The following is a 94,763-nucleotide window of genomic DNA, read 5'->3' as shown; positions in this document are numbered from 1 at the left end:
GTCGCGGAGGAAGAGGGCGGTCATCGGGGCGCCGTCCTCGAGTTTTGCGGCTTTACCCCCCTCTGCCCTGCCGGGCATCTCCCCCTCAAGGGGGGAGATCGATCTGCGGCTAGGTCTCGCCCATCTCGAAGCTTGAAAATCGAGCGGCTGGTAAGCTTCTTGCCGATCTCCCCCCCTGAGGGGGAGATGCCCGGCAGGGCAGAGGGGGGTATGCCACACGCGCACCGCCCTCATGCCCAAGCCTCCACACCCGCAAACCCCGTCATTCGCAATTCCCGTGCACTCTCCAGCCCCAAAGGCTGATGGGTCGCAGCCAGAACGATGCCGCCTTTCCCAAGGTGGTTTTTCACGAGATCGGTAAACATCCCGTCCGCAGCCTTGTCGAGCGCCGCCGTCGGTTCATCGAGAATCCACACTGGCCGCCATGCGATCAAAAGCTTCGCCATGGCAAAACGCCGTTGCTGGCCCGCAGACAGATAACCGAAAGGCAGATGGGCGATGCCGGCAAGGCCAACGATCTCCGCCGCCTCATCGATCTCCACGCCCGAGCCGCCGGAAAAATCGCCAAGGAAGTTTTTCCAGAATTCGAGATTTTCCGAAACGGTCAGTTCCGTTTTCATCGCATTGCGGTGGCCGAGATAATGGCAGGCCTCCGAGGGCCGCATGCCCTCCTCTATCTCTTTGCCGGCTATCGTTATCCGTCCCTGTTCCGGCCGCAGCAGGCCGGCCACCGTGCGCAGAAGCGTCGATTTGCCCGAGCCATTCCGGCCCGTCAGCACCAGCGCTTCGCCATTACTTAACTTGAAGGAAACATTCATGAATATGAAATCTTCACCGCGCCGCACGCCAAGATTTTCCGCCGTCAAATCCATGCCGCGTTTCCGTACAAGATTTCGTGGTCTCGATAAAAAAATCGATTAGGTTCGTTGAATGGTCTGGCACGTTTCTCCGAAATTATCTATATGGGTGTCAACCACGCCAGCGGCCGGCGTGATCATCATCTTGCGCCGGACCTGAATGTTACGAGGAGTAACTTTCACGTGCGGACAGCGGAAATGGCCGTACCCGCATCCTGATGTGCCTTAGGGCACGGGGGTCCGCACGCGCGTGTTGGCTATCAGATTATGCGGGGTTTTAAACCGTGGCCAAATCACTCGACAGTTTCCAATGTCGTTCCGTCCTTACCGTGGACGGTAAGGATTACATCTATTTCAGCCTTCCCAAAGCCGAGGCAAACGGCCTGAAGGGCGTATCCAAGCTGCCTTATTCCATGAAGGTTCTCTTGGAAAACCTCCTTCGCTTCGAGGACGGCCAGTCCGTCACCAGGGAACATATTCTGGCCGTTGCCGAATGGCTGAACAACAAGGGCCTGACCGAAACCGAAATCGCTTATCGTCCCGCCCGCGTTCTCATGCAGGACTTCACCGGTGTTCCGGCGGTAGTCGACCTTGCGGCCATGCGCGACGCCATGGTGTCGCTCGGCGGCGACCCGGAAAAGATCAATCCCCTCGTTCCAGTCGACCTCGTCATCGACCACTCGGTCATCGTCGACGAATTCGGCACGCCGACCGCTTTTGCCCGCAACGTCGAGCTTGAATATGAGCGCAATGGCGAACGTTACCGCTTCCTGAAGTGGGGCCAGCAGGCATTCAAGAATTTTCGCGTGGTGCCGCCCGGTACGGGTATCTGTCACCAGGTCAATCTCGAATATCTCGGCCAGACCGTCTGGACGAAGGAAGAGGATGGCGAGACGATTGCTTATCCGGATACCTGCGTCGGTACCGATTCGCACACGACGATGATCAATGGTCTCGGCGTTCTCGGCTGGGGCGTTGGTGGTATTGAGGCTGAAGCGGCCATGCTTGGCCAGCCGGTTTCCATGCTGCTGCCTGAGGTCATCGGCTTCAAGCTGACCGGCAAGGTAAAGGAAGGCGTGACCGCGACCGACCTCGTGCTGACCGTCGTACAGATGCTGCGCAAGAAGGGCGTGGTCTCGAAGTTCGTCGAATTCTTCGGCCCCGGCCTTGATTCGATGTCGCTGGCCGATCGCGCGACCATCGGCAATATGGGCCCGGAATATGGCGCGACCTGCGGCTTCTTCCCGGTTGACGGCGAAACCATCAACTACCTGACCATGTCTGGCCGCACCAAGGACCGCATTGCGCTCGTCGAAGCCTATTCGAAGGCGCAGGACATGTGGCGCACCGGCGATGGTTCGGACCTCGTTTTCACGGACACGCTGGAACTCGACCTCGGCGATGTCGTTCCCTCCATGGCCGGCCCGAAGCGTCCGGAAGGCCGCCTGCCGCTCGAAACCATTGCACCGAATTTCGCAACGGCTCTCGAAAACGACTACAAGAAGCCCGGCCAGCTCCACAGCCGCTACGCGGTTGAGGGCGAGGACTTCGATCTCGGCCATGGCGATGTGGCGATTGCCGCCATCACCTCCTGCACCAACACTTCCAACCCCTCGGTTCTCATCGCCGCCGGCCTTCTCGCCCGCAACGCTGTTGCCAAGGGTCTGAAGTCCAAGCCGTGGGTGAAAACCTCGCTCGCGCCGGGGTCGCAGGTGGTCGCAGAATATCTCGACAAGTCCGGCCTGCAGAAGGACCTCGACACAATCGGCTTCAACCTCGTCGGTTTCGGCTGCACGACCTGCATCGGTAACTCCGGTCCGCTGCCACCGGCGATCTCCAAGACGATCAACGATAAGGGCCTGATCACGGCTGGCGTCCTTTCCGGCAACCGAAACTTTGAAGGCCGTATCTCGCCGGACGTTCAGGCGAACTATCTGGCCTCTCCGCCGCTCGTCGTGGCCTACGCGCTTGCCGGCACGGTCCAGAAGGACCTGACGAAGGAGCCGATCGGCGACGATCAGAACGGCAATCCGGTCTATCTCAAGGATATCTGGCCGACCTCCAAGGAAATCCAGGAATTCATCCTGAAATATGTCACCCGCGAGCTTTACGAATCGAAGTACGCCGATGTCTTCAAGGGCGATGAGAACTGGCAGGCCGTTCAGGTTCCTCCGGGTCAAACCTATGCCTGGGACGACAAGTCGACCTATGTTCAGAACCCGCCTTATTTCGTCGGAATGGGTAAAAAGGGCACCGGCCTCAAGAACATCAAGGGCGCGCGCGTTCTTGGTCTCTTCGGCGACAAGATCACCACCGACCATATTTCTCCGGCCGGTTCGATCAAGGCCGCTTCTCCTGCCGGCGCTTACCTGACGGAGAATGGCGTGGCCGTTGCCGACTTCAACCAGTACGGTACGCGTCGTGGCAACCATGAAGTGATGATGCGTGGCACCTTCGCCAATATCCGCATCCGCAATCACATGCTCGGCCCGAACGGCAAGGAAGGTGGCTACACCATCCACTATCCGTCCAAGGAAGAGATGTCGATCTATGACGCCGCCATGAAATACAAGGCGGAGGGCGTTCCGCTCGTCATCTTTGCCGGTGTCGAATATGGCAACGGTTCTTCCCGTGACTGGGCGGCGAAGGGCACCAACCTGCTCGGCGTCAAGGCCGTGATCGCACAGTCCTTTGAGCGTATTCACCGTTCGAACCTCGTGGGCATGGGTGTCGTTCCCTTCGTTTTCGAAGAGGGTACGACCTGGGCGAGCCTTGATCTCAAGGGTGACGAGATCGTCGAGATCGATGGTCTGGAAGGTGAGATCAAGCCGCGTGAAAAGAAGATCGCCAAGATCACCTACAGCGACGGTTCGGTTAAGGAAGTTCCGCTTCTGTGCCGCATCGATACGCTGGATGAAGTGATCTATATGAACAATGGCGGCATTCTGCAGACCGTTCTTCGTGATCTGGCTGCCTGATCAAGCAAAGGCCAATAAAAGACGCCGGGAGAAATCCCGGCGTCTTTCCCGTTTCTTTGTCTCTTTTTTTGTGATTGCCGCTCACCCCTTCGTGACTTTCTATTGAAGGGGAATAGACGTTATTTTCCGGTTTGCATCCCGGCGGGATTGATCGCATCAATTCGTCTGGATATCTTGCCGGACAAAGGTTTTTGTAATGCCACTGAAATTCCGCCTGTCGATTTGTCTTCTCGGCACGTTCCTCGTCACATCCGCGCATGCGCAGGAGGCCGTGAAGGGCGTCGTCGAATTGTTCACATCGCAGGGATGCGCCTCCTGCCCGCCGGCGGATGAGGCCCTGCGCAAGATGATCCAGAAGGGCGATGTCGTTGGTCTCTCCTACCACGTCGACTACTGGAATTATCTCGGCTGGACCGATTCGCTGGCATCGAAGGAAAATACCGAACGGCAATATGGCTATATGCGCGCGCTTGGCCGCAACGGGGTCTACACGCCGCAGGCCATTCTGAACGGTCGCGATCATGTCAAAGGCGCCGATGTCCGCGGCATTTACGACCGGCTTGATGCTTTCAAGCGCGAGGGGCAGGGGCTGAACGTGCCGGTTTCGTCAAAATTTGCCGGCGATGAGGTGGAGATCGATATTGGCGCCGGCAGCGGCAAGGCCGATGTTGTGGTCGCCTATTTCACGCGTGAGCAGACGGTGGATGTGCAGAAGGGCGAGAACCAGGGGAAAAAAATGTCCTACTGGCACAGCGTCTATGATGTGCAGACCGTTGGCATGTGGGATGGCTCGCCGATGACGGTGAAACTTCCAGCAAGCGTGGTGGCAAAGGTGAAGAAGGGCGGCTGCGCCGTTCTGCTGCAGACGGCCAATGCCAGCGGCGATCCGGCGGCAATCGTCGGCGCAAGTATTCTTTTGGGAAATGAAACCCCCTAATCGCCCATCGGGCGATTGAAGATCCGGTCCGGGCATTGGGGGCTGGGGGTAAAGGGTCAATGCACCGGACCGGGTCATCTTGGTGCCTAGGCATCAATTGACAATAGGACTATTCCACCCAATTCGGGCCATGGTTTGACCGAAATACGGCAGGCCATGCCAAAATGGCTGCCTAAATGGTTACCATTTTTTACCCCTGCTTTTGCCGAGGGCAGCCTCCGCAGTGGCTTTGGTGGGAGCCATTTTGTGTAGCCGCCTTTCGATTTTCCTGTCGTTCCAATATTGTCAAATGCCTTCGTGTCATTGCCTGACGCCGTCTCTTAAGGCGAGCGCGAGGCTTGCAATTTCACCTTCACAGGCTCACATTGACTAGATGATTTGGGTGGAATCGGAGGTATTGGATGACCGATCAACCGGATGTGCAGCAGGTGCAGACCGCTTCACGCGACAATTCCACCGTTATCGATCTCCGTGAATATAAAAAGAACAAGGACCCTTTGCCGGTCACTTTCCACCGGCGCGAGTTGGATGCGATCCTGCGAATTTACGGCCGCATGGTGGGAGAGGGCGAGTGGCGCGATTATGCCATCGACCACTTACGGGAAAAGGCGGTATTTTCCGTCTTCAAGCGCTCGGGCGAAATGCCTCTCTACAGGATCGAGAAAAACCCCAAGCTGGCAACGAAACAGGGGGCCTATAGCGTGGTCAATACAGATGGCCGCATTCTCAAACGCGGTCATGAGCTTCCGCAGGTTCTCAAGGTTTTCGACAAGGTCCTGAAGCTCTTCGAGTGAGCTTTTGAGGGGGGCGTACCCTGCTCATTGCGGGACGCGGGCAAACAGGCCGAGGGCCTTCAGCTTCCGATGCGGGTAAATAAAAAGGCGGCCGAAGGGCCGCCTTTCGCATGTTTGCCAGTAGGGTTCCTACCCTTACTTGTCACGGTTGCCCATGAACTGCAGGAGGAACATGAACAGGTTGATAAAGTCGAGATAAAGCGTCAGCGCACCCATGATTGCCTTGCGGCCAGCCACGGCAACTTCGTCACCATCGAAATACATTTCCTTGATCTTCTGCGTGTCGTAGGCGGTGAGGCCGGCGAAGATTAGTACGCCGATCGCGGAAATCGCGAACTGCAGCGCAGAGGAAGCGAGGAAGATGTTGACGATGGACGCGATGATGAGGCCGAACAGACCCATGATCAGGAACGAACCCATGCCTGAAAGGTCTTTTTTCGTCGTGTAACCGTAAAGCGAGAGCGCGCCGAACGAGGCAGCGGTCACGAAGAACGTCTGTACAACGCTCTGGCCGGTATAGACCAGGAAGATCGAGGACAGAGACACGCCCATCAGCGCCGCATAGACCCAGAAGGTCATCTGGGCGGCGGAAACGCTCATGTTCTGGATACGGAAGCTAAGGAAGAACACCAGTCCGAGCGGTGCGAGCATGACGACCCAGCGCAGCGGCGACGCATAGAGCAACTGTGCGAAGGCCGGATTGGTGGTCGCGAGCGTGAAGGTAGCGAACGCCGCAATGCCGGTGATGACCAGAGCCAGCGCCATCAGGTTGTAAACCTTGAGCATGTAGGCGCGAAGACCTTCATCGATCATCGCACCAGTCTGTGCACGGGTCTGCGCCATGCGGTTCTGGTAGTTATTGAAGTCAGCCATTGTTTCCTCTTTTGAGCTCCGTAATTGCTACGGTGTCGGGATACCTCCCGGGCGCCGCTGCGGAGCTTCAGCAAGCCTGCCCAAGAATATGATGGCAGAACGTGTCCGATACAAGGCCTTTTCCGGTCGAAAAGACACCATATGCGCGAAAAGCGCTCACGTTTCGGCGATCATTACAAAGAATTAATCGTTAAAGTTAAGCAGCGCACAACCGATGATTATTCACCCGCTTGCCGCAAAACCGGAGCGGCCTTCTGTCCGAGAATCCGCCAGGTACCGATGAGGCCGATACCCACCGTCATGACGAGGGCGACGACGAGCGTGCCGATCGCCACATCCGGCAGGAAGGTGGAGGGCAGTTTCATGATGCGGGCAATCACGAACCATGCCGAGACGCCGCCGGCGAAAAGTGCGAAAACGGCGGTGGCGAGGCCGAGCATCATGTACTCGTAGGAGAAGGCGCGGATGAGCAGATTGCGCGTGCCGCCCAGCGTTTTCAGGATAACCGCGTCATGGGTGCGGGCGCGGTTTCCGGCGGCAAGAGCGCCGGCGAGAACGAGAACGGATGCTATCAGGGCTACGGCCGCTGCGGCACGAATGGCAGTGGCAAGCTGGCCGACAAGCCGGTTGACGACATCGAGGGCGTCCTTCACACGCACGCTGGTGATCGTCGGGTAGGCGTTGGTAACGGCGCGCAATATCTGGCCTTCATCACTTGCGGATGCGGAAGGGTCGGCGAGTGTCGCGAGCCAGGCATGCGGTGCGCCGCGGAACGTGTTTGGCGAAAACACCATGACGAAATTGATCGACAGGGATTCCCATTCGACATTGCGCAGATTGGCGATCTTCGCCGTGATGCTGCGGCCGAGCACATTGACGGTGACGCTGTCGCCGATCTTGAGGCCCAGTTCCCGCGCCTCTTCCGCCGCAAAAGAGACCAGCGGTTCGCCGCTATAGTCCTGTCCCCACCACGTTCCTTCTGTCAGTGTCGCGTTTTCGGGAACATCCTGCGAATAGGTAATGCCCCGATCGCCGCGCAGCACCCATCGACCGGCCGGCGGCACATCCATTTTTGTCACATCTTCGCCGTTGAGCGCGAGAATCCGCCCGCGCAGCATCGGCACCTCGGTCAGCGTACCTTCCGGCGCTTCCCGCTTCAGGAGATCGCGGAAGCCCTGCAGCTCGCTTCCCTGAATATCCACGAAGAAGAAATTCGGCGCGCGGTCCGGCAGGCTGTCCGTTAGTTCGCGGCGCAGATTGCCGTCGATCAGCGTCAGCGTCACAAGCAGGGTGAGGCCGAGGCCAAGGGAAAGGACGACCGAGGGGGTAAGTGCGCCCGGGCGATGGATGTTGCCGATCGCCAGACGGAGGGCGGCCGAATGAACACGCGGGCTACGTTTGGCGATGGCCTTCACACCGGACGCCACGAGCCGCAGCACCACGAAAGCGAAGGCGATGGCGGCGAGGAAAACCGAGGCGATGAAACGGTCTTCCGCCGAAAATATCGCAAGTGCTGCGAGCGCTGCCAGCAGCAGGCCGGTGGCGGCCAGATAGGGCCAGGAGGGCCAGCTGCCCTCTTCGAAACCCTGTTCGCGGAAAAGCGCCGTTGCGGGGACCTCGCGTGCCTGACCAAGAGGCACGATGGCGAAGGCAAGCGTCGTCAACAGACCGAACAGCGCAGCGAGGCCGAGTGCGCCGGGATAGAAGGCGAGTTCTTCCGGCACCGGAAGCACGCCTTCCAGAAAGCGCATGGCGACCAGCGGCGCGATGGCGCCCACCGCAAGGCCGATGACGATGCCGACAACGGCAATGAAGGCGATCTGGAAGAGATAGGTCATGGTGACCACGGAGGCCGGGGCGCCCAGGCATTTCAGCGAGGCGATCGTGGTGCGTTTGGAATCGAGAAAGGCGCGAACGGCGTTGGCGACACCGACACCGCCGACGATGAGGGCGGTAAGCCCCACCAGCGTCAGGAATTGCGAGAAGCGGTTGACGTTTTCGGTGAGCGAGGGGGCTGCGCGGTCGCTGGTGCGGATGGACCAGCCCGCATCGGGGAACGCCTTGTTGGCCGCGTCGGTCATCGTTGTGCGTGCTGCCGGGTCGTCCAGCCGGATTTTATAGGCATGTTCGACCAGGCTGCCGTTCTGAACGAGACCCGAGGCAAAAAGGGCATCGCGGCTGACCATCAGCCTCGGTGCAAAACCGAAGCCATCGGACAGCGCGTCCGGTTCGTCGACCACGGTGCCGGTCAGTTTAAGCTTCGCATTGCCAAGCAGGATTTCATCACCGACCTTGATGCCGAGCCGTTCGAGCAAAAGCGGCGCAGCGATTGCGCCATAGGTGTCACCGGTCGCGGCCAGAAGCTCGCTCAGCGGCTGATTGGGATCCGCCACGAAGGTACCGTAGAGCGGATAGGCGCCATCGATGGCCTTCACTTCCGTCAAGGTCTGTTCGGAACCGTCGGCAAGGCGTGCCATGGAGCGCAGCCCGGTGGAAACGGCGATCTTGCCGAGGCCGTCGAGATAGGCCCTTTCCTCTGCGGTCGCCTCCCTGTTGCGCAGTTCGAAACGCACATCGCCCGCCAATATGGATTGGCCTTCCGTGGCGATGGCGCTGGTGACGGCGCGTGACACGGAATTGACGGCTGCAATGGCGCCGGTTCCGAGCGCGATGCAGGCGAGGAAAATGTAAAAGCCGCGCAGGCCGCCGCGAATTTCCCGCCGCGCGAGCCTCGCGGCGTTCCGGATATTGGCGAAAGACGGGAGAAAGGAGCCGATCATGCCGAGACCGCCCGCGCCATCTGGGCCTTGGCGCTGTCACCCTCTATTTCGCCTGAGCGCACCTTGATCTGCCGTGAGCAGCGGGCAGCCAGCGAGGGGTCATGGGTGACGAGGACCATGGTCATGCCGCGTTCGGCCTGTTTTGTAAAAAGAAGATCGGCGATCTGCTTGCCGGTATCTGTATCGAGATTGCCCGTCGGTTCATCGGCGATCAACACGGCGGGGGAGGGGGCCAGCGCGCGGGCGATGGCGACACGCTGCTGCTCGCCGCCGGAGAGTTGACCGGGATAGTGGTTGAGGCGTTCGCCCAGACCGACGGCCACGAGTTCCCGTTTGGCGATCTCGAAGGGGTTCGGAACATTGGCCAGTTCCAGCGGAACGGCGACGTTTTCCAGCGCTGTCATGTTTGCGATGAGATGGAAGGACTGGAAAACGATGCCGATATTCTTGCCGCGGAAATCCGCGAGCGCATCTTCGCCGAGCTTGTGCAGCTCCGTGTTCGCGATGACGATCTCACCGCTATCAAGCCTCTCAAGCCCGGCAAGCACCATGAGAAGCGTCGATTTTCCCGAGCCGGACGGGCCGACAATGCCAACCGCCTCGCCTTCGCCGATGGCAAGATCAATGTTCTTGAGAACGTGAACGGAGGCGGCGGCGTTGCCGAGCGTGAGGTCGGCTTTCTTCAGCTCTATGATGCTTTTCGTCACAATTCTCGTTCCTATATATGATGAAAGCGGTATGGCGCAGTCGATGCGGTCGGTACTTCGGGCAATGCGAAACAAGTTAGGAAAGCCGAGATGAGATTTAAAGCCGCCCTGTTTCACTTCATCGTCATTTTTGCAGCCGCCTTTTCTGCCTCCGTGGCCACGGCTCAGGAGCGGACATTGCAACTGGTCGGCCTCGGCGACAGCCTCATGGCCGGGTATCAGTTGCCCCCAACCGACAGCTACACTGCACAGCTTGAGGCTGCATTAAAAGCCAGGGGCATGAATGTCACCGTTACCAATGCCGGTGTGTCCGGAGATACCTCTTCCGGCGGTCTGGCGCGGGCGGAATGGTCTGTTCCTGACGGTACGGACGGGGTCATTCTGGAACTCGGGGCAAACGATGCATTGCGTGGTATTGCGCCGGAACAAACGGAAAAGAACCTCGACGCCATTATTTCCGGTTTTCAGAAACGCAATATAGCCGTCTTGCTGGTCGGCATTATGGCGCCGCCGAATATGGGCGAAGATTATGCCAAGCGCTTCAATCCGATCTATCTGCAGCTTGCGGAAAAATACAACCTGCCGCTTTATCCCTTCTTTCTGGATGGCGTGGTTACAGATGACAAGCTGAAGCTGGATGACAAGATGCACCCCAATACGCAAGGAGTTGCCATGATGGTCGAGAAATCTTTGCCGGCTGTTGAAAGCTTCATCAAGACAATCGGTGCGCAAAAAAAATAAGCACTTGCGCCCGCCTGCATTGCGTGATTCGCTATGCTTGTTCTGCCAAGAGATTCGGGGAGCTCGCCATGCCGAGACTGTTTACCGCCCTCGAAATTCCGCGCAATGCGGCTATGAGCCTCTCATTGTTGCGCGGTGGTCTGCCGGGAGCCCGGTGGATCGATGTGGAGAATTATCACATAACCCTGCGTTTTATCGGTGATATCGACGGGCGGACCGCCGATGAGGTCGTTGACCGGCTGGATCGGATCGAAAGGCCGGAATTCCAGCTCAATCTCACCGGCATGGGTTCCTTCGGTTCCAAGAAACCGCATTCCATCTGGGCAGGGGTTTCCCCCTCACCGGAAATGCATGCGCTGCAGGCCGAGGTCGAGAGAATTTGTCAGAGGATCGGTCTCCCGCCCGATCCGCGCAAATTCATGCCGCATGTGACGCTGGCGCGACTGCGCTCCTCGCGTCTGGACGATGTGGTGCATTATCTTTCCGGACGCGGCAACTTCCGCACCTCGCCCTTCACGGTCGGCCGTTTCGTGCTGATGTCGTCGAAGGAATCGGTGGGCGGTGGACCTTACATCGTCGAAGAGGCCTTCCCGCTTCACGAGGCGCGATCCAGCTCCATCTTTTCGAGCAACGAGCTGCATCCCGCCAAAAGCATGTTGTAGACGCTCAGAAAGCCGTCTTCACCGCCGAAATATGGATCGGGGACGCTATCGCGGCGTCCCGACGCATAGTCCAGAAAAAGGTGGATTTTGTGCTTGCGGTTTTCCGGCGCCTTTTGGAGCAGCTTCGCCAGGTTGCTCGTATCCATGGCAAGGATGAGATCGAAGGTTTCGAAATCGGCCTGACTAACCTGCCTTGCCCGTTGCCGGGAAATATCGATGCCATGCTTGCGGGCCACCGCAACCGATCTGCGGTCCGGGGCGTTGCCCGCGTGCCAGCCGCCCGTTCCGGCGGAATCGACGGTGAGCTGGTCTGCGACACCTTTCAGTTCGGCAAGATGGGCAAAAACGCCTTCGGCGAGGGGTGAACGGCAGATGTTGCCCATGCAAACAAACAGAACGGATGTGCGTTTCATGAGGATTATGGGTCGCTCCGGCAATTCAAGCGTGCCATGGTTGTGCCGGTACGGCAGGCGCCCTGTCACGCGGAGGTGAAAACATGAAATATCCCAGACTTGAGCAGGACGCCATCCGGCAGGAGCTCTTAAAACTTGAAGGCTGGTCGCTGCGGGAAGATGGCGCGGCAATCGTCAGATCTTTCAAGTTTTCGAGTTTTGCGGAGGCTTTCGGTTTCATGGCGGAGTCCGCCCTTGTGGCGGAAAAGCTCAACCACCACCCGGAATGGTCCAATGTCTACTCGCGGGTGAAGGTCTGCCTCACCACGCATGATTCGCAGGGCGTGACCGAGCAGGATTTTCTTCTGGCCGGTGCCATGCAGAAGGCTGCCGCCGGCCGGGGGAATTGAACGCTGGGCCATAAGTCCCATATAATAGCCGTGACCGGAGGACCGTCGATCATGGATGATGTGAAAATCGGTGAAATTCTTCTGCCCGGCGAAAACGACAGGCAGGAAGAGCGCGAGAGCGTCGTGCGTGCCAAATTCTGGCCGAAGCTGAAGCGCGTGATGACGAAGGTGCCGTTTGCGCGCGACGCGGCGGCTGCCTATTATTGCGCGATCGACCGCGACACGCCGCTGCGCGCCAAGGGCATCATTCTCGCTGCTCTCGCTTATTTCATCATGCCGATGGATGCCGTGCCGGATGTATTGGCGGTCATCGGTTTTACCGACGACATCGCGGTTATCACCGCCGCCCTTGCCATGATCCGCGCCCATATCAAGATGGAACATTACGACGCCGCGGACGCCATGCTGAAAAGACAGCAGGAAGCCGGGTAACGTGTCTGTGATGTGCCTGCCCGGTCGAGCCCGGCAGGTGACAAATTCTTGCCTGAATTTGTGTGTCATACACATGACGGAAGGACGTGCCTCGCCCTTCTCCTCAGGGTGCTGGGAGTCGCCGATCTGTAACACTGCAAGACGTTTTCGGCATTTTATGCGTGTTGTTGACGGTTTGGTAACCGCTTCCTGACCACAATGAGAAAAGACGATCCGCACCTGAACGTGGCCGATCCATAAAATGGAGCCCGCCGCTGCTTCGGGCCAATGGAAGACAATAACCCGGCAGGAAATTCTATGTTTGTAAGAAGTGTAGCAACCGCAGTGGCCATTTTGCTGACCAGCGTCGGCGTAGCATCTGCACAGTCGCCCACGCGCATCCAGCAGTTCAATGCATGGGGTGCCTATTCGTACAAATCGGGCAACAGCACCGTCTGCTACGTTCTTTCCATTCCGACCGCCAAGGAACCGGCAAGCGTCGATCACGGTGATATCTTCTTCATCGTGTCGCAGCGTCCGGGCCAGAACATCTCCTATGAGCCGCAGGCCATGGTGGGTTACCCGCTGAAGCAGGGTTCCAAGGTCAATGTGACGATCGATAACAAGAACTTCGTCATGTTCACCAAGGACAAGGCTGCCTGGGTTGAAAATGCTGCCGAAGAACCGGCTCTCGTGGCTGCGATGAAGGGCGGCAAGTCGATGACCGTCAAGGCCGTCTCCGGCCGCGGTACCGCGACGTCCTATTCCTATTCGCTCTCGGGCATTTCGGCCGCTCTCAAGCAGATCGAGAGCTGCAAGTAATACTGACACTCTGTCAGCTTGGTGGATGGCCGATCATGGATCGGCCATTTGCGTTTTTACCAGTTTGATGCTAAACGCGCGGCAACATTGACAGGCGGATGCGCGAAAAGTGCTCCGCCTTTGATTTTCTCGACATGCAGACGATTTTCCGCCTATCCGACAGGCCGGTCGTGCGATGCATGGAATGATGGGATAGCGTGATGTCCGTAATGCAAGCCCCTGCCGGCCTGGCAGTCAAAACCCCGCTGATCGCCAATAGCGATCTCATGTCCGGCAAGCCGTCACTGATCGGCCTGACGCGTGAGGACATGGGCGAGGCGCTGGCCGAAATCGGCGTGCCGCAGAAGCAGGTGAAAATGCGCGTCAGCCAGTTGTGGAACTGGCTTTATGTGCGCGGGGTCTCGGATTTCGACAATATGACCAATGTCGCCAAGGAGCTTCGCGAGAAGCTGAAGGCGGCCTTCACCATCGCCCGCCCGGAAATCGTCGAAGAGCAGATCTCCAATGACGGTACCCGCAAATGGCTGATGCGTTTTCCGCCGCGCGGTGCGGGACGTCCCGTCGAGATCGAGACTGTCTATATTCCCGAAGAGGGTCGCGGCACGCTGTGCATTTCGAGCCAGGTGGGCTGTTCGCTGACCTGTTCCTTCTGTCACACCGGCACCCAGCGCCTGGTGCGCAATCTGACGGCTGAGGAAATCCTCTCCCAGCTTCTGCTGGCCCGCGATCGGCTCGGCGATTTTCCCGATGGTTCGACACCGGTTGGCGCTTATGTGCCGAGCGAAGGCCGCAAGGTCTCCAACATCGTGATGATGGGGATGGGCGAGCCGCTCTATAATTTCGAGCATGTGAAGACGGCCCTGCTGATTGCGACCGACGGCGACGGCCTGTCGCTTTCCAAGCGTCGCGTCACGCTCTCCACCTCCGGCGTTGTGCCGGAAATCTTCCGCACCGGGGATGAGATCGGCGTGATGCTGGCGATTTCGTTGCATGCGGTGCGTGATGAACTGCGCGACATGCTGGTGCCGATCAACAAGAAATATCCGCTGAAGGAGCTGATCGAGGCCTGCCGCAAATATCCCGGCCTTTCCAATGCCCGCCGCATCACCTTCGAATATGTGATGCTGAAGGATGTGAATGACAGCCTGGAAGACGCCAAGATGCTGGTTCAGCTTCTGAAGGGCGTTCCGGCCAAGATCAACCTCATTCCGTTCAATCCATGGCCGGGTACGAATTACCAGTGCTCTGACTGGGCGCAGATCGAGAAGTTCGCCGATTTCATCAATCAGGCGGGTTATGCCTCGCCGATCCGCACGCCGCGCGGCCGCGACATTCTTGCCGCCTGCGGTCAGCTGAAGTCGGAATCGGAGCGCATGCGCAAGACGGAGCGGCTGGCTTTCGAGGCGATGATGATCGCCAACCACGGCGCTGATGACTGAATAAGTCACAACTGCGCCAGAAAGCTTGGCTTGCGGCGGTTCTACGATTGATTTCGGGCTGTCTTGTTTCTAATAAGACGGCAATAAGAAACCAACTGGAGGATACCCATGCGCGCATTTATTCTGGCGCTCGCAGCCGCGAGCGCCCTCGTTCTGCCGGCCAAGGCTGAAAACGTCACCGTTGCCGTCACTGCCATCGTCGAACATCCGGCGCTTGACGCCGCCCGTGATGGCGTCAAGGCCGCCCTTGCGGAAGCCGGTTACAAGGAAGGCGAGAACCTCAAGTTCCTCTACGAGTCCGCGCAGGGCAATCCCGGCACCGCAGCGCAGATCGCGCGCCAGTTCGTCGGCGATGCGCCTGATGTCATCGTGCCGATCTCCACGCCGTCGGCACAGGCCGTCGTTGCGGCGACGCGCGATATTCCGGTCGTCTTCACGGCCGTTTCCGATCCGGTCGGTGCACAGCTCGTCAAGAGCATGGAAAAGCCCGGCCGCAACGTGACCGGCCTTTCCGACATGCTGCCGGTTGGCGAGCATCTGGCGCTCATCAAGGAAATTTCGCCGAACGCGAAGTCCATCGGCTTCATCTACAACTCGGCCGAGGCCAACTCCGCTTCCACTCTCGCACTGCTGAAGGCTGAAGCCGAAAAGGCCGGCCTGAAGATCGTCGAATCCGTCGCCACCAAGTCCGCTGAAGTTCAGGGCGCAACACGCGCGCTGGTCGGCAAGGCCGACGTGATCTACGTTCCGACCGACAACACCATCGTTTCCGCTTTTGAGGCGGCAGCCGGCGTTGCAGCGGAAGCCAAGATCCCGCTTTATGCCGCCGATACGGATTCCGTCGCGCGCGGTGCGGTTGCTGCCCTCGGCTTCAACTATTTCGACGTTGGCAAGCAGACCGGCGCCGTGGTTGTCCGTATCCTCAAGGGTGAAAAGCCGGGCGACATTCCGGCCACCGTTGCTGTCGGCACGGATCTGGTGATCAACAAGAAGGCCGCTGAAAAAGCAGGCGTCACCTTCCCGGAAAGCGTGACCAAGCGCGCCACCAAGGTCATCGACTAACAACCGAACTTCGGGCGGCGGCAAACCCGCCGCCCGCTTTGCGCGGCACGAAAACAATGCCCGCATCCGCCGACATGGCGGCAATAACAAGGACATTACCGTGAGCCAAATCGCCTTCTGGGGTGCCGTGGAGCTGGGACTGGTCTTCGCTTTCGTGGCGATCGGCGTCTATCTCGCTTTCCGCGTGCTTGATTTTCCTGATCTGACCGTTGACGGTTCGTTTCCGCTCGGCGCTGCCGTGGCGGCCGTGCTGATCATTTATGGTCTCAATGCCTGGGTCGCGACGGCGATTGCGATGGTCGCGGGCGCTGCCGCCGGCATCGTTACGGCCACGCTGAACGTCCGCTTCAAGATACTCAACCTGCTTGCGTCGATCCTGACGATGATCGCGTTGTTTTCGGTCAATCTCCGTGTGATGGGGAAACCGAATGTGGCGCTGCTCAATCAGGATACGATGATCTCGCCATTCTATGGCCTTGGCCTTTCCGAATATCTCGTGCGGCCGCTCTTTGTCGGCGCACTGGTGGTGATTGCGGTCATTCTGGTCTGGCGTTTCCTTGAAAGCGATGCCGGCCTTGCCATGCGGGCAACGGGTGCCAATGCGCGCATGGCGCGGGCGCAGGGTGTGAAGACCGGCAACCAGATCTATCTCGGCATGGCGCTTTCCAATGCGCTGGTGGCTCTCGGCGGCGCACTGTTTGCGCAGACCAACGGTTTTGCGGATGTGACCTCGGGTGTCGGCACCATCGTCGTCGGGCTTGCGGCCGTCATCATCGGTGAAACGCTGTTCGGCGCACGGGGCATTCTGATTGCGCTGATCGGCTGTGTTTTCGGCTCCATCGCCTATCGCCTTGCCATCCAGCTTGCTTTGTCGAGCGATGTGCTGGGCCTCAAGGCATCCGATCTCAATTTCGTAACGGCGGTATTGGTGGCCATCGCATTGATCCTGCCCCGACTGCGCCGCGGGGGAGCAACATCGTGATTTCCCTTTCCGATATCCAGGTCGTCTTCGGGCGCGGAACGCCGCTGCAAAAGCAGGCGCTGGCCAAGATCGATCTTACCATTGAGACCGGTTCCTTCGTGACGGTCATCGGCTCGAACGGGGCTGGAAAATCCACGCTGCTTGGCGTTCTGGCCGGTGATGTCCTGCCGACGGCCGGAAAGGTGACGATCGGCGGCGCCGATGTAACCCGCAAGCCGACCGCGAGCCGCGCTGGACGCGTGGCGCGCGTGTTTCAGGACCCGCTGGCGGGCAGCTGCGGCGCGCTGACGATCGAGGAAAATCTGGCGCTTGCGGCATCACGCGGAGAGCGTCGCGGTTTGTTGCCGGCGCTTGGGCGCGGCAGGCGGGATTTCTTCAAGGAGCGGATCGCTTCGCTCAATCTCGGCCTGGAAAATCGCCTGAAGGACCGTATGGACCTGTTGTCCGGTGGGCAAAGACAGGCGGTCTCGCTTGTCATGGCGACGCTTTCCGGCTCGGATGTGCTGCTGCTCGATGAACATACGGCAGCGCTCGACCCTGGTATGGCGGAGTTCGTGATGGAACTGACCCGCAAGGTGGTCTCCGAGCGCAAGCTGACAACGCTGATGGTCACCCACTCCATGCGCCAGGCGCTGGATTATGGCGACCGCACCATCATGCTGCATGCCGGTGAAATCGTGCTCGACGTATCCGGTGAAAGCCGCAAGGGTCTGGAGGTCGAGGATCTGATCGACATGTTCCGCAAAATTCGCGGCCAGACGCTCGACGATGACGAATTGCTGATCGGCTGATTGTTTGAAAAGGCGCCTTCGGGCGCCTTTTCGTTTTCCGTCAGCGCGCTTGCGTGAAGAAAATCTTGAAAGCGAAAATCGAAAAGACGCCGGCGATCGTATAGTCCAGCCCGCGCAGAACCTTCCTGTTGCGTTGCAGCCAGGCGGAGAGAACATCGGCGGCAATCACGATGCCGATGCCGATCGGCAGCGCCACGATGATGGACCAGAGCCCAAGAAAAATCAGCTTGCCGGTGACGTGCGGATCGGAGGCGCTGACGAATTGCGGCAGGAAGGTCATGAAAAAGATGATGATCTTCGGGTTCAACAGATTGACCCAGATACCGTTCAGCAAGGCCCCCTTCAGGGAAGATTGCGGTTTTTCGTCGGTCGTCTTGACCATCACGAAATCTGAACCTTTGCGGATCGCCTGAATGGCGAGCCAGACCAGATAGGCGGCGCCGCCGGTCTTCAGGATCATGAAGGCGGTCGGTGAGGCGACGATGAGCGCGGCAACACCGAAAGCGACAAGCATGGTATGTACGGTGATGCCGATATTTGTTCCCAGAAGCGTCATGAAACCCGCTGTGCGGCCCTCGCGTAGCGAACGGCTGATCCACAGCGTCATGTCGGGTCCGGGCGTTACCGCCAGAAGCAATATGGCAATGGTGAAGGCGGCAAGTGTTGGCAGGCTTGGAACGAAATCCATCGCGGCACCCGTGAAATCTTGAGGTTGCCGTTGCTTAACGCGATTTCGCGTTTCTGCCAATGTTTTTGCATGCCGATGAAATGGCGGGCAAAGCCGAGCCGGTCATGACGAAAGCCACCGCAATTTTCAAATCGCGGTGGCTCCAGACATTCAGTTTTTCAGGAAGCTGGTGAAGGCGGCGGAATATTCCGTGTGCCAGCGCGACAGCGGCGGACGGTTCTGGACGATATCCTGAGCCGCCCAGAGAATGCGCTTCTCGTCCGTCGGGCGATCCACTTCCCCGTCCGGGCAGAGGATGTAGAAATCACCCTTGCCGATACTGTCGACCATGAAGTCGACGGTCTGCTCGCCGGTCCACGCCCCTGCCGGCTTTTCCGTCCTGCCATGCGCTGTCAGGCCTGTAAAGACGAAGCCAGGGATCAGGAGATGGGCGGAAACTGCGCCGTTCGGAATATTGCGCAGTTCGTGCTGGAGCGCTTCCGTGAAGGCTTTGACACCCGCCTTCGAGACATTATAGGCGGGATCGCCGGGCGGGGTGGTTATGCCCTGTTTCGAGCCAGTATTGATGATGAGCGAGGCCTCGCCATGGGCGATCATGCCCTGCCCGAAGACGCGGCTGCCATTCACCACGCCCATCAGGTTGACGTTGATGACTTTTTCCCAATTGGTCTGCGGGCCGAAAATGGCGCTTCCGGGCTGGATACCGGCATTGTTCATCAGCACATGAACCCGTCCGAAACGCTGGATGACGGCACGTTCCAGCGCTTCCAGCTCATCGAGTTTCGACACGTCGGTGGGGATTGCGACGATCTGCGCCTCGCCGTCCTTTGCGACGGCCAGAATATCCGCGTGCGCTGCGGCGAGCCTGTCGCCATCGAGATCAGCGAGCACGACGCTCATGCCGAAACCGGCGAATTTGCGCGCGGCGGCAAGTCCGATGCCGGATGCCGCACCGGTGATGACGGCGACATTATCTTCCTTGAATGCGGGGTGGATGGTCGTCATAGGTTTCTCCTTCGCGTCGTTTTGTGCTGTTTCCAGCCGTTTGCAACGTTGCCTGAACCCTGAGTGGCTTCATTCACGGTCTTCAAGTCGATCGAGACGCTCCATGTTAAAGCGCGAAATTCCATAATGCATGTGACAATCCCTTCGTTCCAGTCATGAAGAGCCGGTCGCCTGCATTTGGCCTTTCGCAAATGCGCGTTGCCCTTTCGTGCCTTTCGTTGTTTTGTCGCGCATCTTTTCCGAAAATCGCTTCACAGTTTTGGGGTTGCACTGTAAAAGTGCCGAAATCCCAAGGAAATGGCGGTACCCCGATGCCGTCATCATGCAGATGGACATCATTATGGCACTCCCGAAAGACGTTAAGAAAGTCGTTCTCGCCTATTCCGGCGGCCTCGACACCTCGATTATCCTGAAGTGGCTTCAGACGGAACTCGGCGCGGAAGTCGTGACTTTCACCGCCGATCTCGGCCAGGGCGAAGAGCTTGAGCCGGCACGCAAGAAGGCTGAGATGCTGGGCATCAAGGAAATCTTCATCGAGGACGTCCGCGAAGAGTTCGTGCGTGATTTTGTTTTCCCGATGTTCCGTGCCAACGCCGTTTATGAAGGCGTCTATCTGCTCGGCACCTCCATTGCCCGTCCGCTGATTTCCAAGCACCTGATCGAGATCGCCAAGAAGACCGGCGCCGACGCCATTGCGCATGGCGCCACAGGCAAGGGTAATGACCAGGTCCGTTTCGAGCTTTCGGCTTATGCGCTGAACCCGGATATCAAGATCATCGCCCCCTGGCGCGACTGGACGTTCAAGAGCCGTACCGACCTCCTGAACTTCGCCGAACAGCACCAGATCCCCGTTGCCAAGGACAAGAAGGGCGAAGCGCCTTTCTCGGTTGATGCCAACCTTTTGCATTCCTCCTCCGAGGGCAAGGTTCTGGAAGACCCGGCACTGGAAGCTCCGGAATATGTGCATATGCGCACTATCTCGCCGGAAGCGGCCCCGGACAAGGCAACCGTCATCAAGGTCGGTTTCCGCAAGGGAGATGCCTGCTCCATCAACGGCGTTGAAATGTCGCCGGCCACGCTTCTTGCAACGCTGAACAATTACGGTCGTGAGAACGGCATCGGTCGTCTCGATCTCGTTGAGAACCGTTTCGTCGGCATGAAGTCTCGCGGCGTTTACGAGACGCCCGGCGGCACCATCCTGCTGGCCGCGCATCGCGCGATCGAATCCATCACGCTTGACCGGGGTGCAGCACACCTCAAGGACGAGCTGATGCCGCGTTACGCCGAACTGATCTATTACGGCTTCTGGTTCTCGCCCGAGCGTGAAATGCTGCAGGCTCTGATCGACAAGAGCCAGGAACATGTGGAAGGCGAAGTGACGCTGAAGCTCTACAAGGGCAACGTCATGGTAACCGGCCGCGAGAGCGCCAAGTCGCTTTATTCCGACGCGCTGGTAACCTTCGAAGACGACCACGGCGCTTACGACCAGAAGGATGCGGCAGGCTTCATCAAGCTCAATGCGCTGCGCCTGCGCACCCTCGCCAAGCGTAACCTCAGCAAGTAATTTTCACTGAGGTACAGATAAGAAAAACCCGCAGGCGGGAACGCCCTGCGGGTTTTTTTCACGTCTGTCTTTTGGACACGATCCTGAAGCCGATATAGCTTGCGACTGCCGTAAACTCCATCACCGGGATGATGATGCCAAAGCCGGTGAGAGGCGAGCCGACCAGCGAGGCCGCGGCCCCGCCCGCAAAACCCGATCCCATCTGGATAAAACCCATCATGGCCGATGCCGAACCGGCAATGTGCGGGAAGGGCGCAAGCGCGGCCGTCACCATCGAGGGCGTCAGCAAGGCGATGCCGACTGTCGCTACCGCCACGGGGCCCATGATGGAGAGGAAGGACGGCGGCACCAGGAACACCGACAGCATGATGAGAAGGCCACCCGTGCCGGAAAAACAGAGGCCGAGCATGACCGAACGGCGGTCGCCCAGCCGCGGTGCGATATAACGCAGGGCGATGGAGCCGAAGAAATAAGCGCCGGTCTGCATCAGCATGCCAACGCCGAAGGCTGTGGGGGACATGCCGACTTCGTTGATAAGGATGAAGGTCAGCATGGTCGCCTGCGCATAAAGCGCGCCTATGGAGCCGCCGAGTACCAATGCGGCGAGAAGAAAACGCGGCTCGGTCAACAACGTCCCATAGGCTGAGAGAAGCCGACGGGGACGGATCAGGCTTCTGTCCGGGACCGTCGTTTCGCGCAGAAAAACCACGACAGAGAAGATGGCGATGGCGCCGAGGCCGGCCATCAGGAAGAACACCGATTGCCAGCCGAAAGCCGCAAGTGAAAGCCCGCCGATTGTCGGGCCCATGGCGGGACCGACGGCCAGCATGATGCCGATGAGGTTCATGATGCTGGAGGCTTCCGCGCCGGCAAACTGATCCCGCACCACGGCGCGCGCCACCGTCATGCCGACGGAGGCGCCGATGCCTTGGACAAGCCGGGCAAAAAGCAGCACTTCAATTGTCGGGGCAAGGATGGCGAGCAAGCCGCCGCCGAGAAAGATCGACAGGAAGACGAGGCTCGCCTTGCGCCGCCCGAAGGCGTCGGACGCCGGCCCAGCAAGCAGCTGCGCTATGGCAAAACCGGCAAAATAGAGGGAGAGACTGAGTTTTACGGCGGACTCGGTGGTGGCGAAAACCCGTGTCAGCTCCGGCATGGCCGGCGTGTAGATCGACATGGAAATGGGGGCCAGCGCCGTCAGCAACGCTCCAAGAATTGCCGTGCGCCTTGTTGACATGATCGTTTTTGACGACATTGCGATCAGCCGTTCTGGCCCGGCTGTTCCGGTTGCAGATTGTTGCGAAGCGTCTGCAGGAAGCTGCGGAAGAGCGCGACTTCCTCTTCATTCAGGCCCTGCGTGGCATGGCGAACGAGCTCATCGATCTCTTGGCGCACGGCCTCCAGCATGTCGGTGGAGGTCTCCGTCAGCACGATGCGCTTGGAACGCCTGTCCTGAGGGTCCTGCTGGCGTTCGATGAGGTTGAGAGATTGCAGCTTGTCGAGATAGGCGCAGATTGTCATGGGTTCGATCCCGAGACGGGCGGCGATGTCCGACTGCTTGCTGCCATCCACAACGGCAACCGTCAGCAAGGCTCTCGCCTCGCCGGGGGTCAGGCCCAGCCCGGCCTCAGAAATACGGCGCTCAAATGCACTGTTCAGCAGGCGTGCGCCGCTGTTCAGCAAAAATGCCAATGAATCTTTTTCGCGTTTAGTGCCCATGCTTCGCCTTTTCGTAAGCCAGCCTTACTAAATTCCGGGCGATAAGCAATGGTAAGCAAATCATATTGTCGAAAATCGAGTAAAGTATTTGTCAGTTCGGTCGCGGGACGCTCCGCAACATAATGATAGTCATCACGTCGAAGCTAAAAAAGACAGCACATCCTGCATTTTCTCCACTTCATCTGCGGTGCCGATAGAACGGGCAATCTCCATCCTGTCGGAAAAATAGGTCACAAAGTCGAAATCCGTATCATCGGTTAGATCGGCTGTATCGATCACCTCGCCATTGGCGTTCAGCGTCTGTGCCGGTAGTTCGGACGAGAGCTCAAGCCAGGTATCGTGGCTGATTTTCCCGGCCTCGTAATATTCCTGTGCGATTTCCCGCAGTTCGCGGGGGCTGATGCGGGTGAAATCGATGCGATTTATCGTCTCTTCGAAGCCGGTCGCTGCGTCGGGCTGGACTGCCTTGCCGAAATCGGTGCTGTCTACAGGTCTGGCGTTTCTGGAATTGTCTCTGAAAAGGAAATTATTAGAGGCCCTTAAAGAATAAATCTCCATAATACATATCTCCATCATGGGATATTATTGCGATGAATCAGACCACGCCGTCGCCCGACCGGTCAATACTTCGCGATGGCGGCACCTGCGTATTCCACACCAAATTCCGGCATATTGAATTGGCGGTGGAGGCGTGCCCATATGGGCTTAAACCGGAATTGTACAAGGAAGATGAAATGCCAGCCAAGACCGTCGCTTATCCCGCACTCGTTACCTGGAACGGTCATAACGGTCTGCCAAAATTCGATGCGGTCAAGGATGAGGATTTCGGCCCCGCCTTCGATGCTGCGCTTCTGTCTCACGAACAGGAAATCGATGCGATTGCCGGTAATGTTCAGGCGCCCACCTTCGAAAATACCGTCACCGCACTCGAAATCGCGGGCGATGAGCTTTCCCGTATTTCAGCCCTGTTCTGGAACAGGGCAGGGGCGCACACCAATAGCGCCATTCAGGCGCTGGAGCGGGAAATCGCGCCGAAAATGTCACGGCATTATTCGAAGATCGGCATGAACGAGGCCCTGTTCAAACGTATCGACACGCTGTGGGACGAGCGAGATGCGCTTGGCCTGACGGGCGAGGAGAAGCGGGTTCTCGAGCGACACTGGAAGGGCTTCGTGCGCTCCGGCGCCAAGCTGCCGAAAGACCGTCAGGAGCGTCTTGCGGCGATCAATGAGGAACTTGCCGGTCTCGGTGCGAAATTCGGGCAGAATGTGCTGGCGGATGAAAAGAGCTGGAAGCTGCTGCTCTCCGCGGAAGAGGAACTTGCCGGCATTCCCGGTTTCCTGCGTGATGCGATGGCGGGTGCCGCCCGCGAGCATGGTGAGGACGGCAAATTTGCCGTCACCCTTTCCCGCTCCATCATCGAACCTTTCCTTACCTTTTCCGAGCGTCGTGATTTGCGTGAACAGGCCTTCAAGGCATGGGTGGCGCGTGGCGAAAACGGCGGCGAAACCGACAATCGCGATACCGTTCATCGCACGCTGGAACTGCGTGAGGAAAAAGCAAAGCTTCTCGGTTACGCGAATTTTGCTGCCTACAAACTGGACGACACGATGGCGAAAACGCCCGATGCCGTGAACAGCCTTCTGGGGCAGGTCTGGGAAAAGGCCGTGGCACGCGCCGGCGAGGAAGAGGGAGAGCTTGCCGCCATCATCACCCAGGAGGGCAAGAACCACGATGTTATGCCCTGGGATTGGCGCCATTATGCGGAAAAGCTGCGAGCGCAGAAATTCAGCTTCTCCGAGGCTGAATTGAAGCCCTATCTGCAGCTGGAAAAAATCATCGAGGCCTGTTTCGATGTGGCTAACCGGCTCTTCGGAATTCGCGCCGTCGAGATCAAGGATGTCGCTGCCTATCATCCGGATGTGCGGGTTTTCGAAATCCGCGATGCCAAGGGTGATCTGAAAGCGATGTTCCTCGGCGATTATTTCGCCCGTCCTTCCAAGCGCTCCGGCGCGTGGATGAGTTCTTTCCAGTCGCAGCACAAGTTGCCCCTGAAGAACGGCACCGTTGGCGAAATACCGATCATCTACAATGTCTGCAATTTCGCAAAACCGGCCGAGGGCAAGCCTGCGCTGCTGTCGCTTGATGATGCGCGCACGCTGTTTCATGAATTTGGCCACGCCCTGCACGGCATGCTGTCTGATGTCACTTATCCTTCCGTTTCGGGAACGGGCGTTTCGCGTGATTTCGTGGAGTTGCCGTCGCAGCTTTACGAACATTGGCTGACCGTTCCGGAAATTCTGGAAAAATACGCGCTGCATTACGAAACTGGCGCTTCCATGCCGAAAGAACTGCTGGACAAGGTGCTTGCGGCCCAGACCTTCAATGCCGGTTTCAGCACCGTGGAATTCACCTCTTCGGCAATTGTCGACATGGCGTTCCATACCCGGAAAAGCGTGAACGATCCCATGGCTGTGCAAGGCGAGGTGCTCGCCGCGCTCAACATGCCAAAGTCCATTGTCATGCGGCATGCGACACCGCATTTCCAGCATGTGTTTTCGGGGGACGGATATTCGGCCGGCTATTATTCCTACATGTGGTCGGAAGTGCTGGACGCCGATGCCTTTTCTGCCTTCGAGGAAACCGGCAATCCCTTCGATGGCGAAATGGCGCGCAAATTGAAGGACAATATCTACTCCGTCGGCGGCTCCATCGATCCGGAGGAGGCCTATCTTGCTTTTCGCGGCAAGATGCCGAGCCCGGATGCCATGCTTTTGAAGCGAGGCCTCGTGTAAGAGTCCGGTATAAAAGGCTGTCATATTTCTGAGCTAGAACCTGAGCGCAGGGGCCTTATGACAAGGCCCCCCCTTTCGCATTTGCAAAAAAAAGGTTATGAGCGCGCCAAACTAAATTGGCGCATCTCACGATAGTGGCGCCCAACCTCAGAGATTTTGAACAATGGCACTTCGCAACATCGCGATCATCGCGCACGTTGACCATGGAAAAACGACGCTCGTGGACGAGCTTCTGAAGCAGTCCGGCTCGTTCCGCGACAACCAGCGTGTCGCCGAGCGCGTGATGGATAGCAACGATCTCGAAAAGGAACGTGGCATCACCATTCTCGCCAAGGCGACCTCGGTGGAGTGGAAGGGTGTCCGCATCAACATCGTCGACACCCCCGGCCACGCCGACTTCGGCGGTGAAGTCGAGCGTATCCTGTCGATGGTGGATGGTGCGATCGTTCTGGTCGATAGCTCGGAAGGCCCGATGCCGCAGACCAAGTTCGTGGTCAGCAAGGCGCTGAAGGTTGGTCTTCGCCCGATCGTCGCGATCAACAAGATCGACCGTCCGGATGGCCGCCACGAAGAAGTCATCAACGAAGTCTTCGACCTCTTCGCAAACCTCGATGCCACCGACGAGCAGCTCGACTTCCCGATCCTCTACGGTTCGGGCCGTGACGGCTGGATGAACGTCAACCCGGAAGGCCCGAAGGATCAGGGTCTTGCGCCGCTGCTCGATCTGGTTCTCGAACATGTTCCGGAGCCCAAGGTTGAAGAAGGTCCGTTCCGTCTGATCGGCACCATCCTTGAAGCCAACAACTTCCTCGGCCGCATCATCACCGGTCGCATTGCTTCCGGCTCCATCAAGCCGAACCAGGCGGTGAAGGTTCTCGGCCAGGACGGCAAGGTTATTGAAAACGGCCGTATCTCGAAGATCCTCGCATTCCGCGGCATTGAGCGCACGTCAATCGAAGAAGCCCATGCCGGTGACATCGTCGCCATTGCAGGCCTCTCCAAGGGTACTGTTGCCGACACCTTCTGTGACCCCTCCGTCACCGAGGCGATGACCGCGCAGCCGATCGACCCGCCGACCGTTACCATGTCGTTCATCGTCAACGACAGCCCGCTGGCTGGCACCGAAGGCGACAAGGTCACGAGCCGCGTTATCCGTGACCGTCTGTTCAAGGAAGCCGAAGGCAACGTTGCGCTGAAGATCGAAGAAGCCGAAGGCAAGGATTCGTTCTTCGTTTCCGGCCGTGGCGAATTGCAGCTGGCCGTTCTGATCGAAACCATGCGTCGCGAAGGCTTCGAGCTTGCCGTTTCGCGTCCGCGCGTCGTCATGCACAAGGATGAGAACGGCACCCTGCTGGAGCCGATCGAAGAAGTTGTGATCGACGTTGATGAAGAACATTCCGGCGTCGTCGTCCAGAAGATGTCCGAGCGCAAGGCTGAAATGGCCGAGCTTCGTCCTTCCGGCGGCAATCGCGTTCGTCTGAAGTTCTATGCGCCGACCCGTGGCCTCATCGGCTACCAGTCGGAGCTTTTGACCGACACCCGCGGCACGGCGATCATGAACCGTCTGTTCCACGACTATCAGCCCTTCAAGGGCCAGATTGCCGGCCGCGTCAACGGCGTTCTGCTGTCGAACGGTTCGGGCGAAGCTGTCGCCTACGCCATGTTCAACCTGGAAGATCGCGGCCCGATGATCATCGAGCCGGGTGAAAAGGTTTATGCCGGTATGATCATCGGTATTCACTCTCGCGATAACGATCTCGAAGTGAACGTGCTGAAGGGCAAGCAGCTGACCAACATCCGCGCTGCCGGCAAGGATGAAGCCGTTAAGCTGACGCCGCCGATCCGCATGACGCTTGATCGCGCGCTTTCCTGGATTCAGGACGACGAGCTGATGGAAGTGACGCCAAAGTCCATCCGTCTGCGCAAGATGTTCCTGGATGCCAATGATCGCAAGCGTTTTGAAAAGGCCAAGCTCGCTGTCTGATTGCGGCTTGTTGTTATGAATTTGAAAGAACCCGGCCTCGAGCCGGGTTTTTTTTATGCGTTCGTTTTTATGTGTGCATGAGTCGAAAGGTGCTTGTGCCAAAGGTTAAGGATGCGTTAATTTTTATCGGTCGTCCACATGAATAGGCTGTGGGTAAGCTTGCCGGCGTTAACCTTTATGACTGGTAAGTTTCCGTGGCCGGGGCCAGAATCGCGTTATGAAAACGTTATCCATCGATGTTCGCCGTGCTGAACCGCATGATGCGCGCGCCATCTCCGAGGCGCACCGTCTGTCGTGGCAACAGGCCTATGCCGGGCTAATCCCGCACAGGCCGTTGACGCAGATGCTGGAGCGCCGCGGCGAAATCTGGTGGAAGAAGGCGACCAAAGGATCCGCCACCATGCTGGTGGTGGAAGTGGCCGGCGTGGTTGCCGGATATGCGACACTGGGCCTCAGCCGTGCGCGCGGGCTGCCGCATGATGGCGAGATTTACGAACTTTATCTGCGCCCGGAATATCAGGGCATCGGGCTTGGCTCCCTGTTGTTCACGGAGGCGCGCAGGCTGCTGACGTCGCTCGGCTGCAACGGCATCGTCGTCTGGTGCCTCGAAGACAGCGATGTCGCCAATCGTTTTTTCCGCTCGCATGGCGGCCGCGATATTGCAGAAGGCATGGAAGACTTCGGCGGCAAGTCACTGCGCAAAGTCGGTTTCGTCTGGAACTGATAAAAATTGCGGGTGGATTTTAAGCCCGTTTGATCTTTCCGCCTTTGCCATGCGCAATAGCGATACCCTCAAATCCCGCATTCTGCCTTATCCGCCCAAAGCCGTGTTGCAATGCGGCGACTTTCCCAGTATCGAAAACCAAATCCAACCCGTCGAATTGAGGGAAGCGAATGCGTATCGATGCAATTTCCGTAGGCAAGAATCCGCCGGATGACGTGAATGTCATCGTTGAAGTGCCGGTCGGTGGCCATCCGATCAAGTACGAGATGGACAAGGATGCGGGTGCGCTGGTCGTCGATCGCTTCCTCTACACGCCGATGACCTATCCGGGTAACTATGGTTTCGTGCCGCACACGCTGTCTGACGATGGCGACCCGATCGACGTTCTCATCTGCAACACCCGTCCGCTGGTTCCGGGCTGCGTGATCAATGTTCGCCCCATCGGTGTCATGATCATGGAAGATGACGGTGGCAAGGATGAGAAGATTCTGGCCGTGCCGGTTCCGAAGCTGACGCGCCGCTACGACAAGGTCCACAACTACACCGACCTGCCGGAAATCACGCTGAAGCAGATCGAACACTTCTTCGAGCACTACAAGGATCTGGAGCCCGGCAAGTGGGTGAAGATGGGCGGCTGGCAGGATGTCGACGTTGCCAAGAAGCTGATCGTTGAAGCCATCGAGCGTTACAAGGCGCAGGGCTGATCAGCGCTGAGCTTTGTGTAAGCATCGGGTCGATGCCTACAGATTTTTAAAAAGCTTTTCGAAATCCTCCGGGTCGGTATCGACCCGGAGGATTTTTTTGCGCGCCGTTTCGCCTGAAATGAAGGTGATGGAAGATTTGGGCAGGCCAAGCTTTTTCGCCAGCAAAGCAATAAGGGCCTTGTTCGCCTTGCCGCCTTCGGGCACGGCGCTGACGCGTATCTTCAGATGCGCGTTTCCGTCCGCATCCTGTTCCACGCCGTCAATCGCATCCCGCCCGCCATTCGGTGTGAGGCGAACAGGCAGGCGGACATGATCATGGTGCTTTTGCCAGGGGCTGCTCAAACGGTCATCGGATAGAGCGTGTTCCACATGAAGGAGCGGATGAAGAAGATGATCAGCAGCAGGATGATCGGCGAAATGTCGATACCGCCGAGATTGGGCAGAATGCGGCGAATGGGGCGCAGGGCCGGTTCCGTGACGTTGACCAGGAAACTCCCGATGGCGTTCACGAACTGGTTGCGGGAATTGATGACGTTGAAGGCGTAAAGCCAGGAAAAAATAGCGCTGGCAATCAGCACCCACGTATAGAGGTTCAAGGCCAGATCGATGGTCTGAAACAGGGCAAGCATCAATATCTCCGTATCTTGGTTGCTAGACATTTAGACATTGAACCGTGAACCGGCAAGTGTTGCGCCAGATCGTAATGATCTTTGGTCGGATCGACCGTCGATCACCATAATCCGGTTCATGGATTTGCAGCGGGATTTCAGACGGAAACCGATCATATTTTTCGTCATCCCCCTGAACGGAAGGGCTGGCGCTTCCCGTGATATCGATCTATTGCAAACTTCTCATATTGTCTCGAGAGCGCCCAGCCGATGTCCCTGCCTTCTGCCGAAAACCGCTTCGGTGCATTCCGGCACAGTTCCTATCGTCGTTTTTTCAGCGCCCGGTTTTTTTCGGCCTTCGCCATCCAGATCGTCAGCGTTTCCGTTGGCTGGCAGATGTATGAGGTCACCGGCAATGCCTTTTATCTTGGTCTGATCGGTCTCTTCCAGTTTCTGCCGTCGCTGCTTTTGATACTCGTCACGGGAACTGTCGCCGACAGGCACAATCGCCGGCGCATCATGGCCATATGTCTTGTGATCGCGGCCGGTTGCGCCGCGGCCCTGCTTGGCTTGACGGTGACGCACAATTTTTCTCCCTGGCCGGTCTTCGCAATTCTCGTCGTGTTCGGGATCGAGCGTGCCTTCATGGGGCCTGCGGTTCAGTCACTCGCCCCCAATCTCATACCAGTCGAGGATTTGCCGAACGCCATAGCCTGGAATTCTTCCTCCTGGCAGATGGCGTCCATTCTTGGCCCCGTCGCCGGCGGCCTGCTTTATGGTGCTGGCGCGTCCGTCGCCTATAGCGTCGCATTCGTTCTCTTCATCGTGTCGGCGGCGTTGGCCGTGACAATCCGTAAACCAGAACAGCGCGGTCCAGCGAAAGCCATCAGCCTTGAGACAATGCTGGCCGGGTTCAAATTCATTTCGCAGGAGAAAGTGGTTCTCGGCGCAATTTCGCTCGATCTCTTTGCCGTCCTGCTCGGCGGCGCTGTCGCCCTGATGCCGATTTTCGCCAAGGAAGTGTTGACGCTGGGCCCATGGGGCCTTGGGCTTCTGCGCGCAGCTCCCGGTATCGGCGCCATCACCGTTGCGGTTATTCTGGCGTTCAGGCCCATCCGCCACCACGCCGGCCTTCTGATGTTCGTTGGCGTCGGCCTCTTCGGTATTTCCGCCGTGGTATTCGGGCTTTCCGAAACGGCATGGGTGTCCATTGCCGCATTGGTGGTCATGGGCGCATCGGACATGGTGTCCGTTTACGTGCGGGAGACGTTGATCGCGCTCTGGACGCCGGATGAGGTGCGCGGGCGCGTGAATGCGGTCAACATGGTGTTTGTCGGCGCTTCCAACGAGCTGGGGGAATTCCGCGCCGGCACCATGGCCCATGTGGTCGGTGCGGTGCCGGCCGTCGTCATCGGCGGAGCGGGCACGCTTGCTGTCGCGGTTATCTGGGCACTCAGCTTTTCAAAGCTGCGCAGGATCGACAATCTGGATGCGCCGCACTGACGGCGGATTGCTTCAGCGCTGCGCTTTGCCTTCAAAAACCAGATCAAGGAAATTGCCGAGCCATGACCGGAGCGGCGTGTCGAACAACATACGGCCCTCCAGATGCTGGCTGCCGACCTGCGCATTGGGCATGCCGAAACGCTGTGCGCCGCGCACCACCCAGCTATGCATCATGGCGCGCGTCAATTCGGCGTGAAACTGCAGGCCCCAGGCATTTTTTCCATATCGATAAGCCTGATTGGGGTAGGTCTCGCCTGACGCCAGAAGCTCAGCTCCCCGGGGAAGTTCGAAACCCTCGCGGTGAAAATGATAGACCATCTTCGGCCAATGCGGCATCAGGAGCCGTCCGTGTTCGGTGGCGTGGAGCGGATACCAGCCGATCTCCACCTTGCCTTCCCTGTCGGCCTCGACCTTGCCGCCCAGATGTTTGGACAGCATCTGCGCGCCAAGACAGATGCCGAGAAAGGGCTTGTTTTCCTTCAGCGGCACCTTCAGCCAGTCGATTTCGGCTTTGACGTAATCATGCGGGTCATTGGCGCTCATCGGGCCGCCGAAGATGATGGCGCCCGCATGTTTTTCCAGCGTTTGCGGCAGGTCATCGCCGAGCGCGGGGCGTCTTATATCCAGACGATAGCCTTTTTCCACCAGCATCTGGCCAACGCGGCCAGGCGTGGAACGTTCCTGATGCAGGACCACGAGCAGGGAAGGTTGTCTGCTCTGTTGCCTGGAGGGGTCAAACAGCATCGTCTTTGTTTTCGCTTTCTTCAGCGGGCCCGGACCTCGTGGCGGCCTGCTGACGTTGCAGAACCCTGTCGCGAACTGAAACGCCAAGCAGATCGGCGACACGCCAGATCACATGGTCTTCCATTTCGCTTCGTTGGCCGTCAGCGTAAACAATATCCCAGAGTATGCCAATAAGCTCCACGCGCTGATCTTCATCGAGATGGCGGCGGATATCGGTGGTGAAACGATAATAATCGACGGCTTCCTTGCCGGCCTCCTGGCCTGCGGTGAGAAGCGCGTCCAGCTTGCCGGCGTCGAGATGATAATAATCCTGAAGGATTTCGCGAAGACGGTCGCGTTCGCTTTTCGAGACTGTGCCGTCGGCTTCCATCACCTGAAAACAGAGGGCGGCAACTGCTACCCTCAGATCATCAGGGCCGAATTCATCCGTGTGCTGGCCGACGAGGTTCTGAATAAACGACTGTATTTGGTTGAACATCGATAGCCTGTTCGTCAGAAGAGTTTGAGCCGGGTCTTGGGTTCGGCTTCCGCGCCGGGTTTCTTGACGCCCGGATCATCCGGCGCGCCGCCGAAAAAGGGTACCGCTTCGGCCTTCGCGTCGGCCATGTCCGCTTCCTCCGGTGCTTCAATTGTCGCCGGTTCTTTTTCCTTGGGACCCGATACGACCGGCTTGACCTCGATCGGCGCAACCGGTGGAGCGGGTTTCGGCTCGAGAACAGGCTCGGCGGCCTTGTCGACAATGATGGTTGCGGGAGCGGGTTCGGCGCGGGCCGGTGCTGCGGCAATCGCATTTTCGATGGTCAGATCTTCGACGGGGCCTTCGAGCTGGCCGAAAGGCGCTTTCCATTCGAAGGCGTCGAGACGGCCGGTAACGGGCGAAACGGGCAGCCATTTTTCCGAGGCGATGCCATCGGCCACCCAGGCCGGATCACGCGGCGCGCGCAAGGCCTGCGCCATCCAGTAGCGCACCCGGCCCTGATCGCCGGTTTCAGCCTCCTCGATATCGGCCATCAGCAGGAAGATGCTTTCGCGTGGCTCGATGCGGGCGGCGGCCTCTGCCTTGGCTCGCGCCTTGGCAAATTCCTTGGCGTCGAGTGCGGCCTGCGCCACGGCGAAGAGGGATTCGATGTTGTTGGGCTTCAGGCTTTCCAGCCGTTCGGCGCGTTTCAGACGGTCGATAGCCGTATCGCCGCTGCGCGCCCGCACGTAAAGCTCTGCGATCTGTGGATGCGGATCTGTCTTCCAGACCGGCTCCAGAACCGTTGCGGCCTTGCGCAGATTGTCTTCGCGCAGATAGGATTTTGCGGCGATCAATGCTGCCGGCACAAGGCTTTTCGCGAGCTTGAGGGCGTGTTTGGCGTCCTCGCGCGCGCCCACCGGATCGCTTTCCAGTTTTTCACCGGCCTTCGCAGTGAGAAGCACGGCTTTCAGGCGTTCCGCCTCACCGCGTTCGATGACGCCTGCCGCCTTCTGCTGGTCGAGGAGGCGGATCGCGTCGTCCCATTGTCCATTGCGGCAGCGGTTTTCCAGCGTCGCCTGCGCTGCCCATGGCAGGTAAGGGGCCTTTTCCGCCGCGTCCTCGGCATATTGCTGGGCGGCCTCATAGGCTCCCTGACGGCGGGCCTCGATATAGAGGCCGCGAAGACCAAGCTCCCGGGTCTCGGGATCGCGGGCCATCGCTTCGAATTTGCGCCGCGCCTCGTCATATTTGCTTTCAATGAGGTCAGCCTGTGCATCGAGCAGGTGGATAAGCGGCTCCTGGTCGGCGCTGAGCAACCCTTGAGTGCGGGCCGTCATCTTGCGGGCGAGGATGGCATTGCCGGCGCCGGCGGCGATGAGGCCGGTGGAGAGCGCCTGATAACCACGGTCGCGCTTGCGGGCGCGAAAATAACGCCGGGCGGCGTTTGGCGACGTCCATATGGCGTTGACGATCCACCAGACCAGCATGACGGCGGCAACCAGCGCCGCGATGATCGAGGCGGCGACCATCAGGCTCATTTCGATCAGCTGGCCCTGCCAGACGATGGAAAGCACGCCGGGCCTATCCGCCAGCCACGAGAAACCGAAGCCGAGCGCCAGAACGATAAGGGCGAAAGTCAGAATTCTGGTCATGCCCTCACCCCTGCTTACCGGTGCTGGTGATGGCGCGGGTCAAGGTGCCACCCACCAGGTTTTCAACCTCGATCCGTGCATCCAGAGATTTTTTATAATCGGCGGATGCCGTCCTGGCGGCCTCGGGAAGTCCATTCCATTCGAGCGCCGCTCCCTGAAGATCGCCATTGCGCAGCTTGTTCTCCATCCGCGCGATCATGGCGTCGGGTGTCTCGCCTTCGATATTTCCAACCGGGCGCACCTTCACCAGCGAAAAGGCGCTTTCCGTCAGGCGCTCAACGATGCCTTGGTTGGGATCGGGCTGATTGATGGCGGACAGCATGGAATTGGCAACGTCCGGAAACTTCTGCATCAATTCCGAACGCGATGGCACACCGGTTGCGGCAAAGGATTGCAGCGATGCGATGGCGGGATCGTCAGGGATCACCTTGGAGAGCGTATCGAGTTCGGTCAAGAACGGTCCGCCCCGATCGATCGCGGCCTTCAGAGCGGCCGATGCGATGGCGCGGGCGACTTCGATATCGTCACGCGGTTCGTTGATCTTCGCTTCCGCATCGGTCAGTCGACGCGTCAAATCCGCCGTCGCTGAAGCCTGCGCGGATCGCTCCGACTGGAGCGTGGATTCCAGCGCTGCTATTTTTTCCGAAAGTGCATCTACCTGCGGCGCCTCGCCCTTTGCGTTCTCGAGGGTGGCGATGCGTTGTTCCAGCGCCGAGGTGTCTGCGGTGTTGGTCGGAACGTTGGCGAGTTGCTGACGCAGACTACCGAGATCGGTTTTCAGTGCCGCGATCTCATCGCCTCCGGTTCTGCCGGCACTAAAGGACGGCAGGATGCCGGCATATTGCATGCTGCCGGCAGCGGCGAGCGCCACGAGGCCGCCAACGATACCGGCCGCGATGAGGCCTGAGGTTGCGGCCTGTTTGCTTTCGGGTTGCTGCGGCGTGGAGGGCTTGACCGGTCCCGACGATGGGGTGCTGGTCGAGGGTCTTGCGCTGGCAGTCGCGCTTCCGGATGCGGGAGAGGCCGATGATGTGGAAGCAGAAGTCGCAGGCTTTGCGCCGGTTGCGGCGGAGGAAGAGGCGCTTGCCCCGATGGTACCTGTCGTGGGCTTCGCATCGGTTTTAGGCGGAACAGGGGTCGTCGAAACGGCTTCTGTCTGCTTGTCCGCGGGCTTCTCCCCCTGTGGCCGTTCGGCTGCGGGCTCTGCCTTGTGGACGTTCGGTTCGGGCTCGATCGGGGTCTTGTGTGGCTGGTCCCAAACCGGGGCAGGGTTCGTCGCTGCGGTTGCCGCAGGCTTTTGTTCAGAAACGCCGGGTTCTCCGGCTGTGGCCTTCTCGCTCGTCCGGTCGTCAGTCTTGGCAGCGTCCACGTCGGCGGAAATTGCTTTCACGTCTTTTGCGTCCAGGTCGATGGTGACCGGTTCGGCTTTGGACTTGGAGTGGCGTGGCGGCTTTCCCGATACCATGACAACCTCATTTCTGCCTGCAATAGTCTAAACCTAGTCAGTGACGGCGGCAAAGGAAAGGGGCGAGCCCGAATTAGGTTCCCGACTTGCGATGAAGAAGTTCAAACATCGCTGCCTCGTTCGCGCTTTCCGCCGCCGCTGCATTCTCGCGAAAGATTTCCGGAACCAGCGAAAGCACATTGCGGCTGATGCAGACGAATTGTGTAGAGCCCAGCGCCGCCACATATTTTTCCGCCGACGCGTGACGGAAAAATGCCTTTGCCGCTTCCGATGAATAGAGCAGCACCGCATCGGCAGCTCTCTTCAGAAGCGCCGTTTCAAGCATATCGTCCGAAAGATCTGACAGCTGCATTTCGTAACAGTCGACTGCCCGGAATGGAATCCCGGCAGCAGCAAGGCCGTCCTCGAACACGGTGCCTCGTGGCGTACCGGCGAGATAAAGCAGGGGGCCCTCGTTCTTCAAAAGGGAGCGATGCTCCGCGACGAGCCCGGCGAGACCCACCGCATCGCCCAAGGCGGTGAAGATATTCGTGAAGCCGATTTTTCCTGCCGCCTCCGCCGTCGCCTCGCCGACGGCGAAGAGCGGTTTTGACCAATGGGGTGCAAGTCGGTCGCGCAGGGTCTCCAGCGATCGCAGGGCCTCGGCGCTGGTGGCCGCAATGGCCGATAGCGGGTCCGACAATGCCGGGATGGCGCGCTGGCCGTGGTGGACAGGATGAAACAGCGGGAGAAGCACCGGCTCGTGGCCGAGGGCTTCAAGCTTTGCGGCCGTCTTTTCGCCCGAACGATGCGGCCGGGTGACGACGATCCGCATCGGCTCAGCTCCAGCCATCGAAGAAGTTGCTGCCGGCCCGGGCGCGCACGTCCTCGCCGGCCTTGCGACCCAAAGCTTCGGCATCCTTGCGAGCTCCGGAAATCTCGACGCTGTGGCTCGTCTGTCCGTCCGGGGTCAGGATCAGGCCGGAAAAATGCAGCTCCTCACTGTCGCAGGTGGCATAGCCTGCAATCGGGGTGCGACAGGAACCATCGAGGGCTGCCAGAAAGGCGCGCTCGCAGGTGACCGCATCATAGGTGGGCATGTCGTTGATGGATGACAGCAACTCGTCCATGCGCGTGTCACCGACGCGGCTCTCGACGCAGATCGCGCCCTGCGCGGGGGCTGGCGGAAAATCCTTCGGGTCGAGGATTTCCGTCGGGACATTGTCCATGCCCAGCCTCTTCAAGCCGGCAAAGGCGAGAAGCGTGGCATCCGCCTGGCCTTCTTCCAGTTTGCGCAGGCGGGTTTCCACCTGGCCGCGAAAGATGATGACGCTCAGATCCGGCCGCAGGCGGCGGATCAGCGCCTGGCGGCGCAGGGATGCCGAGCCGACCACGGCACCCTGCGGCAGTTCCAGAAGTTTCGGTGCGGTGCGGCCGATAAAGGCATCGCGCATGTCTTCGCGCGGTAGGAAGGCAGAGAGATGCAGACCTTGAGGCAGAACGGTTGGCATGTCCTTGGAGGAATGCACGGCAATATCGAGTTCGCCGGACAGAAGCTGGCTCTCCAGTTCTTCTGTGAACAGCCCCTTGCCGCCGATCTCTGACAAAGCCCGGTCGGTAATCCGGTCCCCCTTGGTGGACAGCACGACGACTTCGAACATATCTTCCGGCAGACCATGCGCCGACATCAGCCGGTTACGGGTCTCGTAAGCCTGTGCAAGCGCCAGAGGGCTGCCGCGCGTGCCGATTCGGAAAGGTTTTGTTTGCATCCGCGTCTATCCATTGTTACCGGAGTTGTCTTAGACCAACTCAGCGCATGATCGCAATGAACGAACAGATTTGATGACCCCCTTTCTTCGTATCCTCGGCATAGAGACAAGCTGTGACGAAACCGCTGCATCCATTGTGGTTCGGCATGCGGACGGGCGTGGCGAGATCGTCTCCGACGTCGTTTTGTCGCAGCTTGAGGAACACAGCGCCTATGGCGGCGTGGTGCCGGAAATTGCTGCGCGCGCCCATGTCGAAGCGCTGGATACGCTGGTGGAAGAAGCACTTGAGCAGGCGGGTGTCACCCTTGCCGATGTCGACGCCATAGCGGCCACATCCGGCCCTGGTCTCATCGGCGGCCTCCTCGTGGGTCTGATGACGGGCAAGGCCATTGCGAAGGCGGCGGGCAAACCTCTTTACGCCATCAACCATCTGGAAGGCCATGCGCTGACGGCGCGCCTGACCGACGGCCTTTCTTTCCCCTATCTGATGCTGCTGGTTTCCGGCGGCCACACGCAGCTCGTGCTGGTGCGCGGCGTGGGTGACTATGAGCGCTGGGGCACCACCATCGATGACGCGCTGGGGGAAGCCTTCGACAAGACTGCGAAGCTTCTGGGGCTGCCCTATCCCGGTGGGCCTGCGGTTGAAAAGGCAGCAGCGAAAGGCAATCCGGACCGATTTGCGCTGCCGCGCCCGATGGTGGGTGAGGCAAGGCTCGATTTTTCCTTCTCCGGCCTGAAGACGGCGGTGCGGCAGGCCGCGACCGCCATCGCGCCGCTTTCGGATCAGGATATTGCCGATATCTGCGCCTCCTTCCAGAAGGCGGTATCACGCACCCTCAAGGATCGCATCGGCCGCGGCCTTGCCCGTTTCAGCCAGGAGTTTCCGCATCTGGAAACCAGGCCTGCGCTGGTCGTGGCTGGCGGCGTTGCTGCCAATCAGGAAATCCGCCAGACGCTGCAGGCGCTTTGCGACACGCACGGCTTCCGCTTTGTTGCGCCGCCGCACCGGCTCTGCACCGACAATGCTGCGATGATTGCCTGGGCCGGGCTGGAGCGGATGGCAGATGGCAGGCAAGCCGACCCGCTGGAAATTCCGCCGCGCTCACGCTGGCCTCTTGATGGCAGCGCGGAGACATTGATCGGTTTCGGCAAAAGGGGAGCCAAGGCCTGATGCAGCGGGAGAAAATCGTCGTTATCGGGGCTGGCGCCTTCGGAACCGCGCTCGCCGTCGTCATCGCGCTGGAAAACCGCCATGACGTGACCCTGCTCGGCCGCGATGCGTCCCTGATGGCCGATCTCAAGGTGGATCGCATCCACGAGGCCGTTCTTCCGGGTGTCGACCTGCCCTATGCGCTTGAATTTTCCGTCGAGCCGGAGGTGCTGGCCGGTGCCGGCATCGTGTTGTTCGCCATGCCCTCGCAGGCCCATGCGGATGCGGCGCGTCATTATGGCCCCTATCTGGCTGATGATTGCATCATCGTCACCTGCGCCAAGGGCATCGACCGCAGCTCGGGGCGCCTGCTGACGGAACTTCTGGAAGCAGAACTGCCGCATCATCCGATTGCCGTTCTCTCCGGTCCGGGGTTCGCTGCCGATATTGCGCGCGGATTGCCGACGGCCATGGCGATTGCGGCGGAAGATGCGGGGATTGCCGAGCGGCTGGCGACAACGATTTCCGGCAGAACCTTCAGGCTCTATGCTTCGACCGACCGCATCGGCGTGCAGCTTGGCGGCGCGTTGAAGAACGTGCTCGCCATCGCCGCCGGGATTGTCGAAGGCGCGGGGCTGGGTGATTCCGCCCGGGCGGCGCTGATTTCGCGCGGGCTGGCCGAAATGTCGCGTCTGGTCGTCGCCATGGGCGGCAAGGCGGATACGGTGCGCGGTCTTTCAGGCCTTGGTGATCTGGTCCTGACCGCCACCAGCCATCAGTCGCGAAACCTGCGTTTCGGCATCGCGCTCGGCCGGGGTGAGGGCAAGGATATGTCCGGCGGGCTGGTGGAGGGCGCTTTTGCGGCAGCCGTTGCCGCCCGGCTCGGTGAAAATCATGCTGTCGACATGCCGGTGACCGAGGCGGTGGCCGCCATTATCGACGGCAATCTGGATGTGGCGAGCGCCATGCAACAATTGATGACACGGCCCATCACCACCGAATGAGGTGGGGCCTTCGCTCCAAATCGCCGACGCTTTTGGAGGACATGTTTTAACGAGGAGACGAGAATGCTGTTTGCGTTTATCTGCAAGGACAAGCCCGGCCATCTGAACGTGCGTATGGAAACGCGCCCGGCGCATCTGGAGCATCTGAACAGGCTGAATGCCGAAGGCACGCTGAAGATCGCCGGCCCGTTTCTTGACGCCGAAGGCAAGCCGAATGGCAGCCTCGTCATCGTGGAAGCTGCCGATATCGAGGCCGCGAAGGCTCTTGCCGATGCCGACCCCTATGCCAAGGCCGGCCTGTTCGAAAGCGTGGATGTGAAGCCCTATAATTGGGTCTTCAACAATCCGGGAGCGTGACGGGTCATGGCGAATTACTGGCTTTACAAGTCCGAGCCGTTCAAATGGTCTTGGGAGATGCAGAAGGCCAAGGGTGAGGCCGGCGAAGAATGGACCGGCGTGCGCAATTATCAGGCCCGCAACAACATGCGCGCCATGAAAATCGGCGACAAGGGTTTCTTCTACCATTCCAATGAGGGGCTGGATGTTGTCGGCATCGTCGAAGTCTGTGCGCTGTCGCATCCGGATTCGACCGCCGAAGGCGATCTGAAATGGGATTGCGTGGATATCCGCGCCGTTTGTGACATGCCGCAGCCGGTTTCGCTGAAGGATGTGAAGGCTAATCCGAAACTGGAGAAAATGTCTCTCGTCACCTCGATGCGGCTTTCCGTGCAGCCGGTGACGGAAGAGGAATATCTCGAAGTCTGCCGTATGGGCGGCCTTGCCAATCCGCCAAAGTCACCGGACTGATCCTCCAGTGAGGACAGACCCCGAGCGCTTCATCCTCGACAACGCTGCCATCATGCATCCGCCGCATGTGCCGGAGCTGCGTCTTCATCTTGCCACCGAAGCCCATGAGCTGTGGCTGAAGACGGAGGAGGAGTTGCAGGAAATTGGCCTGCCGCCGCCCTTCTGGGCCTTTGCCTGGGCGGGTGGGCAGGGGCTTGCCCGTTATGTTCTCGATCATCCCGAAAGTGTTTGCGGCAAGCGCGTGCTGGACTTTGCCAGTGGCTCCGGGCTGGTCGCCATCGCTGCGGCAAAAGCGGGTGCCAGTGCGGTTCTGGCGGCTGATATCGATCCCTGGACGGAGACGGCCATTCGGCTGAATGCGGCGCTTAATGGCGTGGCTGTCGATTTTACTGGGCTCAACCTGGTTGGGAAGCCGGTTGAGGCAGATGTTCTGCTGGCGGGCGACGTGTTTTATGACCGCGCTTTTGCCGATCTTCTCGTGCCATGGTTTCTGGAGCTGACGGAGAAGGGCGTGAGCGTGCTCATCGGCGATCCCGGGCGCGCCTATCTACCCAAACAGCGCCTTCTCGCCGAGGCGACCTATGAGGTGCCGGTGACGCGGGCTCTTGAGGACAGTGAAGTCAAAAGGACCACCGTCTGGCGCTTCGTCTGATTACATTTTGATTTAGGGCCGGATAACGCAGACACCGTGCTCATAGGCGCAGGCGTTGCCGGTGGTCGCGGCACGGACGTTGATGATCTTTGCCTTGGGTGCCAGCTGCATGCCTGTCGTGGCACCTGTAACCCTTTTTGAAAGACCGCCGCCGATCGCGAAATAATTGCCGTTTCCGCGAACCCTCAAGGCCGATATCGCACCCACATAGGTACCGCCGGAAAGGGTTGACGGCAGGCCGTCCGTGGAGAAACTGACCTGCGACTGCCGTTGCTGATAATGGTGGCGTCCGTTAAAATCCTCTGCCGTTGCAGCAGGCACGGCGGTGAAAACGACGCCTGTTGACAGCATGACCAGAGTGGCGATTCGACGCTGTAACATGAGCCTCATTCTCCGGATTTTTTCAGTTAACGAATAGTAAATTACACGATTTATGACTTACGTAAAGGTAAATATTTTGAGGGTGTAAATCTTGGAAACGCTCGATTTTTTATTTTCGAGCAAAAAAATTCCAAAAAAAATTCGTGAACCAATCGATTAAATTGGAATCGGTCATGAAATGTGCTTGTCGTGATGCTTCCATGTGATTAAACGTCGCGGTTGGTGCAATGCACATTCTTTCGTCATGTGCTGTTGCTTGGGGGCGCCTTATCTATGGGCGCACGGGAAAACGCCGCGAGGTTCTGATGGCGAATCTGACAAATAACCGGCCTCTGTCGCCGCATCTTCAAGTTTACAAGCTGATTCCGACGATGGTCTCATCCATCGTGCACCGCATCACGGGCGGTGCACTTTATTTCGGAACGCTGCTGGTTGCCTGGTGGCTGATCGCGCTTGCCTCCGGCCCGGCCTATTACGACTGGGTCAACTGGGCGATGGGCACGATCATCGGCAGGCTTATCCTGATCGGTTATACCTGGGCTCTCGTTCACCACCTGCTGGGCGGCCTTCGCCACTTCATGTGGGATCTGGGATACGGCTTCGAAAAGCATTTTACCACCAAGCTGGCAAAGGCCTCGTGGGTGGTGTCGATCTGTCTGACCGCGCTGATCTGGGTTGTCGCCCTGATCGTGCGCTGAGGAGATTTATCATGGATATGCGTACCCCTCTCGGAAAGGTTCGTGGCCTCGGCTCCGCCAAGGAAGGCACCGACCATTTCTGGCGCCAGCGCCTGACGGCGGTTGCCAACGTTCCGCTGCTGATCTTCTTCGTGGTCTTCCTCATCCAGTATGCCGGCGCGCCCTATCAGGAAGTCGTCGCCGCGCTGTCGAACCCGCTTGTCGCTGTCATCATGGGTCTGGTGCTGGTTTCCGGCCTCATCCACATGAAGCTCGGCATGCAGGTCATCATTGAAGACTATATTCACGCCGAGGTTTCGAAGCTCGTTCTTCTGATGCTCAATACGTTTTTCGCGGTTCTCATTGGCGGTCTTTGCATCTTCGCCATTCTGAAAATCGCATTCGCAGGATAATTCCGCCATGGCATCGATCAGTTCACCTTCCCAGAATGGCAAGGCTTACACCTATGTCGATCACTCCTATGACGTGATCGTGGTGGGCGCCGGCGGCGCGGGTCTGCGCGCAACGCTCGGCATGGCGGAACAGGGTTTCCGCACGGCCTGCATCACCAAGGTTTTCCCGACGCGCTCGCACACGGTCGCGGCGCAGGGCGGCATCGCTGCATCGCTCACCAATATGACGCCCGACTGTTGGCAGTGGCACCTTTACGACACCGTAAAGGGCTCTGACTGGCTGGGCGACGTTGACGCGATGCAATATCTCGCCATGGAAGCGCCGAAGGCGGTCTATGAGCTGGAGCATTACGGCGTGCCCTTCTCGCGCAATGCCGAAGGCAAGATCTACCAGCGCCCGTTCGGCGGTCACATGCAGAACTACGGCGAAGGCCCGCCGGTACAGCGCACCTGCGCTGCCGCCGACCGTACCGGCCATGCCATTCTGCACACGCTTTATGGCCAGTCGCTGCGCAACAATGCGGAATTCTTCATCGAATATTTCGCGCTCGACCTCATCATGTCGGCAGATGGCCGCTGCACCGGCGTCGTCGCGTGGAACCTCGATGACGGTACGATCCATCGCTTCTCCGCCAAGATGGTGGTGCTGGCGACCGGCGGTTACGGCCGCGCCTATTTCTCGGCAACCTCGGCCCACACTTGCACCGGTGACGGCGGCGGCATGATTGCCCGTGCCGGCCTGCCGCTTCAGGATATGGAGTTCGTGCAGTTCCACCCGACCGGCATTTACGGCGCGGGTTGCCTGATCACCGAAGGCGCACGCGGCGAAGGCGGTTATCTCGTCAATTCCGAAGGCGAGCGCTTCATGGAGCGTTATGCGCCTTCCGCGAAGGACCTTGCCTCGCGTGACGTCGTGTCGCGCTGCATGACGATGGAAATCCGTGAAGGCCGCGGCGTCGGCAAGAACAAGGACCACATCTTCCTGCATCTCGATCACCTCGATCCTGCGATCCTGCATGAGCGTCTTCCGGGCATTTCCGAAAGCGCCAAGATTTTCGCCGGCGTCGACGTGACGCGCGAGCCGATCCCGGTTCTGCCGACGGTTCACTACAATATGGGCGGTATTCCCACCAACTATTGGGGTGAAGTGCTGAATGCCGATGCCAACAACCCGGAACGCATCGCACCCGGCCTGATGGCCGTCGGCGAAGCCGGCTGCGCCTCGGTGCACGGCGCGAACCGCCTCGGCTCCAACTCGCTGATCGACCTTGTGGTCTTCGGCCGCGCCGCTGCTATCCGCGCCGCCCAGGTCATCGACCGCGATGCGGCGGTTCCTGCGCTCGATATCGCTGCCTGCGACAAGATCATGGAACGCTTCGACAGCCTGCGTTACGCCAATGGCTCGACGCCTACGGCGGTGCTGCGCGACAAGATGCAGCGCGCCATGCAGGACGATGCGGCCGTGTTCCGCACGCAGGAATCGCTGGAAAGCGGTTGCCAGCGTCTTTCCGCCATCTGGAAGGAACTGCCTGACGTCAAGGTTACCGATCGTTCGATGGTGTGGAACTCCGATCTGGTCGAAACGCTCGAGCTGAACAACCTCATGGCCAACGCGATCACCACGGTCTATGGCGCGGAAGCGCGCAAGGAAAGCCGCGGCTCGCACGCCCGCGAGGATTTCGTCGACGGTCCGTTCGCCGGTCGCGACGACGTGAACTGGCGCAAGCACACGCTTGCCTGGGTCAGCCCGGAGGGCGACGTCAAGCTCGACTACCGCCCTGTTCACACCGACCTCATCGCCGACGGCATCGATCCCAAAAAGATCGAGCCGAAGGCGCGCGTCTACTGATTTGAGGAACTGGATATGGTTGAACTCGCTCTCCCCAAGAATTCCCAGATCAGCGAAGGCAAGGTCTGGCCGAAGCCTGACGGTGCCAAGAACGTCCGCGAATACCGGATCTATCGCTGGAACCCGGATGACGGCCAGAACCCGCGCATCGATACTTATTATATCGATGTCGACGATTGCGGGCCGATGGTTCTCGATGCGCTTCTCTACATCAAGAACAATATCGACCCGACGCTGACGCTGCGCCGCTCCTGCCGCGAAGGCATCTGCGGCTCCTGCGCCATGAACATCGACGGCACCAATACGCTCGCCTGCACCAAGGGCATGGAAGAGATCAACGGCACGGTGAAGGTCTATCCGCTGCCGCATATGCCCGTCGTGAAGGACCTCGTTCCTGATCTGTCGAACTTCTATGCCCAGCACCGCTCCATCGAGCCCTGGCTGAAGACGGTTTCGCCGACGCCCGCCAAGGAATGGAAACAGAGCCACGAGGACCGCCTGAAGCTCGACGGCCTTTATGAGTGCATTCTCTGCGCCTGCTGCTCCACCTCCTGTCCCAGCTACTGGTGGAATGGCGACCGTTACCTCGGTCCGGCCGTTCTGCTGCAGGCCTATCGTTGGCTGATCGACAGCCGCGACGAAGCAACGGGCGAACGCCTCGACAATCTCGAGGACCCGTTCCGTCTTTATCGCTGCCACACCATCATGAACTGCGCGCAGGCTTGCCCGAAGGGCTTGAACCCGGCCAAGGCGATCGCGGAAATCAAAAAGATGATGGTTGAGCGTCGCGTCTGAAGGCGATTCGCCTGGACCGAAAATCTATCGGGTCGCGGTGTGGACTGCGGCCCTTTTTTACAACCGGGTGCGGGAAATTTCGGTAAAAATCGACCGAAATTGTAATTATCCCGGCCATCGCTTGCGCAAGATAAGGCTTTGGTAATAATTCAGCCTTCTTGTTTGATCATGGTCTTTCCGGAAGCGAGAGAATCGGGAGCTTGATATGCAATTCAGATATGTGGTGACGGGCCTTGCGGTTGTAATGAGCCTTGCCGGTTGCCAACGTACCTCCTACGATTACAACAACAATAGCGGCAGTAATCCCGGTTATACGCCGCCGCTGCAGGCTCAGCCGGTTCCGTCCGTTCAGTCTGGCGCGCTGCCGCCACCCGGCGGTACTTCGGGCAGTCAGTTCCCTTCGGCGCCCGCTTCTGCGACGCCTGGCGGCACCGATGTGGCCTCTGCCGCCCCGCCGACAACGGCGCTCGATGTCACCAAGGAATCCATGGTCGGCAACTGGCGTGTTTCCAATGGCGGCGCCAATTGCGACATGTTCCTGACGCTCACCAATCTCGGCAGCGGTTCGCGTGGCGGCACGCGTGGATGCTCCGGCGAGCTGACGGCGATGGGCTCCTGGGAAGTGTCCGGCAAGATGGTCCTCTTCAAGAACCGTTCGGGCGATACGATCGGCCGCGTCTACAAGAGCGCCGATGCGCGCTTTGACGGCACGACCAATAGCGGCCAGCCGCTCAGCCTCAGCCGATAGAGCATTTCCGGTGTATCCGGATCGCCCTGCCTGTTCTGAGCCATTCCATTCGTCGCGGATGCCTGTCGGCGTCCGCGACCGGAGCGCTTTTCCATGAAGCCATTGCCCGATTACAATCATAGTGTCGTTGAACAGCTCAACGCATTAACGGCAGCTGGCACCTTGCAGGCGGATGCGGCGCAACTCGGCGTGGCGGCTCACCTCGACCGTATCCTTGCCGATCTGAAGGCACGCAAGCCCGCCAAGAAAAAAAGCGCGCTCGGCTGGATGTTCGCGCGCAAGGCCGGTCCAGCTGCGTCCGTCAAGGGATTGTATGTCTATGGCAGCGTCGGCCGAGGCAAGACGATGCTGATGGACATGTTCTATGAGATGGCGCCCGTCACTTCCAAACGGCGCTGCCATTTTCACGAGTTCATGGCGGATGTGCATAATCGCGTGCATGCGCATCGGCAGAAGCTGAAGAATGGCGAAACCAAACAGGCAGATCCCATTCCGCCTGTCGCCGCCCAGCTTCTGGCGGAAGCGGAGCTCCTTTGCTTCGACGAGTTCACCGTTACGGATATTGCCGATGCGATGATCCTCGCCCGGCTGTTCAGCGAACTCTTCGCCAATGGCTGCACTCTGGTAACGACCTCCAACGTCGTTCCCGACAATCTCTACAAGGACGGGCTCAATCGCGGCCTGTTCCTGCCTTTCGTCGACTTGCTGAAGAAATATGTTGAGGTCGTGACGCTGGACAGCCCCACCGATTACCGGATGGAAAAGCTGGAAAGCCTGCCGGTCTATGTCACGCCGCTCGACGGTTCGGCGGATCAGGCGATGGATATGGCCTGGCGGCACATGACCGGTGGCCATCTTGTCGCGCCAACTGAAATACCGATGAAGGGCCGCTCCATTCTGGTGCCGCGCGCCAGTGGCCGTGTGGCGCGCTTCTCCTTCTCCGATCTTTGCGAGAAGCCGCTCGGGGCTTCCGACTTCCTTGCCATCGCCAATCGTTTCGATACGGTCTTCATCGACAATATCCCGTTCTTGAATGCGGACAAGCGCAACGAAACCAAGCGTTTCATCATCCTCATCGATGCGCTTTACGACCACAGCGTCCGGCTTTTTGCCTCCGCTGCAGCCATGCCGGAAGACCTGCTCGGCAAGCGCAAGGGAACCGAAGGCTTCGAGTTTGATCGCACTGCCTCGCGGCTGTTTGAGATGCGCAGCGCTGATTATCTGGCGCTGCATCACGAAAAACGGCAGAAAGTTTGACACTTTCGTGACGTATTTTCTTACGTTTACGTAAGAAAATAATGATCTAAACGATTGAAAATATTCATCACAAAAGAATCTGTTGCCAATTTTGGCCAATGGGGCTAATCGAAGTCCGACAATTTGGCTGCCGGTTTGGCGCGGTGAAATTGAATTGAAGCTCAAGAGGAAGCATTCGATGGCTCGCAAAAAAATTGCACTTATTGGTTCTGGCATGATCGGCGGCACGCTGGCGCATCTCGCCAGCCTGAAGGAACTGGGCGATATCGTCCTCTTCGATATTGCCGACGGCATCCCGCAGGGCAAGGGTCTGGATATTGCCCAGTCCGGCCCGGTTGAAGGCTTCAATGCAAAGCTCACCGGCGCTTCTGATTACGCCGCCATCGAAGGTGCTGACGTCTGCATCGTCACCGCTGGCGTTGCCCGCAAGCCGGGCATGAGCCGCGACGATCTTCTCGGCATCAACCTCAAGGTCATGGAGCAGGTCGGCGCCGGCATCAAGAAATATGCCCCGAATGCTTTCGTCATCTGCATCACCAACCCGCTCGACGCCATGGTGTGGGCGCTGCAGAAGTTCTCCGGCCTGCCGAAGAACAAGGTCGTCGGCATGGCCGGCGTTCTCGACAGCGCCCGTTTCCGTCTTTTCCTCTCCGAAGAATTCAATGTTTCGGTTGAAGACGTCACCGCCTTCGTTCTTGGCGGCCACGGCGACACCATGGTGCCGCTCGCACGCTACTCCACGGTTGCCGGCATTCCGCTGACCGACCTCGTCAAGATGGGCTGGCTTACCGCCGAGCGTCTCGAAGAGATCGTACAGCGCACCCGCGACGGCGGTGCGGAAATCGTCGGCCTGCTCAAGACCGGTTCGGCTTATTACGCACCGGCCGCCTCCGCGATCGAAATGGCTGAATCCTACCTCAAGGACAAGAAGCGCGTCCTGCCCGCCGCTGCCCATCTTTCGGGTCAGTATGGCGTTGACGATATGTATGTCGGCGTTCCCACCATCATCGGTGCCGGCGGTATCGAGCGTATCATCGAGATCGAGCTGAACAAGGAAGAAGAAGCAGCTTTCCGCAAGTCCGTCGGCGCTGTCGCCGGTCTTTGCGAGGCCTGCATCAACATTGCTCCGTCGCTGAAGTAATAGCCTCTAGCGGCTCCAAACAGGGATTATTCCATGAATATTCACGAATATCAGGCCAAGGCTCTTCTGAAGGGCTACGGCGCGCCGGTTGCTGAAGGCGTCGCCATCCTCAAGGTCGAAGAAGCCGAAGCTGCCGCAAAGCAGCTTCCCGGCCCGCTCTACGTCGTCAAGAGCCAGATTCACGCCGGCGGCCGCGGCAAGGGCAAGTTCAAGGAACTCGGCCCCGACGCCAAGGGCGGCGTTCGCCTGGCGAAGTCGATCGACGAAGTCGTTTCCCATGCCAAGGACATGCTCGGCAACACGCTGGTAACGGCGCAGACGGGCGACGCCGGCAAGCAGGTCAACCGTCTCTACATCGAAGACGGTGCCGACATTGCCCGCGAACTCTACTGCTCGCTGCTGGTTGACCGTTCCGTCGGCCAGGTCGCATTCGTGGTTTCTACGGAAGGCGGCATGGACATCGAAGCTGTCGCCCACGACACGCCGGAAAAGATCCACACCATCGCCATCAACCCGGAAAAGGGTGTGAGCGACGCTGACGTTGCCGCGATCTCCAAGGCTCTCGAGCTTGATGGCGTTGCTGCCGAAGACGCCAAGGCGCTGTTCCCGATCCTCTACAAGGCCTTCAACGAGAAGGACATGGCTCTCCTCGAGGTCAACCCGCTGATCGTCATGGAAAATGGCCATCTGCGCGTTCTCGACGCCAAGATGTCCTTCGACGGCAATGCGCTGTTCCGCCACGACGACGTCAAGGCGCTGCGCGACGAAACCGAAGAAGACGCCAAGGAAATCGAAGCCTCCAAGTGGGACCTCGCTTACGTTGCTCTCGACGGCAACATCGGCTGCATGGTCAACGGTGCCGGTCTCGCCATGGCGACGATGGACATCATCAAGCTTTACGGCAAAGAGCCGGCTAACTTCTGCGACGTCGGCGGCGGCGCCGGCAAGGAGAAGGTTGCGGCAGCCTTCAAGATCATCACCGCTGACCCGAAGGTCGAGGGCATCCTCGTCAACATCTTCGGCGGCATCATGAAGTGCGACGTCATCGCCGAAGGCGTGATTGCCGCGGTGAAGGAAGTTGGTTTGCAGGTTCCGCTCGTTGTTCGCCTAGAAGGCACCAACGTCGAACTTGGCAAGAAGCTTCTCAACGAATCTGGCCTTGCGATTACGGCTGCTGACGATCTGGACGACGCAGCCAAGAAGATCGTCGCGGCGATCAACGGCTAATTGAGGGACCGGAAATAATGTCTATTCTTGTTAATAAAGACACGAAGATCCTTGTTCAGGGTCTGACCGGCAAGACCGGAACCTTCCACACCGAACAGGCGCTTGCTTATTACGGCACGCAGATGGTCGGCGGTATTCACCCGAAGAAGGGTGGCGAAACCTGGACCGGTTCCAAGGGCGAAAGCCTGCCGATCTTCGCAACGGTTGCCGAAGCCAAGGAAAAGACCGGTGCAGACGCATCCGTGATCTATGTTCCGCCGGCAGGTGCAGCAGACGCCATCATCGAAGCCATCGATGCGGAAATTCCGTTCATCACCTGCATCACCGAAGGTATCCCGGTCATGGACATGGTGCGCGTCAAGGCTCGCCTCGACCGCTCCAAGTCGCGCCTGCTCGGCCCGAACTGCCCGGGTATCCTGACGCCGGAAGAATGCAAGATCGGTATCATGCCGGGCTCCATCTTCCGCAAGGGTTCGGTCGGTATCGTTTCCCGTTCGGGCACGCTCACCTATGAAGCCGTGTTCCAGACCTCCAACGAAGGCCTCGGCCAGACCACGGCTGTCGGCATCGGCGGCGACCCGGTCAAGGGCACCGAGTTCATCGACGTCCTGGAAATGTTCCTCGCCGACGACGCCACCCAGTCGATCATCATGATCGGCGAAATCGGCGGCTCGGCTGAAGAAGATGCGGCGCAGTTCCTGATCGACGAAGCCAAGAAGGGCCGCAAGAAGCCGATGGCCGGCTTCATCGCGGGCCGTACGGCTCCGAAGGGCCGCACCATGGGCCACGCCGGCGCTGTCGTTTCCGGCGGCAAGGGCGACGCAGAGTCGAAGATCGCAGCAATGGAAGCAGCCGGCATCAAGGTATCGCCCTCTCCGGCGCGCCTCGGCAAGACGCTGGTTGAAGTCCTCAAGGGCTGAGACCACATGAGACCGGTAACGGGCGGCGCGGCTTTATCGCTGCGCTGCCCGATGCCGCAAGAACGACAGACAGAACGGCATACCGCCCCGGCGGCAGACAGCAATAATCAAAGCGGCAGGCTGGTCAAACAGCCCTAACGGCATCGAGGAGGCGGACGGACAAGTCCGCAAGAACACAATGGCAAGGCAAGAAGCGAACGAGCAGTTTCAGATCACGTCGTTTCTGGACGGCGCGAATGCAGCCTATATCGAGCAGCTCTATGCCCGGTACGAAGAGGATCCCTCTTCCGTGTCGCCGGAGTGGCAGAGCTTCTTCAAGGCGTTGTCCGATAATCCGGAAGACGTGAAGAAGGCGGCCAAGGGCGCCTCCTGGAAGCGCGCCAACTGGCCGATCCCGGCCAATGGCGACCTGGTATCCGCTCTCGACGGCAACTGGGCCACGGTCGAGAAGGCCATCGAAAAGAAGGTTCAGGCGAAGGCCGAGGCGAAGAGCGCCGACACCGGCAAGGCCGTCAGCCCGGCTGAAGTGCTTCAGGCGACCCGTGACAGCGTCCGCGCCATCATGATGATCCGCGCCTATCGCATGCGCGGCCACCTGCACGCCAAGCTCGACCCGCTCGGCATTGCCAGCGCCGTTGAGGATTACAACGAGCTTTCGCCGAAGTCCTACGGCTTCGAGGAAAGCGATTACGACCGCAAGATTTTCATCGATAACGTTCTCGGTCTCGAATATGCGACCGTGCGCGAGATGGTCGATATTCTCGAGCGTACCTATTGCTCGACGCTCGGCGTCGAATTCATGCATATGTCCAACCCGGAAGAAAAGGGCTGGATCCAGGAACGCATCGAAGGCCCGGACAAGGGTGTCGCTTTCACGCCGGAAGGCAAGAAGGCCATTCTTTCCAAGCTGGTCGAAGCCGAAGGTTACGAGCAGTTCCTCGACGTGCGTTTCAAGGGCACCAAGCGTTTCGGCCTCGACGGCGGTGAATCGCTGATCCCGGCGCTCGAACAGATCATCAAGCGCGGCGGCCAGGACGGCCTGGAAGAAGTCGTGCTCGGCATGGCCCACCGTGGCCGTCTGAACGTTCTCACCAACGTCATGGGCAAGCCGCACCGCGCCGTGTTCCACGAGTTCAAGGGCGGTTCGTTCAAGCCTGACGACGTCGAAGGTTCCGGCGACGTGAAGTACCATCTCGGTGCCTCCTCCGACCGCGAATTCGACGGCAACAAGGTTCACCTGTCGCTGACGGCCAACCCGTCGCACCTTGAAATCGTCAACCCCGTCGTCATGGGCAAGGCGCGCGCCAAGCAGGACCAGCTTGCCAAGGCATGGGACGGCGACATCATTCCGCTGTCCGAACGCGCCAAGGTGCTGCCGCTGCTGCTCCACGGCGATGCCGCTTTTGCGGGTCAGGGCGTGGTTGCTGAAATTCTCGGCCTTTCCGGCCTGCGCGGTCACCGCGTTGCCGGCACCATGCATTTCATCATCAACAACCAGATCGGTTTCACGACGAACCCGGCCTTCTCGCGCTCGTCGCCCTATCCGTCCGACGTTGCCAAGATGATCGAGGCACCGATCTTCCACGTCAATGGCGACGATCCGGAAGCGGTGACCTATGCGGCAAAGGTTGCCACCGAATACCGCATGAAATTCCACAAGCCTGTCGTCATCGACATGTTCTGTTACCGCCGCTTCGGCCATAATGAAGGCGACGAGCCGGCGTTCACGCAGCCGAAGATGTACAAGGTCATCCGTGGTCACAAGACCGTCGCGCGCATCTATGCCGACCGTCTGATCGCCGAAGGCCTGATCAACGAAGGCGAATTCGAGAAGATGAAGGCCGACTGGCGCGCGCATCTCGAGCAGGAATTCGAAGCGGGCCAGTCCTACAAGCCGAACAAGGCCGACTGGCTGGACGGCCAGTGGTCGGGTCTGCGTGCCGCCGACAATGCCGATGAGCAGCGTCGCGGCAAGACCGGCGTGCCGATGAAGCAGCTGAAGGAAATCGGCAAGAAGCTGTCGACCATTCCGGAAGGCTTCAGCGCCCACCGCACGATCCAGCGCTTCATGGAAAACCGCTCGCAGATGATCGAGACGGGCGAGGGCATCGATTGGGCGATGGCGGAAGCACTTGCTTTCGGTTCGCTTGTCGCCGATGGCCACAAGATCCGTCTTTCCGGCCAGGATTGCGAACGCGGCACCTTCTCGCAGCGCCACTCGGTTCTCTACGATCAGGAAACCGAAGAACGTTACATCCCGCTCGCCAACCTTTCGCCAACGCAGGCCCGTTACGAAGTCATCAACTCGATGCTTTCGGAAGAAGCGGTTCTCGGCTTCGAATACGGTTATTCGCTGGCCCGCCCGAATGCGCTGACGCTCTGGGAAGCCCAGTTCGGCGACTTCGCCAACGGTGCGCAGGTGGTGTTCGACCAGTTCATCTCTTCGGGTGAACGCAAGTGGCTGCGCATGTCCGGCCTCGTCTGCCTTCTGCCGCATGGTTATGAAGGTCAGGGTCCGGAACATTCGTCCGCCCGTCTGGAGCGCTGGCTGCAGATGTGCGCCGAAGACAACATGCAGGTTGCCAACTGCACGACGCCGGCCAACTACTTCCACATCCTGCGCCGTCAGATGAAGCGTGACTTCCGCAAGCCGCTGATCCTGATGACGCCGAAGTCGCTGCTGCGTCACAAGCGCGCCACCTCGTCGCTGGCGGAGCTTGCGGGTGAGTCCTCCTTCCACCGTCTCCTGTGGGACGATGCTGAAGTCATCAAGGACGGCCCGATCAAGCTGCAGAAGGATTCGAAGATCCGTCGCGTCGTCATGTGCACGGGCAAGGTCTATTACGATCTGCTCGAGGAGCGTGAAAAGCGCGGTATCGACGACATCTACCTGCTGCGCGTCGAACAGCTCTATCCGTTCCCGGCCAAGGCGCTCATCAACGAGCTTTCGCGTTTCCGCAATGCGGAGATGGTCTGGTGCCAGGAAGAGCCGAAGAACATGGGTGCGTGGTCGTTCATCGATCCTTACCTTGAATGGGTTCTGGCGCATATCGACGCCAAGTACCAGAAGGTCCGTTACACGGGCCGTCCGGCTGCCGCCTCTCCGGCGACCGGCCTGATGTCCAAGCACCTGGCGCAGCTTGCTGCGTTCCTGGAAGACGCGCTGGGAGAGTGAGAACTCTCCCGCATCGCCCCGCAAAAAAGACACCTGAATAACGGAACTAGATCATGGCCACTGAAATCCGCGTACCAACCCTCGGCGAATCCGTCAGCGAAGCGACCGTCGGCACTTGGTTCAAGAAGGTCGGCGATACCGTCAAGGCCGACGAACCGCTCGTTGAACTGGAAACCGACAAGGTTACCGTCGAAGTCCCGGCACCCGCCTCTGGCGTGTTGACCGAAATCGTCGCGCAGAATGGCGAAACCGTCGGTCTCGACGCGCTTCTCGGCCAGATCGCCGAAGGTGCTGCCGGTGCTGCGACCTCCGCACCTGCTGCCGAACCGGCAAAGCCTGCTGCCGCCGCAGCTGCCCCGGCCCCTGCGGCAATCGCTGCTCCGGCAACGGGCTCCATGCCGCCGGCTCCTGCCGCCGGCAAGCTGCTTGCTGAAAACAACCTGTCTGCCGATCAGGTCGACGGTTCGGGCAAGCGCGGCCAGGTTCTGAAGGGCGATGTTCTCGCTGCCGTCGCCAAGGGCGTTTCGGCACCTGCCGCCGCTCCGGCTCCGGTTGCTGCTGCTCCCCGTCCGGTTTCCGCCGAGCAGGATCAGGTTCGCGAAGAGCGCGTGAAGATGACCCGCCTGCGCCAGACGATCGCCCGTCGCCTGAAAGACGCGCAGAACACCGCCGCCATGCTGACCACCTATAATGAGGTGGACATGAGCGCCGTCATGGACCTGCGTAACCGCTACAAGGACGTGTTCGAGAAGAAGCATGGCGTCAAGCTCGGCTTCATGGGCTTCTTCACCAAAGCCGTGACCCACGCGCTGAAGGAACTGCCGGCCGTCAACGCTGAAATCGACGGCACGGACATCATCTACAAGAACTATTGTCACGTCGGCATGGCTGTCGGCACCGACAAGGGTCTCGTTGTTCCGGTTATCCGCGATGCTGACCAGCTCTCCATCGCCGGCGTCGAAAAGGAACTGGGTCGCCTCGCCAAGGCAGCCCGTGACGGTTCGCTCGGCATGGCCGACATGCAGGGCGGCACCTTCACCATCACCAATGGCGGTGTCTACGGTTCGCTGATGTCTTCGCCGATCCTCAATGCGCCGCAGTCCGGCATCCTCGGCATGCACAAGATCCAGGAACGCCCGGTTGCGATCGGCGGTCAGGTCGTCATCCGCCCGATGATGTATCTCGCGCTCTCCTACGATCACCGTATCGTTGACGGCAAGGAAGCCGTGACCTTCCTCGTTCGCGTCAAGGAAAGCCTCGAAGATCCGGAACGCCTGGTTCTCGATCTCTGATCGGTCTTGCTTTTCGTTTCGGCGGGGTTTCAATTGAGGCCCCGCTGAAATTCCATCAGGAGAGCGAACGTGCAGCCGACATTTCTTGCCGCTTCACCCTTTCTACCGCTGATCGGTCTCAGCGTCCTTCTGCTTGTGGTGCATATCATGCTGCAGGCCATGACGGCGACGCGGGAATTTGGGATGGACTGGAATGCCGGCCCACGAGATGCGGAGAGGAAGCCTGAAGGCAGGTTCACCGGCCGGGCAGCACGCGCCTCGGAAAATTTCCGGGAAACCTATCCCGCTTTCATCGCGCTCGCCTTCGGTGTCATCATGGCCGGCGATCCGTCCGGGCTGGCACTTACCGGCGCATGGATCTGGCTGATCTGCCGGGTGGCCTATATTCCACTTTATCTGGCCGGTGTGCCTTATATTCGTTCGCTGGTCTGGCTCGGCTCGATGCTCGGCCTGCTGCTGATGCTCTTCGTGTTGATGTTCTAGAGGCTGGTTTCCGATGCATCAGTATTTGATCGAACTTGCATCCCTGATGGCGATCTTCGCTTTCGCAATCGTCTCGCCCGGCGCCGATCTGGCGATGGTCATGCGTCAGGCCATGGTACATGGGCGAAAACAGGCCATCATCACCAGCTTCGGCGTGGGCACATCGCTGATGTTCCACGTCACCTATACGATCCTTGGACTTGGTCTCATCATTTCCCAGTCGATCTATCTCTTTAATATCGTCAAATGGCTGGGTGTTGCCTATCTCATCTATATCGGCATCAAGGCGCTGCGCGCCGGCAAGACCGAATTGCCGGAGGTCGGTGCGGATGGTGTCGTGCCGGTCAAAAGCAGGCAGACCGCGCTCAAGGCCTTCACGCTCGGTTTTGCCGCCAATGCGCTCAATCCCAAGCCGGTGTTTTTCTTCCTGTCGATCTTTTCGACGGTGGTTCATGCGCATACGCCCGTCACCATCAAATTCGGATACGGCCTCGTCATGGCAAGCTGCCTTATCCTGTGGTTCGTCGGGGTCAGCCTGTTCATGACGACGCCCCGCATGCGCGCCGCATTTCAGCGCGCCAGCCAATGGATCGACCGCACCAGCGGCGTGGTCTTCATCGCACTCGGTATAAAACTAGCAACGGAAAAAGCGGCCTGAGTTTCAGGTCAAACGGAAGCAGGGCGGTTCAAAATCCTGCCCGATATCAATCAGGAACAGAAACATGGCATATGATGTAGTTGTAATCGGTACGGGTCCCGGCGGTTATGTTTGCGCGGTCAAGGCGGCACAGCTCGGCCTGAAGGTCGCTGTCATCGAAAAGCGCGCGACCTATGGCGGCACCTGCCTCAATGTCGGCTGCATCCCTTCCAAGGCGCTGCTGCATGCGTCAGAAACCTTCGCGCATGTCGCCCATGGCGTCGATACGCTCGGTATCGAAGTTGCCGCTCCGAAGCTGAACCTTGAAAAGATGATGGGCCACAAGGACGGCGTGGTGAAGGCCAATGTCGACGGCGTCGCCTTCCTGTTCAAGAAGAACAAGATCGATGCCTTCCAGGGCACCGGCAAGGTGGTTTCCGCCGGCAAGGTTTCCGTCACCAACGACAAGGGTGAGACGCAGGAGATCGAGGCGAAGAACATCGTCATCGCCACGGGTTCGGATGTCGCCGGCATTCCCGGCGTTCAGGTTGATATCGATGAAAACGTCATCGTCTCCTCCACTGGCGCGATCGCTCTTTCCAAGGTTCCGGAAAAGCTGATCGTCGTCGGCGGCGGTGTCATCGGCCTCGAGCTCGGCTCGGTCTGGTCGCGCCTCGGCGCCAAGGTGACCGTCGTCGAATATCTCGACAATATTCTCGGCGGCATGGATAGCGAAGTTTCCAAGCAGGCCCAGCGTCTGCTCGCCAAGCAGGGTCTCGATTTCAAGCTCGGCGCCAAGGTGACGGCCGTTGAAAAGACCGCTGCCGGTGCAAAGGTTGTGTTCGAACCGGTCAAGGGCGGCGCTGCCGAAACGCTGGAAGCAAATGTCGTGCTGATCTCCACCGGCCGCAAGCCCTACACCGAAGGTCTCGGCCTTGCGGAAGCCGGCGTCGTGCTGGACAGCCGTGGCCGTGTCGAAATCGACGGTCACTACAAGACCAATGTCGACGGCATCTATGCGATCGGCGACGTGGTGAAGGGTCCGATGCTGGCGCACAAGGCGGAAGACGAGGGCGTTGCGCTTGCGGAAATCCTCGCCGGCCAGCGTGGCCATGTGAATTACGATGTCATTCCGGCCGTGGTCTATACGCAGCCTGAAATCGCTTCCGTCGGCAAGACCGAAGAGGAGCTGAAGGCCGCTGGTATCGCCTACAAGGTCGGCAAGTTCCCCTTCACCGCCAATGGCCGCGCCCGCGCCATGCAGGTGACGGATGGTTTCGTGAAGATCCTTGCAGACAAGGAAACCGACCGGGTTCTCGGCGGCCACATCGTCGGTTTCGGCGCTGGTGAAATGATCCACGAGATCACCGTGCTGATGGAATTCGGCGGTTCTTCGGAAGATCTCGGCCGCACCTGCCATGCGCATCCGACCATGTCGGAAGCGGTGAAGGAAGCAGCGCTCGCGACCTTCTTCAAGCCGATCCATATGTGATTGGTTTTGGAGCCAGGCGCTCCAATATTAAATTTCAGTCATCTGCTTAACCCCGGCTTGCCATGCAGGCCGGGGTTTTCCATACTTATGCCATAGCCAATCTAACCTTTTGATAAAAGGCAATAAAATGGCATATTCCAGTCAAGTTTCCTTCTCTGTTCCGCAGCGTGTCATTCACTGGGCAATGGCACTTCTGATCTTCTTCAATCTGCTGTTTCCCGATGCCATGGCCCATGCCTACCGGCTGATGCGGCGGGGCGAAACATTGACGCCGGATCAAATCTCCTCGGCCAATATTCACGCCTATGTTGGTTTTGCCATTCTGTTGCTTGCGCTTCTGCGCCTCTGTCTGCGCTTCTTCCAGGGTGTGCCGCCGCATGCCGCCGCGGAGCCGCGGCCGTTTCAGATCGCCGCCAAAGTGGCGCATTTCACCTTTTATGCGCTGTTCTTTGCCCTGCCTCTCTCCGGTATCGCGGCCTATTATTTCGGTGCTCAGGCGGCCGGGCAGCTGCATTCCGGCCCGTTCAAGGCGCTGATGTGGGTGTTGATCGTCGGCCATGTCGCAGCCGTTCTGGTTCATCAGTTCTACTGGCGCACCAATGTCCTGAAGCGCATGACGCACGGCTAGCCGCTTCAGGTTCTGCCGCTCCTTCGGCGAGCGGCGGCGCTTTGTCGCGTTTTCTGCCGCCGGAAAAGGCGGATGATGAGCCTTGCCGCATCAGGCGGTCGGGGATCGAGGATGCGGGATTGCGAAGACATATTGCCGGGCGCTGACTGGCGGGATTGCTTTCAGGGAGAGATGATAAGGCCGCAATCGTCATCACTCGACGTGAGCAGACTTCTTCTCGATCATCCTCCGGCGTGGATCAGCGGTCTCATGGTGCTTCGCAACCGTATCGTTTCGTTTTTCGGTTTAAAAACGGTCGAGCTGGCGGCAGGCACATCAGCGGGCGGGTTTCCCGTCCTGTCCTCCACGCCCGAGCGAACGGTGCTGGGCTTCGATGACCGTCATCTCGATTTCCGGATCATCATCGACCTTGAAGACAAAGGGAAGCACCAGCTGGTCAATGTCACGACCATCGTCAGACGCAAGAACCTGTTCGGAAGGCTGTATCTTCTTGCCGTCGGGCCGTTTCACCGCCGCATCGTGCCAGCGACAATGCGACCTCTCTGCAGGGATATCCAGCCCGTCAGGTAGACGCAGGTTTTAGTCGACGCGTGTCAGTGTGAATCCCTGCGCGCGCAGGAGTTCGACAACGCCTTCCTCGCCCGGCAGATGCAGGGCGCCGACGGCCATGAAGACATTTCCCTTTCCAAGCTCCGGGGCCGCCCGATCCGCCATGACATGATTGCGGTCGGTGATGATGCGTTGCTCGAAGGCGGCGTAACCCTGGTCGCCCTCTGCCGGCTTTTTGGTGTCGAGGCTTTTCAGCATCGGCATCGTCATGCCGATATCGCCGCTGACGTAGAGATCGGTCATGGTCGTCATGATGTCATCCATGCGGTCGCCCAGTTCGAGCGTTTCAATCAGCGCCTGCAGATGAAATTCCATTGGCAGTTCGGACATGGCCGTCAGCTGTTCAACCATGGTCTCCAGCCCGACGAGACGTTTTCCATCTGCGAGCGCATCTTCGGCCAGCTTCTTGTCGAGAAAGGACAGGCCGGTGGCCTTGCGGGCGAATTCGCAGGCGGGCAGGGCCACGAAGCTCGACAGCATCCAGGGCTTCATGCGCGAAACGGCATTCAACGGAATGCCACGTTCCTTAAGGCCCTTTTCAAGACGGGCGACATTTTCGGGCGACAGGATGTCGGTGATTGATTTGCCGTCCAGAAACATGGTGAGCTCGGGTCGGGTCAACAGCGATGCGGCGATCTTCTTGTCATCGACGATTTCGTCCGATTCCACGATGACCGTCGCGGAGGTCTCGAAAGCGGGTGCGGCAGCGGTCGGCATGCCGAGAACGCGCGGATCCGTGATGTGCATGGTGCCGAGAAGAAAGGAGGGTTCCGTTCCGGCTTTTTCGATGCGCCAGAAATTGCCCTTGCCGTTGGGGATTGCGGCTGCTTCCTGTTCGATCTTCGCAAAGCCCTGCGGATCGCTTTTGCGCATTTCCACGAGGATGTCGTTGCCGGTGCAGCTTATCTCCTGTTCGGCGGCCTGCGCCTCACCCAGCGACAGCAACGTCGCGAGCAGGATGGCAACGGCTGTGACATGAATGGCTGCGAGCAACCAGAGCATGGCGTCGCCGGTCTTGCCCATCAGGGTGGCGGTGAGATTTTGTGGCTTTATAAGGCTTTGCATAGGTACCATCCGGTTCTTGCTTGCTTATAGAACGGTGGCTTGGATGTCTGGTTAATGGTTATGGTTAACCATTTCTCATCTCATGCGCGGGGGTGGGCTTTATCGTAGATTTCCAGCAATCTTGCGGTGTCGACGCCGGTATAGATCTGGGTGGTGGAAAGGCTGGCATGGCCGAGCAGTTCCTGAATGGTGCGCAAATCGCCGCCGCCGGCCAGAAGATGGGTGGCGAAGGAATGGCGCAGGGCATGTGGCGTCGCATTTTCCGGCAGACCGAAAGCGCCGCGCAATTTCTGCATCTCGCGCTGGATGATGGCGGGCTGCAACTTGCCGCCGCGCGCACCGAGGAATAGCGGCTCGTCCGCTGCCAGATGATAGGGGCAAAGCTTTTTATAGGCTTCGACCGCTTCCGTCACCACCGCCAGCAGGGGAACGATCCGGGTCTTGTTGCCTTTGCCGGTGATGCGAAGGCTGCGGGCGCCGGGTGGAAAATCGGCCGGGATCAGCCCAAGGGCTTCGGAAATGCGAAGGCCACAGCCGTATAAAAGTGAAAGGACAGCGGCGTTGCGGGCGGCGATCCAGGGCTCTTCGTTCAACTGCGCCTCGGTGGTGGTGATCTTCAGCGCCTGCCGGTCGGTGAGCGGTTTCGGCAGTGATTTCGGCTGTTTCGGCGCGCGCATGGCGGTAGCACCGGCGGCATTTACGAGGCCTTTTTTCTGGAGGTGGTGAAGAAGCGACCGCAGGCCTGCCAGGTGTCTGCCCAGTGACCGCGCACCGGCGCCTTCCTTGCGGCGGCTGGCCAGAAAGGCGCGAAGATCGACCGGGCGCAAATCAGCTATATCGGCGATGGCTGCGGGCTTGCCGATGTAACCCGTGAGAAAGGTCAGGAACTGGCGGGTGTCGCGTTCATATGCCTCGACGGTATTGTCGGAAAGCCGGCGTTCGCCGGCGAGGGCGGCGAGCCAGGACTGGCGTTCGTTCAAAAGATCGGCTTGGGCAAATGTCAGGATTTCGGTCACACGGCGCTCCATTCCATAACTCGAAGCTATGCCCTTATGGTCAGCATTTGGTTAAGAGGTGGACTTTGCAAGGCGCGCCCACTACATCCGGGCGGTTTCCTTTTTCCTGTCGCCGGGGCATGGTCGCCACATCATGGCAAAAGATTCGTCCGATCTGTTTGGGGCTCTGTTCGACCCGCCGTCGCCCACGCGCACGGTGCCCGTTCTCGTGCCCATGCCGGCGCCGGGACCCTATAGCTACGCCGTGCCTGAAGATATGGTGGTGGAGACGGGCTCCGTCGTTCAGGTGCCGCTCGGCCCGCGGCAGGTCTTCGGCGTGGTGTGGGACGATGCCGGAGAGAAGAGCGTCGACCCGAAGAAACTGCGGCCCATTTCCAAGAGTTTCGAGTGCCCGCCGCTGAAGGCGGAGATGCGCCGTTTCGTGGACTGGGTCGCCGCCTATACGCTTTCGCCCCCCGGTCTCGTGGCGCGCATGGCGCTTCGAGCGCCCGCCGCCTTCGATCCAGAACCGATGATCGAGGGCCTTCGGTTGACCGAAGGCAGGCCGGAGCGCCTTACCCCCGCCCGCGAGCGGGTGATGGAACTGGCGGCAGAGGGGCATGGCTGGACGAAGAGCGGGCTTGCCCATGCCGCCGGCGTTTCAACCAGCGTCATCGATGGCCTTGTCAAGCAGGGCGTATTCGAGACGGTGTTTCTGCCGGCGCCGCCTGTCGTGGCCGAGCCCGATCCTGACTATGTCGAGCCGCGTCTTGAAGGCCCGCAGAAACAGGCCGCTTCAGAAATCCTTGAAGATGTACGCAAGGGCGGGTTTCATGTCTCGCTGATCGATGGCGTGACCGGCTCTGGCAAGACCGAGGTCTATTTCGAAGCTGTGGCCGAGACGCTCCGTCAGGGCAAGCAGGTTCTCATCCTGTTGCCTGAAATCGCGTTGACGGCGGCCTTTCTTGAACGCTTTCAGGATCGTTTCGGCGCCAAACCGGCGGAGTGGCATTCGGACCTGTCGCCTCGCATGCGGGAAAAGGTCTGGCGGCAGGCGGTGACGGGCGAGGTGAAGGTGGTGGCGGGCGCGCGCTCGGCACTTTTTCTGCCTTTCGACAATCTCGGTCTGATCATCGTCGATGAAGAGCACGACCCGGCCTACAAGCAGGAGGACCGCGTCTATTATAATGCCCGCGACATGGCGGTCGTGAGAGCGCGGATCGCGGAATTCCCTGTCGTGCTGGTGTCGGCCACGCCATCGGTCGAAAGCCAGGTCAACGGCAGTTCGGGGCGTTACAACACCATTCACCTGCACACGCGGTTCGGCGATGCGGCTATGCCCGATCTGCACCTTGTCGATATGCGCCGTCATCCGCCGGAAAGGGGAGGGTTTCTGTCACCCGTCCTGCTGCGCGGCATCGGCAAGACGATCGAGAAAGGCGAGCAGGCTCTGCTTTTCCTCAATCGCCGCGGTTATGCGCCGCTGACGCTCTGCCGGGTCTGCGGCCATCGTTTCCAGTGCCCGCAATGTTCCAGTTGGCTGGTGGAGCACCGTTTCCGCAATCAATTGCAATGCCACCAGTGCGGCCACAGCGAGCCGACGCCCGACCATTGCCCGGAATGCGGCACCTTCGATCATCTGGTGGCCTGCGGGCCGGGTGTGGAGCGCATCGCCGAGGAGGTGGAAAAACATTTCCCCGAGGCCCGCACCATCGTGCTTTCCTCCGATCTCATGGGCGTCAAGCGCCTGCGGCTGGAGCTGGAGGCGATCGTCAAGGGCGAGGCCGATATCGTGATCGGCACGCAGCTCGTCGCCAAGGGACATAATTTTCCGCTGATGACGCTGGTGGGCATCGTTGATGCCGATCTCGGCCTTGCCAATGGCGATCCGCGTGCGGCGGAGCGAACGTTTCAGCTATTGTCGCAGGTTACGGGGCGCGCAGGGCGCACGGGGTTGAAGAGCCATGGCCTGCTGCAGACCTATCAGCCGCAGCATCCCGTGATGCAGGCAATCGTTTCAGGTGATGCCTCGGCCTTTTACGAAAGGGAGATCGTCGAGCGGGAAAAAGCCGTCCTGCCGCCCTTCGGGCGTCTTGCCTCGGTTATTGTCTCCGCCGATACGCGTGCGGAGGCCGAAACCCATGCGCGGGGCTTGAGGGCGGCGGCACCGCAGGTGACGGGCATCATGCTGCTCGGCCCGGCAGAAGCGCCGCTCGCACTCATCCGCGGCCGTCATCGTTTCCGGTTGCTGGTGCACGGGCGGCGCAATTCCGACATGCAGTCCTTTCTCCGGACGCTTCTCGCCAATGGCCCGAAGGAGCGGGGCAGCGTCCATGTTCAGCTGGATATCGATCCGCAAAGTTTCCTCTGAACATTGTCAATGAAGGCGTTTTCCCGCTGTCATGGCCGTGTCATAACGCAGCAGGCGAAAAGAACGATTTGGGGAACGAGATGGAGTTTTACTTTCCGGCCGAATTCGGCGAGCAACTGGCCTTTGGAGCCGCGGTGATATCGGCCGCGATCGGTCTGTTTTTCATGTTTGCACCCGGCATTACCCTTCGCGCCTTCGGCCTGCAGCCGGCTGGCGAGAGCAGGGATGGTTATGCGCTGGTGCGCTCCTCGCTTGCCGGGTTCTATCTCGGTCTCGGCGCGGCAACGCTGCTTCTGGCGCAGCCCATGGTCTATCTTGCTTTCGGTGCGGCCTTTTCTCTCAGCGTGTTCGGCGGCATCCTCTCCATTCTGTCAGATGGAGGCGCAACCATGCGGAATTGCTTACTCATGGTTGTGCATTTTGTCCTGGCCGCATTGTCGTTGAGCTACGTCTTCGGACTGGTCTAAGCCGGGCTTTTTGGCTTTTGTGCCGCACCAGACCCGCATCCTGAGCGAAATCGGAAAATTTAAACGCATTCCCCCTTGCCCAAACGGCGCTTTCCGCTATTACGCGTGTTGCGAGTCCCGGCGTCCTATGCTAGACGGACCGCGAAATTGGGAAAAGGCAGGGGGGAATTCCGGTCTTTTTCGGGGAAATTGAAACGATTTCAAGAATTTGATGCGGTGGATCGCCACCGTTGATAATCTTGGACGATTAGCAGGGAAAAAGTGCCCGTGGCAGACACCTCCCATGGAACATCCGGTGTAGCGGAAAGGTATGCGTCGTCGCTTTTCGAGCTTGCTTTGGAAGCGGGTGCGGTCGAAGCGGTTGGGGCCGATCTGGATAAGTTCGGCGCACTTCTGGACGAAAGCGACGATTTGAAGCGTCTGGTTGCGAGCCCGGTGTTTTCCGCCGAGGATCAGTTCAAGGCAATCACCGCAATCTGCGAGAAGGCCGGTATCGCCGGTCTTGCTGTCAATTTCCTCAAGGTCGTTGCCAATAATCGCCGTCTCTTTGCCGTTCCCGGCATGATCCGCGCCTACCGCACCATTGCCGCCGCCCACCGCGGCGAAATCACCGCCGAGGTTACCTCGGCACATGCGCTCGACGAGGCGCAGGAAACTGAACTGAAAGCGGCGCTGAAGAGCGTTACCGGCAAGGATGTGACGATTTCCGTTACCGTCGATCCGTCGATCCTCGGCGGCCTGATCGTCAAGGTCGGTTCCCGCCAGATCGATACGTCTCTTCGCACCAAACTTTCCACCCTTAAGCTTGCACTGAAAGAGGTTGGCTGATGGATATCCGCGCCGCGGAAATTTCCGCAATTCTGAAAGATCAAATCAAAAATTTCGGCAACGAGGCGGAAGTCTCGGAAGTCGGTCAGGTGCTTTCCGTCGGTGACGGTATCGCCCGCGTCTATGGCCTCGACAATGTTCAGGCCGGCGAAATGGTCGAGTTCCCCGGCGGCATTCGCGGCATGGCGCTCAACCTTGAAGCCGACAACGTCGGTGTGGTTATCTTCGGTTCGGACCGTGACATCAAGGAAGGCGACACCGTAAAGCGGACTGGCGCTATCGTTGACGTTCCCGTTGGTCCGGAACTGCTCGGCCGCGTCGTTGACGCGCTTGGCAACCCGATCGACGGCAAGGGCCCGATCAATGCCGCCAAGCGTTCGCGCGTTGACGTCAAGGCTCCCGGCATCATTCCGCGCAAGTCGGTTCATGAGCCGATGTCGACCGGCCTCAAGGCCATCGACGCGCTCATCCCGGTTGGCCGCGGCCAGCGCGAGCTCGTCATCGGCGACCGCCAGACCGGCAAGACCGCCATCATTCTCGACACGATCCTGAACCAGAAGGCCATTCACGACAATGGCCCTGACGGCGACAAGCTTTATTGCGTGTACGTCGCTATCGGTCAGAAGCGTTCGACCGTTGCCCAGTTCGTGAAGGTTCTGGAAGAGCGCGGCGCGCTGCAGTATTCGATCATCGTTGCTGCTACCGCTTCCGACCCGGCTCCGATGCAGTACCTCGCTCCGTTCGCCGGTTGCGCCATGGGTGAGTACTTCCGTGACAACGGCAAGCACGCTCTCATCGGTTATGACGACCTTTCCAAGCAGGCCGTTGCCTATCGTCAGATGTCGCTTCTGCTGCGTCGTCCTCCGGGCCGCGAAGCTTATCCGGGCGACGTTTTCTACCTTCACTCCCGTCTTCTCGAGCGCGCTGCAAAGCTCTCCGACGAAATGGGCGCTGGCTCGCTGACGGCTCTGCCTGTCATCGAAACCCAGGGTAACGACGTTTCGGCCTTTATTCCGACCAACGTGATCTCGATCACCGACGGCCAGATCTTCCTTGAAACCGACCTGTTCTACCAGGGCATTCGTCCGGCCGTTAACGTCGGTCTGTCGGTTTCGCGCGTTGGCTCTGCCGCTCAGATCAAGGCGATGAAGCAGGTTGCCGGTTCGATCAAGGGTGAACTCGCCCAGTATCGCGAAATGGCTGCCTTCGCCCAGTTCGGTTCGGACCTCGATGCTTCCACGCAGCGCCTGCTCAACCGCGGCGCCCGCCTGACCGAGCTTCTGAAGCAGCCGCAGTTCTCTCCGCTCAAGACGGAAGAACAGGTCGCGGTGATCTTCGCCGGTGTCAACGGCTACCTCGACAAGATCCCGGTCGCACAGGTCGGCAAGTTCGAGCAGGGTCTGCTCTCCTACCTCCGCTCGGAAGGCAAGGCGATCCTCGACACCATCCGCACGGAAAAGTCTATCAGCGACGATACCAAGGGCAAGCTCAAGGGCGCTCTTGATAACTTCGCCAAGTCTTTCTCGTAATCAGGGCTCTTTTACTCGGACGGATAACGGATGCCTTCACTAAAGGATCTGAAAAACCGCATTGCCTCGGTGAAGGCGACGCAGAAGATTACCAAGGCGATGAAAATGGTCGCCGCGGCGAAGCTTCGGCGCGCCCAGGAAGCTGCGGAGGCCGCCCGGCCTTATTCTCAGCGCATGAGCGCCGTTCTTGCCAACATCGCCACGGCGGTTGAGGCGGACGTTGCTCCGGCGCTGATGACCGGCACCGGCAAGGACGACGTGCATCTGCTCGTCGTCTGCACGGCTGAACGTGGTCTTTGCGGCGGTTTCAACTCGCAGATTTCCCGTTTTGCCCGCGATCATGCCCGCAAGCTGATTTCGGAAGGCAAGACGGTCAAGATCATCACGGTTGGCAAGAAGGGTTACGACAGCCTTCGCCGCGAATTTGCAGCCAACATCATCGAGCGCGTCGAACTGCGCGACGTGAAGAAGGTCGGTTTTGAAAATGCCGACCAGATCGCCAAGAAGGTGATCTCGCTCTTCAACGCTGGCGAATTCGACGTCTGCACGCTGATCTATTCGGAATTCAAGTCCGTCATCAGCCAGATCCCGACCGGCCTGCAGCTCATTCCGGCCGCTACGCCTGTCGTGGAAGCGGATGAGACGACGCAGAACGCCGTCTACGAATATGAGCCGGATGCGGCTTCTATTCTGGAAGACCTTATTCCGCGCAACATTTCGGTTCAGGTTTTCCGGGCTCTGCTCGAAAACGTTGCCGGTGAAATGGGCGCCAAGATGAGCGCGATGGACAATGCAACGCGCAATGCCGGTGAGATGATCAACAAGCTGACGCTTTCCTACAACCGTCAGCGTCAGGCTCAGATCACCAAGGAACTCATTGAAATCATTTCGGGCGCGGAAGCGCTCTGAGGTAAGGAAAGAGGGTAAGGATAATGGCTAAGGCAGCTACCCCCAAGAAAACCGCAGCGGTGAACGGCGCGGGCAAGGTTACCCAGGTTATCGGCGCTGTTGTCGACGTGGCATTCGAAGGCGAACTGCCTCCGATCCTGAACGCGCTCGAAACCGAGAACAACGGCAACCGCCTCGTTCTGGAAGTCGCGCAGCACCTCGGTGAAAACGTCGTTCGCACGATCGCCATGGACTCGACCGAAGGTCTCGTCCGCGGTCAGGCCGTCGCCAACACCGGTGCACCGATCGAAGTTCCGGTCGGTCCGGAAACGCTCGGCCGCATCATGAACGTCATTGGCGAGCCGGTTGACGAAGCTGGTCCGATCACCACGGCCAAGAAGCGCGCCATCCACCAGGATGCACCGTCTTACGTCGAGCAGTCGACCGAAGCACAGATCCTCGTCACCGGCATCAAGGTCGTCGACCTTCTGGCTCCTTACGCCAAGGGCGGCAAGATCGGCCTGTTCGGCGGCGCCGGCGTTGGCAAGACGGTTCTCATCATGGAACTGATCAACAACGTCGCCAAGGCGCATGGTGGTTACTCGGTGTTCGCCGGCGTGGGTGAACGTACCCGCGAAGGTAACGACCTCTACCACGAAATGATCGAATCGAACGTCAACAAGCTCGGCGGCGGCGAAGGCTCCAAGGCTGCGCTCGTTTACGGCCAGATGAACGAACCGCCGGGCGCCCGCGCTCGCGTTGCTCTGACCGGTCTGACGATCGCTGAAAACTTCCGTGATGAAGGCCAGGACGTTCTGTTCTTCGTGGACAACATCTTCCGCTTCACGCAGGCTGGTTCGGAAGTGTCGGCTCTGCTCGGTCGTATTCCTTCGGCCGTGGGTTATCAGCCGACGCTGGCAACCGACATGGGCCAGATGCAGGAACGCATCACCACCACGAACAAGGGTTCGATCACCTCGGTTCAGGCTATTTACGTTCCCGCCGACGACTTGACCGACCCGGCTCCTGCAACCTCGTTCGCGCATCTTGACGCAACGACGGTTCTGTCGCGTTCGATCGCTGAAAAGGGTATTTACCCGGCTGTTGACCCGCTCGACTCCACCTCGCGTATGCTCGACCCGATGATCGTTGGCGAAGAGCACTACGAGGTTGCCCGTAAGGTTCAGTCGACCCTGCAGCGCTACAAGTCTCTCCAGGACATCATCGCCATCCTCGGCATGGACGAACTGTCGGAAGAAGACAAGCTGACGGTTGCCCGCGCCCGTAAGATCGAGCGCTTCCTGTCGCAGCCGTTCTTCGTCGCTGAAGTCTTCACCGGTTCGCCGGGCAAGCTCGTTGCGCTCGAAGACACGATCAAGGGCTTCAAGGGCCTGGTCAACGGCGAATATGACAGCCTGCCGGAAGCCGCTTTCTACATGGTCGGTTCGATGGAAGAAGCCATCGAAAAGGCAAAGAAGCTGGCTGGCGAAGCTGCCTGATTATGAATTGCAGGCGCGTGGATCAACCGCGCGCCTTGCCGGCAATGGCGGCGAAACCGGAATGGCTTTGCCAGCATTGTAGAAGACAAGTCCGTGACGCCCGCGTAATTGAAAAGAAGTGAATAGCCATGGCTGACAGTTTCAAATTCGATCTCGTTTCCCCGGAACGTCTGCTCGTTTCCGAAACGGTTACGGAAGTCGTCATCCCGGCTACGCTGGGTGAGATGACGGTGCTGGCAAATCATGCGCCGACCATGACGACGATCAAGCCGGGCCTGGTGACGGTGAAGTTCGCCTCCGGCGAAACGCATAAATACGTCGTTTTCGGCGGTTTTGCCGATATTCTCCCGACGGGTTGCACGCTTCTGGCAGAATCCGCCGTTTCGGCCGATGATATGTCCCCCGACACGCTGCAGAAGCGTATCGATGCGGCCAAGGCCGAAATCCAGGAGGGTAATCATCACCACGAGCATCTGACCAAGCTTGAAAAGCATCTCTACGAACTGACGAACCTGCATGAGGTTCTCGTCGCTGCTTGAAAGCACCGGGCGGGTTCGAAAGAATGACTGCCCACACAATTTCAAACCAGAAAAGCGGCCGCCTCGGTCGCTTTTTTGTTTTCAGCCCGCGTCTGTCATCTGAGGAAAGAAATTCGTTCTCGTGAGGGTCGCTCTCTTGGTCGACTGCCGCTATTGCCCGAAATAGATTCCGATTTTCAGGGGCATGGGCTAGATGTGATGCTGAGACGAGATGCCGCTTCCGCCGATTGGGCAAGGCGAGGCGCATTTCCAGACTGGAGGAGTAATGCGGTGTCGGCAGAGGTAAGTTACCGAAGGGTTGCGAGAACCGCTTTGCAACAGGGTGTCGTAACCGCAGGTGAGAGGGCCGTGCCGGAAGAGGTGCCCGTTGCCTTTTCTTACGGTGGCAGCACCCATGCGGTGATGATGGCAAGCCCCGCCGATCTTGTCGATTTCGCCGTCGGCTTCAGTCTCACGGAGGGCATCATATCGATGCGTTCTGAAATCCTCTCAGTCGAGGTGGTCGAGGCAGGGCAAGGTTATGATGTTCAGGTGGATCTGCGGGACGCTGAAGCAGAGGCGCTGCGCGCGAGGCGGCGGCACATGGCAGGCCCTGTCGGCTGCGGCCTGTGCGGGATTGAATCCATCGAGCAGGCCGTGCGGGTTGTGCCGGATCTAAGCGGTGCGAGAATGTCCATTGACGGCCATGGGATTGTTGCCGCGATGAAAGCGCTCAACGATGCGCAAAGCCTTAACCGCGAGACAAGGGCCGTTCACGGTGCGGGTTTTTATGATCCTGGAAAAGGCCTGTTTGCCGCGCGTGAGGATGTCGGCCGCCATAACGCGCTCGACAAGCTTGCCGGTGCGGTCGTCAATGCCGGCATATCCGCGGGGGCGGGCATTGTCGTCGTTACCAGCCGCTTGTCGGTGGAGATGGTCCAGAAGACGGCGATCCTCGGTAGTCCCGTTTTAGCGGCAATTTCGGCTCCCACCGCACTTGCCATCGAAACTGCCGAGAGAGCGGGCATCACGCTTGTTGCGCTGGTGCGGGGTGAAGATTTTGAAATCTTCACCCGTGCAGATCGTATTATTTTATAGCGCCGAGGGCCTATATCTGCCCGTGGTCTTTCGACCTGGTCTGCGCGGCTAAAACTCCGCCCATTCTGCCACCACGTTTCCATGCGATCTCACCGCGGCATATCGCTGTTGCGGCGCTGCCAGTCTGGTGACGGCGGCTGGCTTCCTGTCGTTCGGCTGGGTGGAGGAAAGGGGCACGTCACGCGATATTCTGAACTGGCGCAGTAATTCGTGCAGTGTTTCAGCTTCATTGGCGAGACCATGGCTGGCAGCGGTGGTTTCCTCCACCATGGCGGCATTTTTCTGGGTCGCCTGATCCATGACGTTGACGGCCTGGTTGATCTCTCTCAGCCCGTTCGCCTGTTCGCGCGATGCCTCGACAATGGCCGAGACGTTGGCATCGATTTCACCCATCTGGGACTGAATATCCCGCAGGGCGCCGCCGGTTCTGCCGACCAGATCAACACCATTGGCGACCTGTTCGCGCGAGGTGTTGATGAGGGACTTGATTTCCTTGGCGGCAACGGCGGATCGTTGCGCGAGTTCCCGGACCTCCTGCGCCACGACGGCAAAACCCTTGCCCGCCTCCCCGGCGCGGGCGGCCTCGACGCCCGCATTCAGGGCAAGGAGATTGGTCTGGAAGGCGATATCATCTATGACGCCGATAATGTTGGTGATTTCGCCTGAGGAGCGCGAAATGGCGTCCATGGCGGAAATTGCCTGCTGAACGATTTCGCCGGAATGTTCGGCGTGATCTTTCGTGCGCAGCACCAGCTTTCCGGCTTCGCCGGCGCGCTGGCTGGCATCGCTAACCGTAGTGGTGATTTCCTCCAGTGCCGCTGCGGTTTCCTCCAGCGAGGCGGCCTGCTGTTCGGTGCGTTGCGAGAGCTGATCCGCGGCTATGCGTATCTCGCCCGAGCCGGATGCGATTGTCGACGCATTGTGGGCGATCGTCTGCATGGTGGTCTGAAGCTTGCCGACCACGTCGTTGAAGTCGTGCCGCAACTTCTCCATGCTTGGTACGAAACTATTGTCGAGGCGCTGGACCAGATCGCCTTCGGCAAGCGCCTGCAAGGCTTCGGCAAGAACGGTGATCGCGCTCATGCGCGGGGTGACGTCGGTTGCGAATTTTACGACCTTCACCACCTTGCCCGCTTCATCCAGCACCGGATTATAGGCGGCCTGAATCCATATTTCCTTGCCGTTTTTTCCGTAGCGAACGAACTCGTCCGAGATGAATTCTCCCGATGCCAGCCGTTGCCAGAAATTGGCATAGGCCGGCGACGCCGCGTAAGTGGGATCGCAGAACATGCGGTGGTGTTTGCCCTCAATTTCCTTGAGGTCGTAATTCACCGTGGCGCAGAAATTCGGATTGGCGGTAATGATCGTGCCGTCGGGGAAAAATTCGATCGTCGCCTGGGAGCGCGACAGCGCCTCCAGCTTGCCGGCATCTTCCACAGCCTTGATCTTCTTGGCGGTGATGTCAGTCGCGATCTTGACGACCTTATAGGGTTTGCCCGAACGGAAGATCGGGTTGTAGGAGGCTTCGATCCAGATGACCGAGCCGTCCTTGCGGATGCGGCGGTATTCCTTGGCCTGAAACTCGCCCCGGGCAAGGGATTCCCAGAATTCCTGATAGGCGCGCGATGATGCGAGATCCCGGTCGCAGAAGATGCGATGATGTTTGCCGACGATCTCGGTGAGCTCATAACCGAGCGCCATGCAGAAATTGCTGTTTGCCGTGAGAATATTGCCTTTGAGATCGAATTCTATAACCGCCTGCGATCTGGATATCGCATCGAGGATGTTTCGGTTATCTGCGCTTTTCCCTAACCCCAGCATTGGACGTCCCCCAAATTTCGGTCCATGGTGCGGCGAACCACACAGTATATGCGGTTCACGCCGTATTACTTTGAACATCGGACAGGTTTTGCTGCTGAAAGCAGCAATTCAGGCACTTGCGACTTTTCTGCCTTGGTCAGGTATCGTTGCGGTGAGGTACTGATCTTCGGCTTTAATATTAGATATCTATAATATTAAAATGTTCTTATTTAGCGAAGTCGCGCAGCAGGAAAAGCAAAACCGCCGGGCATAAGCACCGGCGGTATGGTTTGACGGGGATAAAAGCAGGTGCGAACGTCGTCGGACCTGTCTTCTCGGCTTAGGCCGCGAGATCTTCTGCTTCGGTACCCTTGAACATCTTTGCGAGGTTCAGGAAGCAGATCATTCCATGTTCGTTGGCAATGATGCCTTCCGAATAGGACTTGTCGAAAGATGCCGAAATTTCCGGAACCGGCTGGACCTGATTTGCCGGGATTGTCAGAATGTCGGACACGCGGTCGACGAGCATGCCGATGACCATGTTGTGCACTTCTGCTACGACGATGGCGCTTCTCTCGTTTGCAACGGTGCTTTTCATGCCGAGCTTGTGAGCCAGATCGATGATCGGAATGACCGAACCGCGCAGGTTCATGACGCCGATGACGTCTTTCGGCGCGTGGGGAATGGGCGTGGAAGGCGCCCAGCCGCGAATTTCGCGGATAGTCGTCGTCTTCACGCAGAATTCCTGATCGTGCAGACGGAACGCGATGATTTCCAGCGTCTCACCGCCAAAATTGGTAGAGTTAATCATTGCCATCAGAATTCTTCCCAATGCTCGCTGTGGAGGCCGGCGCAAGTGCACCGACACTTGCATATGCGGATTTGGCGTTCTGCCTGGTGCCTGAACAGCCGGAAATACTATTTCCGTCTTCAATGGAGGATTCGTAACATGAGATGGTTTCGCAAACCTAAATGCGGACGGCTCTGGAGTGTTTTCGTTTCCTTCGAAGCGCGAAAACACTCTCTTCTTTGATTTACGCATTGTCCGGACGTAAAGCCGCTACGCATTTTTACTGGCGTGCTTAATATTCTTTCTCGTAAAATATACCGGCTGCACCTTCGCCATCGCCGCCCGCCTCACCGCGCAGTTTCACACCGCGCCCGACATCGAGGTTGATGATTGCTTTGGCACCGGATTCACCGCTCTGCTGCAGTTCGAGATAGGTTCTCTCATTGAGATATTTACCGGCGGAAACGCGGGCCTGGCCTTCTGAATCGGTGGAAATATCCAGATCATCGACGCCGAGATTGCTTCTGAGCTTGTCGAACAGCGAGGTTGAGCGACCGCCGGCCAGCTGGGCGGCGGCATCTGCCAGTCGGGCGATCTGCAAGGCAGAGAGTTTCGACATGGACTGGCCAAAGATCAGCTGCGCCATGACTTCATCCTGCGGCAGGGCAGGGGCCGAGGAGAAGGCGAATGTCGGGTCATTGGCATTGCCGGAAACCGCAACCGTGACGGTGGTTGAACCAACCGTCGAGTCCGCCTTCATATCGAGAACCGGAATGAGGCCGCCACCGAAGCTGATGTTGCCGGTGGTGAAATCAAGACGACGGGTGAGGATTTCCAGCCGACCGCGGCGCATTTCGAAGCCGCCGGAAATGACCGGAACGGCCGCCGTGCCGCGGATGGTCAGATTGCCAGTCAGTTCCGCGTCGATGCCGCGACCGCGCACGAAGATGCCACTCGGTGCATTCACCTGCAGATCGAGATTGATGGTGGAGGAACTGCCGCTGCCGCCCTGATCGCCCCCTAGCGCTTTCGCCTGCGCACGTACCTTGGGCGGGGCGTTCTTATGCTTGACGTCGATTTCCGTCAGCGAGGCAGGGAGTTTCTCAGGAATAGTGATGGCGCTTCTATCCAGCGTCAGGTTGCCGCCCAGAACTGGCGAGTTCAGCAGCGGGCCTTTCAGCGTCAGCGTTCCGCTCACTACCGTGGTCACCAATGTTCCGTCATTATAGCCGGCACGATCCAGCGTGATCGAAATATCGGCCGGGAAGCCCGATCCGCCGGCAATGCCGACGCTGCCTGTTCCCGAAATCGTTCCGCCGCCTGCCAGCTTACCCGTCAATCGGGAGATGACGGCGCGGTCGCGATCGAAGGTGATGGTTGCAGCCAGTCCGTTGACGGTCAGGTTCCGGCGCACGTCGGTCAAGCGTGTGCCATCGGTGGTGATGCTGCCGGTAACAACAGGTGCTGTGGCGCTGCCGGAAATTTTCACGTCGATGGCAGCCGTGCCGTCCACATCGAGACCCTGGGCGGCGGTCTGCGCCGCAACGGCGGAGAAGGGTAACCTGCCGGTAAAGGCCATCGAAAGCGGGCGATTGCCGGCGATGCCGAGAGAACCGCCGCCCGAGAGCGCCATGCCGCCCTGGCCGGTCACGTTGGTGTCGATCTGCAGCGTGCCGCCGGCGAAACGGCCGTTCGCCTTGATGCCAAGCGCTGCAAGCCCGGCGGCGCGGGTCTGCGAGACCTCGGCATTCGCCCAGTTCAGATTATAATCAACCGACGGGTCGGATGCCGCCCCCTTGGCGCTGACGGTGCCGGATATGCTGCCTGCCGCATCCAGCCCGGCAGCAAAGGCGTTTGCAAGACTGGCGGGAAGCGAACGGATATCGGCATTGATGTCGAGCGCCGATCCGGCGGTGCCGTTGACCTCAATGCGTCCATCGCCGGTTATGATGGTCAGATCGGAGATGCGCGCCGTGCCATTCTGGATGGCAATGGTGCTTGGTTTTTCAAGCCGCACGGCGATGCCCTTGGGAGCGGCGGAAAAGGCGTCGAGCCTCACCGTCATCGGCGTTCCGCCGGTATCGGCGCTGCCCTTCACCACCAGCGGTGCATTGTCGTAACGGCCGTTGACGTCGAATTGTGTCGTGGTGCCGGAATGGCCGATGGTGGCGTTCAGGCCGGAAATCGAGGCGGCGCCGGCATTAACGCTATCGGCACTGACCTTGCCATTGATAGCAAGCGCCTGCAGGTCGTCTATGGAGATATCGGCGGCGAGTTTGGAGATCGTCGTCGTACCCTGACGGATGCTGTTGCCATTGGCCTTTATCGTTGCGGCAATCCGGCCATTGGCATTGCTCAGCGCTATATCGCCGGCAACATCGCCTTCCGCCTGTTGCGCGGCCAGTGCGGCCAGCAGGGCTAGATCGGGGAAGTTGAAGGAAAGATTGCCGGAGGGGAGGAATTGCTGCGAGAATTGCAGCTGCCCGTCCAAGATGTTACGGCCCACCGCGACGTGAAATTCCGGGATCGCCGTGCCGTTTTCGGTCTGCACGACATTGGCGTTGGCGTCAATTTTCTGCTGGTCGAGGCTGCCGCTGGCCGTCAGTTTCGCCTGTGGAGCTTTGGGATCGGCCTTGCCTGAGGCGTTGACCTTCAGTGCTTCGAGTTTTCGTCCGGCAAGGATCGCACTTTCGGAACTCAAGGTGACATTGAAATCGGGTGCGGCAAGCGCGCCGCTGGCTTCGATTGCAAAATCGGCAACGCCTTTGGCCTGCGGCGTCAGCTTTTCGAGCGCCGGAAATTTACCTGTCAGATTGGCACTCAACGCGTCGTTTTCGAGGCTGACATCGCCGGCCGCTTCGATCGTTCCTGATTTGACCACGAGGTTCTGAACGCTGGTGCGCCCGCCAATGATCAGGTCGATATTGCCCTGGAGAGCAATGGTGGTATCGAATTTTTCGGCAAGCGCCGGCGGCAGGGTGGCGGGCAAAGCGAAGAGCTGCACGCTGGATGTCAGGCGATTATTGGCGAGGTCGAAACTGCCGTTCAGCGTTCCACCCACGCTGGCACTTTCCAGCGTCGCGCCATCAAAGCCAATGGCGGAAGAAGTGAGGCGGAGCGGCGCCTTGACGGTGACGGGTGCGCGCACCAGCCGGTCGATATCCGGGCTGACGAAAGACGATTGCGCGACGGAAAGGACGGTCTGGATAGTGCCGCTCTGGTTGGCAATATTGAGATCGGTGCTTTCCGCCGTCAGCTTGATATCGTCAAGCTTGCCTTGCGGCAAAGAAAGGCTGCGCAATGACGCCGTGGTCTTGAGATGTGCGGCATCGGCGTTGCCTTTCAGCGAAAGATCAAGACCGTTGATAAGGGCCTGAACCTCGCCATTGTTAAGCGGCCAGCGAAAATCGACCGGACCCGCTGTGCCGATCAGGTTCGCACTAAGATCGTTCTGACCGTTTGGATCGACGATGCCGGAGGCCGTCAGCAGCAGGGTGCCGGTTTCCAGCGTGCTGCTGCCGATTTCGATGCGGTTCTGCGGCGATAGGGTAGCGTTCGCATCGAGTTTCGTCTCGCCGGCAAAAAGCTGGCGGAAGGCAGGGGGCAGAAGCAGATCCGGCTGGCCGCCGCCGGCAATCTCGATGCGGCGTGTGCCGTCGTCGGCAAGAAGATGGCGACCCGTGACATTGAGGATCTGGTTGCCTGCGACATTGCCGCGCAAGGTGCCGGTCCAGTCGGAAAGCGGCCCTTCGCCGTTCACGTCGATAGCCACGGCTGGCGTACCGGGAAGCGAAAGCAGCGTGGCGAGAAGCCCGCCCTCCGGCTCTTTCATCTCCGCTTTCAGCTTCAGCACATTTTCATTCGGAAGAAATGCGACATCCGCATTGACGGAGGCATTGGGAGCATTCAGCCGGTTGGCCGTGAGCGACAGCCGCATATCGTCCTGCGCCGCCTTCAGATTGCCTTCGGCCGTCAGGTCGAAGGGGCGGCCGAGGAGCGACTGCCCGAGGCCGATATCGGGAAAGCTGAAATTATCGATGGCGATTTCGATTGGCAGCGAGGAATTGCCGGCGCTTTTCGTCGCTGTTTCCTGTGCGGGAAGCGGCTTACGCTCGACATCGATCGATCCGGCCGACACACGGTCAGCATGGAAGGTGCCGGCAAGCAGCGAGAGCGGCGACCAGTCGACGGCAATCTGGTTTACGCGGGCATAGGCTCCCTGCCGGTCCGAGAGGGTGACGTTGTCGAGCCGCAGGCGGCCAGTCAAAAGACCGCTGGGTGGGGATATTTCAATCGTCTGATCGGGCGTGGATACGAGCGATGAAATCTGTTTTGCGGCAATTCTGGCACCCATCGGTGTAAAACCGACGAACAGAACCACAAGCAACGCCAGCACAACGCCGCACAAAGCGACGTAGCCCAGCCATTTCAGCAATCGAATCAACGTTCTCATCAAAGGTAATCTACACTCTGTTACAAGGGTGTTCGACAGCGGCGTTTAAAATGACTGGCCGATGCCGGCATAAATGCCGAAATTGTTGCCACCATCATATTTATCAAGCGGCATGGCGACATCGAGACGCAGAGGCCCGAAGGGCGTCGCGTAACGCAGACCGATACCGGCGCCAGCCCGGATATCGGAAAAATCCGGGGTCACTTCATCCGAAACCACGCCGGCATCGATGAAAGGCACGATGCCGATCGTATCGGTGACCTTGATGCGGGCCTCAACGGAACCTACCACATAAGAGCGGCCGCCGGTTGCATCACCAGCTGCATTATAGGGCGATATTTCCTGATAGCTGTAGCCGCGCACCGATCCGCCGCCGCCGGCATAGAAGCGCCGGGTCGTCGGTATGTCCTGCAGGTCGCTGCCGCCGACCAGCACGCCGCCTGAGAGTTTTCCGGCCATGATCAGCCGGTCCTCGGCGCCAAGCCCCTTGTAGCCCGAAATGGAGCCTTCGAAAGAGGAGAAAAACGTGCCGTTCAGCGCCTCATAGCTTGGCTTGGCGGCCAGGGAGGCACGGAAGCCTTCGGTGGGGTTGAGCTTGTCGTCGCGGGTATCGCGCACAAATTCCAGCGGTATGGAGGTGGTCAGATATTCATTCTTGCCGAATGCGTCTTCGGTATCGGCCCATTGCACCTCGAGACCGGCGGCGGCGGTGTCGGTATCGTTCAGCTCATAGCTGAAACCGGCCGTTCCCGTCAGCGTCTTCGCCTCATAGGTATCGGGATGTTCGGTCTTGGCGATCAGGCTGGTCTTGAAGGTGGTGCGCGGATTGAACATGCCGGGCTTGGTGAAGGTGATGCCCGCCGAATAATCCATGCCTTCGACGCTGGATGCTTCGGCGATGCGCGAAACCGAGCCTTCGATGCGCAGCGATTCCGCCTGCCCGAACAGGTTCCTGTGGCCCCAATAACCCTGGAGGCCAATGCCTTCGGTGGTGGAATATTGGGCGCCGACGCCGAAATAGCGGTGCTTGCCCTCCGACACCTCGATGGTGAGCGGAATGGAGCCGTCGCGCGAAAGCGTTCCTGCTTCCTTGATCGTCAGGCTGGAAAAGACTCCGAGCTGGCGCAGCCGGTCTGCGGCCTTGCGCAGCTTTTCCGGCGAATAGGGCTCGCCGCCATTGAGGCGCGAATAACGACGGATGAAGTCCCCATCGACGGTTTTTTCACCGGTGACGGTCACCTCTCCGAGGGGGGCAACAGGCCCGCCTTCGGCTGCCATGGTAATGTCGACCGTGTTCGTCGCGTGGTTTGCGACCGCCTCGCGTTTCGTCAGCTTGGCAAGCGGGCGACCTTCGGCCTTTAGATCATCAATGAGCTTGTTGCCGGCGCGGATGATTGCCAGAGACCCGGCATCGCCGCCGGTGATGAGGCCGTATTCCTCAAGGTTGCGGCCCGTCACATCGCCTTCGAGGCGGACGCTGCCGAGCGTGAATTTGGGACCAGGCGTCACCGTTATGACCACAGGCACGGGTGCGCTGTGATCGAATACCGGATTGGGCGGCAGAGCGTCCACATCCTTGCCAGCGACGGTGACATTGACGATACCGCCATAACGGGCGTTTTCATAAAGCGCCGCGATCAGCCTGTCCCTGTCGTCTCTCGCCTTTATCAGAAGGCCAAGGTCACCCGAGGCGGGTTTGTCCTTGTCGGCCAGAAGAAGGGAGCTGTTTTCGAGGCTGCCCTTCAGCGATTTGTCGGCTTCGGGGGCATTGAGCGTGACGGCATATTTGACCGGGTTGATAACCTCAACCTCCGGTTCTTCCGAACCCCAGAGGCGCATGCCGAACAGTTTGAAGGCAAAGGCGTCACGGGTAAACGCCGGATACAGGGCGAACGTGACAGCGACCGCAAGCGCGGTGCCAGCCTTCCGATACGCAATACCTGTCTTCGGGTTAGTTCGTGTTCTTCGCATAAGCTGCTTTATGGTTGAGCATTTATTGTCGCCCTAACCCGTTTCCTGTCCGTTAACATTGCAATTTAATCATAAATAAACGGCCTTGAGGACCCTTCGACTGGTGTTTTGCCGCCCTAAACGCAAAAAGCCCCGGGTGACCGGGGCTTCTGTGCAACGGTATTTCGCGGTGCGATTAACGGCAACGCGCCGTGTAACGCTGACCGTACTGGTCGCGATAGTAGCAATAGCCCGGCTCGGAAGCATTGCCGATCAACGCGCCACCTACGCCGCCGATTGCTGCGCCAACTGCTGCGCCGCGAACGTTACCCGTAATGGCGCCACCAATAACAGCGCCGGAAACGGCGCCGATCGAAGCGCCCTTTTCCGTCTGCGTGCAGCTTGCGAGCGACAGGCCGACGAGCGCAAATATGATTGCCTTTTTCATGAAACTCTCTCCAACGTTACAATGAGCTCTTCGGCTCGGTAGGCGTCCCATATTTATCTGCGGCGACTGCTACCTCCGACCGCCACAGATAACTAACAATTCGATGTCGTTTAGGGAAGCCTCCAGTTCAGGCATTCCTCCCGAGCGTAAATCGATTGCGTCCCAAACAACGGCGCGTTGCGAAAAAGGTTCCAAATTTCGTGGTTTTTTGATGTGAATCAATTTTGTACTTTTCATCGGCATCTATAAACGGTTTATTGGAATGGTTCAAAACAACGGCGAATTGACGCAGACGCGGTTAAAGTGACCCGCAAGGGTTGACGGCCCCGGTGTCGGGGCAGAAAACGATCTGGTCAATTCTGGAGCATGGCATGGACTTCGAGGCATTTTTCACGGCGGAACTGCAAAGCCTGCATTCTGAGGGACGCTATCGCGTTTTTGCGGATATCGAGCGCCAGCAGGGCAATTTTCCCCGTGCGACACGGTACAACGCCAATGGCGAGCGCAAGGACGTCACCGTCTGGTGTTCGAACGACTATCTCGGCATGGGCCAGAACCCGAAAGTCATCGAAGCCATGAAGGCCGCCATCGATCACTGTGGCGCGGGTGCGGGAGGCACCCGGAATATTTCTGGCACCAACCATTACCACGTCCTTCTTGAACAGGAACTTGCCGATCTGCACGGCAAGGAATCGGCGCTGATCTTCACCTCGGGTTATGTCTCCAACTGGGCGACCCTCGGAACGCTCGGCCAGAAAATTCCGGGCCTGATCATTTTCTCGGATGCGCTCAACCATGCTTCGATGATCGAGGGTATCCGTTACGGCCGTTGTGAACGGGTGATCTGGAAGCACAATGATCTCGAAGATCTCGAGGCGAAGCTTAAAGCCGCTGATCCGAACGCGCCGAAGCTCATCGCCTTTGAATCCGTCTACTCGATGGATGGCGATATCGCGCCGATCAAGGAAATCTGCGATCTCGCCGATCGATATGGCGCCATGACCTATCTGGATGAGGTCCACGCTGTCGGCATGTATGGGCCGCGCGGCGGCGGCATTGCAGAGCGCGAAGGTCTCATGGATCGCCTGACGATCATCGAGGGAACGCTTGGCAAGGCCTTCGGCGTGATGGGCGGTTATATTACCGGCTCCACGGCGGTCTGCGACTTCATCCGTTCTTTCGCCTCCGGTTTCATCTTCACGACGGCCCTGCCGCCGTCGCTTGCCGCTGGCGCGATTGCCTCGATCCAGCATCTGAAGGCAAGCCCCTTCGAACGCGCGCGCCATCAGGACCGGGTGCGCAAGCTGCGCGGTCTTCTCGATGCACGCGGCATTCCACACATGGACAATCCAAGCCACATCGTGCCGGTCATGGTGGGCGATGCCGCTAAGTGCAAATGGATTTCGGATATTCTGCTCGATAGTCACGGCGTTTATGTGCAGCCGATCAATTATCCGACCGTGCCGCGCAAGACCGAGCGCCTGCGCATCACACCGACGCCGCTGCATAGCGATGCCGATATCGAACATCTGGTCGGCGCGCTGCACCAGCTCTGGTCGCATTGTGCGCTGGCGCGGGCGGTGGCGTGAAGCCGGGATTTAAATAAAAGAAGACCGGGCCGCGTTTACGCGGCCTTTTCTTTGGTGGCGATCAATTCCAGCGCATGGCTTCGGGCTTCCTCATCCGCCGCGAACACATCTTCAATCGTGGCCGCGGATCGGCCGTCATGCATGCGGTCCATGACCGTTTCGACGATGTCGGCCATATCGAGAAATCCGATGCCGCCCTCGACGAAGGCGTGAAAAGCGGTCTCTTCGGCTGCATTCAGGGCCGCACCCTGCAGGCCGCCGCGCACCAGCGCCGTGCGTGCCAGACGGATCGCCGGAAACCGGGCTTCATCCGGTGCTTCGAAATCCAGCCGCGCCAGTTTTGCGAAATCCAGCCGCTCGACATTCAGATTGCCGCGCTGAGGGTAGGTGAGAGCATAGGAGATGGCGGTGCGCATATCGGGGGAGCCGAGCTGGGCAATATAGGAGCCGTCGGTGTAACCCACCATCGAATGGATGATCGACTGCGGGTGGACGATCACCTCGACCTGATCGGGCCTGAGATCGAAGAGATATTTCGCCTCGATCATTTCCAGCCCCTTGTTGAACATCGAAGCGCTGCCGATGGAGACCTTCAGCCCCATGGACCAGTTGGGATGGGCGCGTGCGATATCCGCCGTGACATTGGCCATCTGCTCACGCGACCAGGTGCGGAACGGTCCGCCGGATGCGGTCAGCACGATGCGCTCCACGGCCTGCTTGTGATCGCCCGTCAGGCACTGGAAGATTGCGCTATGTTCGCTGTCGACCGGGATCAGTCTGCCGCCGCCCTGTTTGACCGTGCGCAGGAAAACATCGCCCGCCGAAACGAGGCACTCCTTGTTGGCAAGCGCTATATCCGCGCCGCGCCGCGCGGCCGTCAATGTGGGTGCGAGACCAGGTGTTCCGGCAATCGCCGCCATCACCCAGCCTGCTTCCATCGAGGCCGCTTCCTCGAGGCCGGATTTGCCCGCCGCAACCTTGATGCCGGTGCCGGCAAGGGCGGATTTAAGCGCTTCGTATTTGTCATCCTCGGCTGTCACCGCAAGCTCAGCGCCGAATTCGCGCGCCTGTTCCGCCAGAAGCGCGATGTTGCCCGCGCCGGTGAGCGCCATGATCTCGAATTGGCCACGCCCACCCAGCTGACGCACGACATCCAGCGTGTTCGTACCGATCGAACCCGTCGAGCCCAATATCGTCAGTTTGCGTGGCGTTTCACTGGCAGTCGTCATCTTCAGTCCGTCGGTCGTTTGCGGTTTGCACCTTTTGGCGCATGCCGTTCTCCCGAAACCGCTGCGCGCTTTCGGGCGACATGCATTAGCCTCTACTCGCGAAAATCAGCCATAACAAGGATAAAGCCCTGCTATTGTTTTTCTCCAAGGCAAAGCCATATGCTGAAAAAACGATGAGAGGATATTGATGCGACGTTTTCTGGTTTCCAGCGGTTGGATTTTTGCGACAAGCCTTGTGCTGGTTCTGGTATTTATTCCTTTCGACCCGCGTCTTTCGGAACGTGCCCAGGCCCTGCCTGGAACGATCGTATCCTTCAATCGCTCCATTACCGATTTCGGAACGTTCAGCTGGATGCTCTATTCCACGGGCGCTCTCGCCATCCTTGCCTATATTGCCGCGCGGGTCTTGCAGGCGCGCACCTATGCTGGGCGATTGAGAACGGCGTGGCGGCTTCTTGCCTATTTTTTCCTGACGATCGGTACGGCCAGCATTCTCGTCCATACGCTGAAATTCCTGATCGGGCGGGCGCGGCCAGAGCTTCTTCTGGAAATGGGCGCCTATAGCCTCACGCCTTTTACCGGCGACAATCTCTATGAAAGTTTTCCCTCCGGCCATTCAACCGCTGCCGGCGCCTTTTTCGGCGTCTTCGCCATGCTGATGCCGCGCTTCCGCTGGGTGTTCCTTCTGCTTGCCCTTGCCATCGGTGTTTCCCGCGTCATTGTTGGCGCGCATTATCCAAGCGACGTTGCCGCCGGGCTGCTGCTTGGCTTGTGGACTGCCATGGCCTTCGCCTTTATCTTCGCCCGGTCCGAAATGCTTTTTCGCTTCGATGCGCATGGTTGGCCGCAGCCGAAAAATGCAAACCTCCCGGCGGCGGATGCGCGATAGAGACGTGTGACGGGACTGAAACGGGGGAAGGTGATGGCAGAAGCGAAAATCTCACCGGAAAATGAAGGCAAGGCCGTTCAGCACATCCGCACCGCCGTCGCGGTTGCCGGTGGCGGGCCTGCCGGCCTGATGCTTGGCCTGCTGCTTGCCCGCAGCGGTGTCGATGTGACGGTGGTCGAGAAGCATGGGGATTTCCTGCGCGATTTTCGCGGTGATACGATCCACCCTTCCACGCTTGAGCTGATGGAGCAGCTGGGTTTCATAGAGGAGTTCCTGAGGCTGCCACATACGCGCGCGCCACGGCTGAACGGGGTCATCGGCGGCGAGCGCGTCACGATCGCTGATTTTTCCCGGTTGCCGGTCCGGCATCGTTTTATTGCCTTCATGCCGCAATGGGATTTTCTCAATTTTATCGTCGGCAAGGCCGGGCAATACGAGAATTTCCGGCTGCTGATGAATGCGCCGGTAACGGGTCTTATCGAGCGCGACGGGCGTGTCGGCGGTTTCACCGTCAACACACCGGAAGGCGCGATCGAAATCGAGGCCGATCTGGTGGTGGGAGCGGATGGCCGTAATTCCATCGTCCGCGAAGCGGCGGGGCTGGAAGTGCAGCGTTTCGGCATTCCGACCGAAGTGCTGTGGATGCGTCTTTCAAGGCAGCCGGGGGATTCGACTGAAACCATGGGTCATGCCGGCTCGCGGCAAGGTTTCGTGATGATTAATCGTGGCGATTACTGGCAATGCGGTTACGTGGTGCGCAAGGGCTTCTTCGCGGACATAAAACTTGAGGGACTTGAAGCCTTCCGGGACAGGGTTGCGGAAATCTGCCCTTTCCCACGCGAGAGGCTTGACGAAATCATGAGCTGGGACGACGTGCATCTCCTGACCGTTCGTATCGACCGGTTGAAGCGCTGGTGGAAACCGGGTCTCATCTGCATCGGCGATGCGGCCCACGCCATGTCGCCTGTTGGCGGTGTCGGCATCAATCTCGCTGTTCAGGACGCCGTGGCCGCAGCCAATGTCCTCGTGCCCGTGTTCTCGTCCGGCCGGGCTGTTACCGATGACGATCTCGCCGCAATCCAGAAACGTCGATCCTTCCCGACCAAGGCCACGCAGTTTCTGCAGCGGATGATGCGTATCGGTCGCAAGAAGGAGCAGGCGGATACGGGTGCGGCGGAAAAGCCGAAAGGTCCGCCCGCCTTTGTGCTGGCGATCATGCGATTTCCGCTTTTTGCCCATCTGACGGGCCGGCTGGTGGGGCTGGGATTTCGTCGGGAAAAGATCGAGACCGTATGACGCCGCTCAGGCGGCGTCTTCGATCTCCCTGGCATATTTCAAACCGATAACGGCCGAGCCAATCAGCCCCGGCTCGATCCGGCAAATGGCGGGCACGACGAGCGGGCGGTTGAAGCGCCTGAGAATGCGGCTCCTCACGGCCTCGTCCAGAGCGCCCACAAGTTCCCTGGAATTCGAAAGTCCGCCGCCAACCGGCACGATGGTCGCGCCGGTAACGTTGATCACCATCGCCAGCGGTGAGGCGAGAATATCGACGAGGACATCGATGGTTCTGGCGGATTGCGCATCCCCCGCCTGCCAGGCGGCAATAATATCCTCGCTGGTCATATCCTGCCGGTGAAGATGCAGATGCAGCTTTTCCATGCCGCGGGCGCTGCCGATCGCGTCGACACAGCCGGTAAGGCCGCAGCCGCATTCGAAGCGCGGCAGCGAGACCGGCGGGTTGCCCGCCAATGTCGCGGCCACTGGCCCGTGGCCCCATTCACCGGCAAAACCGCCATCGCTGTTGATGAGCTTGCCGTCGATCACCAGCCCACCACCGACACCCGTTCCAAGGATGACACCGAAGACGACGCGATGACCCTGTCCGGAGCCGATCTCCGATTCGGCGATCACGAAGCAATCTGCGTCGTTCGAAACGATGACGGGAAGGTTGAGCGCCTTTTCGAGCTCGTCCTTCAAGACGGTACGGTGAATACTGGGAATATTGGCAACGGTGGCCTTGCCCGTTTCCGGATCGATGACGCCGGCAATCGACAGCGAGACGCAGCCGGGTGTGCCGCCGCTCTTATCGATGACGGATTTCAGGCCGGCGGCGAAGTCTTCAAAACTGGTTTTCGGTGTCGGTATGCGCGGAACGGGGCGAATATCGTCCGGGGCATGGGCAATGGCGCCCTTGATGGTCGTTCCCCCGATATCGAAACAAACGATCATGGTTCACACTCCCGAACGTTTGGCATCATAGATTTTTTCTCCTGATATCCATGTCGAATGCATCTGGAGGTCGGGTGTGAGCATGACGAAATCAGCATCGAAACCGGGCAGAAGTTTACCCTTGCCGGAGGCGCCGATTGCCTGCGCCGGATAGGCTGAGGCCATTCTGAACGCCTCTTCCAGCGGTGTTTCCATCTTCTCATGCATGAAGCGGATGCAGGAAAGCATGTCGATATCCGCACCCGCAAGCGTACCGTCGGCCAGGGTCAATCGGCCGCCATTGCGATAGACCTGCCGGCCGTTCAGTTCGAAACCGTCGTCATCCGTGCCGATGGTGGACATGGCATCGGTGACGAGGAAAATGCGGGCCGGGCCATTCTTGGCACGAAGCGCAATGCCGATTGCAGCCGGGTCGACATGGAAACCATCGGCGATCAGCCCGCAATCCAGTCCACCGTTCGAAAGCGCGGCTCCGACCAGCCCCGGTTCGCGGTGGCCAAGAGGGCTCATCGCGTTGAAGAGATGGGTCACCATGGATGCGCCGGCTTCAGCATAGGCCGTCGCCACATCAAGGCCGGTATCGGTATGGCCGAGGCTGACGACGATGCCGGCGTCCCTGAGGGCCGCAACCTGTTCGGCCGTCACGTTTTCGGGGGCAATGGTTGTCAGCACGAAGGGAAGTTGCGCCTTGCAGCCGGTCAGGACTGCAAGGTCGGCCGTCTCCATCTTGCGGATCAGCGCCGGATCATGCGTGCCCTTGCGCGCAATGGAAAGATGCGGTCCCTCGAAATGCAGGCCGAGGAAACCGGGCACCTGCGCCTTGCTGGCGGCAATGCCCGCCTGCGCCGCTATGGCGGTCACGTCCGGCCGGTCGGTGATGAGCGTGACCATCAGCGCCGTGGTGCCGAATTGCGCATGAGCGGAACAGATGCGGGCAATGCCCGCCACATCCGGCTGGTTGTTGAACATGACGCCGCCGCCGCCATTGACCTGGAGGTCGATGAAGCCCGGCGCGATCAGCAGTCCATTCACATCGATTGTCTCGGCGTCGGCGGGTACGCTGTCCGAAATTGCGGCAACATGCCCGTCGCGGGTCAGAAGCACCTTGTCATCGTGCCACGTGACGCCGTCGAAAATGCGCGCGCCGATAAATGCCCTGATGCCGCTCATTGGGTTTCCGTGACCTTCTTCAACGCCACGGGCGCATCCGGGTTGAAGCCTCTTGCACGCGACAATTGCTCGATGAAACCGTAGAACGGCGCGATCAGCAGCAAGGCATCCGTCAGCGGATGGTTGGTTTCTACGAAGGGCAGCGGCTTGGCCGGGCTGCCCTTGGCGGAAGTGACGAAAACATTCGCGCCTTTTTGAGCGAGATTTGCGGCAATATCCGTGACGGAGGTTTCGGCGCGGTCGCGCGCGGCAAAGGCGATGACCGGAAATTTCGGTGCGACCAGCGAGACCGGGCCGTGCATGACTTCCGCCGAAGAATAGGCTTCCGCATGCAGCTCGCAGGTTTCCTTGCACTTCAACGCGGCTTCCGCGGCAATCGCAAGGGCGGGACCGCGACCCAGCATATAAAGCGATTCCTCGCCCTTCACCGCCTCAGCGATCTGGCTCCAGTCGAGTGCGATTGCTTTGGCGAAATTCTGCGGCAGGGCGCTGACGGCCTTGGCCAGCAGGCTGTCTTCCGTCCATTCGGCCAGGATCGCAAGGCCGGCAACGATGGAATTGACGAAGGACTTGGTCGCGGCAACCGCTTTTTCCGGTCCTGCCTGGATATCGATCGCCTGATTGGCCGCATCGCCAAGCGGGGAGGGCAGGGTGTTGACGAGGGAGAAGGTGAGTGCGCCGCCCTTGCGGGCGCTTTGTGTCAGGGCAACGATGTCAGGGCTTTTACCCGATTGCGACACAGCGAAGGCCGCCGCCCGTTCCAGCCGCAGTTTTGTCTGGTAGATGGAAGCGAGCGAGGGGCCGAGAGAGGCCACCGGAAGGCCGGTCTGCAATTCGATCGCATATTTCAGAAAATGTGCAGCGTGGTCGGAGGAGCCGCGCGCAATCGTGACGATAACCGCCGGATCGCGGGCCTTCAGCTGGCTGCCGGCTTCGTGGAAATCATTTTTCGCATTGTCCAGCAGACGGGCGACGGCATCGGGAATCTCGTTGATTTCCTGGCGCATCAGGGTTGTCATCGTTTTCTGTCCTTGGTCGGTGTGTTTATTCGGAGGTCATCGTCAGTTCGGCGACGAGGTCGTAGGCGTCGCTGCGATAAAGGGCGCGGGATATTTCCATGAGGCGTCCGCTTTCCAGATAGGCCATGCGCTGCACGGAAAGCGCCGCCGAGCCCGGCGGAACGCCCAGCAGCAGGGTCTCCTCATCCGTCAGATTACGGGCGGAGATGCGCTGGATGGCGCGAACGGGGCGAATGCCGTTTTTTCGAGCTCCATATAGAGCGAATTTTCCACCAGTTGCGGGTCGGGCAGAAGATCGCCGGGCAGGCTCGTCACTTCGAGCGCAATCGGCTGGTCGTTGGCAAGGCGCAGTCGTGTCAACCTGGCAACCATGGCGGATTGGGACAGGCCGAGAGCCATCATCTCGTCACCGGTCGGATAAAACAGTCCCCTGTCCAGCCAGCGCGTGCTCGCGGCCATGCCGCGGCGGCGCATGTCCTCGGTAAACGAGGTCAGCTTGGTCAAGGGCTGCTGCATGCGGGTGATGGGCTTGACGACAAAGGTGCCCGAACCGTGCCTGCGCACCAGAAGCCCATCACGGACGAGATCGTCCACCGCCTTGCGCACGGTGACACGGCTGACGCAGGCGCTTTCGGCAATGTCGCGCTCGGGCGGCAAGGCGTCGCCGTGTTTCAGGCGGCCGGCATTGATGGCATCTTCAATCGTCTGACGCAGTTTCAGGTAAAGCGGGCCACCGCCTCCCGATTGCAGGTCGTCCAGATTAAGCGCTGCGCCGTTCATGCATAACCTCTGTCACAATCGATGTGGCGAATTTTCGCTATACCATACGCATCACAATCGGCAATACCAAAATAGAACCATTGGTGTATTTGTACGATAAATCGGTGTTTTTTTCGATATTTTGCCAAATAATAAGGCCATGTGCTTGATATTTTCGCATTAACCAAAAAAAATTTCCCGCAACAGGAATTGCTCTAGACGATTGGCATTTTTTTGGTATTGTTTTTTACGTCGATGGCCGCAGCGGTCTTGTTTCGCTTGCGCGTCGGCGGAAAAATCGATTTGCGGTCCTCAGCGGGGTTTGCGAAATCGAATTTAGCTTGACCGTTGTGAAAATTAATTTCATCGTGGCAGGAAATTATCGCAGATATGTGAACGGCCAGCACAGAAATGGTTGCTTCTGCGAAAATGAATTACGAATGAACAGGGAACAAAGTTCATGAAGGTGGGAATTATCGGACTCGGATTCCGTCTCGGTTATCTGGGCTACGTTTTTCATGAGATTGACAAGGACTTCGAGATCGTCGGTTACGTCGATCCCGCGCCGGCTGGTTTGCCCGGTCTCAAGGAAAAGGGCATTTCGGTTGGCAAGGCGTATGACAGCCCCGAGGCGCTGATCGCCAGCGAGAAATTCGACCTCTTGATGATTGGCTCGCCGAACCATATGCATCTTGAGCATATCCGCATCGGGCTTGAAGCCGGTTGCACCATCTTCTCCGAAAAGCCCATCGTCGTCAGCATCGAGGAAAGCCTCGAACTCGCCCGGTTGCTCAACAAGCATGGTCATGAGCGGCTGCTGGTGGGTCTGGTCCTGCGTTATTCGCCGCTTTACCGCGATCTGCGCGCCGCACAGGCTGAAGGCAAGCTGGGCGATGTCGTTTCCATCGAGGCTTCGGAACATATCCCGCCCTATCACGGCGCATTCTTCATGCGCGACTGGCGGCGTTACGAGAATTATTCCGGCTCCTTCATGCTGGAAAAATGCTGCCACGACCTCGATCTCTATAATGGTGTTGTCGGTGCGCGGCCGCGTTTCGTGTCGAGTTTCGGCGGACGCAAGAGCTTCACGCCCGCGAATGCCCCGCAAAATGACGGTATCAACGACATGGAGGTCTACCATCGCAAGCCAAGCGGCTGGATGGGCTCCGAGAAGGTGTTCGACAGCGACGGCGACATCATCGATTACCAGACGGCGATCGTCGAATATGAGAACGGCGCGTCGCTTGCTTTCCATACCAATCTCAACGTTCCCGACGATTTCCGTCGTTTCTGTGTCATTGGCGCCAAAGGCATGGCGGAGGGCGATTTCGTGCGCGGTTTCCTGAACGTGCACAATGCCCGGACCAACGAAAAGACTGTCGCCAAGACCTATTCGGCGGCGACTGCGCTCTCCCAGCATTACGGTGCGGATGAGCAGATGGCCGAGGACGTGATCGACCATATCGTCAAGGGCACGCCGCTGCCGGTTTCCGCACTTGATGCCATCGAGGCCGGCATTCTGGCGCTTGCCATGGATGAGGCGCGCCACGGCCGCAAGGTGGTGGATCTCAAGCCGGTGTGGGAGGAATACGATCTGGCGCTTCACGGGCAGCCGAAGACGCCTGCGGCGAAATCGGCTTAAGGGGGCGCGGCGATGGATGCGAAACGCAGCGCGGTCGTCTTTGCCTGGCTTCTTCTTTTGCCGGCACTTCTATACATCACGGTTATCGTTGCTTATCCGCTCGTCGATACCTTCATCCTGTCGTTTACCGATGCGTCGCTCAGAAAAACGACGAATTGGGTAGGCTTCATCAACTACGACAAGATCTTCAACGCGACTTTTGCCGATGTCATCACGCGGACCTTCATCTGGACGTTCTTTTCCGTCTCGATAAAGATGATCATCGGCACATTTGGCGCGGTCCTTCTGAACTCCGCCGTTCCCGGCCGCGCTCTGTTTCGCATCCTGACCATGCCGCCATGGATCGTGCCGATGGCTATCGGCATCTTCATGTGGGGCTGGATGTATAATGGCCAGTTCGGCATGATTTCCGGCGTGCTGCAGAACCTTGGCCTGGTGAATGGTCCGGTCGCTTTCCTCGCTTATGGCAACACGGCCTTCTGGGCGACGATCATCACTGACGTGTGGATCGGCGTGCCGATGGTGACGCTCTATCTGCTGGCCGCCATTCAGGCCATTCCGCAGGACCTCTATGAGGCGGCCTGGACGGATGGGGCAAGCCGTGCTTACCGCTTCCGCCGCATCACGCTGCCGCTGATGCTGCCCGCCATGATCACCATGTCGATGATCTCGCTGATTTCGACCTTCAACTCGTTCGACATCATCTGGATCCTGACGCAGGGCGGTCCGACCGGCCAGACGACGACCATGATCATCGACACGTACAAGACGGCGATCGGCTCTTACAAATACGGTGAGGGTGCTGCCCGCGCCGTGCTGATCTGCATCTTCCTGTCGATCTTCACCTATTTCTACTTCCGCATCACCAGCCGTATCTCGCAGGAGGCCAGCCGATGACCGACAAGAATGCGATGATCAACCGCTACAGGTGGTATGAAATGGTCGGGATCTATTGCGGCATCGCCGTGTTCCTGACCTTCGTCCTGGCGCCTTTCGTGGAAGGGTTTCTGGTTTCGCTGAAACCGCTCAGCCTGCTGTTTTCCTCGCCGTATAAATTCTGGCCGGAGAACGGTTCCTTCGAGGCCTATCGGACCATGTGGGTCAGCGTTCCCGGCTTTGCCCGCTACGTCTTCAACTCCTTCTTCATTTCGACGATCTCGACGATCATCGTTCTGCTTCTGGTGGTGCCGGCCTCCTATGCTTTCGCGCGGTTCCAGTTTCGCGGTCGCGGGCAATTGCTCGGCGCGTTTCTGGCGATCAACATGTTCTCCGGCGCGGTGCTGCTGATCCCGCTTTACCGGCTGATGCGCAATATGGGTGTGCTGAATACTTATTTCGCGATGATCATTCCCGGTGCAGCTTTCCTGATCCCCACCGCCATCTGGCTTTTGCGAACCTACATGCTGCGTATTCCGCGCGAACTGGAAGAAGCGGCCTATGTGGATGGTGCGAGCTATTTCTATACCTTCCGCCGGGTGATCCTGCCGCTTGCGATGCCTGGCATCGCGGTCGTCTCCATCACCACCTTCATCGGCGCCTATGCCCAGCAGTTCATTTTCGCGCTCACCTTCAATTCCAAGACCGAATATATGCCGCTGCCCATTGGTCTGTTCGCTTATTTCGGTCGTCAGGAAGTCATCTGGAATGAGTTGATGGCAGCCAGCTTCGTCGGCATTGCGCCGGCCATGGTCGTCATCTTCTTCATGCAACGATATCTCGTCAGCGGTCTGACCGCCGGCGCGGTGAAATAATCAACAATCGGAACGACCACCAGAAAATGGGAGACTACCTATGGCACTGAAACATTACGGATTGGCGCTTTGCGCTGTCGCATTTGCCGGTTCCACTGCCCTTGGCACGGTGACGGCGCACGCTGCCGACAAGGAGATCAGCTGGATCTATTGCGGCGACAAGATGGACCCTATCCATGAGAAGTATATCAAGGAATGGGAAGGCAAGAATGCCGGCTTCAAGGTCGTGCCTGAAGTCGTCGGCTGGGCGCAGTGCCAGGATAAGGCAACCACGCTCGCTGCTGCCGGCACCCCGGTCGCCATGGCCTATGTCGGTTCGCGCACGCTGAAGCAGTTCGCGCAGAACGATCTCATCGTTCCGGTGCCGATGACGGAAGACGAAAAGAAGACCTATTACCCGAACATTGTCGACACGGTCACCTTCGAGGATACGCAGTGGGGCGTGCCGGTCGCTTTCTCGACCAAGGCGCTTTACTGGAACAAGGACCTGTTCAAGCAGGCAGGTCTCGACCCGGAAACACCGCCGAAGACCTGGGCTGAAGAAATCGCCTTCGCCAAGCAGATCAAGGAAAAGACCGGCATCGCCGGTTACGGCCTGCCCGCGAAGACCTTCGACAACACCATGCACCAGTTCATGCACTGGGTTTACACCAATAACGGCAAGGTCATCGATGGCGACAAGATCACCGTCGACAGCCCGCAGGTTGTCGCGGCTCTGAAGGCTTACAAGGACATCACGCCTTATTCCGTCGAAGGTCCGACCGCCTATGAGCAGAACGAAATCCGCGCCATCTTCCTCGATGGCAAGGTTGGCATGATCCAGGCCGGTTCGGGTGCCGCAACCCGCCTGCAGGAAACCAAGATCAACTGGGGTATCGCGACCCTGCCGCTCGGCCCTGAAGCCAAGGGTCCCGGCACGCTGCTCATCACCGACAGCCTCGCGATCTTCAAGGGAACGGGTGTGGAAGAAAAGGCGACCGAATTCGCCAAGTTCATCACCTCGCCCGGCCCGCAGGGCGAATACGAGTTGCAGGGCGGCGCTGGCCTCACCCCGCTTCGTCCGTCGCCGAAGGTTGATGAATTCATCGCCAAGGACCCCTTCTGGAAGCCGCTGATCGACGGTATCGCCTATGGTGGTCCCGAGCCGCTCTTCACCGACTACAAGGGCTTCCAGGACACGATGATCGAGATGGTGCAGTCTGTCGTTACCGGCAAGGCTACGCCGGAGGATGCCGCGAAGAAGGCCTCGTCCGCTCTCGAGCAGTATAAGTAATCCACATTAACAGGGTTGCGGGCGAAGACCGCCCGCAACCGGCATATTTCGCCGCGGGAATGCCTGCCGCCATTATGGCCGCTCCATCCCGTGTTTTTTAACGGTTCCGATCCGACACGGTTTATTCCATGTTGCGGAACGTCTCTGAACGCAGCCTGATGTCGGCTGGTGACGGGAGAGGCAAGTTTTGGGTCAGCTTTATCTCAATAACGTCCGCAAGAACTATGGACATTTCGAAGTCATCAAGGGCGTTCAGCTCGACATCAGGGATGGCGAGTTCGTCGTTTTTGTCGGCCCCTCGGGATGCGGCAAATCCACATTGCTGCGCATGATCGCCGGCCTTGAGGATATTACCGCCGGTGACGTCGTCATCAACGGCGTGAAGGTCAATGAACTGCCGCCGGTCAAACGCGGCATTGCCATGGTTTTCCAGTCCTATGCGCTCTACCCGCATATGACGGTTTTCGAAAACATCGCTTTTCCGCTCCGCGTCGAAAAGATGGAAGAGAGCAAGATCAAGGAAAAGGTTGAGGGGGTTGCCAAGATCCTGCAACTCGACCAGCGCCTGCAGCAGCGCCCCGGCATGTTGTCCGGTGGCCAGCGCCAGCGCGTTGCGATTGGTCGCGCCATCGTTCGCGAGCCGAAGATATTCCTGTTTGACGAACCGCTTTCCAACCTCGATGCGGCACTTCGGTCCGATATGCGTATCGAGCTCACCAATCTTCACCGGACGCTGCAGGCGACGATGATCTACGTGACGCACGATCAGGTGGAAGCCATGACCATGGCCGACCGCATCGTTGTGCTGAATGCCGGTGAAATCGCCCAGGTCGGTGCGCCGCTGGAGCTTTATCATAAGCCTGCGAACCTCTTCGTTGCCGGGTTTATCGGCAACCCGAAAATGAACTTCCTGAAGGTCACCTGCAAATCCGCCAGCGCCGATGGGGTGACCGTTGAATATGAGGGGCAGACGATCACCGTGCCGGTGGAGCCGCGTGCCGGTCTGGAAGGCAAGCAGCTGACGCTTGGCATCCGTCCGGAACACACCGGTCTTGAAGCGGCTGACCTCAATGTGAAGGTTGCACCGAGCGTCATCGAGCGGCTGGGGGTGAACACGATCGCCTATGGCGTTGCCCCGACGGGCGAGAATTATTGCGCGCTGCTTTCCGGCTCCGCGCCGGTTGTCGTCGACGAGCCTATCGTGACCGGCATCAAGGCGTCGGATTGCCATCTGTTTGACGAGAGCGGTATCGCGCTGGAACGGCGCGTCGACCTTTCAGTCCTCAAGCTGATACAATAAAGGGCAGGAACCGGGCCATGAAATCTGTATTGCCATGCCCGGTTTTTCCTGACGCGATCCATTCCCGGCGGTTTTCTTCCGCCTTTTCCGGACGAAAAAATAACGCCGGGCTTTCGGCCCGGCGCTCGAATATTTCTTGCAGAAGCGTTGGATCAAGGCATCGGGTTGGGCATGTAGCCGGTGAAACCGCTGATTTTCCAGCGGCCCTCATGCAGCCGGCAATAATAGAGCGTCTGCCATTGCATGACGTCGAAGCTGCCATCGGCCTTGCGAAGCCCGCCATCGAACTTCTTGCGAACCAGCGCGGTTTCACCTTCCACTTCGATTTCTTCCAGTGTGGTGGTTGCGAAGATCGCACCCCGCGGGTCTTCGGCGAATTGCTGGGTTTGGAAATCCTGCGCCTGTCGCAGCCATTCATCGCGATAGGCCACGAGCGACGGGAAGGACAGACGCCAGTTGTCCGGGTTCGCATCCCGGTTGGCATTGATGCCGAGGAAGCCCTCTTCGACGAAATCACCCGCGACCTTCGACCAGTCGGCGGCGAGGAACGCGTCGATATCCCGCGTCACCAGCATCTCCCATATGGAATGGCGGGCGACGTCTGTTTCGGGAAAGGGGTTTTTAAAGGGATCGCGCATGATCTGGGTCCATTGTTGAAATTATTTTCAGGATTTGGAAATTTCGCTGGCGAATATTGTTGGCATATGCTCATCTCGCAATCAACAGAGAAAATAATTTTCAAATCAAAGGTGTCCGCCGTGTCGTCAACGGGACGAAGCATGATCGATTCATGGGTATGTACAGTTGACGGGCGTCTCGGATTAGAGTGCATCGGTAACGGGGCCAAGCCTTAAGTTTTGGCGGAACGGAGACCGG

The 94,763-nt window shown here is 59.1% G+C and carries 87 protein-coding genes and 1 pseudogene; 55 read left to right on the top strand and 33 right to left on the bottom strand.

The features are described 5' to 3' along the window. Window positions 1-230: 230 nt before the first annotated feature. On the bottom strand, window positions 231-872 hold the full coding sequence (gene ccmA / locus AGR13A_RS13360; RefSeq protein WP_080836148.1) for a heme ABC exporter ATP-binding protein CcmA: 642 nt from the start codon (window positions 870-872) through the stop codon (window positions 231-233). Between the two features lie 269 nt (window positions 873-1,141). Here ccmA and acnA point away from each other — a divergent pair, with 269 nt between their 5' ends. The 3 genes from acnA (at window position 1,142) to AGR13A_RS13345 (ending at window position 5,566) form a co-directional block, all read left to right on the top strand. Further along, window positions 1,142-3,835 carry an aconitate hydratase AcnA gene (gene acnA / locus AGR13A_RS13355; RefSeq protein ID WP_035221707.1) on the top strand — a complete coding sequence of 898 codons (2,694 nt, stop codon included), beginning with the start codon at window positions 1,142-1,144 and terminating at the stop codon, window positions 3,833-3,835. Window positions 3,836-4,031: 196 nt separating this feature from the next. Further along, entirely contained in the window at window positions 4,032-4,772 is a 741-nt protein-coding gene (locus AGR13A_RS13350) for a DUF1223 domain-containing protein (protein WP_035221704.1), read from the top strand. A 401-nt stretch (window positions 4,773-5,173) separates the two neighbouring features. After that, entirely contained in the window at window positions 5,174-5,566 is a 393-nt protein-coding gene (locus tag AGR13A_RS13345) for a DUF2794 domain-containing protein (RefSeq protein ID WP_080836146.1), read from the top strand. A 135-nt stretch (window positions 5,567-5,701) separates the two neighbouring features. Here the strand turns inward: AGR13A_RS13345 and AGR13A_RS13340 are convergent, their stop codons facing one another. The 3 genes from AGR13A_RS13340 to AGR13A_RS13330 all read right to left on the bottom strand — a co-directional run bounded on the left by AGR13A_RS13340 (window position 5,702) and on the right by AGR13A_RS13330 (window position 9,926). Further along, complete coding sequence (locus AGR13A_RS13340; protein ID WP_003492462.1) at window positions 5,702-6,439, bottom strand: Bax inhibitor-1/YccA family protein; 738 nt, start codon at window positions 6,437-6,439, stop codon at window positions 5,702-5,704. Window positions 6,440-6,657: 218 nt separating this feature from the next. Then, entirely contained in the window at window positions 6,658-9,219 is a 2,562-nt protein-coding gene (locus tag AGR13A_RS13335; RefSeq protein WP_080836144.1) for an ABC transporter permease, read from the bottom strand. Continuing rightward, window positions 9,216-9,926: an ABC transporter ATP-binding protein gene (locus AGR13A_RS13330; RefSeq protein WP_080836142.1), complete on the bottom strand. Its 711-nt coding sequence runs from the start codon at window positions 9,924-9,926 to the stop codon at window positions 9,216-9,218. Before AGR13A_RS13330 ends, AGR13A_RS13335 begins: the two co-directional genes overlap by 4 nt. Window positions 9,927-10,016: 90 nt before the next feature. On the opposite strand from AGR13A_RS13330, the gene AGR13A_RS13325 reads away from it, so the two are divergent. Next, on the top strand, window positions 10,017-10,667 hold the full coding sequence (locus AGR13A_RS13325) for an arylesterase (protein ID WP_035221699.1): 651 nt from the start codon (window positions 10,017-10,019) through the stop codon (window positions 10,665-10,667). A 68-nt stretch (window positions 10,668-10,735) separates the two neighbouring features. Then, on the top strand, window positions 10,736-11,329 hold the full coding sequence (thpR, locus tag AGR13A_RS13320) for an RNA 2',3'-cyclic phosphodiesterase (RefSeq protein ID WP_003492455.1): 594 nt from the start codon (window positions 10,736-10,738) through the stop codon (window positions 11,327-11,329). Here thpR and AGR13A_RS13315 read toward each other — a convergent pair. Continuing rightward, window positions 11,263-11,742: a low molecular weight protein-tyrosine-phosphatase gene (locus AGR13A_RS13315; protein WP_080723063.1), complete on the bottom strand. Its 480-nt coding sequence runs from the start codon at window positions 11,740-11,742 to the stop codon at window positions 11,263-11,265. The genes thpR and AGR13A_RS13315 overlap by 67 nt on opposite strands. Before the next feature lie 83 nt (window positions 11,743-11,825). Between AGR13A_RS13315 and AGR13A_RS13310 the strand changes: the two genes are divergently transcribed. From AGR13A_RS13310 to AGR13A_RS13280, 7 genes are all read left to right on the top strand, one after another. Further along, window positions 11,826-12,131 carry a 4a-hydroxytetrahydrobiopterin dehydratase gene (locus tag AGR13A_RS13310; protein WP_035221696.1) on the top strand — a complete coding sequence of 102 codons (306 nt, stop codon included), beginning with the start codon at window positions 11,826-11,828 and terminating at the stop codon, window positions 12,129-12,131. Between the two features lie 51 nt (window positions 12,132-12,182). Next, the gene (locus AGR13A_RS13305) at window positions 12,183-12,563 is read left to right on the top strand and encodes a YkvA family protein (RefSeq protein WP_035221694.1); all 381 of its coding nucleotides are present in this window, start codon (window positions 12,183-12,185) and stop codon (window positions 12,561-12,563) included. 297 nt (window positions 12,564-12,860) lie between these two features. Beyond that, entirely contained in the window at window positions 12,861-13,364 is a 504-nt protein-coding gene (locus AGR13A_RS13300; RefSeq protein WP_035221692.1) for an invasion associated locus B family protein, read from the top strand. 266 nt (window positions 13,365-13,630) lie between these two features. Beyond that, window positions 13,631-14,803 carry a 23S rRNA (adenine(2503)-C(2))-methyltransferase RlmN gene (gene rlmN / locus AGR13A_RS13295; protein WP_078052458.1) on the top strand — a complete coding sequence of 391 codons (1,173 nt, stop codon included), beginning with the start codon at window positions 13,631-13,633 and terminating at the stop codon, window positions 14,801-14,803. A 108-nt stretch (window positions 14,804-14,911) separates the two neighbouring features. Beyond that, complete coding sequence (locus AGR13A_RS13290) at window positions 14,912-15,865, top strand: ABC transporter substrate-binding protein (protein ID WP_035221690.1); 954 nt, start codon at window positions 14,912-14,914, stop codon at window positions 15,863-15,865. 100 nt (window positions 15,866-15,965) lie between these two features. Next, on the top strand, window positions 15,966-16,847 hold the full coding sequence (locus AGR13A_RS13285; protein ID WP_035221688.1) for an ABC transporter permease: 882 nt from the start codon (window positions 15,966-15,968) through the stop codon (window positions 16,845-16,847). Then, window positions 16,844-17,638, top strand: a complete 795-nt coding sequence (locus AGR13A_RS13280; protein ID WP_003492440.1) for an ABC transporter ATP-binding protein — start codon at window positions 16,844-16,846, stop codon at window positions 17,636-17,638. Before AGR13A_RS13285 ends, AGR13A_RS13280 begins: the two co-directional genes overlap by 4 nt. A 40-nt stretch (window positions 17,639-17,678) precedes the next feature. Here AGR13A_RS13280 and AGR13A_RS13275 read toward each other — a convergent pair whose 3' ends face one another. The 3 genes from AGR13A_RS13275 to AGR13A_RS24670 form a co-directional block, all read right to left on the bottom strand. Further along, window positions 17,679-18,326: a LysE family translocator gene (locus tag AGR13A_RS13275; protein WP_035221686.1), complete on the bottom strand. Its 648-nt coding sequence runs from the start codon at window positions 18,324-18,326 to the stop codon at window positions 17,679-17,681. 150 nt (window positions 18,327-18,476) lie between these two features. Continuing rightward, a complete protein-coding gene (locus AGR13A_RS13270; protein WP_080836140.1) occupies window positions 18,477-19,331 on the bottom strand; it encodes an SDR family NAD(P)-dependent oxidoreductase in 855 nt (284 codons plus the stop codon). Window positions 19,332-19,484: 153 nt separating this feature from the next. Continuing rightward, window positions 19,485-19,670 carry a hypothetical protein gene (locus AGR13A_RS24670; protein ID WP_139786054.1) on the bottom strand — a complete coding sequence of 62 codons (186 nt, stop codon included), beginning with the start codon at window positions 19,668-19,670 and terminating at the stop codon, window positions 19,485-19,487. A 1-nt stretch (window position 19,671) separates the two neighbouring features. On the opposite strand from AGR13A_RS24670, the gene AGR13A_RS13265 reads away from it, so the two are divergent. Beyond that, entirely contained in the window at window positions 19,672-20,895 is a 1,224-nt protein-coding gene (locus AGR13A_RS13265) for an argininosuccinate synthase (protein ID WP_035222091.1), read from the top strand. 58 nt (window positions 20,896-20,953) lie between these two features. On the opposite strand, the gene AGR13A_RS13260 is transcribed toward AGR13A_RS13265, so the two are convergent. The 3 genes from AGR13A_RS13260 to AGR13A_RS13250 form a co-directional block, all read right to left on the bottom strand. After that, window positions 20,954-22,150: a multidrug effflux MFS transporter gene (locus tag AGR13A_RS13260; RefSeq protein WP_208612397.1), complete on the bottom strand. Its 1,197-nt coding sequence runs from the start codon at window positions 22,148-22,150 to the stop codon at window positions 20,954-20,956. A 5-nt stretch (window positions 22,151-22,155) separates the two neighbouring features. Next, window positions 22,156-22,614 carry a MarR family winged helix-turn-helix transcriptional regulator gene (locus tag AGR13A_RS13255; RefSeq protein WP_080836138.1) on the bottom strand — a complete coding sequence of 153 codons (459 nt, stop codon included), beginning with the start codon at window positions 22,612-22,614 and terminating at the stop codon, window positions 22,156-22,158. 132 nt (window positions 22,615-22,746) lie between these two features. Then, on the bottom strand, window positions 22,747-23,172 hold the full coding sequence (locus AGR13A_RS13250) for a hypothetical protein (RefSeq protein ID WP_080836136.1): 426 nt from the start codon (window positions 23,170-23,172) through the stop codon (window positions 22,747-22,749). A gap of 176 nt (window positions 23,173-23,348) precedes the next feature. Between AGR13A_RS13250 and AGR13A_RS13245 the strand changes: the two genes are divergently transcribed. The 4 genes from AGR13A_RS13245 (at window position 23,349) to ppa (ending at window position 28,821) form a co-directional block, all read left to right on the top strand. After that, a complete protein-coding gene (locus AGR13A_RS13245; protein WP_080836134.1) occupies window positions 23,349-25,409 on the top strand; it encodes a M3 family metallopeptidase in 2,061 nt (686 codons plus the stop codon). 163 nt (window positions 25,410-25,572) lie between these two features. Further along, on the top strand, window positions 25,573-27,393 hold the full coding sequence (gene typA, locus AGR13A_RS13240; RefSeq protein WP_003523483.1) for a translational GTPase TypA: 1,821 nt from the start codon (window positions 25,573-25,575) through the stop codon (window positions 27,391-27,393). 217 nt (window positions 27,394-27,610) lie between these two features. Then, entirely contained in the window at window positions 27,611-28,117 is a 507-nt protein-coding gene (locus AGR13A_RS13235; protein ID WP_006698245.1) for a GNAT family N-acetyltransferase, read from the top strand. A gap of 170 nt (window positions 28,118-28,287) precedes the next feature. Next, window positions 28,288-28,821: an inorganic diphosphatase gene (gene ppa / locus AGR13A_RS13230; RefSeq protein WP_035221677.1), complete on the top strand. Its 534-nt coding sequence runs from the start codon at window positions 28,288-28,290 to the stop codon at window positions 28,819-28,821. 36 nt (window positions 28,822-28,857) lie between these two features. On the opposite strand, the gene AGR13A_RS24950 is transcribed toward ppa, so the two are convergent. Beyond that, window positions 28,858-29,163, bottom strand: coding sequence for a DUF167 domain-containing protein (locus tag AGR13A_RS24950; RefSeq protein WP_167377495.1), 306 nt, complete (start codon window positions 29,161-29,163; stop codon window positions 28,858-28,860). Next, entirely contained in the window at window positions 29,160-29,450 is a 291-nt protein-coding gene (locus tag AGR13A_RS24945) for a YggT family protein (RefSeq protein ID WP_003492418.1), read from the bottom strand. Before AGR13A_RS24945 ends, AGR13A_RS24950 begins: the two co-directional genes overlap by 4 nt. 249 nt (window positions 29,451-29,699) lie before the next feature. Here AGR13A_RS24945 and AGR13A_RS13220 point away from each other — a divergent pair, with 249 nt between their 5' ends. Next, complete coding sequence (locus tag AGR13A_RS13220) at window positions 29,700-30,932, top strand: MFS transporter (protein WP_080836131.1); 1,233 nt, start codon at window positions 29,700-29,702, stop codon at window positions 30,930-30,932. A gap of 12 nt (window positions 30,933-30,944) precedes the next feature. Here AGR13A_RS13220 and AGR13A_RS13215 read toward each other — a convergent pair whose 3' ends face one another. The 6 genes from AGR13A_RS13215 to hemC all read right to left on the bottom strand — a co-directional run bounded on the left by AGR13A_RS13215 (window position 30,945) and on the right by hemC (window position 37,001). Next, on the bottom strand, window positions 30,945-31,676 hold the full coding sequence (locus tag AGR13A_RS13215; RefSeq protein ID WP_035221672.1) for a glutamine amidotransferase: 732 nt from the start codon (window positions 31,674-31,676) through the stop codon (window positions 30,945-30,947). After that, the gene (locus AGR13A_RS13210) at window positions 31,666-32,154 is read right to left on the bottom strand and encodes a TerB family tellurite resistance protein (protein ID WP_080836128.1); all 489 of its coding nucleotides are present in this window, start codon (window positions 32,152-32,154) and stop codon (window positions 31,666-31,668) included. The genes AGR13A_RS13215 and AGR13A_RS13210 overlap by 11 nt, the downstream gene beginning before the upstream one ends. 14 nt (window positions 32,155-32,168) lie before the next feature. Beyond that, window positions 32,169-33,788 (bottom strand): heme biosynthesis protein HemY, encoded by a 1,620-nt coding sequence (locus AGR13A_RS13205; protein ID WP_080836124.1) that lies wholly within the window; start codon window positions 33,786-33,788, stop codon window positions 32,169-32,171. A gap of 4 nt (window positions 33,789-33,792) precedes the next feature. Continuing rightward, complete coding sequence (locus AGR13A_RS13200; protein WP_080836122.1) at window positions 33,793-35,253, bottom strand: COG4223 family protein; 1,461 nt, start codon at window positions 35,251-35,253, stop codon at window positions 33,793-33,795. Window positions 35,254-35,326: 73 nt separating this feature from the next. Beyond that, window positions 35,327-36,067, bottom strand: coding sequence for a uroporphyrinogen-III synthase (locus tag AGR13A_RS13195; protein ID WP_080836121.1), 741 nt, complete (start codon window positions 36,065-36,067; stop codon window positions 35,327-35,329). Window positions 36,068-36,071: 4 nt separating this feature from the next. Then, on the bottom strand, window positions 36,072-37,001 hold the full coding sequence (gene hemC / locus AGR13A_RS13190) for a hydroxymethylbilane synthase (protein WP_080836120.1): 930 nt from the start codon (window positions 36,999-37,001) through the stop codon (window positions 36,072-36,074). Between the two features lie 73 nt (window positions 37,002-37,074). Here hemC and tsaD point away from each other — a divergent pair, with 73 nt between their 5' ends. The 5 genes from tsaD (at window position 37,075) to AGR13A_RS13165 (ending at window position 40,614) form a co-directional block, all read left to right on the top strand. Then, window positions 37,075-38,172, top strand: coding sequence for a tRNA (adenosine(37)-N6)-threonylcarbamoyltransferase complex transferase subunit TsaD (tsaD, locus tag AGR13A_RS13185; RefSeq protein ID WP_080836119.1), 1,098 nt, complete (start codon window positions 37,075-37,077; stop codon window positions 38,170-38,172). Next, the gene (locus AGR13A_RS13180; RefSeq protein WP_080836117.1) at window positions 38,172-39,155 is read left to right on the top strand and encodes an NAD(P)H-dependent glycerol-3-phosphate dehydrogenase; all 984 of its coding nucleotides are present in this window, start codon (window positions 38,172-38,174) and stop codon (window positions 39,153-39,155) included. The genes tsaD and AGR13A_RS13180 overlap by 1 nt, the downstream gene beginning before the upstream one ends. A gap of 63 nt (window positions 39,156-39,218) precedes the next feature. Continuing rightward, entirely contained in the window at window positions 39,219-39,512 is a 294-nt protein-coding gene (locus AGR13A_RS13175; protein WP_035221661.1) for a YciI-like protein, read from the top strand. Window positions 39,513-39,518: 6 nt separating this feature from the next. Continuing rightward, on the top strand, window positions 39,519-39,962 hold the full coding sequence (locus AGR13A_RS13170; protein ID WP_003492407.1) for an EVE domain-containing protein: 444 nt from the start codon (window positions 39,519-39,521) through the stop codon (window positions 39,960-39,962). A 7-nt stretch (window positions 39,963-39,969) separates the two neighbouring features. Beyond that, window positions 39,970-40,614, top strand: a complete 645-nt coding sequence (locus AGR13A_RS13165) for a class I SAM-dependent methyltransferase (RefSeq protein ID WP_080836116.1) — start codon at window positions 39,970-39,972, stop codon at window positions 40,612-40,614. 12 nt (window positions 40,615-40,626) lie between these two features. Here AGR13A_RS13165 and AGR13A_RS13160 read toward each other — a convergent pair whose 3' ends face one another. Continuing rightward, window positions 40,627-40,995 (bottom strand): hypothetical protein, encoded by a 369-nt coding sequence (locus AGR13A_RS13160; RefSeq protein ID WP_080836114.1) that lies wholly within the window; start codon window positions 40,993-40,995, stop codon window positions 40,627-40,629. A 305-nt stretch (window positions 40,996-41,300) separates the two neighbouring features. On the opposite strand from AGR13A_RS13160, the gene sdhC reads away from it, so the two are divergent. From sdhC to AGR13A_RS13080, 16 genes are all read left to right on the top strand, one after another. Then, window positions 41,301-41,693: a succinate dehydrogenase, cytochrome b556 subunit gene (gene sdhC, locus AGR13A_RS13155; protein ID WP_080836112.1), complete on the top strand. Its 393-nt coding sequence runs from the start codon at window positions 41,301-41,303 to the stop codon at window positions 41,691-41,693. 11 nt (window positions 41,694-41,704) lie between these two features. Continuing rightward, complete coding sequence (gene sdhD / locus AGR13A_RS13150; RefSeq protein WP_035221653.1) at window positions 41,705-42,085, top strand: succinate dehydrogenase, hydrophobic membrane anchor protein; 381 nt, start codon at window positions 41,705-41,707, stop codon at window positions 42,083-42,085. A gap of 7 nt (window positions 42,086-42,092) precedes the next feature. Continuing rightward, window positions 42,093-43,934: a succinate dehydrogenase flavoprotein subunit gene (sdhA, locus tag AGR13A_RS13145; RefSeq protein ID WP_080836110.1), complete on the top strand. Its 1,842-nt coding sequence runs from the start codon at window positions 42,093-42,095 to the stop codon at window positions 43,932-43,934. A 15-nt stretch (window positions 43,935-43,949) separates the two neighbouring features. After that, the gene (locus AGR13A_RS13140) at window positions 43,950-44,729 is read left to right on the top strand and encodes a succinate dehydrogenase iron-sulfur subunit (protein ID WP_003523509.1); all 780 of its coding nucleotides are present in this window, start codon (window positions 43,950-43,952) and stop codon (window positions 44,727-44,729) included. Window positions 44,730-44,934: 205 nt separating this feature from the next. Next, a complete protein-coding gene (locus tag AGR13A_RS13135; protein WP_035221649.1) occupies window positions 44,935-45,477 on the top strand; it encodes a protease inhibitor Inh/omp19 family protein in 543 nt (180 codons plus the stop codon). Window positions 45,478-45,570: 93 nt separating this feature from the next. Then, window positions 45,571-46,734, top strand: coding sequence for a cell division protein ZapE (gene zapE / locus AGR13A_RS13130; RefSeq protein ID WP_080836108.1), 1,164 nt, complete (start codon window positions 45,571-45,573; stop codon window positions 46,732-46,734). Between the two features lie 178 nt (window positions 46,735-46,912). Further along, window positions 46,913-47,875 carry a malate dehydrogenase gene (gene mdh, locus AGR13A_RS13125; protein WP_035221645.1) on the top strand — a complete coding sequence of 321 codons (963 nt, stop codon included), beginning with the start codon at window positions 46,913-46,915 and terminating at the stop codon, window positions 47,873-47,875. A gap of 33 nt (window positions 47,876-47,908) precedes the next feature. Continuing rightward, on the top strand, window positions 47,909-49,102 hold the full coding sequence (gene sucC / locus AGR13A_RS13120; protein WP_003492393.1) for an ADP-forming succinate--CoA ligase subunit beta: 1,194 nt from the start codon (window positions 47,909-47,911) through the stop codon (window positions 49,100-49,102). Between the two features lie 17 nt (window positions 49,103-49,119). Next, window positions 49,120-50,022 (top strand): succinate--CoA ligase subunit alpha, encoded by a 903-nt coding sequence (sucD, locus tag AGR13A_RS13115; RefSeq protein WP_003492390.1) that lies wholly within the window; start codon window positions 49,120-49,122, stop codon window positions 50,020-50,022. Between the two features lie 178 nt (window positions 50,023-50,200). Further along, entirely contained in the window at window positions 50,201-53,197 is a 2,997-nt protein-coding gene (locus tag AGR13A_RS13110; protein ID WP_035221643.1) for a 2-oxoglutarate dehydrogenase E1 component, read from the top strand. Between the two features lie 53 nt (window positions 53,198-53,250). Then, a complete protein-coding gene (gene odhB / locus AGR13A_RS13105) occupies window positions 53,251-54,489 on the top strand; it encodes a 2-oxoglutarate dehydrogenase complex dihydrolipoyllysine-residue succinyltransferase (RefSeq protein ID WP_080836106.1) in 1,239 nt (412 codons plus the stop codon). A gap of 69 nt (window positions 54,490-54,558) precedes the next feature. Then, window positions 54,559-54,972 (top strand): MAPEG family protein, encoded by a 414-nt coding sequence (locus AGR13A_RS13100; RefSeq protein ID WP_035221638.1) that lies wholly within the window; start codon window positions 54,559-54,561, stop codon window positions 54,970-54,972. Between the two features lie 13 nt (window positions 54,973-54,985). After that, a complete protein-coding gene (locus AGR13A_RS13095; RefSeq protein WP_035221636.1) occupies window positions 54,986-55,630 on the top strand; it encodes a LysE family translocator in 645 nt (214 codons plus the stop codon). A 64-nt stretch (window positions 55,631-55,694) separates the two neighbouring features. Further along, a complete protein-coding gene (gene lpdA / locus AGR13A_RS13090) occupies window positions 55,695-57,101 on the top strand; it encodes a dihydrolipoyl dehydrogenase (protein ID WP_080836104.1) in 1,407 nt (468 codons plus the stop codon). 127 nt (window positions 57,102-57,228) lie between these two features. Continuing rightward, window positions 57,229-57,729: a cytochrome b gene (locus tag AGR13A_RS13085; protein ID WP_080836102.1), complete on the top strand. Its 501-nt coding sequence runs from the start codon at window positions 57,229-57,231 to the stop codon at window positions 57,727-57,729. A gap of 111 nt (window positions 57,730-57,840) precedes the next feature. After that, a complete protein-coding gene (locus AGR13A_RS13080; RefSeq protein WP_167377543.1) occupies window positions 57,841-58,299 on the top strand; it encodes a DUF2867 domain-containing protein in 459 nt (152 codons plus the stop codon). 9 nt (window positions 58,300-58,308) lie between these two features. Here the strand turns inward: AGR13A_RS13080 and AGR13A_RS13075 are convergent, their stop codons facing one another. Beyond that, window positions 58,309-59,403 (bottom strand): TraB/GumN family protein, encoded by a 1,095-nt coding sequence (locus AGR13A_RS13075; protein WP_080836098.1) that lies wholly within the window; start codon window positions 59,401-59,403, stop codon window positions 58,309-58,311. 80 nt (window positions 59,404-59,483) lie between these two features. Further along, on the bottom strand, window positions 59,484-60,431 hold the full coding sequence (locus AGR13A_RS13070) for a tyrosine recombinase XerC (RefSeq protein WP_080836094.1): 948 nt from the start codon (window positions 60,429-60,431) through the stop codon (window positions 59,484-59,486). A 121-nt stretch (window positions 60,432-60,552) separates the two neighbouring features. On the opposite strand from AGR13A_RS13070, the gene AGR13A_RS13065 reads away from it, so the two are divergent. The 8 genes from AGR13A_RS13065 to fdhD all read left to right on the top strand — a co-directional run bounded on the left by AGR13A_RS13065 (window position 60,553) and on the right by fdhD (window position 69,596). Continuing rightward, on the top strand, window positions 60,553-62,769 hold the full coding sequence (locus tag AGR13A_RS13065) for a primosomal protein N' (RefSeq protein ID WP_080836857.1): 2,217 nt from the start codon (window positions 60,553-60,555) through the stop codon (window positions 62,767-62,769). Window positions 62,770-62,849: 80 nt separating this feature from the next. Next, on the top strand, window positions 62,850-63,236 hold the full coding sequence (locus AGR13A_RS13060) for an AGROH133_08824 family phage infection protein (protein WP_080836092.1): 387 nt from the start codon (window positions 62,850-62,852) through the stop codon (window positions 63,234-63,236). A gap of 261 nt (window positions 63,237-63,497) precedes the next feature. Continuing rightward, entirely contained in the window at window positions 63,498-64,064 is a 567-nt protein-coding gene (locus AGR13A_RS13055) for a F0F1 ATP synthase subunit delta (RefSeq protein ID WP_175414380.1), read from the top strand. Next, a complete protein-coding gene (gene atpA / locus AGR13A_RS13050) occupies window positions 64,064-65,593 on the top strand; it encodes a F0F1 ATP synthase subunit alpha (RefSeq protein ID WP_080836091.1) in 1,530 nt (509 codons plus the stop codon). Before AGR13A_RS13055 ends, atpA begins: the two co-directional genes overlap by 1 nt. Window positions 65,594-65,623: 30 nt before the next feature. Continuing rightward, window positions 65,624-66,502, top strand: coding sequence for a F0F1 ATP synthase subunit gamma (locus AGR13A_RS13045; RefSeq protein WP_080836089.1), 879 nt, complete (start codon window positions 65,624-65,626; stop codon window positions 66,500-66,502). A 23-nt stretch (window positions 66,503-66,525) separates the two neighbouring features. Continuing rightward, window positions 66,526-67,980, top strand: a complete 1,455-nt coding sequence (atpD, locus tag AGR13A_RS13040) for a F0F1 ATP synthase subunit beta (protein ID WP_035221615.1) — start codon at window positions 66,526-66,528, stop codon at window positions 67,978-67,980. Between the two features lie 128 nt (window positions 67,981-68,108). Then, a complete protein-coding gene (locus AGR13A_RS13035) occupies window positions 68,109-68,519 on the top strand; it encodes a F0F1 ATP synthase subunit epsilon (protein ID WP_006310765.1) in 411 nt (136 codons plus the stop codon). A gap of 348 nt (window positions 68,520-68,867) precedes the next feature. Beyond that, complete coding sequence (gene fdhD / locus AGR13A_RS13030) at window positions 68,868-69,596, top strand: formate dehydrogenase accessory sulfurtransferase FdhD (protein WP_374701842.1); 729 nt, start codon at window positions 68,868-68,870, stop codon at window positions 69,594-69,596. 48 nt (window positions 69,597-69,644) lie between these two features. Here the strand turns inward: fdhD and AGR13A_RS13025 are convergent, their stop codons facing one another. The 5 genes from AGR13A_RS13025 to AGR13A_RS13005 all read right to left on the bottom strand — a co-directional run bounded on the left by AGR13A_RS13025 (window position 69,645) and on the right by AGR13A_RS13005 (window position 79,037). Further along, complete coding sequence (locus AGR13A_RS13025) at window positions 69,645-71,417, bottom strand: methyl-accepting chemotaxis protein (RefSeq protein WP_080836084.1); 1,773 nt, start codon at window positions 71,415-71,417, stop codon at window positions 69,645-69,647. A 319-nt stretch (window positions 71,418-71,736) separates the two neighbouring features. After that, window positions 71,737-72,213 (bottom strand): chemotaxis protein CheW, encoded by a 477-nt coding sequence (locus AGR13A_RS13020; RefSeq protein WP_003504949.1) that lies wholly within the window; start codon window positions 72,211-72,213, stop codon window positions 71,737-71,739. A gap of 265 nt (window positions 72,214-72,478) precedes the next feature. Then, a complete protein-coding gene (locus AGR13A_RS13015) occupies window positions 72,479-76,639 on the bottom strand; it encodes a translocation/assembly module TamB domain-containing protein (RefSeq protein ID WP_080836082.1) in 4,161 nt (1,386 codons plus the stop codon). A gap of 45 nt (window positions 76,640-76,684) precedes the next feature. Beyond that, window positions 76,685-78,610 (bottom strand): autotransporter assembly complex protein TamA, encoded by a 1,926-nt coding sequence (locus AGR13A_RS13010; RefSeq protein ID WP_080836079.1) that lies wholly within the window; start codon window positions 78,608-78,610, stop codon window positions 76,685-76,687. Window positions 78,611-78,785: 175 nt separating this feature from the next. Continuing rightward, complete coding sequence (locus AGR13A_RS13005) at window positions 78,786-79,037, bottom strand: YMGG-like glycine zipper-containing protein (protein WP_003504940.1); 252 nt, start codon at window positions 79,035-79,037, stop codon at window positions 78,786-78,788. 371 nt (window positions 79,038-79,408) lie between these two features. Here AGR13A_RS13005 and hemA point away from each other — a divergent pair, with 371 nt between their 5' ends. Continuing rightward, the gene (gene hemA / locus AGR13A_RS13000; protein WP_035221608.1) at window positions 79,409-80,626 is read left to right on the top strand and encodes a 5-aminolevulinate synthase; all 1,218 of its coding nucleotides are present in this window, start codon (window positions 79,409-79,411) and stop codon (window positions 80,624-80,626) included. Between the two features lie 35 nt (window positions 80,627-80,661). Here hemA and dxr read toward each other — a convergent pair whose 3' ends face one another. Further along, a complete protein-coding gene (gene dxr / locus AGR13A_RS12995) occupies window positions 80,662-81,855 on the bottom strand; it encodes a 1-deoxy-D-xylulose-5-phosphate reductoisomerase (protein ID WP_080836076.1) in 1,194 nt (397 codons plus the stop codon). A 187-nt stretch (window positions 81,856-82,042) separates the two neighbouring features. On the opposite strand from dxr, the gene AGR13A_RS12990 reads away from it, so the two are divergent. Continuing rightward, entirely contained in the window at window positions 82,043-82,744 is a 702-nt protein-coding gene (locus AGR13A_RS12990; protein ID WP_035221603.1) for a phosphatase PAP2 family protein, read from the top strand. A gap of 33 nt (window positions 82,745-82,777) precedes the next feature. Continuing rightward, complete coding sequence (locus AGR13A_RS12985) at window positions 82,778-84,040, top strand: FAD-dependent oxidoreductase (RefSeq protein ID WP_080836072.1); 1,263 nt, start codon at window positions 82,778-82,780, stop codon at window positions 84,038-84,040. A 6-nt stretch (window positions 84,041-84,046) separates the two neighbouring features. Here AGR13A_RS12985 and AGR13A_RS12980 read toward each other — a convergent pair whose 3' ends face one another. The 4 genes and pseudogenes from AGR13A_RS12980 to AGR13A_RS12965 form a co-directional block, all read right to left on the bottom strand. Continuing rightward, complete coding sequence (locus AGR13A_RS12980; RefSeq protein WP_080836069.1) at window positions 84,047-84,973, bottom strand: ROK family protein; 927 nt, start codon at window positions 84,971-84,973, stop codon at window positions 84,047-84,049. 3 nt (window positions 84,974-84,976) lie between these two features. After that, a complete protein-coding gene (nagA, locus tag AGR13A_RS12975; RefSeq protein WP_080836066.1) occupies window positions 84,977-86,143 on the bottom strand; it encodes an N-acetylglucosamine-6-phosphate deacetylase in 1,167 nt (388 codons plus the stop codon). Continuing rightward, window positions 86,140-87,162: an SIS domain-containing protein gene (locus tag AGR13A_RS12970; RefSeq protein WP_080836064.1), complete on the bottom strand. Its 1,023-nt coding sequence runs from the start codon at window positions 87,160-87,162 to the stop codon at window positions 86,140-86,142. The genes nagA and AGR13A_RS12970 overlap by 4 nt, the downstream gene beginning before the upstream one ends. Window positions 87,163-87,187: 25 nt before the next feature. Then, a pseudogene (locus AGR13A_RS12965) lies at window positions 87,188-87,942 on the bottom strand (GntR family transcriptional regulator). A 439-nt stretch (window positions 87,943-88,381) separates the two neighbouring features. On the opposite strand from AGR13A_RS12965, the gene AGR13A_RS12955 reads away from it, so the two are divergent. The 5 genes from AGR13A_RS12955 (at window position 88,382) to AGR13A_RS12935 (ending at window position 93,887) form a co-directional block, all read left to right on the top strand. Next, window positions 88,382-89,563: a Gfo/Idh/MocA family protein gene (locus AGR13A_RS12955; protein WP_080836060.1), complete on the top strand. Its 1,182-nt coding sequence runs from the start codon at window positions 88,382-88,384 to the stop codon at window positions 89,561-89,563. Between the two features lie 12 nt (window positions 89,564-89,575). Further along, window positions 89,576-90,460: a carbohydrate ABC transporter permease gene (locus tag AGR13A_RS12950; RefSeq protein ID WP_003492321.1), complete on the top strand. Its 885-nt coding sequence runs from the start codon at window positions 89,576-89,578 to the stop codon at window positions 90,458-90,460. Beyond that, window positions 90,457-91,314: a carbohydrate ABC transporter permease gene (locus tag AGR13A_RS12945; RefSeq protein ID WP_035221586.1), complete on the top strand. Its 858-nt coding sequence runs from the start codon at window positions 90,457-90,459 to the stop codon at window positions 91,312-91,314. Before AGR13A_RS12950 ends, AGR13A_RS12945 begins: the two co-directional genes overlap by 4 nt. Before the next feature lie 40 nt (window positions 91,315-91,354). Beyond that, on the top strand, window positions 91,355-92,587 hold the full coding sequence (locus AGR13A_RS12940) for an ABC transporter substrate-binding protein (RefSeq protein WP_035221584.1): 1,233 nt from the start codon (window positions 91,355-91,357) through the stop codon (window positions 92,585-92,587). A gap of 187 nt (window positions 92,588-92,774) precedes the next feature. After that, on the top strand, window positions 92,775-93,887 hold the full coding sequence (locus tag AGR13A_RS12935; RefSeq protein ID WP_080836057.1) for an ABC transporter ATP-binding protein: 1,113 nt from the start codon (window positions 92,775-92,777) through the stop codon (window positions 93,885-93,887). A gap of 152 nt (window positions 93,888-94,039) precedes the next feature. Here the strand turns inward: AGR13A_RS12935 and AGR13A_RS12930 are convergent, their stop codons facing one another. Continuing rightward, window positions 94,040-94,525, bottom strand: a complete 486-nt coding sequence (locus AGR13A_RS12930) for a hypothetical protein (protein ID WP_080836055.1) — start codon at window positions 94,523-94,525, stop codon at window positions 94,040-94,042. Window positions 94,526-94,763 lie beyond the last annotated feature (238 nt).

Origin of the sequence: Agrobacterium genomosp. 13 str. CFBP 6927 (assembly GCA_900012615.1) — a bacterium.
GTDB lineage: Bacteria > Pseudomonadota > Alphaproteobacteria > Rhizobiales > Rhizobiaceae > Agrobacterium.
The sequence above is the reverse complement of the archived record's forward strand: the minus strand, read 5'-3'. Positions and strand labels throughout refer to the sequence as shown.

Excerpts from the sequence above, each read along its gene's own strand:
- ccmA (WP_080836148.1), bottom strand. The coding sequence starts at position 872 with ATGGATTTGACGGCGGAAAATCTTGGCGTGCGGCGCGGTGAAGATTTC.
- AGR13A_RS13350 (WP_035221704.1), top strand. The coding sequence starts at position 4,032 with ATGCCACTGAAATTCCGCCTGTCGATTTGTCTTCTCGGCACGTTCCTC.
- AGR13A_RS13345 (WP_080836146.1), top strand. The coding sequence starts at position 5,174 with ATGACCGATCAACCGGATGTGCAGCAGGTGCAGACCGCTTCACGCGAC.
- AGR13A_RS13340 (WP_003492462.1), bottom strand. The coding sequence starts at position 6,439 with ATGGCTGACTTCAATAACTACCAGAACCGCATGGCGCAGACCCGTGCA.
- AGR13A_RS13335 (WP_080836144.1), bottom strand. The coding sequence starts at position 9,219 with ATGATCGGCTCCTTTCTCCCGTCTTTCGCCAATATCCGGAACGCCGCG.
- AGR13A_RS13325 (WP_035221699.1), top strand. The coding sequence starts at position 10,017 with ATGAGATTTAAAGCCGCCCTGTTTCACTTCATCGTCATTTTTGCAGCC.
- thpR (WP_003492455.1), top strand. The coding sequence starts at position 10,736 with ATGCCGAGACTGTTTACCGCCCTCGAAATTCCGCGCAATGCGGCTATG.
- AGR13A_RS13315 (WP_080723063.1), bottom strand. The coding sequence starts at position 11,742 with ATGAAACGCACATCCGTTCTGTTTGTTTGCATGGGCAACATCTGCCGT.
- AGR13A_RS13310 (WP_035221696.1), top strand. The coding sequence starts at position 11,826 with ATGAAATATCCCAGACTTGAGCAGGACGCCATCCGGCAGGAGCTCTTA.
- AGR13A_RS13305 (WP_035221694.1), top strand. The coding sequence starts at position 12,183 with ATGGATGATGTGAAAATCGGTGAAATTCTTCTGCCCGGCGAAAACGAC.
- AGR13A_RS13300 (WP_035221692.1), top strand. The coding sequence starts at position 12,861 with ATGTTTGTAAGAAGTGTAGCAACCGCAGTGGCCATTTTGCTGACCAGC.
- rlmN (WP_078052458.1), top strand. The coding sequence starts at position 13,631 with ATGTCCGGCAAGCCGTCACTGATCGGCCTGACGCGTGAGGACATGGGC.
- AGR13A_RS13290 (WP_035221690.1), top strand. The coding sequence starts at position 14,912 with ATGCGCGCATTTATTCTGGCGCTCGCAGCCGCGAGCGCCCTCGTTCTG.
- AGR13A_RS13275 (WP_035221686.1), bottom strand. The coding sequence starts at position 18,326 with ATGGATTTCGTTCCAAGCCTGCCAACACTTGCCGCCTTCACCATTGCC.
- AGR13A_RS13270 (WP_080836140.1), bottom strand. The coding sequence starts at position 19,331 with ATGACGACCATCCACCCCGCATTCAAGGAAGATAATGTCGCCGTCATC.
- AGR13A_RS24670 (WP_139786054.1), bottom strand. The coding sequence starts at position 19,670 with ATGATGTCCATCTGCATGATGACGGCATCGGGGTACCGCCATTTCCTT.
- AGR13A_RS13265 (WP_035222091.1), top strand. The coding sequence starts at position 19,672 with ATGGCACTCCCGAAAGACGTTAAGAAAGTCGTTCTCGCCTATTCCGGC.
- AGR13A_RS13260 (WP_208612397.1), bottom strand. The coding sequence starts at position 22,150 with ATGTCGTCAAAAACGATCATGTCAACAAGGCGCACGGCAATTCTTGGA.
- AGR13A_RS13255 (WP_080836138.1), bottom strand. The coding sequence starts at position 22,614 with ATGGGCACTAAACGCGAAAAAGATTCATTGGCATTTTTGCTGAACAGC.
- AGR13A_RS13250 (WP_080836136.1), bottom strand. The coding sequence starts at position 23,172 with ATGGAGATTTATTCTTTAAGGGCCTCTAATAATTTCCTTTTCAGAGAC.
- AGR13A_RS13245 (WP_080836134.1), top strand. The coding sequence starts at position 23,349 with ATGCCAGCCAAGACCGTCGCTTATCCCGCACTCGTTACCTGGAACGGT.
- typA (WP_003523483.1), top strand. The coding sequence starts at position 25,573 with ATGGCACTTCGCAACATCGCGATCATCGCGCACGTTGACCATGGAAAA.
- AGR13A_RS13235 (WP_006698245.1), top strand. The coding sequence starts at position 27,611 with ATGAAAACGTTATCCATCGATGTTCGCCGTGCTGAACCGCATGATGCG.
- ppa (WP_035221677.1), top strand. The coding sequence starts at position 28,288 with ATGCGTATCGATGCAATTTCCGTAGGCAAGAATCCGCCGGATGACGTG.
- AGR13A_RS24945 (WP_003492418.1), bottom strand. The coding sequence starts at position 29,450 with ATGCTTGCCCTGTTTCAGACCATCGATCTGGCCTTGAACCTCTATACG.
- AGR13A_RS13220 (WP_080836131.1), top strand. The coding sequence starts at position 29,700 with ATGTCCCTGCCTTCTGCCGAAAACCGCTTCGGTGCATTCCGGCACAGT.
- AGR13A_RS13215 (WP_035221672.1), bottom strand. The coding sequence starts at position 31,676 with ATGCTGTTTGACCCCTCCAGGCAACAGAGCAGACAACCTTCCCTGCTC.
- AGR13A_RS13210 (WP_080836128.1), bottom strand. The coding sequence starts at position 32,154 with ATGTTCAACCAAATACAGTCGTTTATTCAGAACCTCGTCGGCCAGCAC.
- AGR13A_RS13205 (WP_080836124.1), bottom strand. The coding sequence starts at position 33,788 with ATGACCAGAATTCTGACTTTCGCCCTTATCGTTCTGGCGCTCGGCTTC.
- AGR13A_RS13200 (WP_080836122.1), bottom strand. The coding sequence starts at position 35,253 with ATGGTATCGGGAAAGCCGCCACGCCACTCCAAGTCCAAAGCCGAACCG.
- AGR13A_RS13195 (WP_080836121.1), bottom strand. The coding sequence starts at position 36,067 with ATGCGGATCGTCGTCACCCGGCCGCATCGTTCGGGCGAAAAGACGGCC.
- hemC (WP_080836120.1), bottom strand. The coding sequence starts at position 37,001 with ATGCAAACAAAACCTTTCCGAATCGGCACGCGCGGCAGCCCTCTGGCG.
- tsaD (WP_080836119.1), top strand. The coding sequence starts at position 37,075 with ATGACCCCCTTTCTTCGTATCCTCGGCATAGAGACAAGCTGTGACGAA.
- AGR13A_RS13180 (WP_080836117.1), top strand. The coding sequence starts at position 38,172 with ATGCAGCGGGAGAAAATCGTCGTTATCGGGGCTGGCGCCTTCGGAACC.
- AGR13A_RS13175 (WP_035221661.1), top strand. The coding sequence starts at position 39,219 with ATGCTGTTTGCGTTTATCTGCAAGGACAAGCCCGGCCATCTGAACGTG.
- AGR13A_RS13170 (WP_003492407.1), top strand. The coding sequence starts at position 39,519 with ATGGCGAATTACTGGCTTTACAAGTCCGAGCCGTTCAAATGGTCTTGG.
- AGR13A_RS13160 (WP_080836114.1), bottom strand. The coding sequence starts at position 40,995 with ATGTTACAGCGTCGAATCGCCACTCTGGTCATGCTGTCAACAGGCGTC.
- sdhC (WP_080836112.1), top strand. The coding sequence starts at position 41,301 with ATGGCGAATCTGACAAATAACCGGCCTCTGTCGCCGCATCTTCAAGTT.
- sdhD (WP_035221653.1), top strand. The coding sequence starts at position 41,705 with ATGGATATGCGTACCCCTCTCGGAAAGGTTCGTGGCCTCGGCTCCGCC.
- sdhA (WP_080836110.1), top strand. The coding sequence starts at position 42,093 with ATGGCATCGATCAGTTCACCTTCCCAGAATGGCAAGGCTTACACCTAT.
- AGR13A_RS13140 (WP_003523509.1), top strand. The coding sequence starts at position 43,950 with ATGGTTGAACTCGCTCTCCCCAAGAATTCCCAGATCAGCGAAGGCAAG.
- AGR13A_RS13135 (WP_035221649.1), top strand. The coding sequence starts at position 44,935 with ATGCAATTCAGATATGTGGTGACGGGCCTTGCGGTTGTAATGAGCCTT.
- zapE (WP_080836108.1), top strand. The coding sequence starts at position 45,571 with ATGAAGCCATTGCCCGATTACAATCATAGTGTCGTTGAACAGCTCAAC.
- mdh (WP_035221645.1), top strand. The coding sequence starts at position 46,913 with ATGGCTCGCAAAAAAATTGCACTTATTGGTTCTGGCATGATCGGCGGC.
- sucC (WP_003492393.1), top strand. The coding sequence starts at position 47,909 with ATGAATATTCACGAATATCAGGCCAAGGCTCTTCTGAAGGGCTACGGC.
- sucD (WP_003492390.1), top strand. The coding sequence starts at position 49,120 with ATGTCTATTCTTGTTAATAAAGACACGAAGATCCTTGTTCAGGGTCTG.
- AGR13A_RS13110 (WP_035221643.1), top strand. The coding sequence starts at position 50,201 with ATGGCAAGGCAAGAAGCGAACGAGCAGTTTCAGATCACGTCGTTTCTG.
- odhB (WP_080836106.1), top strand. The coding sequence starts at position 53,251 with ATGGCCACTGAAATCCGCGTACCAACCCTCGGCGAATCCGTCAGCGAA.
- AGR13A_RS13095 (WP_035221636.1), top strand. The coding sequence starts at position 54,986 with ATGCATCAGTATTTGATCGAACTTGCATCCCTGATGGCGATCTTCGCT.
- lpdA (WP_080836104.1), top strand. The coding sequence starts at position 55,695 with ATGGCATATGATGTAGTTGTAATCGGTACGGGTCCCGGCGGTTATGTT.
- AGR13A_RS13085 (WP_080836102.1), top strand. The coding sequence starts at position 57,229 with ATGGCATATTCCAGTCAAGTTTCCTTCTCTGTTCCGCAGCGTGTCATT.
- AGR13A_RS13080 (WP_167377543.1), top strand. The coding sequence starts at position 57,841 with ATGCGGGATTGCGAAGACATATTGCCGGGCGCTGACTGGCGGGATTGC.
- AGR13A_RS13075 (WP_080836098.1), bottom strand. The coding sequence starts at position 59,403 with ATGCAAAGCCTTATAAAGCCACAAAATCTCACCGCCACCCTGATGGGC.
- AGR13A_RS13070 (WP_080836094.1), bottom strand. The coding sequence starts at position 60,431 with ATGGAGCGCCGTGTGACCGAAATCCTGACATTTGCCCAAGCCGATCTT.
- AGR13A_RS13065 (WP_080836857.1), top strand. The coding sequence starts at position 60,553 with ATGGCAAAAGATTCGTCCGATCTGTTTGGGGCTCTGTTCGACCCGCCG.
- AGR13A_RS13060 (WP_080836092.1), top strand. The coding sequence starts at position 62,850 with ATGGAGTTTTACTTTCCGGCCGAATTCGGCGAGCAACTGGCCTTTGGA.
- atpA (WP_080836091.1), top strand. The coding sequence starts at position 64,064 with ATGGATATCCGCGCCGCGGAAATTTCCGCAATTCTGAAAGATCAAATC.
- AGR13A_RS13045 (WP_080836089.1), top strand. The coding sequence starts at position 65,624 with ATGCCTTCACTAAAGGATCTGAAAAACCGCATTGCCTCGGTGAAGGCG.
- atpD (WP_035221615.1), top strand. The coding sequence starts at position 66,526 with ATGGCTAAGGCAGCTACCCCCAAGAAAACCGCAGCGGTGAACGGCGCG.
- AGR13A_RS13035 (WP_006310765.1), top strand. The coding sequence starts at position 68,109 with ATGGCTGACAGTTTCAAATTCGATCTCGTTTCCCCGGAACGTCTGCTC.
- AGR13A_RS13025 (WP_080836084.1), bottom strand. The coding sequence starts at position 71,417 with ATGCTGGGGTTAGGGAAAAGCGCAGATAACCGAAACATCCTCGATGCG.
- AGR13A_RS13020 (WP_003504949.1), bottom strand. The coding sequence starts at position 72,213 with ATGGCAATGATTAACTCTACCAATTTTGGCGGTGAGACGCTGGAAATC.
- AGR13A_RS13015 (WP_080836082.1), bottom strand. The coding sequence starts at position 76,639 with ATGAGAACGTTGATTCGATTGCTGAAATGGCTGGGCTACGTCGCTTTG.
- AGR13A_RS13010 (WP_080836079.1), bottom strand. The coding sequence starts at position 78,610 with ATGCGAAGAACACGAACTAACCCGAAGACAGGTATTGCGTATCGGAAG.
- AGR13A_RS13005 (WP_003504940.1), bottom strand. The coding sequence starts at position 79,037 with ATGAAAAAGGCAATCATATTTGCGCTCGTCGGCCTGTCGCTCGCAAGC.
- hemA (WP_035221608.1), top strand. The coding sequence starts at position 79,409 with ATGGACTTCGAGGCATTTTTCACGGCGGAACTGCAAAGCCTGCATTCT.
- dxr (WP_080836076.1), bottom strand. The coding sequence starts at position 81,855 with ATGACGACTGCCAGTGAAACGCCACGCAAACTGACGATATTGGGCTCG.
- AGR13A_RS12990 (WP_035221603.1), top strand. The coding sequence starts at position 82,043 with ATGCGACGTTTTCTGGTTTCCAGCGGTTGGATTTTTGCGACAAGCCTT.
- AGR13A_RS12985 (WP_080836072.1), top strand. The coding sequence starts at position 82,778 with ATGGCAGAAGCGAAAATCTCACCGGAAAATGAAGGCAAGGCCGTTCAG.
- AGR13A_RS12980 (WP_080836069.1), bottom strand. The coding sequence starts at position 84,973 with ATGATCGTTTGTTTCGATATCGGGGGAACGACCATCAAGGGCGCCATT.
- nagA (WP_080836066.1), bottom strand. The coding sequence starts at position 86,143 with ATGAGCGGCATCAGGGCATTTATCGGCGCGCGCATTTTCGACGGCGTC.
- AGR13A_RS12970 (WP_080836064.1), bottom strand. The coding sequence starts at position 87,162 with ATGACAACCCTGATGCGCCAGGAAATCAACGAGATTCCCGATGCCGTC.
- AGR13A_RS12955 (WP_080836060.1), top strand. The coding sequence starts at position 88,382 with ATGAAGGTGGGAATTATCGGACTCGGATTCCGTCTCGGTTATCTGGGC.
- AGR13A_RS12950 (WP_003492321.1), top strand. The coding sequence starts at position 89,576 with ATGGATGCGAAACGCAGCGCGGTCGTCTTTGCCTGGCTTCTTCTTTTG.
- AGR13A_RS12945 (WP_035221586.1), top strand. The coding sequence starts at position 90,457 with ATGACCGACAAGAATGCGATGATCAACCGCTACAGGTGGTATGAAATG.
- AGR13A_RS12940 (WP_035221584.1), top strand. The coding sequence starts at position 91,355 with ATGGCACTGAAACATTACGGATTGGCGCTTTGCGCTGTCGCATTTGCC.
- AGR13A_RS12930 (WP_080836055.1), bottom strand. The coding sequence starts at position 94,525 with ATGCGCGATCCCTTTAAAAACCCCTTTCCCGAAACAGACGTCGCCCGC.